The organism is Clostridium sp., from assembly GCF_051278035.1.
GTDB lineage: Bacteria > Bacillota > Clostridia > Clostridiales > Clostridiaceae > Clostridium_AD.
Window position 1 is genome coordinate 1 of record NZ_JBNMNU010000001.1, and the last position, 100,089, is coordinate 100,089.

General features: G+C 31.0%; 99 protein-coding genes and 8 tRNA genes. 51 read left to right on the top strand and 56 right to left on the bottom strand.

What is annotated here, in order from left to right:
• Positions 1-111 precede the first annotated feature (111 nt).
• The 16 genes from ACJAX4_RS00005 to ACJAX4_RS00080 all read left to right on the top strand — a co-directional run bounded on the left by ACJAX4_RS00005 (position 112) and on the right by ACJAX4_RS00080 (position 12,810).
• Entirely contained in the window at positions 112-810 is a 699-nt protein-coding gene (locus ACJAX4_RS00005) for an AAA family ATPase (RefSeq protein WP_435787396.1), read from the top strand.
• A 93-nt stretch (positions 811-903) separates the two neighbouring features.
• Positions 904-1,590 carry a hypothetical protein gene (locus ACJAX4_RS00010; protein ID WP_435787397.1) on the top strand — a complete coding sequence of 229 codons (687 nt, stop codon included), beginning with the start codon at positions 904-906 and terminating at the stop codon, positions 1,588-1,590.
• Positions 1,591-1,668: 78 nt separating this feature from the next.
• Positions 1,669-2,607: a hypothetical protein gene (locus tag ACJAX4_RS00015; RefSeq protein ID WP_435787398.1), complete on the top strand. Its 939-nt coding sequence runs from the start codon at positions 1,669-1,671 to the stop codon at positions 2,605-2,607.
• Positions 2,608-2,694: 87 nt separating this feature from the next.
• Positions 2,695-3,744, top strand: coding sequence for a hypothetical protein (locus tag ACJAX4_RS00020; protein ID WP_435787399.1), 1,050 nt, complete (start codon positions 2,695-2,697; stop codon positions 3,742-3,744).
• A 59-nt stretch (positions 3,745-3,803) separates the two neighbouring features.
• Positions 3,804-4,022: a hypothetical protein gene (locus ACJAX4_RS00025; protein WP_435787400.1), complete on the top strand. Its 219-nt coding sequence runs from the start codon at positions 3,804-3,806 to the stop codon at positions 4,020-4,022.
• 11 nt (positions 4,023-4,033) lie between these two features.
• Positions 4,034-5,068, top strand: a complete 1,035-nt coding sequence (locus ACJAX4_RS00030) for an AAA family ATPase (protein WP_435787401.1) — start codon at positions 4,034-4,036, stop codon at positions 5,066-5,068.
• Positions 5,068-6,561 (top strand): hypothetical protein, encoded by a 1,494-nt coding sequence (locus tag ACJAX4_RS00035; RefSeq protein ID WP_435787402.1) that lies wholly within the window; start codon positions 5,068-5,070, stop codon positions 6,559-6,561. Before ACJAX4_RS00030 ends, ACJAX4_RS00035 begins: the two co-directional genes overlap by 1 nt.
• Before the next feature lie 13 nt (positions 6,562-6,574).
• Complete coding sequence (locus ACJAX4_RS00040) at positions 6,575-7,090, top strand: hypothetical protein (protein ID WP_435787403.1); 516 nt, start codon at positions 6,575-6,577, stop codon at positions 7,088-7,090.
• 3 nt (positions 7,091-7,093) lie between these two features.
• Complete coding sequence (locus ACJAX4_RS00045; RefSeq protein WP_435787404.1) at positions 7,094-8,974, top strand: hypothetical protein; 1,881 nt, start codon at positions 7,094-7,096, stop codon at positions 8,972-8,974.
• Positions 8,975-9,106: 132 nt separating this feature from the next.
• A complete protein-coding gene (locus ACJAX4_RS00050) occupies positions 9,107-9,271 on the top strand; it encodes a hypothetical protein (protein ID WP_435787405.1) in 165 nt (54 codons plus the stop codon).
• On the top strand, positions 9,268-9,474 hold the full coding sequence (locus tag ACJAX4_RS00055; protein WP_435787406.1) for a hypothetical protein: 207 nt from the start codon (positions 9,268-9,270) through the stop codon (positions 9,472-9,474). The genes ACJAX4_RS00050 and ACJAX4_RS00055 overlap by 4 nt, the downstream gene beginning before the upstream one ends.
• Entirely contained in the window at positions 9,467-10,300 is an 834-nt protein-coding gene (locus tag ACJAX4_RS00060) for a spore photoproduct lyase family protein (RefSeq protein ID WP_435787407.1), read from the top strand. The genes ACJAX4_RS00055 and ACJAX4_RS00060 overlap by 8 nt, the downstream gene beginning before the upstream one ends.
• 21 nt (positions 10,301-10,321) lie before the next feature.
• Positions 10,322-11,410 (top strand): hypothetical protein, encoded by a 1,089-nt coding sequence (locus ACJAX4_RS00065; protein ID WP_435787408.1) that lies wholly within the window; start codon positions 10,322-10,324, stop codon positions 11,408-11,410.
• Positions 11,411-11,457: 47 nt separating this feature from the next.
• Entirely contained in the window at positions 11,458-11,913 is a 456-nt protein-coding gene (locus tag ACJAX4_RS00070; protein WP_435787409.1) for a hypothetical protein, read from the top strand.
• A 66-nt stretch (positions 11,914-11,979) separates the two neighbouring features.
• A complete protein-coding gene (locus tag ACJAX4_RS00075; protein WP_435787410.1) occupies positions 11,980-12,435 on the top strand; it encodes a hypothetical protein in 456 nt (151 codons plus the stop codon).
• A 69-nt stretch (positions 12,436-12,504) separates the two neighbouring features.
• Positions 12,505-12,810, top strand: a complete 306-nt coding sequence (locus ACJAX4_RS00080; protein ID WP_435787411.1) for a hypothetical protein — start codon at positions 12,505-12,507, stop codon at positions 12,808-12,810.
• Positions 12,811-12,940: 130 nt separating this feature from the next.
• Here the strand turns inward: ACJAX4_RS00080 and ACJAX4_RS00085 are convergent, their stop codons facing one another.
• The 56 genes from ACJAX4_RS00085 to ACJAX4_RS00360 all read right to left on the bottom strand — a co-directional run bounded on the left by ACJAX4_RS00085 (position 12,941) and on the right by ACJAX4_RS00360 (position 75,666).
• A complete protein-coding gene (locus ACJAX4_RS00085; RefSeq protein ID WP_435787412.1) occupies positions 12,941-16,963 on the bottom strand; it encodes a hypothetical protein in 4,023 nt (1,340 codons plus the stop codon).
• A gap of 14 nt (positions 16,964-16,977) precedes the next feature.
• Positions 16,978-23,835: a hypothetical protein gene (locus ACJAX4_RS00090; protein ID WP_435787413.1), complete on the bottom strand. Its 6,858-nt coding sequence runs from the start codon at positions 23,833-23,835 to the stop codon at positions 16,978-16,980.
• Positions 23,816-30,625: a hypothetical protein gene (locus ACJAX4_RS00095; protein ID WP_435787414.1), complete on the bottom strand. Its 6,810-nt coding sequence runs from the start codon at positions 30,623-30,625 to the stop codon at positions 23,816-23,818. The genes ACJAX4_RS00090 and ACJAX4_RS00095 overlap by 20 nt, the downstream gene beginning before the upstream one ends.
• 12 nt (positions 30,626-30,637) lie before the next feature.
• Positions 30,638-32,893, bottom strand: a complete 2,256-nt coding sequence (locus ACJAX4_RS00100) for a hypothetical protein (protein WP_435787415.1) — start codon at positions 32,891-32,893, stop codon at positions 30,638-30,640.
• 45 nt (positions 32,894-32,938) lie between these two features.
• Complete coding sequence (locus ACJAX4_RS00105) at positions 32,939-34,513, bottom strand: hypothetical protein (protein WP_435787416.1); 1,575 nt, start codon at positions 34,511-34,513, stop codon at positions 32,939-32,941.
• A 37-nt stretch (positions 34,514-34,550) separates the two neighbouring features.
• A complete protein-coding gene (locus ACJAX4_RS00110; RefSeq protein WP_435787417.1) occupies positions 34,551-36,056 on the bottom strand; it encodes a hypothetical protein in 1,506 nt (501 codons plus the stop codon).
• Between the two features lie 141 nt (positions 36,057-36,197).
• A complete protein-coding gene (locus ACJAX4_RS00115; protein WP_435787418.1) occupies positions 36,198-40,235 on the bottom strand; it encodes a hypothetical protein in 4,038 nt (1,345 codons plus the stop codon).
• Positions 40,235-40,945 (bottom strand): hypothetical protein, encoded by a 711-nt coding sequence (locus tag ACJAX4_RS00120; RefSeq protein ID WP_435787419.1) that lies wholly within the window; start codon positions 40,943-40,945, stop codon positions 40,235-40,237. Before ACJAX4_RS00120 ends, ACJAX4_RS00115 begins: the two co-directional genes overlap by 1 nt.
• Positions 40,946-40,947: 2 nt before the next feature.
• Positions 40,948-41,247, bottom strand: a complete 300-nt coding sequence (locus ACJAX4_RS00125; protein WP_435787420.1) for a hypothetical protein — start codon at positions 41,245-41,247, stop codon at positions 40,948-40,950.
• A gap of 86 nt (positions 41,248-41,333) precedes the next feature.
• Positions 41,334-41,840 (bottom strand): hypothetical protein, encoded by a 507-nt coding sequence (locus ACJAX4_RS00130; RefSeq protein ID WP_435787421.1) that lies wholly within the window; start codon positions 41,838-41,840, stop codon positions 41,334-41,336.
• A complete protein-coding gene (locus ACJAX4_RS00135) occupies positions 41,827-42,495 on the bottom strand; it encodes a hypothetical protein (RefSeq protein ID WP_435787422.1) in 669 nt (222 codons plus the stop codon). Before ACJAX4_RS00135 ends, ACJAX4_RS00130 begins: the two co-directional genes overlap by 14 nt.
• 2 nt (positions 42,496-42,497) lie before the next feature.
• The gene (locus ACJAX4_RS00140; protein ID WP_435787423.1) at positions 42,498-43,604 is read right to left on the bottom strand and encodes a hypothetical protein; all 1,107 of its coding nucleotides are present in this window, start codon (positions 43,602-43,604) and stop codon (positions 42,498-42,500) included.
• A gap of 90 nt (positions 43,605-43,694) precedes the next feature.
• Positions 43,695-44,072, bottom strand: a complete 378-nt coding sequence (locus tag ACJAX4_RS00145; protein WP_435787424.1) for a hypothetical protein — start codon at positions 44,070-44,072, stop codon at positions 43,695-43,697.
• A complete protein-coding gene (locus ACJAX4_RS00150) occupies positions 44,072-44,815 on the bottom strand; it encodes a hypothetical protein (protein ID WP_435787425.1) in 744 nt (247 codons plus the stop codon). Before ACJAX4_RS00150 ends, ACJAX4_RS00145 begins: the two co-directional genes overlap by 1 nt.
• Before the next feature lie 17 nt (positions 44,816-44,832).
• Positions 44,833-45,828: a hypothetical protein gene (locus ACJAX4_RS00155; RefSeq protein ID WP_435787426.1), complete on the bottom strand. Its 996-nt coding sequence runs from the start codon at positions 45,826-45,828 to the stop codon at positions 44,833-44,835.
• Positions 45,804-46,385, bottom strand: a complete 582-nt coding sequence (locus tag ACJAX4_RS00160; RefSeq protein ID WP_435787427.1) for a hypothetical protein — start codon at positions 46,383-46,385, stop codon at positions 45,804-45,806. Before ACJAX4_RS00160 ends, ACJAX4_RS00155 begins: the two co-directional genes overlap by 25 nt.
• Before the next feature lie 92 nt (positions 46,386-46,477).
• On the bottom strand, positions 46,478-47,449 hold the full coding sequence (locus tag ACJAX4_RS00165; protein WP_435787428.1) for a hypothetical protein: 972 nt from the start codon (positions 47,447-47,449) through the stop codon (positions 46,478-46,480).
• 87 nt (positions 47,450-47,536) lie between these two features.
• Positions 47,537-48,253: a hypothetical protein gene (locus ACJAX4_RS00170; RefSeq protein WP_435787429.1), complete on the bottom strand. Its 717-nt coding sequence runs from the start codon at positions 48,251-48,253 to the stop codon at positions 47,537-47,539.
• 1 nt (position 48,254) lies between these two features.
• A complete protein-coding gene (locus ACJAX4_RS00175) occupies positions 48,255-49,193 on the bottom strand; it encodes a hypothetical protein (protein WP_435787430.1) in 939 nt (312 codons plus the stop codon).
• Between the two features lie 143 nt (positions 49,194-49,336).
• Positions 49,337-50,836, bottom strand: a complete 1,500-nt coding sequence (locus ACJAX4_RS00180) for a hypothetical protein (protein ID WP_435787431.1) — start codon at positions 50,834-50,836, stop codon at positions 49,337-49,339.
• Between the two features lie 60 nt (positions 50,837-50,896).
• Positions 50,897-52,018: a hypothetical protein gene (locus tag ACJAX4_RS00185; RefSeq protein WP_435787432.1), complete on the bottom strand. Its 1,122-nt coding sequence runs from the start codon at positions 52,016-52,018 to the stop codon at positions 50,897-50,899.
• A 92-nt stretch (positions 52,019-52,110) separates the two neighbouring features.
• Entirely contained in the window at positions 52,111-52,578 is a 468-nt protein-coding gene (locus ACJAX4_RS00190) for a hypothetical protein (protein ID WP_435787433.1), read from the bottom strand.
• An 11-nt stretch (positions 52,579-52,589) separates the two neighbouring features.
• Positions 52,590-53,081: a phage holin family protein gene (locus ACJAX4_RS00195; RefSeq protein ID WP_435787434.1), complete on the bottom strand. Its 492-nt coding sequence runs from the start codon at positions 53,079-53,081 to the stop codon at positions 52,590-52,592.
• Positions 53,082-53,220: 139 nt separating this feature from the next.
• Positions 53,221-54,105, bottom strand: a complete 885-nt coding sequence (locus tag ACJAX4_RS00200; RefSeq protein ID WP_435787435.1) for a hypothetical protein — start codon at positions 54,103-54,105, stop codon at positions 53,221-53,223.
• A gap of 1 nt (position 54,106) precedes the next feature.
• Positions 54,107-59,875, bottom strand: a complete 5,769-nt coding sequence (locus ACJAX4_RS00205) for a tail fiber domain-containing protein (protein WP_435787436.1) — start codon at positions 59,873-59,875, stop codon at positions 54,107-54,109.
• Position 59,876: 1 nt separating this feature from the next.
• Positions 59,877-60,599: a hypothetical protein gene (locus ACJAX4_RS00210; protein ID WP_435787437.1), complete on the bottom strand. Its 723-nt coding sequence runs from the start codon at positions 60,597-60,599 to the stop codon at positions 59,877-59,879.
• Positions 60,599-61,336: a hypothetical protein gene (locus tag ACJAX4_RS00215; protein ID WP_435787438.1), complete on the bottom strand. Its 738-nt coding sequence runs from the start codon at positions 61,334-61,336 to the stop codon at positions 60,599-60,601. Before ACJAX4_RS00215 ends, ACJAX4_RS00210 begins: the two co-directional genes overlap by 1 nt.
• A gap of 111 nt (positions 61,337-61,447) precedes the next feature.
• Positions 61,448-61,927, bottom strand: a complete 480-nt coding sequence (locus ACJAX4_RS00220) for a hypothetical protein (RefSeq protein ID WP_435787439.1) — start codon at positions 61,925-61,927, stop codon at positions 61,448-61,450.
• A 7-nt stretch (positions 61,928-61,934) separates the two neighbouring features.
• Positions 61,935-64,325, bottom strand: coding sequence for a cell envelope integrity protein TolA (locus ACJAX4_RS00225; RefSeq protein WP_435787440.1), 2,391 nt, complete (start codon positions 64,323-64,325; stop codon positions 61,935-61,937).
• Between the two features lie 60 nt (positions 64,326-64,385).
• A complete protein-coding gene (locus tag ACJAX4_RS00230) occupies positions 64,386-66,737 on the bottom strand; it encodes a hypothetical protein (protein WP_435787441.1) in 2,352 nt (783 codons plus the stop codon).
• Positions 66,724-67,278, bottom strand: a complete 555-nt coding sequence (locus ACJAX4_RS00235) for a hypothetical protein (RefSeq protein WP_435787442.1) — start codon at positions 67,276-67,278, stop codon at positions 66,724-66,726. Before ACJAX4_RS00235 ends, ACJAX4_RS00230 begins: the two co-directional genes overlap by 14 nt.
• 20 nt (positions 67,279-67,298) lie before the next feature.
• Positions 67,299-67,370 (bottom strand) — tRNA-Phe (locus ACJAX4_RS00240).
• 6 nt (positions 67,371-67,376) lie between these two features.
• Positions 67,377-67,449 (bottom strand) — tRNA-Thr (locus tag ACJAX4_RS00245).
• 4 nt (positions 67,450-67,453) lie between these two features.
• A tRNA-Tyr gene (locus ACJAX4_RS00250) sits at positions 67,454-67,543 on the bottom strand.
• Positions 67,544-67,641: 98 nt separating this feature from the next.
• Positions 67,642-67,723 (bottom strand) — tRNA-Ser (locus ACJAX4_RS00255).
• Positions 67,724-67,735: 12 nt separating this feature from the next.
• Positions 67,736-67,809, bottom strand: a tRNA-Leu gene (locus tag ACJAX4_RS00260).
• A 103-nt stretch (positions 67,810-67,912) separates the two neighbouring features.
• Positions 67,913-67,979, bottom strand: a tRNA-Met gene (locus ACJAX4_RS00265).
• A 13-nt stretch (positions 67,980-67,992) separates the two neighbouring features.
• Positions 67,993-68,065, bottom strand: a tRNA-Gln gene (locus tag ACJAX4_RS00270).
• An 85-nt stretch (positions 68,066-68,150) separates the two neighbouring features.
• Positions 68,151-68,226, bottom strand: a tRNA-Pro gene (locus ACJAX4_RS00275).
• Positions 68,227-68,309: 83 nt separating this feature from the next.
• On the bottom strand, positions 68,310-68,900 hold the full coding sequence (locus ACJAX4_RS00280; protein WP_435787443.1) for a hypothetical protein: 591 nt from the start codon (positions 68,898-68,900) through the stop codon (positions 68,310-68,312).
• A gap of 10 nt (positions 68,901-68,910) precedes the next feature.
• Positions 68,911-69,162: a hypothetical protein gene (locus ACJAX4_RS00285; protein ID WP_435787444.1), complete on the bottom strand. Its 252-nt coding sequence runs from the start codon at positions 69,160-69,162 to the stop codon at positions 68,911-68,913.
• Positions 69,163-69,220: 58 nt separating this feature from the next.
• A complete protein-coding gene (locus ACJAX4_RS00290; RefSeq protein WP_435787445.1) occupies positions 69,221-69,484 on the bottom strand; it encodes a hypothetical protein in 264 nt (87 codons plus the stop codon).
• Positions 69,481-69,849, bottom strand: a complete 369-nt coding sequence (locus tag ACJAX4_RS00295; protein WP_435787446.1) for a hypothetical protein — start codon at positions 69,847-69,849, stop codon at positions 69,481-69,483. The genes ACJAX4_RS00290 and ACJAX4_RS00295 overlap by 4 nt, the downstream gene beginning before the upstream one ends.
• Positions 69,806-70,093 (bottom strand): hypothetical protein, encoded by a 288-nt coding sequence (locus tag ACJAX4_RS00300; RefSeq protein WP_435787447.1) that lies wholly within the window; start codon positions 70,091-70,093, stop codon positions 69,806-69,808. Before ACJAX4_RS00300 ends, ACJAX4_RS00295 begins: the two co-directional genes overlap by 44 nt.
• Positions 70,094-70,435 (bottom strand): hypothetical protein, encoded by a 342-nt coding sequence (locus ACJAX4_RS00305; protein ID WP_435787448.1) that lies wholly within the window; start codon positions 70,433-70,435, stop codon positions 70,094-70,096. It abuts the gene before it with no gap.
• Positions 70,436-70,440: 5 nt separating this feature from the next.
• Positions 70,441-72,024, bottom strand: coding sequence for an Hsp60 family chaperonin (locus ACJAX4_RS00310; protein WP_435787449.1), 1,584 nt, complete (start codon positions 72,022-72,024; stop codon positions 70,441-70,443).
• Between the two features lie 26 nt (positions 72,025-72,050).
• Complete coding sequence (locus tag ACJAX4_RS00315; RefSeq protein WP_435787450.1) at positions 72,051-72,308, bottom strand: hypothetical protein; 258 nt, start codon at positions 72,306-72,308, stop codon at positions 72,051-72,053.
• Complete coding sequence (locus ACJAX4_RS00320) at positions 72,308-72,703, bottom strand: hypothetical protein (protein ID WP_435787451.1); 396 nt, start codon at positions 72,701-72,703, stop codon at positions 72,308-72,310. The genes ACJAX4_RS00315 and ACJAX4_RS00320 overlap by 1 nt, the downstream gene beginning before the upstream one ends.
• A complete protein-coding gene (locus ACJAX4_RS00325) occupies positions 72,693-72,875 on the bottom strand; it encodes a hypothetical protein (RefSeq protein ID WP_435787452.1) in 183 nt (60 codons plus the stop codon). The genes ACJAX4_RS00320 and ACJAX4_RS00325 overlap by 11 nt, the downstream gene beginning before the upstream one ends.
• Positions 72,872-73,033, bottom strand: coding sequence for a hypothetical protein (locus ACJAX4_RS00330; RefSeq protein ID WP_435787453.1), 162 nt, complete (start codon positions 73,031-73,033; stop codon positions 72,872-72,874). The genes ACJAX4_RS00325 and ACJAX4_RS00330 overlap by 4 nt, the downstream gene beginning before the upstream one ends.
• A complete protein-coding gene (locus ACJAX4_RS00335) occupies positions 73,027-73,251 on the bottom strand; it encodes a hypothetical protein (RefSeq protein WP_435787454.1) in 225 nt (74 codons plus the stop codon). The genes ACJAX4_RS00330 and ACJAX4_RS00335 overlap by 7 nt, the downstream gene beginning before the upstream one ends.
• Positions 73,244-73,576, bottom strand: a complete 333-nt coding sequence (locus tag ACJAX4_RS00340; protein WP_435787455.1) for a hypothetical protein — start codon at positions 73,574-73,576, stop codon at positions 73,244-73,246. The genes ACJAX4_RS00335 and ACJAX4_RS00340 overlap by 8 nt, the downstream gene beginning before the upstream one ends.
• Positions 73,573-73,812, bottom strand: a complete 240-nt coding sequence (locus ACJAX4_RS00345; protein ID WP_435787456.1) for a hypothetical protein — start codon at positions 73,810-73,812, stop codon at positions 73,573-73,575. Before ACJAX4_RS00345 ends, ACJAX4_RS00340 begins: the two co-directional genes overlap by 4 nt.
• Entirely contained in the window at positions 73,793-74,113 is a 321-nt protein-coding gene (locus ACJAX4_RS00350) for a hypothetical protein (protein WP_435787457.1), read from the bottom strand. Before ACJAX4_RS00350 ends, ACJAX4_RS00345 begins: the two co-directional genes overlap by 20 nt.
• 469 nt (positions 74,114-74,582) lie before the next feature.
• On the bottom strand, positions 74,583-74,840 hold the full coding sequence (locus tag ACJAX4_RS00355; RefSeq protein WP_435787458.1) for a hypothetical protein: 258 nt from the start codon (positions 74,838-74,840) through the stop codon (positions 74,583-74,585).
• A gap of 1 nt (position 74,841) precedes the next feature.
• Positions 74,842-75,666: a hypothetical protein gene (locus ACJAX4_RS00360; RefSeq protein WP_435787459.1), complete on the bottom strand. Its 825-nt coding sequence runs from the start codon at positions 75,664-75,666 to the stop codon at positions 74,842-74,844.
• Between the two features lie 261 nt (positions 75,667-75,927).
• Between ACJAX4_RS00360 and ACJAX4_RS00365 the strand changes: the two genes are divergently transcribed.
• From ACJAX4_RS00365 to ACJAX4_RS00535, 35 genes are all read left to right on the top strand, one after another.
• Complete coding sequence (locus ACJAX4_RS00365) at positions 75,928-76,401, top strand: hypothetical protein (protein ID WP_435787460.1); 474 nt, start codon at positions 75,928-75,930, stop codon at positions 76,399-76,401.
• Positions 76,402-77,325: 924 nt separating this feature from the next.
• On the top strand, positions 77,326-77,493 hold the full coding sequence (locus tag ACJAX4_RS00370; protein ID WP_435787461.1) for a hypothetical protein: 168 nt from the start codon (positions 77,326-77,328) through the stop codon (positions 77,491-77,493).
• A gap of 417 nt (positions 77,494-77,910) precedes the next feature.
• Entirely contained in the window at positions 77,911-78,243 is a 333-nt protein-coding gene (locus tag ACJAX4_RS00375; RefSeq protein ID WP_435787462.1) for a hypothetical protein, read from the top strand.
• 145 nt (positions 78,244-78,388) lie between these two features.
• A complete protein-coding gene (locus tag ACJAX4_RS00380; RefSeq protein WP_435787463.1) occupies positions 78,389-78,580 on the top strand; it encodes a hypothetical protein in 192 nt (63 codons plus the stop codon).
• Positions 78,581-79,031: 451 nt separating this feature from the next.
• Complete coding sequence (locus ACJAX4_RS00385) at positions 79,032-79,538, top strand: hypothetical protein (protein WP_435787464.1); 507 nt, start codon at positions 79,032-79,034, stop codon at positions 79,536-79,538.
• Between the two features lie 56 nt (positions 79,539-79,594).
• The gene (locus ACJAX4_RS00390) at positions 79,595-79,786 is read left to right on the top strand and encodes a hypothetical protein (RefSeq protein ID WP_435787465.1); all 192 of its coding nucleotides are present in this window, start codon (positions 79,595-79,597) and stop codon (positions 79,784-79,786) included.
• 1,040 nt (positions 79,787-80,826) lie between these two features.
• Positions 80,827-81,294: a hypothetical protein gene (locus ACJAX4_RS00395; RefSeq protein WP_435787466.1), complete on the top strand. Its 468-nt coding sequence runs from the start codon at positions 80,827-80,829 to the stop codon at positions 81,292-81,294.
• An 854-nt stretch (positions 81,295-82,148) separates the two neighbouring features.
• On the top strand, positions 82,149-82,481 hold the full coding sequence (locus tag ACJAX4_RS00400) for a hypothetical protein (protein ID WP_435787467.1): 333 nt from the start codon (positions 82,149-82,151) through the stop codon (positions 82,479-82,481).
• Between the two features lie 80 nt (positions 82,482-82,561).
• The gene (locus ACJAX4_RS00405) at positions 82,562-83,239 is read left to right on the top strand and encodes a metallophosphoesterase family protein (RefSeq protein ID WP_435787468.1); all 678 of its coding nucleotides are present in this window, start codon (positions 82,562-82,564) and stop codon (positions 83,237-83,239) included.
• Between the two features lie 19 nt (positions 83,240-83,258).
• A complete protein-coding gene (locus tag ACJAX4_RS00410; protein ID WP_435787469.1) occupies positions 83,259-83,588 on the top strand; it encodes a hypothetical protein in 330 nt (109 codons plus the stop codon).
• On the top strand, positions 83,588-84,223 hold the full coding sequence (locus tag ACJAX4_RS00415; protein ID WP_435787470.1) for a hypothetical protein: 636 nt from the start codon (positions 83,588-83,590) through the stop codon (positions 84,221-84,223). The genes ACJAX4_RS00410 and ACJAX4_RS00415 overlap by 1 nt, the downstream gene beginning before the upstream one ends.
• Positions 84,220-84,657 carry a hypothetical protein gene (locus tag ACJAX4_RS00420; RefSeq protein ID WP_435787471.1) on the top strand — a complete coding sequence of 146 codons (438 nt, stop codon included), beginning with the start codon at positions 84,220-84,222 and terminating at the stop codon, positions 84,655-84,657. Before ACJAX4_RS00415 ends, ACJAX4_RS00420 begins: the two co-directional genes overlap by 4 nt.
• 649 nt (positions 84,658-85,306) lie before the next feature.
• A complete protein-coding gene (locus ACJAX4_RS00425) occupies positions 85,307-85,873 on the top strand; it encodes a hypothetical protein (protein ID WP_435787472.1) in 567 nt (188 codons plus the stop codon).
• Positions 85,870-86,142, top strand: a complete 273-nt coding sequence (locus ACJAX4_RS00430) for a hypothetical protein (RefSeq protein WP_435787473.1) — start codon at positions 85,870-85,872, stop codon at positions 86,140-86,142. Before ACJAX4_RS00425 ends, ACJAX4_RS00430 begins: the two co-directional genes overlap by 4 nt.
• 143 nt (positions 86,143-86,285) lie before the next feature.
• Positions 86,286-88,136: an AAA family ATPase gene (locus tag ACJAX4_RS00435; protein ID WP_435787474.1), complete on the top strand. Its 1,851-nt coding sequence runs from the start codon at positions 86,286-86,288 to the stop codon at positions 88,134-88,136.
• 2 nt (positions 88,137-88,138) lie between these two features.
• Positions 88,139-89,197: a hypothetical protein gene (locus ACJAX4_RS00440; protein ID WP_435787475.1), complete on the top strand. Its 1,059-nt coding sequence runs from the start codon at positions 88,139-88,141 to the stop codon at positions 89,195-89,197.
• Between the two features lie 65 nt (positions 89,198-89,262).
• Entirely contained in the window at positions 89,263-89,763 is a 501-nt protein-coding gene (locus tag ACJAX4_RS00445; RefSeq protein WP_435787476.1) for a hypothetical protein, read from the top strand.
• A 644-nt stretch (positions 89,764-90,407) separates the two neighbouring features.
• Positions 90,408-90,644, top strand: a complete 237-nt coding sequence (locus ACJAX4_RS00450; protein WP_435787477.1) for a hypothetical protein — start codon at positions 90,408-90,410, stop codon at positions 90,642-90,644.
• Between the two features lie 44 nt (positions 90,645-90,688).
• Positions 90,689-90,904 (top strand): hypothetical protein, encoded by a 216-nt coding sequence (locus ACJAX4_RS00455; RefSeq protein WP_435787478.1) that lies wholly within the window; start codon positions 90,689-90,691, stop codon positions 90,902-90,904.
• A 512-nt stretch (positions 90,905-91,416) separates the two neighbouring features.
• A complete protein-coding gene (locus ACJAX4_RS00460) occupies positions 91,417-91,788 on the top strand; it encodes a hypothetical protein (protein WP_435787479.1) in 372 nt (123 codons plus the stop codon).
• 2 nt (positions 91,789-91,790) lie between these two features.
• On the top strand, positions 91,791-92,090 hold the full coding sequence (locus ACJAX4_RS00465; RefSeq protein ID WP_435787480.1) for a hypothetical protein: 300 nt from the start codon (positions 91,791-91,793) through the stop codon (positions 92,088-92,090).
• 59 nt (positions 92,091-92,149) lie between these two features.
• Positions 92,150-92,527 carry a hypothetical protein gene (locus ACJAX4_RS00470; RefSeq protein WP_435787481.1) on the top strand — a complete coding sequence of 126 codons (378 nt, stop codon included), beginning with the start codon at positions 92,150-92,152 and terminating at the stop codon, positions 92,525-92,527.
• Positions 92,528-92,540: 13 nt separating this feature from the next.
• Positions 92,541-93,050: a hypothetical protein gene (locus ACJAX4_RS00475; protein ID WP_435787482.1), complete on the top strand. Its 510-nt coding sequence runs from the start codon at positions 92,541-92,543 to the stop codon at positions 93,048-93,050.
• The gene (locus ACJAX4_RS00480) at positions 93,022-94,266 is read left to right on the top strand and encodes a DEAD/DEAH box helicase (RefSeq protein WP_435787483.1); all 1,245 of its coding nucleotides are present in this window, start codon (positions 93,022-93,024) and stop codon (positions 94,264-94,266) included. Before ACJAX4_RS00475 ends, ACJAX4_RS00480 begins: the two co-directional genes overlap by 29 nt.
• Complete coding sequence (locus tag ACJAX4_RS00485; RefSeq protein WP_435787484.1) at positions 94,257-94,538, top strand: hypothetical protein; 282 nt, start codon at positions 94,257-94,259, stop codon at positions 94,536-94,538. Before ACJAX4_RS00480 ends, ACJAX4_RS00485 begins: the two co-directional genes overlap by 10 nt.
• Positions 94,531-95,082 (top strand): hypothetical protein, encoded by a 552-nt coding sequence (locus ACJAX4_RS00490; protein ID WP_435787485.1) that lies wholly within the window; start codon positions 94,531-94,533, stop codon positions 95,080-95,082. The genes ACJAX4_RS00485 and ACJAX4_RS00490 overlap by 8 nt, the downstream gene beginning before the upstream one ends.
• 11 nt (positions 95,083-95,093) lie before the next feature.
• Positions 95,094-95,540 carry a hypothetical protein gene (locus ACJAX4_RS00495; protein ID WP_435787486.1) on the top strand — a complete coding sequence of 149 codons (447 nt, stop codon included), beginning with the start codon at positions 95,094-95,096 and terminating at the stop codon, positions 95,538-95,540.
• Positions 95,540-95,767, top strand: coding sequence for a hypothetical protein (locus tag ACJAX4_RS00500; RefSeq protein WP_435787487.1), 228 nt, complete (start codon positions 95,540-95,542; stop codon positions 95,765-95,767). The genes ACJAX4_RS00495 and ACJAX4_RS00500 overlap by 1 nt, the downstream gene beginning before the upstream one ends.
• A gap of 20 nt (positions 95,768-95,787) precedes the next feature.
• Complete coding sequence (locus tag ACJAX4_RS00505) at positions 95,788-96,117, top strand: hypothetical protein (protein ID WP_435787488.1); 330 nt, start codon at positions 95,788-95,790, stop codon at positions 96,115-96,117.
• Positions 96,110-97,327: a DnaB-like helicase C-terminal domain-containing protein gene (locus ACJAX4_RS00510; protein WP_435787489.1), complete on the top strand. Its 1,218-nt coding sequence runs from the start codon at positions 96,110-96,112 to the stop codon at positions 97,325-97,327. Before ACJAX4_RS00505 ends, ACJAX4_RS00510 begins: the two co-directional genes overlap by 8 nt.
• A gap of 244 nt (positions 97,328-97,571) precedes the next feature.
• On the top strand, positions 97,572-98,624 hold the full coding sequence (locus ACJAX4_RS00515) for an ATP-dependent DNA ligase (protein WP_435787490.1): 1,053 nt from the start codon (positions 97,572-97,574) through the stop codon (positions 98,622-98,624).
• Position 98,625: 1 nt separating this feature from the next.
• Positions 98,626-98,973, top strand: a complete 348-nt coding sequence (locus ACJAX4_RS00520) for a hypothetical protein (protein WP_435787491.1) — start codon at positions 98,626-98,628, stop codon at positions 98,971-98,973.
• Complete coding sequence (locus ACJAX4_RS00525) at positions 98,973-99,296, top strand: dATP/dGTP diphosphohydrolase domain-containing protein (RefSeq protein WP_435787492.1); 324 nt, start codon at positions 98,973-98,975, stop codon at positions 99,294-99,296. The genes ACJAX4_RS00520 and ACJAX4_RS00525 overlap by 1 nt, the downstream gene beginning before the upstream one ends.
• Positions 99,289-99,534: a hypothetical protein gene (locus ACJAX4_RS00530; protein ID WP_435787493.1), complete on the top strand. Its 246-nt coding sequence runs from the start codon at positions 99,289-99,291 to the stop codon at positions 99,532-99,534. The genes ACJAX4_RS00525 and ACJAX4_RS00530 overlap by 8 nt, the downstream gene beginning before the upstream one ends.
• A complete protein-coding gene (locus ACJAX4_RS00535; RefSeq protein WP_435787494.1) occupies positions 99,527-99,919 on the top strand; it encodes a hypothetical protein in 393 nt (130 codons plus the stop codon). The genes ACJAX4_RS00530 and ACJAX4_RS00535 overlap by 8 nt, the downstream gene beginning before the upstream one ends.
• Positions 99,920-100,089: the final 170 nt, after the last annotated feature.

Below are 100,089 nucleotides of genomic sequence, written 5' to 3' on the forward strand. Positions count from 1 at the left end.
TAGGAATGATTTCACAATCTGTTGAAAAACATTTTTCAAAAAGAGAAATGTCTTTTCTAGTAAGTAATTTTGTATTAAGCGATATAAGTAAACAAATAAAAGAAGATAAAGATGGCAAATAAAATTTTAGTAACAGGAAATAGTGGTACAGGTAAAACATTTTCATTAATAAACCTACCACCTGACGAGACTTTCATTATATGTCCAGATGAAAAGTCTTTACCTTTTAGAGGTTGGAAAAAAAATTACATAGACAAGGATCCTGCAACAGGGAAATTTGACGCTAAGATTTGTAATTTTATTAAAACTACTAATTGGGAAAAGATTAAGTCTGCATTAAGTTATGTTAGTAAAAGTAGAAGAGAAATCAAAACTGTTGTTATTGATACTATTACTTACGCAATGATTGGTGAATTCATGGACAAAGCTAAGACTGTAGGTTACGCTAAGTTTACGGAGATGGGTGACAATGTTTACAAGACATTGAAATGTATTGATGGACTTAGAGATGATTTAACTGTTGTAGTAATGGCTCACACAGAAGTTAAAAGCTTTAATGGTGTTGACAAAACTGTATTTGCTGTTCCAGGAGGAAAGTTAGTACAAGATGTAGTTAAACCTGAAGGAATGTTTGTTACTATTTTAGAAACTGTTGTTGAAAAGAAAGGTAATGATGTTACTTACGGATTTATGACTCAAAACAACACTACTAACATGGCTAAAAGTCCTGCGGAAATGTTTGGAAAAACAATAATTCCTAATGACATGAAGTTAGTTCTTGAATCAATTAAGAAATACGAAGAAGGCTAGTAGTCTTTAGAATTATTACAAATTTAAAATATAAGCACAGAGAGGTGAAAGCCCTCTCTTTTTAGTAAAAATAATTAAATAAATAAGTAAATTATGAACATCATATTTGGAAAAAAAAGATTAGTAGAAGTAGCAGCAAGAAATTTATCTGTTGCAAAGTATCCTGAAACAGCAGTAATTACTATTGAAGGTCAGAAAGAGGCGGGAAAATCTCGTAGAATTTTAATTAATAATAAAGCTTGTGATTTTTTAAATCTTTTAGTTGGTGAAGTAGAAAACTTAGTGTTTGCTCCGGTTGAAGAAACTAGTCAAATATTAATAGCTAATGCAGCTACAATTGAAGGAGATGCAGGAGAGATGGTTACATACTCTACATCTAAGAATAACGTAACTTTTTCAAACAGTACTGAGAAAGGTAAAGGAGTTAGTTCTTCTCATATGTGTAAAGAATTTTTTAAGTTTTTAGATATGGACGATAGTTCTGATTTAGAGCTTGAATTAAATTCTTTTGAAGCAGACGGAATTATAGCTTTTTCTTTAGATTCAATTAAAGTTTTAAACAATGAAACTCCAGGTATTGACGAGTTAAGTGATTCAATTGAAAATAACAATGAAGTTTTAAATACAGAAGAAGTTGTTAAAGGAACTCAAGAAGAAGTTACTAGAGCTGAAGCGGATTCTCCAATTTTTAACACAGAAGTAGTTGAAGAAGAAGTTGTTGAGGCTAGAGAAGAGCATGTTTCTTTTTCAAGAAAAGAATCCAATTCGGATTTAATGTAAAAATTAATAAAATAGTTAAATTGTAAGGTTATAAAAGATTACCTTTGTTAAAATCTTTTAAAAAACAAATTATAAAATATGAGTGCATTCGGTAAAGAAGTAGAAATAACAGAAGGAGCAGAGATAAAATTATATACTGGAGTTGAAAACTTTAAAGTAGTTGCATTAAATCCATCTAAAGAAGAAATGGAAGAAATGTATGGACGTGAAATTAACTTTACACCAGATTATATTGGTGAAGTAGAAGTTGAAGACACTGATGGAAAAAGAAAAGTTAAACAAATTAGATTAGATTTTTTCTTAGCTAATGAAGATGAGTCTATAACGACTAAACTTCAGTTTTACGTTTCTGATACACACCACAGGTCTACTACTGGAAAATTTAAGTGTATTAATTCTTTTGGTGCTGACATTTGGTTAGAAAAAGATGCTGTTGATGAGCAAATTTTACCTGACAATCTTCAGTGGTATAATGCTGACGGAGTAAAGATAGCAAGAAGAGGAGAAGTTGAATTAATTTCTTTCTTGGTAAACTTTTTGAACTTACCTTACGATTTAAGTAAAGTTAGTGATGTAAGTGATGCTTATGCTAAAATTGACGATACAGAGTGGAAGAAAATGATTAACAACGGTAACGTTGACTTGTTGAGAAAAATAGTAGGAAGTACTAACAACAAGATTGGAGTTCTTTTAGGTGTTAAGACTAATACAGAAGGTAAATTACGTCAAACAACTTTAAATAGAACTACTTTTAGACAATTTGTTCTTTCTAGTAAGAAAGCTGCTAAATACAAATATGCTTTAAAAGATTTAGATTCTGCTAAGGCTAATGGAGCTTTAGGAAATGTAGATTTTGGAGGAGATTCTTTATTATTACAAGAACATACTCTAGAGAAGACAGTAATCTCTGACGAAAACACTAGTCAAACTGATATTTTTGCTACATCTGATGAACCAGAAGCAGAAGGTGACGGTGGAGCTTGGTTAGAAGGTGGTGAAGATGATCTTCAAGTATAATATTTAAGTAGTACTTAATAACACTATTAACAGAGGGCGTATTTAATACATACGTCCTCTTTTTATCTAATTTAATAAAATATACTTATGGCATTTGGAAAAGCAAGAAAAGTTAAAAAATTACCAAATTCTTCAGATATATTAAAGCATGTTTCAGATATAGATATATTCGAAATGTATTTAGGAATAATACCAAGAAAACCTATAAGTAGTCCTTTTAGAGAAGACGTTAATCCTTCTTTTAGTTTATTTATGAGTAAAGAATATGGTAAAGTATTTTTTAAGGATTTTGCTACAGGTGAGTCAGGTGATTGTTTTCTTTTTGTAATGAGACTATTTCAATTAAGTTCGAAGTTAGAAACATTCACAAAGATTGCTAATGACTTTAATTTAACAGACTACGAATTAAACCGTGGTTCTTTTTCTACTCCCCCAAAGAAGCGTGAGGTAGTAAAACAAGTAAAAAGTAAGAAGAATTTAATTAGAAAGAAATTTAGGATAAGTGTGACAGTACGACCTTGGAATATTAGAGATAAGAATTATTGGGAAAAGAAATATGGATTGAGCAAGGCTCAATTGGAATATTGTAAAATTTACCCAATATCTCATTTCTTTGTTAATGGGTTTTGTACTATTGCAAAATCATTAGCTTATGCTTTTGTAGAAGAGAAAGATCAAATTCAAACGTTTAAGATTTATCAACCAGAAGTTGAAGGAGTCGGAAAGTGGATTAATAATAATAATTATTCTACTTGGGAACTTTGGACTCAATTACCATTAAAAGGAAAAACATTGATTGTAACTAGCAGCCGAAAAGATGCAGCAGTTATAAAATCATTATTTCCTTCTAAAGTAATTACATCTTGTTCATTACAAAGTGAAGGTGTTAAGCCTAAGCAAAGCGTAGTTAGTGAATTAAAAAGTAGGTTTAAAAATATCTTTGTCATGTACGACAACGATTTTAATAGTAAAGAAAACAGAGGAAGAATTGCAGGAGAAAGAGTTGCATTATCTACAGGTTTTACTCAAATAGAGATACCTGACGGTTATCAATTAAAAGATCCATCGGATTTTATGGAATCAAAAGGAAAGCTCGTTACAAGAGCTTTAATTAATAACTTATTAAACTTAAAATAATGTTTAAAAGAAAAAAAGAAAGAGACAATTGTGATAAGTTTGGATTGCGTAAAGGAGATATGGTATTTTTTAACAATAATATATTTGCAAGATCAACAGAATTAGGATACATTATACAAAATAGTGTTTCTACAGGTAGTGTAAAAAAAGGTTTAGCTTATTCTTTATTAACTGAAGGAGGTGTTGCTCCAAGAAGAATTAATCAACAAACTAATACTACTGAATACTTTGACGTAAACTTATTAAACCTTAAAAAAACAAAAAAAAATAATAATTAAAAATTAAAATCATGATTAAAAGAACGATTACAACAAATTTAATGAAAAAAGAGGAGACATTTAGAGTAATGGCTCTAGGCGAAGCTTTAAATACGCCTATATTATTAATTGGCCCTCCAGGGGTAGCAAAGACTGCTGCAGTAATTGATTTTTCAAAAAGCGCAGTAGGTGGATTTAATAATACTGATTTATTTCTTTTAGAAACAGATGAGGGAACAAGAAGTAATTCAGTTAAAGGTAATGTAGATTTAGAAGCTTTAACTACCACAAATAAATACAAAATCGATTCACCAATAACATCAGCAAAAGTTGTAGTTATTAATGAGATTGACAAAGCTTCAGCATCATTAAGAAATAGTTTATTAGGTATAATGAATGAGAAAATCTTATTTAATGGTTCTAATCAAACTGATTGTGTTTGGACTAATTTTATTGCAACATGTAATGAAATTCCAGATGATGAGAAAGACTCTCCTTTTTGGGATAGATTTTTAGTTACACATGAGGTTGGTAGACTTAGTAGAAATGAAATGCTTAAATATTATGCAAAAGGTGGTAAAGAATTTTCACAAAATCATGAAATATCTTTACCTGAACCTGCTGATATTGACGCAATTAAATTAGACAAAGACAAGTTGCAAAAGATTTTAGATAAGACTCACGACAAGTTGTCTGATAGATCTTTATCTTTTTTACCAGTTTTTGTTAAAAACGTAATGTGTGTTTGGGGATTCAGTCAGAATAAAGCTTTAATAAAAGCTGCTGAATTATTAGTTGATAAAAAAACTGCAAAAGACTTAGCAGCCGTTTTAGTTGCTCCTGAAATTAGAGCTATTTATGATATTATTGACGCAATAGGTTCTTGTATGAGTAATTCAGAGTATAATGTTCAATATGATAGATTAGATGAAGCTTTTAAAGTTGCTGAAAATGCTAAACTAATTGAACCTGATGACGCTGAAGATATGAAAGCAAGAGTAACAGCTGAAGAAGCTACACTTCCTTTTTTAAAAAGTGATGATGAGGAAAAAATCTTAAATTCATAATGAGTCTTTTCTCTAGGAAAGACGGATCAAAAAGTGGGGGTTTAAAAGCCCCTTCTTATGATCCATACGGAAGATACAAAAATACAGGAGAAGGTACTTTTGGGTTTAGAAAAGACGAACACGTAATTATTCCAGGAGTTACAATGCATGAACAATTTAAACTTGAAAAAATTAAGAATCATGTACAAGAAAAAACAGGAAAACCCTGTACTCTATCACAAAGTTTAATAAATGACGTTTATAGCATGTATGTTAATAACGGAATTAAAAGAAGACCAAGTGAAGGAAGTAATGTAATTAGACACAAAATTTTAGACAAAGTGTATGACTCTTTAACTAAAATTGTTACTGTTGATTCTCCTCTTTATACTCAAATACTTACTAGAGAGCTTGCAGAAGCTTTACAGTATGTTGAAGACAAAGTTAAAGAAGAAGATGATAAAGAAAACAGTAAAGGAGACGGCGACGGTGACGGCGAAGGTGACAAGCCTTCAAAGGGTTTTGACCAACCTGGAGACACATCTGGAGACGATAAAGGTGATTCAAAGTCAGAAGGTGAATCAGATAAAGAAGGTGAATCTGATGGGGAAGGAAAAGGAAAGCCACAAAAGCAGGCGGGAAAAGGTTCAGGTAGTAGTAATCGTAAAAGCATAGAAGATATTGTTGATGAAGCTTTAGAAAGCGGAAAACAAAATATAGAAAATGCTAAAAAATATGCTGATGAAAAGATTAAAGATCTTGAAGATCAGTTAGGCAAAGAAGCGATGAAAGACTTAATGAATAGTGATCCTGAATTTCTTGAAAAAATAGAAGAGCTAAAAGAAAGGTTAAAAGCTGTATCTATTAGTAAAACAAGTATCAAGAAAGTTTTAGAGAAAATTCTTAACGAGTCTATGAATTACTTTTCTACTAAATTTAAAAGAGTGGAAGAGTCTTTATTTGATTGTGAAGAATGTGAAGATCTTTTTGGGCTAGAGTTTTTACATCCTATATTTAAAAACGCTGAATTAATGAGCGTAGGAAATGAAACTAGAATCTATAAAGGTAAAATAGACTTGTATCTTGATTGTTCAGGTTCTATGGATTCATCTAGACAATTTGAAGGTAAAAACATGAGAATGATTGATCTTGCAAAAGGTATAGCAATGACTTTACATAGAATGGGAATGATTGAGAATTTGTATTTCTTTGACACTGTTCTTTATGAGATAAAAAATGTTAATGAAGTTACAATACTTAGTTTTTCTAAGTCCGGAGGAACCGATTTTAACAGAGTTATAGAGAAAGTTAACAGTAACGGAAACAATTCTGTTATAATTACTGATGGATATGACAGATGCAATAAATATACTAAGCAAGCGTTTTGGATTGGTATAGGTGGAACTAAGTTTGATAGTAATGGAGATAATTCTTCATTTCCTACTTATAAAAACAACAGTCAGTGTGTTGCCTACAATAGTGGTACAAGTAAATTTGATTATTGTAAAAAGTAAATAAATAAATAATATGGAGTTAAAAAAAAGAAAAGAAGGTTTTCCTGTAATTCCTGCGGATATGATTTTTATCCCAGGAAACATTCCTTCATTAAAAAACTCTAAAGTTAAGACATCTAGGGGAATATTTCATTCCCCAACAGTGTCTAAATTCATTAGAAGTCTAGGTATTCAACATTTTAATTCTAGGAAAAAAGAAATTAAAGGATACAAAGATCCTTTAAGACCTAATCAATTTGAAGCTTTTAGAGAAAAGTTTAAAAGAATGAAAGAGGGAAAAGATGATCCAATATTAATTGGATATCATCAAGTAAGGAACAGTAAAAGGCTGTTCGATTTTAGTAATAGTGTAGAGTTAGTCCAAGACTTGTTGACAGCTCATGACTTTATTGAAGACGATAATGTTAAATTTGTTTTTCCTATTCCAATGACAATTGACGGCAAATTGCCAGTTGAGGGTAAAATTAGAAATAAACCGCTATACTCAGTAAATAAAAAAAATGCTGGAGTATGGATAAAACTATTTTAGTGAATGAATAAAGACAAAGAATTATTAAGTGACATTACCGTACACAATAAGTATGCTAAGTTCCTTAAGGAAGAAAATAGAAGAGAATCATGGACTGAAATTTTAGATAGAAACAAAGAAATGCATAAAAAGAAATATGTGCATGTAGCTGGACTGTCTAAAAAAATAGATGAAGTTTATAATGATTTTGTTCTTACTAAAAAAGTATTACCTTCAATGAGATCTCTTCAATTTGGTGGTAGAGCTATTGAAATGAATAATGCAAGAATGTATAATTGCGCATTTATGCCAGTAGATAATATACATTCTTTTAGTGAGGCAATGTTTTTATTATTAGGAGGAACAGGAGTAGGTTATAGTGTACAAAGTTTTAATATTGATAAAATTTCAGCAATATCTAAACCTAAATACAAAAGAACTAGTAAATATTTAGTTCAAGATTCAATTATAGGATGGGCAGATGCAATTAAGATTTTAATGAAATCTTATACTAATACATCGAAGACTCATATAAATTTTGATTTATCTGACATAAGAGAAAAAGGAGCTCTATTGGTAACAGCAGGAGGTAAAGCTCCAGGACCAGAACCTTTAAGAATATGTTTAGTTAAAATTGAAGCTATACTTCGTGAAAAGAATGATGGAGAAAAGCTGAATGACATTGAATGCCATAGAATAATGTGTTTTATTGCTGATGCAGTATTAGCAGGAGGAATAAGACGAGCAGCAATGATATCTTTATTTGATAAAGGTTCTGACGCAATGCTTAATTGTAAAAGTGGCTCATGGTGGGAAACAATGCCTGAATTAGGTAGAGCAAATAATTCTGCAGTATTAGAAAGACATACTATTACTGAAGAAGAATTTAACTCTATCTGGAAAAGAATAGAAGCTTCAGGCGCTGGAGAACCAGGTGTTTATTTTACTAATAACAAGACTTGGGGAACTAATCCATGTTGTGAAATAGGGTTAAAACCTAATCAGTTTTGTAATTTAACTGAAATAAACATGGCTACTGTTGTAGATCAAGAAGATTTTAATGAAAGATCTATTGCAGCTGCATTTATAGGAACTTTACAAGCAGGTTATACTGATTTTCACTATCTTAGAGAAATTTGGAAAGAAACCACAGAAGAAGATGCGTTATTAGGAGTTTCAATGACTGGTATAGCTTCTAAGACTGCTTTAGGTTTGTCTTTTGAAGTGGCTGCAGAATGCTCTAATGTTTCAAACAGATTTATATCAGATCTTATTGGAGTTAATAATGCTGCTAGAATTACAGCGGTTAAACCTGCAGGAACAACATCGTTAGTTGTAGGTTCTTCTTCAGGAATTCATGCTTGGCATGCTGATTATTACATTAGAAGAATGAGGTTAGGTAAGAATGAATCTTTATATAAGTATTTAGAGGCTGTTTTACCAGCTGATTTTATTGAAGATGAATTCTTTGACCCAAAAGGACAAGCAGTTCTATCAATGCCTCAAAAAGCACCAGAAGGAGCTACTACTAGACAGGAATCCGCTTTAGACTTACTTGAAAGAGTGAAGAAAATTACTAAAGAATGGGTAACTCCTGGACATTTTACTGGTGAAAACAGTCATAATGTTTCTTGTACAGTTAGTGTTAAACCTGATGAATGGGATGTAGTAGGAAAATGGATGTGGGACAATAGAGATTATTATAATGGTTTAGCAGTAATGCCTGAAGATGGAGGTACTTACAAGCAAACACCATTTGAAGATTGTTCTAAAGAAGTTTATGAAGATATGATGGATAAGTTATCTGTAATAGATATCGATTTAACCAAAGTATTGGAAAAATTTGACGAAACAACCTTTTCGGAGATTGTAGCATGTGCCGGTGGTGCTTGTGAAATCAAATAAATAACGATAAATAATAGGGTGTAAAAGCCCTATTATATTATCTAATTATTAATTTAAAATTATTTTAGTATGTTAATTAAAAAAAAAGGACAAAAAAGGTTCTTCTACCATTATTACAAACAAAAGAAAAAAATGAGTTTTCACTTTAGCAATGAAAGTTGTCAAGTTGTAAGCAATATTGTTTGTGATGTTCCTAGTGAAACAAAATGGAATAAAACGCAGCCTAACTTAATTATGAGAGGATGGGCAACCGGTTATTCTTTAGAAAATAACGTTATAACAATATTTAATAAATGAGAAAAACAGACAAAGTATTTGCAAGATTAGGTTTTGAGGATTTAGTAGTGCCTTTTGAAGACTCTGAAAAAATATTTAGCAGTACAGAAACATATTTAGTAGGGTATGAAGACAAAGACGGCGAAGAATGTGAAGAAGATGGCGTGTATCTAGATCAAAAAATTGACAAAGATCAAATTAAATTTGTATTTTTGAATGATTAAGTATCAGATAACTAAAAGTTTAGTAACTAAGCCTAACAATAATAGTGCTAATGCAATTGCCCCTAATTTAATCTACGGATGTTTTGGAGGATGCGTTGATACTTATTGTTATATGTCGAGATACAATGGTCATAGAGTATTTGTTAATTCAAATGTTCTTGAAATAGTTGCTTCTGTTTATGAATGGGCTAAGAATTATGTTAAAGTTTCGGACCAACAAGATCCAGTTTATAAAATGGTTGATATTGCTTGTAATACTGATTTAGTTCTTATGCAAAAACATTGCATAATACCTCTTATAGATTACCTTAAGATGTATGACGATCATTCAGAGATAAACAGTACAATGGCTACAAAGTATCCAGGCTTATTAAAGCTTGATGTAAATCATTTTAATAAAAAACCTAGAGTTAGAGTTAGTCTAATGCCTCAATCTTATTCAAATATTCTTGAACCAAAAATGCAAAGCATAGAGTCGAGAATAAATGATATAAATAGATTGAAAAAATTAGGTTGGGAAGTTCATATTAATTATTCTCCTGTTATTCTTTTTAAAGATTTTAAGAATAAATACAAAGAGCTGTTTAATATGGTTAATGATATTGCAGGTGAGAACAAATGTGAAGTAATATTTTTAACAAATCATCCTTTTCAAATGGATAAAGCTACTGGCGAAGCAAAAGAAATGATGAGTTATTCTAATGAAGTTAAAAATACTTCAGGAGTTATGAGGTACCCATTAAAATTGAAAAGAAAAGCGATAGGAATATTTAAAGAAGAATATTCTAGATTATTTAATCCAAAAACAATTAGATATATATTTTAAAATGAAAAAAATGAATTATTAGTGGCATTTCAAGACCACAACCTTAAGTTGACGGAACAACAGTACAGAGACTTAGATATACCTTCATATTCAATGCTAGCAAGTATTGATAAACAAGGAGTAGACGTAGTAGGAGGAGTAAAACAGAGTTTTAATTTAAAATTTGGAAGTTTAGTAGATATGATGTGTTTTGAACCGCATAAAGTTGACGATACATTTTATCCAGGAGACGCAATAAAGCCTCCAACAACAAATGTAAAAAAGATATGTGACATTATTTTAGGTAATTTAGAAGGATTAGTAGGAGCTGTTTCAGTATCTACTTCTGGATTAGGAAGAAGAAAAGAAAGAAAAATTAGTAAAAACCTTGGTAATTATCCAGATGAAATAAAAAAAGCAGCTACATATTTAGATATTTACAAAGCTTATAATGATGAGAAACTATTTAAAACAGTATGCTCAGCAGGTGATAAATATTTTGAAGACAAGATTTCTTCTAGAGGTAAAATTTTAATTAAACCTGAAATGTGGAAACACGCAGCTCATACTGCAGCTACTTTAATTAGCCATAAATACACTAAAAAGTATTTTGCAAAAAAAGTACCTGAAGTTGAAATTATTTATCAATATAAGTTTGACGTTGTTGTAAATGGATTCAGAGTAAAAGGAATGCTTGATTGTGTTGTAGTAAACCATAAGGCTAAATTAATTTTTCCTGTAGATTTAAAAACTGGTGAATCTCCATGTAAAGATTTTCCAATGCTTTTTACTTCACATAGATATTATATTCAAGGAGCACTATACAGAGAAGCTTTAAAAACAATTGTCTCTAATGATTTTGATCTTGATGGATACGATGTTAAACCTTTTGAATTTGTATACATATCTAAATTAAATCCTAATAGACCTTTAAAATTTATTGTGTCTGAAGACATGCATAAAGCATCTCTTAATGGTTTTACAGATAGATACGGATATAATTACAAAGGTGTTTATGACTTACTAAATGACTACTATTATAGTAAAAATAATACAAGTGATTACAGTATAGATGAAGTAAAAAACAAAGGAATAGTTGAAATGAATACTAAATCCATTTTAGGTATATGAAAGATGAATTCAAAATAGAAATTGTACCAAATAAAAGCATGACATACATGCTCCCTTTATTAACGGAACGATTTAATTTTGATTTAGAAAACGGATTAGCTAATAGCTATCTGTCATTTAATGATGATGATGATGAATTTTGTATATTATATAAATGGAGTAGTAATCCTAAATTCCTTAAATTTGAAGGTAAATTAATGGCTCACGGACTATTTGTTAAGCATGAAGACTATAATAATTACACTATTTATAGATTTAGGCTTACTGAAGAAATGTCTAAGGGTAAAAAAAAGTTTGTTAAAGGATTGTATAAAGAATTCTCAGACGAACACAAGAATGCTATAATTGAGAACTTAACTAAAAATAAAGCTAAAAACATATCAAGAATTAAAGAAATACTAGATCCTGACGGACACTTGTCTTCTACTTCTCCAGATATGATTAAAGAAACTTTTAGTAACAATATAAGAAAACTCAAAGTAGTAAGTGATGATTTTTCTTAAAATCATGTACAAAAACAAGAGGGTGTAACAGCCCTCTTTTTAATAATTAATAAAATATAATCACAAATGTTTAAAAGAAAACAAGCTAAGCCACCTGAAATAGGTTCTCTTTGCACAATTAAAAAAGAAATAATAAATAAACTTTGGAACTTAAAAAAGTACAAAAATAATTCAGCATCAATGAAAGCGCAAAATGCTGGAGGAGTGATATGTAATTATTTTTTTTCAAAACCTAAATTAATAGATGTTTTTTTTGCTGATTTTGATTTATTATACATTAAGCGTAAATCAATTTTTACTGGATTTGTAGAAGTTGAAGGACTTGTAGTTAATTCAGATCATTTAAATGGAATTGGTTTGTCACACTATCTTAGAAGTAAAAAAAAATACTTTACAGTAAGTTTAGAATCACTTAATATTGCAACTGATAGTCAAGCTGAAACTATTATGAAGAATACTTATAATGGAAGACAAGTTTCTAGAATTTTTAGTAGAATAAATAGCTTAAAGATAAGGTTTTAATAAATAATATTAAAAACATAAAAATGGTAAAACAAATGACACTTCAAGAAGTAATTAAAGAATGTGAAAATGAAGAAAAATCCAAAACAAATAAGAATAGAAGCAGTTCTACTAAAAAAAGACAATGTAAAGAGATTTTTAACAAAAAATACAAAAGCAATGAGCTTTTGTAACAAGCATGGATTAACTGTTTTTCCATCAGCTCAAGGGTATAATGCTCTTATTGTAATGCTGTTTGTTAAAAAAGGAAAATCATATAGAAAGTTAAATAATATAAAATATAACCAAAAAGAAGCACAAGATGTCATTGAGTACACAGCAGCTATTGACAGAGAGTACGAAAGACTTTATTTAAAAATGAAGGATAAAGTATAAAGAAATTAATTTTGTGATTTAGATTAATGGTTATTATTATGCAAGAACCCTGGAGATAACAAGTATTTCCAGGGCTTTTGTTTTTATTTGCAGTTGGCAATTTTTTTTTACCGTTGGCAATTTTTTTTTATTAATTTACACCTGCAGAGTTATTAAGAAAATCCATTGAACTTTTAGGATCACTAAGCATTCTAGCACTAATTGGAAGCGTTTTTAAAACAGCTACTTTTAGTTTTCCTCTTCCTTTGTGAGGTCCCTGCTTATAAGTTTCATAAGGATTAACAGATTGTGTTATAACTTTAAATAAACTCCTTAAAGTACCTACAGAAGCTGTAGGAGTTGAAACAACTTTCATTGCTTCAGGAGGCGCTATAAAAAATGATAATTCAGCTAATTGTCTTCTGAAAAAATACTTATACGCAATTTCATCTTCATCTTCATCTAAGGCTAAGTAAGCAAGAAGTGTTCCTGATATCATCATTAACTCCATCATTAACTTCTTAAGATTAGCTTTTTCATGTGGCATTAAATTACCATGGCCTTTACTTATTATAGAAATATTAAGTTGAGTAATTGCAGGAGCTAATACTTTTGTCAAGAATCTTGTTGCAGTTACGTAATATCCTTCTCTATATGTCTTAGCATCGTTAGAAAAGAATCTATCAGTATCAGTTAGTAGTTCTTGTTTTTTAAATATAGTTCCAGTACCTCTCCATCTTCTAAAGTATCCTTCTTCAACCCATTTACGTAAAAATAAAGCCATTTTACCCCAGAATTCTCTTTGATTTGCAGATTGTAAATCAGCATTGTAGTTACCGTGTAGTTCGTGAACTTTATCTGAAATTAGGTTTTTAGTCTCTAACAATATTTGACTTGCATCTCCTGTTCTAGTAAATGTTGTTGAATCAACTTTTTCACTTAACTTCATTATTACTCCTTTATTGACAGTTGGAACAAATTCTATCATACTGTCAAGAGAAGCGGCTTCTTTTTTGGTAGATACTTTGTTTCCGTCGATATCTATGTAATCACCTTTTTTATTCATTACTTTAATGTTATGCATTATTGCATACATTACTTGAGCTTGAACCATGTGTTCTCCAGCTTTTGCTATTGGACGAAGTGTACTTATCTTGGTCCAAGCTTTTAATCTTGTGTTTTCTTCAAACTTGTTTCCTAGATAATTTTTATCACCCATAACATTAAATACGTTCATAAACATATTTGTTCTAGACTTATCTACGTTTGAACCCCAATCATCTGCCATTCCTTTAATGTCTTTCCAATAAGTTCCTTCCGCTTTTGCCATGTCTTTAACAGTAAAATGTTCAGAACCAACAGCTTCTATTAAGTTGTTTACTTTACCCATACTTACATTTACCCAACTGTTTGTCCAGTTAAATACTAAAGCAGTAAACCCTGAATACTTTAACCAAGATTTAGCTAATTGATTTACACTTGCATCTTTGCCTAAAATTTTAACTGTGCCGGCGTCTTTATTTTTTATTTCATAATATCTATTTTCTAAAACACTACGAAATTGCTTTACGTCATTTATATCTTTTTTACTTTTAAATAAAGGAACTTCTTTGTCTTTATCTACTGCGTTGATTTTCTTCATAGCTTTTAATCCAACTGTATCAGGAACATTTCTATTGTTCATTACTTCTAACACAATTAAAGCAGTGGATTCTAGTTCTTTCTTCTTTTGATAATTTTTTGCAGACATTAAGTTCATCAAAGTAATTGTATGAAGGTCAAAACTTTGATCCGTTGCTTCTAATCTTTTTCTAAAAGCAATTGGTATTCTCATTTTCTCTTTGTTGGATATATCTGCAAAAACTCTTTTGAAAGACTCTTGAGTTGTGTTGTTATTTTCTTGAGTTTCAAAATCATCTTTTTGTACTTCTGTTAATTCAGAGAATTTATGTTTCAAAGAATCTGCGTAATTACCTTCATATATTCTCTGTAAGTCAGTCTTAAGTATTCCCGGAAGTCTCATCCATGTTTGACCATAACTTTTTGAGATAACAGAGTCTTTTCCTTTTGTAAAAGCATCTCCTTTTCTTACACTATCTGTTAAAAACTTTAAGTGTATTTTTTGCTTATCATTTAATTCTTTGTAATTTTCATTCTTCCATATATCTATAGGAATATTCTTTGACACTCCTTTAGAAATTCCTTTTTTTGTATTTTTCTCTATCCAATAATCATACTCACTTCTAGCTATAGCTACTGTGGTTGGAACGTCTATTCTTTCTCCCCCAATGTTATATGAAATAGTAATAGATTTTCCTTCTGAATTAGTTTCTACATTATATCTTTGTCCGCCTTGAATTTTTAAAAGCTTAGTAACTCCGTCTATAGTGTATTCTAGTTTTTTACCAGTAACATTTACTTCAGAGTATTTTTCATCAGCAATATCTCTATCTGCTGCAGCTTTAAAAAGTTCATTTTTTTCTTCAAGAAATTCAGGAAGATATGCAGTAGTGTAATAAGATTGACCTGACTTAGAAGTAGTATACATTTTTTCATACTTCTTAGCTTGATTAGCCTCATTACTTACTTCTGTTTTAAAGGTTTTGTTATCATTATCGAAACTAGTTGCTACGGAAAAATTATGGTCAGCAATGTTTTTTTCAATTTCATCAGTTACTGTAGAAAATATTTGAACTTCTTTGGATTTTGAATTCTTTTCAGACCACCACTTAGCAGAGATGCTATGAATATCAGTAGCTGACTCACGAGCCTCTGCGTATGCAATTTTATATGATTCATCCCATATTTTTTGACTATTTTCTTGTAGTTTTTCTTTTACGTAAGAGTCCTTGCTTTGACCTGAAGAAGATAAGCCTAAATCATCATAAGTCTTTTCATAGTCTCTTTCAAATTTAGCTCTAGTTCTGACATCATTATCAGCTATAAATTGAGCATACTCTTCACGAGAAGCTTCTAGTAATTTAGATTCAACTATACTTCTTTTCTCTTGTATTTTACTAAGTTTTCTTTCAAAATATTTTCTATCTTCTTGAGTTATTTCTCCATCTTTGCTTAATCCAATAACTAGTCCTTGAATATCTTCAATCATATCAAATCCTTGATTCCATTCAAAAGTAGATTGTATTTTATCCCTTGTGAAACCTCTCTCTGACTTCTCTCTTTTATCAATTGTTGAGTTTACCTTGTTTACTTCTTCACGAACCCATTGAATGTACTTTGCAATACCAAGTTTTCTATCAGCTTTATCGTGCTCAGTCATTGCGTCTCTAAGCTCTGAAATAGATTCAAACCTAGTTTTAGTTTCTTTTCTATTTTCCTGCTCTCTTTCTCTAGTTTGAGGAGTGTCTGGTTCGTACTCTGTGTAAATAACACGAACTCTAGATAATGTTTGTTCGTAAATAGAGTTTAATGTTTTTATAGTCTTTTTAAGATCATCTTTTTCTTCTACAGTTTCCTTTTCTTTTAGTAATTGATCACTACTTGATAGATTTTCAGTTAAATTAAACTTACTTATTTTGTCATCAAGTAATTCTTTAGATAAAGACTCTATTTCATCGCCTGTGTTGAATCCAAATGTTCTTTTAAGATAATTAATCATCCAGTCCTTTATAGAGCTCCATGCGCTTCTGCTGTCGGTGTTATCCCATATGTCAGAACCTTTTCTACCAATGGCAGTTACAATAAGTTCTTTTGCAAACATTTCATCGTTTAATTCAGGATACATTTCTTTAACTTCAGTTTCTAGAGCTGTACCTTGAAGCATTTTTAAAGCTCGTTGTAATCTAGGATTGTCAATACCTTTGGGGAAGGAGTCGATGAAAACATGACCAAATTCGTGTATTGCGGTAGTTTTAAAAACTTGCTTAGGATTAATTAGAATTACAGGCTTACCTGCTTCTATAGTTCTGGGATCATTTTTACCAAGAACTTTCGAGCTATCAGTATTGTCGTCCATTATAACTTTTACATCCATCTTTGCTTGAAAATGTCCAATCTTTCTTTTGAACATGCTTAAGTCTTCCTTAACGTAATCTTCATTATACCTTTCTTCTTGAGGCATGTATTCGCTTACAAAATCAGGATTCTTAAGTAATTCCTTCTTAAGTTCTAATTCAGTATATTCTTCTCCTTTATATGTGTAAGTACAACTCATTGTTATTGTTTTTTTTAGTCTTTACAACCATTTTTTGTTATTTCGTATTTTTTATAAACTTTATCGCTTAAAGATACAACATTAGCTTCTTCATCAACACTTTGTTCTTCTCCAGTATCGATACTTTTATTTTCTTGCTTAGTGTTCTCATCTAAATTTAAAGCTAATTGAGAAGATTCAACTTTAGTAGGATCTTCAGAACTATCATTTGAATTTTCACCCAATAGGTCTTCACCTAATGTTGCTGCATGTTTATTTATATTGTTAGAAAATGTTTTATTAAATTCATTTCTATTTTGAGAAACTACAGATTGTTTAACTTTTTTTTCGTAAGAATACTCAAAAACCTTATTTTTACCTGCAGTATATCCTAATTTATAGGTTCTTTTATACAAAGGTACTGTATATCCTTCGAACATTACCATTTTTTCTAACTTAAAAAGACCGTAAATACTTTTTCCTGATGAATCTAGTGCTACAGATGAAGATATAAAATCTGGGTAATTCGTGTAAGCTTTTCCTCCTCTGTATGACTGAAACTTTTCTTTAAAAGAAGGTTTGGCCACGAAAGCTAATTGATTATTGCTACCTTTAAACATGTCTCCAACACTTATTCTTTTTATAACATCAATATTTCCAGATTCATGTCTAGCAAATTGATCTAAAAATTCACCATCTTGATGTATTAAGTCTATTTTATCGTAAAATGAGTTCATTTCAAAATTAAGACCTTCATCATTTAATATTTCATGAGGAATATGTGTAAAAAACTGGTTTAAATTTGCATTAAAACCTGATTGAGAATAAGAGTATTTAACTAAATCCGTAGCAAGTTTTTTTGTTTCTTCATTTTCATAAAGATTCATCCAAGCTCTGTAAATATTGTTTTGATATAATTGAGGCTTATCATTTGAATTTATACCTATAAAATTATAACCACCTCTTAATTCAATTTGTAATTCTTTTAATAAAAAATTATCAGTAGTTTCTTGAAGCTCTATAATTTTATTAGGAAGCTCTTCAAATAAATACTTAAAATTATCTTTGTTATCTTTCATCATACTAGAGCTAGACATCATGTATGAATACATTCCTTTCTCTACTGCTTTACCTAGCTTTTCACTAACAATGTATGCTTCTTTACTTAAAGCTTGAGAAACTACAGTCATAGCACTTTTAGCTCCTGTTGTTCCTGACAATACAATTTTACTATTTTCCAATACTCTCTCTGGAAAATAAAGTGCTTGTTCTCTAAAAGTTCCTAAAGATGTTCCTGCAAATTTACTTTCATAGTTTTTAATAAACCCAACGTCTTTAACTTTTTGTATTTTATTTATAGCAACTTTCATTGCTACTGGAGATCCTCCTGCACCTTTTGCGTCAGTTTTAGCAGCTAATACTCCGTCAGTCCATTTTGTAGCTGCAGATTCATGAAATTCAAATGAATTTAACACAATTGAATCTAAAAGTAAATTTTCTTTTCCTTCTATTCTGTCTTCAAAATCTTTATTAGTTAAAGTGTCAAGCTTTAGTCTAGATTTTTCATTTTCTTTAATATTGTACTTCTCTCTTAAGAACTCATAAGGAGTAGCACTAGATTCAGATCCGTCTTTATTTGTAATTTTTAAACGATTTCCAGTAATACTTTTTTCTCTATTTTTAAGTTCAATAAGCTCAGCTAAAATTGGCTGACCAATGTATCTGTTTACAGTTTTCATTGGTACACCTGCTCTAATTAACATAAACGTAACGTTTGCTGTAAATCCATTATGATTACCTCTTGTTACATAAGCATCTTTAGCTATATCAACATATGCGTTTAAGTATTGTGACAAGACTTGAGTTATACTTTTACCCTCTACCTTTCTATCCATAAAAGTAACTGTTTTACCATCTTCTTTGAATCTATTACCTAGTCCTAAATCAGCTTTTATTGAAATATTAAGAGTTTGATTAGCTACGTTGTCAACTAATTGATTTGCCGTAAGACCTACACCTGTAGTTCCAGACATGTAGTTCATTTTAGTTTTTAATTGAGTTAATGGTGAAAATAATTCTAAATTTTCGTAAACAGCTTCCGGAAACAGACCCTTAATTCCTTTCTTTTTATTTCCAGCAATATCATCCTGAAGAGCACCGCCATCAATAGATGTCATCATGTTGTCATAAGTAAGAGGGCTTTGAAGTACATCTGTATAAAGACTAACTACTTTGTTTTGAGCAATTAATTTATTAACATTCTTTTTTCCTTTGTAGAACTTTTTGTTCTCATCATTTAGTATCTCGAATGTTCCTTCTTTTTTATTATACATAAGGTTTGGTCCCATTATGTACATTTTGTCAATATCAAAATCTGATCCCGTTTTAGATGGTATTCCATCGTAACCTATTATACTATCACCCATTGATGCAGGTAATATACCTACTATCTCAAGAGTGTCATTAGATGCCATACCTTGATTAGGTATTCTATATCCAACTAATTCTCTTACTTTAGGGTCCCTAAATAGTTTTAACCAATCATCAGAAGTCATGCTGTCTATATCTTTTCCAGACTCTCTAAGTATCTTTATTGCCAAAGTATGAGGAATCATAACTTGACCTGGAAGAGTTTGACCATTTTCACCTGCTCTTGGAGGAAGTAATCCTTTTCCGTTATATCTTTCAGATACAATTTTAATGCTAGATTTTTTTGATTCTTTAACTTTAACTTCACTTAAACTACCGTTTTCATTATTAAACCCAAAAGAATCCATTAAGATTTTACTTAAAAATTCATAAGTTTTAGGAGCTTTATTTTTAAGATCAGCTAATCCGGTTCCAAAGCCGTCTTCAGGAAATACTAATTCTTTATTGCTTGATATTAATTTTTTAATATCACTAGTAATAACTTTTTTATTTTCCTCTAAATTATCATCTGACATAAATGCATTTGCATTATTTGTAGGATGAACTTTAGTTGCTATTCCAAATGCATTTTCTAATGGTCTTATTTGTGCTTGACCTCCAGTCCCTTTTCTATCTGTATTGTCACCAAATACATATATTTTTTCAGGATTATTTATTAAATCTTTTGTTGAATATCTTTTAACTACTTCAACTATTGGTGCTTTGTATTTTTTTTCAATTGATTCAAATCCAAATGGAGAAACCTGTATAAAGCTACCTCCTTCAGTAGCAATCTTAGTTGTAGCTCTATTAAATACTGACATTAATATACTATCGATTCTTCCTCTAATTTGAGGAATAGAATCAAAAGGAGTTCTTTTCTCTAAAGCAGTTATAATATTTTCGTTACCACCTCTTTCTTGAAATTCAGCTATTATTACTCTATACAAAGAGTCTTTATCAGTAATTTGATCATTAGCATTTATTCCTAACTTTTCTTTTACCTCTGACGCCCCAATATTTACTAAGTCTGAAAGAGAGTCATGAATTTTTTGTAGTAATAATGCTCCTGTAATTTTATCTTCTTCCCCAAAAACTTGATATTCTGCAGTTTTATCAAAACCTTCAAGAATATTTTTTTGAATTTGAGTTCCTATATTTGTTTCGTGCATTGTTTTAACAGGAAGATCTTGTTGAAGTTTCCATCCTTTATTAGACATTTCGTTTGAATTCAATTCAAATTCATCTGCCAATTGAGTAGATTCTCCATCATTAATCTTCGTAGGTGCAATACCTCCTACCTTTATTCCATCAGATGTTACAACTTCGTGAACTTCATCTGCTTCTGAAACTTCATATTTAACTCTTCCTTTAGAGTCAATACTTGTTGGGCCTTGCATTTTATCTAACAGTCTTTTCATAGGAGTACTTTGAACCATTGATGGTATTAGTACTGCCTGTGAATACTTTAAATAAGTTGGAACACCTTTATTTATATCAAAATAAACTCCTTTAAGAGGCTGCGCTGCAAGTTTTAATTCGTCATTTTCTAGTTCTTGTCCAGTTTGCATCTTTTTAAAAGCACTATCATGTTTAATAGTCCATTGCCCAAGTCTTTTCTTAAGAAATCTCCATCTACGTGGAGTTATCCAGCCCTGAGCATCAGTAGTGTTTACTTCTTCATATGCTTCTGCAATTGATTTATCTTTTAATGATCTTTTTATTTCGTCTACATATTGAGATGCAACTTCAACATTTTGAACAACAGCTAAGTTAAATCTCATGTCGTCTCTGCTTTCTAATGCTAATTGTAGTCCATCACTGTAAGTTGCAGGAACTCTTTTCATAAAATCTGCATTATTTTTAAAGTAAGCAGGATCTCCTGTAAACATTTTAGTATATTCAATACTAGCAACCAAACCATTTACTAAGTAGTCTCCGGCCATTGCATAAGTTCCTCCTTGAGTAGAATATTTGTCAATTAGTTTTCTTTCAACTTTACTATTAGCTAGCATTTCATCTAACTTACTTTTTGTTTCTTGTAATCTATCTAAAAGTGATTGTCTAACGATTTCAGATATTCCATCTCTTTGAGTTTGAGATAATCCTTCAGTGTTTTTGTATAAAAGAGGTTTTCCTTTTTTGTCGTATAATAAATTACCTACAGTTGCTGAAACTGTACCTGGATTCAATCCTGGAAACAATTGAGATTTTAAGCCATTCTCTGCACCTAAGTGATAATGCTCTACTTTTTGATCATTAGGTAAATTATCCATATCTCTGGCAACCTGTATCATTCTATTGTATTCGTCTGAAAAATAGTCTATAAAAATATCAACTGTTCTTTGAGGTATAATAGCTTTTCCATCTTTACCTCTGTTGTTAATTCTACTGTCTACAAATTCAAAACCTGATAACTCTATTCTTCTTGCTTTGTCTGCGGCAATAATAGTAGGAAACATTGATTTTCCTCCTTTAAACTTACCTTTTAACATTTTTGATAAATTGTCATTTATCTGATCATTAAGAGTTATAGATTTATTATCTACACCGTCATTTTTTCCTTTGGAAGTAAAAGAATTTGCTAACCCATATTGTAATGCGTCAAGTCTTTTTGTTGACAAAGCTTCTTTTTCATCTTTGTTATCTGTTATTTCAGAAGCTGTCAAGTATTTAATCCATCTAGAGTTTGCATTTATTGGCAACAAAGCAAGCTCTTCTAATTTACTAGGATCCTCTTTCCATTCATTTATTTTATTTGATACGTAAGTAGGATTAGAGTAAGCGAAAAACATTTTACCATCACTTGTAAGTATATTTGATTCAGATATATCTAGCTCTCTTAAAGCTACTGCTTGAGCTAACTTTTTAATGCTCGGCTGATCTCTAAACGGATTTATTCCATTTAACCCGTCTCCATTGAAATTTTTTGGTTTTCCCTTTCCGTCAGAAGTTAAAATACTTCCATCTATCAAGTATTCTATTGATTCAAATAATTTTGTTACAGTACTTAATTGCTTATCGTTTCCACCATTTAGTAAAATTAATTTATTAATATCTGAAGTTTTTAAATCAAATATTCCTAATTTTCTAATAGACTTAAACAAACTTTTAGCAGCGTCATTGTAAGCGTCGTTAATTAACTTTTGATCCCCTCCTGCAAGCTGAAGTAAGTCTTTAAGTTCAATAAATGCTGCATCAGATTCTTCTTTTATTTTTGAAATCTCTCTAAATCCATCTTTGTTAATTCTAGCTTTTTTACCATCTTCTAGAAAAAGGTTTTGAAATCTAATTCCCCATCTATCTAATATTTGAGATTCTCTACTATTTGTTGAAGTAGCATTGTAAACAGTGTAAGATGAATTTTCTTTGTCAAATTCAGTTACATAGTAATTTAATTTAGTTTTGTTAAAAGCTTGTACAAATTCAGCTACATTTTCTATTCCACCATCTTCCTCGTTGTACATTGCATCAAGCTTGTTTAATAAATCTTGAGCCCAAGGTTGATCATCTACTAATGAGTTTACAACCGTTTTCATCTTTGAATAAGTAGAGGTAATTCCTTCATTCCTTTCTTCCGAAACTTTATCAGCTAATAATGGTTGTAGCACTTCCCATACTTCACTAAAATCTTCAAATACAATTGTTCCTAAAAATTTAGATCTTACAACTTCTTTTTTACCCGTATCTTCATTTAACTTTCTAGATAATAATTGAGATAAAAGTATTTTAGTATTAATAGTTGCAGTTGACTTAGCATTAACAGTCATAGATTCGGCTATATTTAATCCACCATCTTTATCTTCTTCTGCTACTTCCCCAACCACATTTCCTTCATCATCAACAATATTTTCTAAATACTTTCTTCCAAGAGCGTCTAGATTTACTATTAATTCATTTTTAAAGTCTTCTTTAAATAGTTCAACTTTATTTATTCTTCTAGTAAGACCTCTTCTTTCAAGACTTCCTTCAGGATATTTTTCTATTGTTTGATCTTTGTAGCTTTGTATAGATTTCTCTATAACTTTCATTAACTTAGATTCTCCTTTCTTAGTTTTAATTTTATTAAAAGAATCAATACCACCTTGTTCAACAAAGTCAAATAAAAAGTATTTTGATATTTCTTTAATTTCAATAGGAGAAAAAGAACCTCTAAGACCTTTTTTGTTTACTAAAAAACGAGTTTCATCTAGTAGTTCAAAATAATATTGAGTTGTACCAGGTATATTAAATAACTCAGGCTCACCATTATCTAGAGTTTTCCCAGTTTTAGGAACATCTTCTCCAGGCTCCGCATTGTACTTTTTCTCCCAGTCTCCAAATTTGTCTTTAAAATCAGAGCCTATTAATTTTGAATAATAAAGATCTGCTTCTTTTGTTGTCTTAAATATCTCTAATAGTTTTGCGTAAAGTTTAGCTGGCTTACCATTAGTTTTATTATGTATTGTACAATTTGTCATGTTATTATTTTTTTGAAGAAACACATTTAATTTCAGGTTCTCCCTCGTTTAATTTATCAACTTCTTTAGTAGCTTTAGCGCTTATATCAGAACCCATTTTTATTTCATTGTTAGACATTTTAGCATCTAAAAGTGCATCTTCTTCTTCTTCAGTTAGTTCTCTTTCTAGCTCTTTTTTAGGCTCAGTCTTTTCTTCTTTTTCTTCTGAAGATACTAAATGAGTTTCTCTAACAGATTGTCCTTTAGGCTGTGAATATACGTCATTATTTCCCGCTGAACTAATATCGGTATCACCAACTATTGTTTCTTCATCAAATTGAATGTTTTTTTCTGTTGATTTAGGTTCTAAAGCTTTTTGAGCTAAAACTAGTCCTTCTAAAAAAGCTTGATCAATTAACTGATTAGTATTGTGTGTAAAGTTTTTATACTCCATTAATTTTTTAGCAGCTTTAGATTCAGAGTTTTGCTTAAAGCTTGATACAACAAGTTTTTTCATTAATCCTAAACTATCAGCAGCCTTCATTTGAGCTACAGTTCCTTTTCCTCTTATTTTAGTTCCTGATCCACCTGCTTTGATATATTTGTCATAAGTTGTTTTATCAAAACTTCCTGATTTGTTAGACTGGTAAGCATGCTCAACACTTCCGTAACTTCTATTTTCCCATGTAAATTTTCTAGGAGCTAAGTTGGATAATATTTTTGTAGAACTTTTAGATTCAGCTTGACCCCAATACACATTTATAGTTTCTTTCTTAACAGTATTATCTTTTGTCTTATTTAAAGCAGCTAAATCTTCTCTTTTTAAAAAAGCATCAGTAAGTATATTCTTTAATTTTTGAGCATCTAATTTACTTAGTTTATTTATATCATTCTTTAACCAAGCTATAAACTTCTTAAACCATGTCCAAGCTTCACCTTTTTGTTCTAAAGATTGTTCACCAATGGCTTGCACTAAAGCCTCCTCAGAGCCCCATTTCTTAACAGCCTCCTTCACTAAAGGAGACTCTCTATTCCAAGCTACATAGTGGTGTGCGTACTCGTGATATACAGTATCATCTGACATTTTAGATTTATCAAACAAAACAGTCATAGCATCAATATTTGCTTGACCCTTTATGTTTCCTTTTTTATCTTTTTGAAGTAATACTTCTTGTTTTGCTTTTTCTTGAGATAAATCTATTTCATTCCAAGTGTTTCCATGTTCATCAGTTATTTCATTTACTTTATAATTCTTTTTAAGTATATTAGCTACTTTATTAGTGTAAAATCCTTCTATAGGTTTAAGTTTGTCTAAACCTTGAGTTTTAAAGTTGTTAATTTCTTTTTCATTAACATTAAGCTCCATAAATGAATACATCTCTTCACCTACATCTAAATTTTGTTTTTTTACATCTCTTATAGCTTCTTCTTTAGTTTTAAAAGAATTAATTATTCCTGAAATAGATTTATCTTTTTTAAGAGTTATGTGATATTTATCATCATTATTTAATCTTTCAATTTCATTAGCCATGCTCTCAAGCCCCTCTACTTTAGCAGCAGTTTCACCTGTAGGAAATAATACTTTTTCATATCCTTTTTTAACACTGTCTTGTACAATAGATTGCACAAAGAAATTAACCCAATTACCTTTTTTATTTAGTATTTGTAGGAAATTGTTTTCTTCTACTTTAGTTAAAATCTCTTTTGGAGGATTTTCTCCAAAATCTACATCAGCAACTTCCTGTAAAGCTAAAGATTTTTTATCTCTACCTTTTTGAAATAAATCAGATTGTACTTCTAGTATTCTACGGGTTTTTACAGATTTTTTATTAAAATTCTCACTAGCTTTTTTAGATGCGCTTATGAACTCTTCTTGAGTTATTTCGACCCCATTTTTTAAAAACTCTTTAAATGAGTACTCTTCATCAAATTCTTGAATAGTTTCATAAAAATCATTACCTAATTTAAATGAGTTACTGTCAGATTGACTTTCAACTTCATTTGTTAAACTTCCAGTAGAAGTTTTAGATGTTTGGTTCCCAAAAGACGCATCATCACTTCTAAACCATCCTATACCATTATCAGTGCTAAATTCACCATGACCTTTAATATTAGGTACAATTAACGGTGTGGAAAGCTCATTCTCTGTGTAATTAGTACCACCTGGAACTGTTAGGTTAGAGTAGTGTTGAGTATTTAAAAATTCTAAATTATCTACTTCTTTTAAAGCCTCACCTTCTGTAGAATGTTCTGAGATTAAATCACCTGCTATATTATAAATAACATACTTACTGTTTTCTTTTTTTACTTTTGTAAAAGGCTGTCTTTTACTTTCTTTAGCAGTATTAACCTCAACAGCAAAACTATTATCAGATAATAAAGCTGCAACTATCTCTTCTCTAATATTAATATCAGAGAGTTTTCCTTCTCTGCCATAATTCAATACAATATTATTTTTATCTAATATAATTTGCTTTTGTTCTTTAGGCACTTGAAGCTCTGTAAGAATCTTGTTTAAATCCCAACCGTTCTTTTTTCCTTTAGCAAAAACTTGCTTAGCTTTATCTGAAGACAGTATACTTACAGATTTTAATCTATAGTTTAATGAATTCATTTCTTCCTGGTTCATGATAACTTTATTATCACCAACTTCAAATGATTTACCGTCTTGAGTAAAACCTACTTTAATTTCAGGATACAACTCTTTCATTTTCTTAAGAGAATCTTCTTGAGCTTCACTAAGACTATCTTTAATAACAGGAGTTTCTACTTTAGGATCTTCTTTCTTAGATTTTTTATATGAACTAAGATCAAGAGTAGTAGTTACTACTCCTTCATCATCCACACTTAAATTCTTTGTTGTTTTTTTAGACTCAGCTGTTACAGGGTTCATGTATAATTGAACACTTCTTCCTACCATATCTCCTCTATCTGCTCTTCTTCTTGTGTTGGTGAATAAAGAACCATCAGTTGTAGCATCAGTACTTATAAGCTTGTTGTCTAATACATATTTCTTATAATCGTTATTTGTATTCCATCTGTCAAGATTAAATTGTCTTCTTTTGTTATTAAGTAAAAAATAAACTAATTTGTCGTAAGAAAAGTCTTCAGTTCTTTCTTTTTCCTCTTTAGTAGTGTTGTTAAATATTAAGTCACCTTGTGGAGTAAAAAATATTTCAGAAGTTTTATTCTCTGTTCTTGCGTCTACATATATGAATGAATCAATAAGATCACTTAATAATGGATCTTTATATCCTTTATCTAGCATCTCTATTTCTGGACCCATGTTTTCACGTACAGCATCTTGAAGTTCTTGATCTAATTCAGATAAAGGTATACCAGTAGTAGGTGTTAATCCTTTAAAATCTTCATCCGATTGGCCTTCTTCTAATTCTTTTCCAACTCTAGATTCTTTAGCTTTAGATTGAACTTCAAGTAAAAGTTTAGCTAAAATATCAGCTTGTGCTTCGGTGTTTCTTTTTAAATTAAGTCTTAATGCAAAAGGTTTTCCATTTGCTTTTTTAACTTTTAAAAACATACCACCTCTATAAGACATTTTATTTCCAGAACTACTTCCATCAAGAACTATAGCTCTGTTTCCTAATTCTTTATCTGGTTCTTTAAAAGTATCCATTAAGAAACCACCTCTATTAGTTGCTAATAATTTAATGTTAGATATTTTTCCACCTATTTGTCTTAAGTCTAGTAAAGAATTCTCAGGAGTAGTTCTTTCTTCAGTGTCTGAATCCATTTGTAATTCTCCACCACTATGAAGACCTACTGTTGCGGTAACATCTTCTCCTTCTAGTAATTTAGTTATAATTATTTCTCTTTGAGATCCATAACCTCTTTTATAATTGTTTATTTTCTCTAAAGAATCATTTGGATTAGGCTTAGTTGGTAGATAGCTAAATACTTTACTGTGCTCAGTATGAGTAGTTTTAATCGGCAAGTTGTCTATAATACTTTGAGGAATTTTATCTCCTTTTTTAAGCTTTTTAAAAGCACTTATAGCATCATTTTGTGCTTTACCAAGATTTTGATCAATCTCTATTGTTGTGTATCTAAATTCTTGACCAACTCTGCTTTCGGCACTTGATATATATTCATCATAAGCTGCTATAAGGTTTGTTTTTACTCCATTAACTGTTCTTGATATCTTGTCTAAAATAGACATATAGTCTCCTCTACCAATCTCTTTGTCGTCTAATTTTTCAGAAGCATCAATCTGTTGTTTAGTTATAATAGGATCTTCATTTGCATTTTCATCTTCGATGACATTATCTATTTCAGTACTAGTTTGATTACTAGCAACTGTTTCATCGTTATTTTCATCTAAAGCTTTTTTCTCTTTTTCAGCTCTAATTACTGCTTCTTTTTCTCTAGAAGCATCCTCACCTATTCGTGTCTTTAACTCTTTAATTTTAGCATCAACACTATCTTTCATTTCTTTCTTTTCAACATCAGAAAGGTATTCTATTTCTTTTTCAAGAGTTTTTTTAACCGACTCTAAAGAAATAACAGCTTTTTCTTTGTCAACTATTTCTTCATAATCTTTTATTTGACGTTTTAAAGTTTCTTGACTCTGCAGTCTAATACCTTCTTCAGACTTTTGAAAAGCCATGTCCTCAACATTAATAGCAATGCTTTCTTCAGCTACATGTTCTTGCTCAAGCGCAGCTAACAAATCGTTTTTATACAACTTGTTATAAGATTTTTCTAAAGCAATATCGTTTTCTTTTTTTAACTTTCTTTCTTCTTTTCCTTCTTCTTCTAAATTTGACTCTTTATTTTCTTTAGTTTGTTTTCTAGTTGCTAGCTCGTAAATTTTAAAAAGTCTTTCGTTTCTATCTATAGCTTCTTGTATAAATCCTTTTCTTTGCTTAGATCCGTTTTCTTTTTCTTCTCTTAATCTTTCTTTTAAGCCTTCTTTTCTTCTACGTAATACCTGGCCTTTCTCTCTTAATTCTAATTTCTTATATAAAGATTCAGATGCTTTTTCCTTGAAGTTAACTCTTGCATTATTTCTTATTTTTTGAACATCTGCTGAATTCTTATCACGCCTACTGTATAGTTCTTTGTTCTCCATTTCCAACCTAGATAATCTAGATGAAGTAGCTGGAGAATAATTATCTCTATTTTTTAAATAAATATCTCTTATTTCTATTGCTTTATTTTGTAATTCCGGAGCTGATTGAGCTGCTAATTCAGGGCTAAATTCATCGCCTGTTTGCTCTTCAAAGCTCTTAAGATCTTCTTCAGACATTTCAGAAACTAATCCTATAGTTTCATAGAATTGGTCAAACTTGTCATTCTCTAAAGCTTCAGTTGCAAGATTCATCATTGATTCGTTTATGATCTGATCTCGTAACACTTTAGAACCTTTTTCGTCAGAATTGTTAAGATGTTGAAACATTAAAGAAACTTGCTTAGACTTGTTTGTTAAGTGGTCAGCGTATGAATCACCCAAGTTCTTTTCATATTCTTTTCTATCTTTAGATTGTAAAGCATTGTTTAGCCCACCACCGACAGCTTGAAATAAATTACCACCAAGTCCTCCAAAAAAAGCAGAAGTAAGCATTTCCTCACTACCCATAGCTTCTGACATTTTTTTATCGTACTTTTCTTGAGTTATATATCCAACATCCAAGTCAGATTTAAGCTTAGCTTGTTCCGATATTAAATACTGATAAGACTCTTCTGCTCCTTCTCCAAAAAATGTTGATGCAATTGCCGCAGTTTTTCTTTGCCAAGGTTTCCATGCTGATTTCAAACCTTGTTTTGCAGCGTTTTCACTTACACTTACCATTTTCTTTGAAATAGGATTAAAAACTTTACCTATAGCTAAGTACTGAGGTATATCTTGAAGTAACATTGCCCATCCTTTTTTCCAGTTCATAGAAGCAGCATTACTAGCTATTCTTGTAGCTTCTTCTTCTGTGTATTTTTCTCCAGTCTTGTTATCTATTTCAGACAACTTTTTAGCTTTCATGCTTTTAAAAGTACCATGAGCTTCCATGGAGTTTTCAATATTTCTAGAAAGAACCGCTTGAGAAATACCATTAGTCATCCATTGACTTTTAGTACCCATTTGTTCAGCCATACCTTTAGCTTTTCTTAAAGTTCTAAGTCCTTTACTGGCTCCAATTCCTTTACCTATTAAAGATAGTGCTTTCATTGCACCCATTGTTGGCGCAAGCATAGATATTGTAGAAAATGCTGATACACCGTTACCAAACCACCAACCTGAGTCAGCCATTTTTCCAAATCCTTCAGCGCTAGGATCTTGATGTATTGCAAAGTTTTTTTGAGTTCCTTCACGAATTCCTTGTCCGAATTCAGTTATAAAGTTTCCCCATTCTTTTTCATCTCCTTTCATGATATCAATTACAGATCCTAAATCCATAACGTATCCTAATCCTTCAATACTTCCACCAAAAGCTTCGCCTACAACTCCTTGGGCTAAAAAATTACCAGCTTGTTCAAAAAATCCTTGTTTATCAGATCTTTGTTGATCAAGAACACCTCTATCAGATCCTTCAGGTATAAATATATCAGGACCTAATGTATCTCTATAATCTTCTAAATCAATATTTATAGCTTTGTCTTCTATTCTTCTACCTTTAGATTTATAAATATTAAGATTTCCTTCTTTTTGTTTTTTTATAACACTATCCCATTTAGATCCTTCTTTTTTCTCAGGAGTTACTGGATCTGTGTTATCTTCAGGAACTACAGCTGCTGATTCTTTATCTTCAACATCTAAGTCTATAGTTTTAGTTTCTTTTAAAGATTGATTCTTAACTATATTGTCGTATTTATTTGGAATATCCATGTATTTTTATTTTTATTTTTTTGAGTTTTCCAATGCTTCCATAAATTCTTCAACTTCTCTCTTCAAAGCTACTGCAAATTCTTGCTCACTTTTTAAATCTGAATTTCCGTCAAACTCCATTTGTTGACCAAAAAGAGTTCCGCTGTATGTTCCGTCTTCATTTTTAGAAAAAGTTACTTGATCTGTTTTTGTTCCGTCAGGAAGTTGAACTTCTAATTGTCCGCTACTACTAGACCTAAAGAAAGCTTGCTTAATAGCAGGCATATACATTAAATTAGCAAGACCTATTTCTCCCTTAAGTGATTGATCACCGTCTGAAGAAGAATATAAATCTTCATAAAGATCTTTCATTATTGTTTTGTCTCCACTTGCGTCAATCTGAACAGTAAAAGATTTTGACGGATCTGATTTCATTCTTATAACAAGTTGATTGTATAAAGCGCCTTCTTGAGTGTATCCATCATTTGTAAAAGATTTTAGTACTTCAAATCCTCCTTCTTCTCCCATTATATCTGTAAACTCTTTAGTTTCCATAACATCAGCTAATGTTTGATCTTTTCTACCAGCAATTGCAACATTACTAGGATTCATATTTTCAACATTCATATCAGAGTAAGTAGCGTATTTAGATCCAGAGTACTTACTTGAAGAAGGAGCTTGAATAACAGTGTATGGAGCCGCCTTGTTGTCAGCATCTAAATTATTTTGAATTGCTTCCTTCCTTGCTTCATCAGTTCTTTGCACTCCTATATCAAAATCATAAGTAGGATTATCCGCACCCCTAACTCCATGTCTAGAAGCAAGCATTCTTTTTGCTTCATTTTGAATAATTTTATTGTATCTTTCTACACCTTTTTTACTTGTGTCGTTTTTGTATTTTTCCCAACCAAAACCAAGCTCACCTTCTCCTGTTCCGCTTTTTACATTGTACTTTTCTTCAACAAGCTTAACTGCGTCTTCATTGTATTCTTGCAAAAGAAGATCAGCCTTAACTATTGCTTTATCATTTTTACTTAAATTTTTTAGTGCCTCTTCATTTAGCTGAGTTAAATATGAATTAGTATTATCGTAACCTACTTTTGAATTAGTATAATCATTTTTTAATTTTATATATCCTTTATCTGAATTTATTTCTTCTTGCGACATTCCTGCTTCAACTAACTCTGCTTTTTTTGCTTTTAAGTCAGACTCAAGTGTTTGAAGACCCATGCCGTAATCGTCGTTTAATTTTTGAATTTCATCTAAATTATTTGCTTTTATGTTTAAATATTCTCCTTTACGGAATGCATAAAGCTTAGCCATCTTTTTTTCATCATAACCGTTATTCCACATTTTTTTCTTAACGGCATCTTGTAAAAGCTTATCTGTTAATTTAGTAGTCTTTGTAGCTCCCATAAATCCAAATCCAGCCATTTTTTTAGCATATCTAGACTCTCCTGGAACATACTGATAAGATGAAGTTGGATTACCATTCCTGTCTTTTCCTTCAACATCCTTAAAACTACCAAAATCTAATGGATTACCTTCTTCTCCGTCAAAAAAAGACTGCTGTTTTAAGTGATTTATTAAATCAGGGTTTGTTTCTGAAGAGTTTTTAATAGAAGCCATTACAGTGTTATAGTCTTTACCTTTAATTTCTTTTGTTCTAACTGCTTCGTAAAAAGCAGGAAGTCCTCCAGTCTCAATTATACCTATAGCTCTCTTAGATACTTGTCCTGCAACCCTCTTGATAGCTTCGTCTATTAGCTTGTCTTCATCAAACTTATCAGATAGCTCTGCACCTGAAAAAGAATTAAATGAACCATCTTCATTTTGAGTTCCTTCAAAATTAGAAACTTGTGCTTGGGCCCATTTTTGAGCATCTGCCGATGAATAACCGCCTTGTCTTTCTTTTTTAGTTGCTAAAGCATTTACATATTGCCCTACTTTTTTCTTGTTGGCCATAGCATTTCCTACAAATCCATCAGAACCCATTTCCTGAGTAGTTTCGTTTCTTAATCCTCTTAGCTTATTAAACTGACTTCTATTAACGCCTCCTGATATTACTTCATCAGATAATGAAGAAGCTCTATCTTTAAAAGAATTTATAGTAGATGTTGCTCTTTCTGAGTCTTTATCTAATACGTCTGAACTTAATTGTCCAAATTTATCAGCTTGATTAAGAATGTCATCTTCCATTTTTTGTTTAGCCAAAGGAACTGCCATTATCTCATTGATATCTAAAGGTTTAAAAGATGAAGTGCTAATATTTGAGGTTCTTCCTGCCATAATATTGTAAATGTATTAAAAATATTTTAATTTTTTATTATTTTTTTAGCCTTTTTTAGACTTATTCTTTTTTTCTAAAAGTCTTGCAAGTTTTTTTCTTGCTTTTTCATCAGCTATTGATTGTAAGTGTTCTCCTCGTTCGTTGTAAGACATTCCCATCATTTCAGGATACTTCTTAAGCAACTCCTCTTTTCCTACTCCCCCAAGGTCATTACCTATTTGTGAAAGTAACTTACTTTTATTAGTTCTGTATGCTGCCTGCTGTTCTAAATTTAAACTAGTCTCTTGATTAGACTGACCCATGTTAGTTTTATCAATATTTGCATCAAATTGTTGACCTTTTCTATTGTCTTGTCTATTCTCTCCAGTAGCCTTTTGATAAGCATTCGATAAGTTTCTTGAAGCATTTCTCTCAGAACCTAATAAAGATGCTCTAGCAGAGCTCGCTGATCCTCCTGAAGAAGATAAGATAGCATCCTTGTTTATGTTAGCTGCATTTTGAGCTGCATTTTGCATGCCTCTTTCGTCAACTCTTTGAGGATTGTATTTATTTGTCAATCTATCTAATCCAACTTGTCCGGGTTTCTTTAATCCTGCAAGTTGTGCTGCATTCATAGCTGCTGGTGCATATCTAAGTAGCTCAGCATAATTCTTACCACTACCTATTTTTCCTTTAACATCAGGAGTATCTTGAGGTAATACAGCTTTTGATTTCATTTCTTTATTGTAAGATTTATTATCTGTACTCATTTTTGCTAAATCTGTAATAGGTTTTGCACTATCTAATCCAAATGAACTAGGATCCATAATTGTTTTTTGAGCCTCTCTATTAGCTAACGGTTGACCTCTTCTAGATTTATTCATGAATGAATCATTTTCATCCATAAAATTCATACCTGTTGGAGGAACCATTGGGTCTGCATGAATTTCTCCTCCATGAACGTATTTGTTCATCTTACCACCTTTCTTGTAGTTATTAGATGCTGCATTGTGATCTGCAAAAGAGTTGTTTACTCTAGCTGTTTGTGCATCTTTTTTATCATTACTACCACCCATAAAACTTGTTATTCCTCCAAAAGCACCTCCAACTATTGCTCCGGGAACTCCTGCAACCGAAGCGCCTTTAGCAGCTCCTGAAACAGCTCCCATTGCTGTAGTTCCAGCTACTGAAGGAACATCTGGTGCGGCACTTGCTCCACTAGTATCAATACCTGTATCTCCAAATGCAGTATTACCCATTTCAAGCAAAGAGCCTGCAGCTCCTAACATATCCATAGTTCCTCCACCTTTGTATTTATTGGCCAGTTGCTCAGCGCCTGACGGCACTGCACCTTCGGCGTTCTCCGAGGGAGAACTTTCAGCTGTCGCTCCTTCTTTTCCGTGAGAAGCTCCATCCATCATAGAACCGTCTGGCATTTTATGCTGTGGTTTAGATTTAGACTCTTGAGCAGCTTTAACATGTTCTTGAGCTTTTTGTAGTCTACCTTGTAATTCGTTTAAAGTAGCTACATCTTCAGGGCTATTTCTATCCTTAAATTTCTTAGCAATTATTGCACTAGCTTCAGAGAAAGACTTACCTTTAACGTATGTTGGTAAATTAAACTTAGACATTATGTTCATATTGTATTCTTTAGATTGTTGTGTTTATTTCTTTTAATTAGTCAATTGAAATTTCGTTAGAAAAGATGTAGTCGTTCCACTTAGTTTCTCCTTCTTCTACTAAATTAGGTTTTCCATTAGCTCCTGTTCCTTGAGGGATTCCTCCGTTAGGATTTTGAGCGTGAGTTCCACCTCCTTCAAATATTGTTACTAAATCTTTAGCACTTGTTCCTGTCCCTAGAGAACCACCTTGTTTTAATTTATTTTTATTTTTAATATTATCAAAATACTCTTTAAATACACTTCTATAGTTTTTAATAGTTTTTTTTATTTCTTCTTCAGTAATGTATCCCATTGCATAATCTCTTAATATAGGCTGCACGATTTCATGAGTATCAAATTCCATTTGGTCAGGATCATCATAGTTTTCCCTTTGTCCTTTTTTTGTAAAAAAGGGTTTTTTAACATAAGAGTCAATAAAATCTTTAATTACACTTTTACCTTCTGATTTTTGTTTATACCCATGAGCAAGTTCATCAATAATTTGCTCTTTTCTATTTATATTTATATTATTTGTAATTGGATTGTAGTAGGAATTTCCTTTATTATCTTTTATGTTTATCTTTGAGTTACCACTTAGTTCGCTTAATCTCAACATCCTTTTAAGTGAAACTTTATTTAAACTGTCAATTTGATTTTTTGTGTAAATTCCTTCTTTTTTTGAAGATTTATTACGCTTATGTTCACCTGTTAATGAACTGTTAGCAAAATCTCTAAGATGTGATATTGATTTTTCATCTAAACCACTTAAATCTTCATTACCATTAAGGTTGTCTATATAGTCTGTTACGCTTTTTACATTTTTATCAGATACTTTTCCTTTTTCTTTAGGTATATCACCAGGATCATTTAGGTTACCTCCTTTTTCAAAATCATTAGATTCTTCGTTGGTTCCGTTTAAATCAAGATCGTATATCATCTTGCTAGGATTTTCAGGCGTTTCTCTTATTTCATCTCCATCAGTTCTCATTGAAGGAGCTCTTCTTACTCTTGTATTGTCTATAGGTTGTTGAGAATATTCAGCTAAATCTTCTCTTGGGGAAGGATAAGAAGATTCTCTTTCCTGGTCGAAATCATTAATAGGATCCTCTTCGTTTTCTCTAGCAAAAGAATCAAAGTGTTCCTGAAAGTTTGATAAATATTCTTGTCCAGTTGCGTTTCCTTTACCTGGAACTTTAAATCCTTCTGGATCTTTTAAAAATCTCCTAGTATTTCCTGGTCCTAAAAAATGTACCAATGCTGATACTTGATTAGTATCGTAATCTGAACCGTATTCTTTTTTTAATTTATTTGCGTACTTTTCCCCGTAAGGATAGCCTTGAAGATTACCTTTTAAAGCTTTATCCATTATTTTCTCCTGAAGTTCAGGTCTATTTATGAACTCTCTCTTGCTAATACCACTCATTTCCGGATCATCCTTTATTAGGTTGAAAAGAAAATGATACTTACCTGCGGCGGAAGAATTAGTGTTGTTTAAAAACTTTCCACCACTAGATTCTATCATACCTATTGCATGCTTGAAAGCCTGAGCGTTAAACCCAGGCTTTTTTTTATTCTTTTTATTCTTTTTATCGTTGTCATTTTCAAACATAATACAAATATATGAAATAATGAATTAAATGTCAATATTCAGTGTCATACAGTGTTAATGCTGTGTGAAAAATATTGATATGTCATGTAAAATAAGCTTGTTACCTTCTGGGTTCTTAAATTCGAACTCAGCAAAGCCCCAGGCACTACGTACTCTATCTCTAGAGTTTTTGTCTCTAGGAAAATTAATCTTCCAATTTCTAAACTTTTTGAATACATTGCTTCTGTCAACAAGGTCAACTATCCCTGAATCCTGATAGTCATTATAAACTCTTACACCTGTAAGTCCTTTATTTAAAACTTCTAAACCGGTTAGATTGCTTGTTAACTCCATTTTGTAAGAAGCTGAATTTAAAATTATTTCATTTCCAGGAGGCGCAATATGCAGTGTCATTGAACTAGCATGATGAACTCCGTAAAAATGATTAGGTGATCCTTTAAAGTGCTCCCATAATTGAGAATTATCAGGAGATGTTGTTATCATTACCTTACCTTTGTTTATGTACCAGCTTGGAACATAATCGTAGTAACTAATAAATTCTCCAATCTTTTCATTAAAACCTAAAGTAAAACTATCGCCTGGCTGGTGAAATGAAAAATAAATATCTGAATTAACAGAGTTATAACCTACTGATACACCTGTTCCGTTTAAAGGATTGTCTTTTCTTAACTCAGAAGTGTTTATTCTATTTAATAAATCATAGTGAAACCCTTTTAAATCAGACAATCTGGTAACTCCTTTTGAACCAAGAGACATTATAGCGCTGTTATTAACATCTACATAATAGAATCCTTGTTCTGAAGCTATTACTCCCCATTTATTTAAACATCCTGAAGTTGTACTTTTGTAATTATAATCATGTAGCACTCCTCCAGTTCCTAATTCTAGTGATATTCCATCATTAGCCTGTACTTGTGCTCTAGGATTAATAGCTATGTGAGCTACTCCAGTATCTTGAAGACAGTATATTTCATCTTTTATATTTACAACCGCATTAATAGGTCCATACTTTCCGTCTAGATCCATTTTTTCATTTTCTAAAAAATCTGTCCAACTGTCAATAAATTCTCCAGGTATTTTTTCTTTTGAAGACATTAACCTTCCGTCAAATTCTTGAATCTTTTTAATTTTTGAACCTAAATCTATAGACTTTGATAAAGTAGGCTGTTGAGAATATACATTATTGTAAGATTGATACTCATCATACTTTGGTTGTTTTGTGTTATCCCATTCATTTAAAGACAAGTCGTCTCTATTTTTTAAATCAACAGTAGTTTCTACCTTTATACTAACAATCTCTGATATTAAATTGTATTGTGTAGATTTAATTTCAGTATTATCTTTAACTAGTTTTGTAAATGTAAACGTATTGATAAAAGTATCTCCTGGAGACTCTATTATAACGTTGTTTGTATTTATATCGTTATAACTTCCTACATCTATGTAGCTAGAGTTTCTTTTAGACTCATAACCCATTCCTCCATACATACTTCCTACGTATAGTTCGTTAGAGTTTTTTACAAATTCAGCCATAAGAACTCCGTTTCCTACTGTAATACCTGTGTTTGAATGAATATCTTCAATAGTTTCTCTGTTTTCTACAGGAAAACTAGAACTATCAGGTCCTTCAGCAAAAGTTATACATTTAGCTCCAATAGTGTTTACACCTTGTATATGAACTTCTGCATCATTATGAACATCGTCATCTTTTCTCCAGTCATCCATAAGCATTGTCTTAAGGTTGTTTGAATACCTTAGTTTACCATCATTATTGTATGAAGTAAAATCTGCACCAGTATTAGTTATTTCAGGTGTTCCGTAAATATCATATTCACGTAAATGTGAAGCTGTGCTATAAGTTCCAAGAAACTCTCTAAAAACTTGATGTGTTGCATGACTATTGTCTCCATTTGTAGGTCCAAAAAATCCTATATCAGATAAATAACCAGGATTATTTCCAGTTATTTTTTTAGCATTTACTCCTGGTGTTTTGTTTGTTATTCCATCAAGAAACTTCATTGCATAGTCATCTACTCCTGTTATAGGGTTTGTCTCTGTAGACCAATTTGCAGAATAACTTTGTTCAACCAGTCCTAATACTCTTAATTTAAAACTAGAATCTATTTGATTATCTCTAAACAATACATCAGGACTAAAAAACTGCATAAGTCTACTATGTTGGAAATTTTGAGCTCTCCAATCTTCAGGGGGTGCAGATTTAAAACCTTCTATTGAATTACCATATGAATCAGTTGAATCACTTTCACTCTTAGAAGCTAAATCATAATAGTCAATGCATTTAATAAAAGGAATGTTAGAGCTAAACATTCTAGTCATAGACGGTATAATATCTGAAGTTGTAGAATCTACAGCATCTTGTCTTTCTTGATATGTTGTCAATTTATTTGTTGAAACAAAATTAGCAACCATAGGATTAATAAATCCTTGAGCATATATAGTTTGATCTGTTAAAGTTCTGTCAGCTCGAATTACTTTGTATCCAACGGGAATGTCATCTTCAGTTTTAAAGTTATTTGAATCAGACAACCAAGTATAAAAATTAGGAGTTAAAGTCATACGAAGTTGATTGTAAGATCCGGTTAAATTACCTTCTGGAGCTTTTAAATCCATAACCCATTTAGGTTCAGAAGTTTGTCCTAATCTATTGTAAAACTTTACACCAACTCTGTATATTTCCCTATCTTTTAAAAACTTCTTATCTTCGTAATTTGAAACTGGTGACTGAATAAGTTCAATTTCTACAAATTTTCCTGAAGCTCCTTTTGTGCTTCCGTTTGATTTATATTTGTAAGTTTCGTAATCTGCATTAATTGCATCATTGTTTAAGGCTAGTGAAAATGTTGTTCCACTTACTATAGATTCAGATCCACTAATTTGACCATAAGAATTAACGTAAGCATTGTCAAGTACTTTACAAACCGATGAAGAGTTAAAAGAAAAAGCTCTACAGTCTAATTCTACATCAAAAGGTTGTTCTATAATATTTATTGGAAACAATCTATTGTCTTTAGTTGCAATGTGTCTAGGAACAATTGGGTTAGATCCTAAAAATATGTAAGACTCTATAGAAACAGAAGTACCTTTTAACCCGTCATCTGTAATTCTTAATGAGTTAAAGTTATCTATTTCTTTATCAGCAATAACTTTTATTTCAGGGTCCTGATTATAAGAAGTGTATTTTACTGAGTATATTTTTATGTGAGTAAACTTGTTATCAATAGTAGGAATATTTAATCTAACAGACCTTCCAAGAACTTCATTTACTTTTCCTCCTCCAAGCCCATCTCCTTTGTCTATGGAAATTAGTTCTGATAAAGGTGAAGGAGCTGTTTGAGAGCCGTTAAGTATGTAAAGTCCATAAGAATATTGAATCATACCAGAAGTGTGAGAACCTCCTCCAATAACGCCCTCAATTACAGGCTGAGATAAAGAGTAAGGACTTACAACATCGATAGCACTTGGATCTACATCAACCAGTTCGATAGAGTCACCGTTTGATTTTTTTTGTCTAATATTAAAATACCTGAGTTGATGTATACCATCGACGAAATATATTTTTTGTATAATTGAATTTTCATAGTTATAAAGTATTTGTACTAAGTTCTCTTTTGATAAAGACAAGTCAGCAATGTAAAGTAATTCTAAATCAAAATTACTGTCGTTTAAATTAGTAAGTTCCCAAAAACAATCAAAGCCATTACCGTCTGTTGATATAATTAAGGCTGAGTCCCTAAGATCTTTTGTTCCTATAATTTCTTGAGTACCTGATGTTTTTCCGTAATAAGATTTCTCTATAGGACATCTGGGAATTGTAGTTGAAGTAGTTTCGTACACAAGCGATTTAATAACACTTGAAACAGTATATTCTATACTTGTTGCTGATATGTTAATAGAAGGCGTAGGAATAGCAAAAACTAACTCATTTCCAACCTCATTAGTAACAGCGAATGTACTCTTTTGGTCGGTAGAAAGAATTCTTATGTTTTTTGCGTTAAAGTATTTTTTACCTTGCTTATCGCTAGACAAATCTTTTGACATTCCAGTCGGACTTGATACATGTTGTTTTATCATTAGTGTATTTTTAAGTGTTCCTGGTTACCTAAGAATTCAAATCTTTTTGAAAATTCAGTTGCACTTGGTATTAATTGAACAATTGTGTTTGTCAAAGTTTCCATTTCATCTAAACTAGGAAGCTTTATATTTGCATCTGCTTGAGCAACGTTAAAACAGTAATCTGTTTCAGCTTTATCTAATTTCCTGTCAGATACAAGCTCCATGTCGTTCAATATGTCAAACCACTTCCATTTTATATAGCTTTCGACACATCTAAGCAATGTTTCGTTGTCTAATATTAAAGGATAGCACTCCTCGTCTACTGCAATAGCTTTGTAGATTAATTCAATCGTACCTTTTTCAAAGTTTAAACTAACATACTTGCTATTTAAAGAATAAGTGTTATCACTTCTAGATGGAGCGCTTGATCCGGATCCAAAAAATTCTTGAGAAATATCTTCACTTGTCTGTAAAGGAACTGGCCCTCTACCTCCGTCGGTTCTAGCTATTCCTTCAACCTTTATAATATCTATTGGTTTTAACGCTCTGTAATTTGATACATTTAAAACTTCTCTACGATTTACATACAAAGACGGAGCGTCAAGTATTCTTAAAACTTGAATAGCATTGTCTACAATAAATTCGTAATTAAGATCCTTCATTAAAGGGTTTCTTAAAAGCCTGTCAGCTATCATTTTAATACTTACTAAATTTCCTGTGCTTGCCATAATTATATTTTTTGATAAGTTTCTTTAAATACTTCTGGTTTACAAGGGTAGCAGCTTCTTTCTTTATCAAATGGTTCTTTAATTATAAAGTCATTTACACTTACTTTCATTGTCCCTTCGCTTGTTATTATGTTAGGATATTTTAGTTTATTGTCAATATTTTTTTTACCAATAAATGCTTCACATTCTTTGTAATTATCTCCATCAAACTGTATAGCTTCTACTTCTATTGGTCTTTTTCTAAATCTTGCCATTTTGTTTTTATTTGTTTTTAAAATAGTCTTGTGGTTATGCTTCCACATGAATATACTTTTTTAAAGGGTTTCTCTTGTTACCAAGCTGCAGCATGCATATTTCCCTAAGCCGAAGCATTTTTTTTACTAGACTATTATTTTATAAATGCGTCTATACGTCCTGCAAAAATAGATTTAGAAAGATCCCTCTTAAGTGTTCTATTAAATTTCATTTTGTATATACTCTTGTTTTTAAAATTAGCTTTAGATGTTCTGTAAAATATTCTAAAAGTATGACCATCGGTGTGCTCGTTAGTATATCTTATTTTAGTTTTCTTTTCCTTTGCAAAATCACTTTCAGCCCAAAGCTCTCTTGTTGCTTTCCAGTTTACAGGCAGATTATTTATCACCTTTCCTTCCTCATCTAGTTTAACTTCAGTTTTAATTTTTCTTAATTCAATTTTACCAGTTCTTAAAGGCATAAAGTATTCAGCTCCTTTTGTAGATATTCTTTCTCTTACATGGTTGTTAAATTCTCTTAATACAACTCCGTATTTAGCTCTAGAAATATGAGTGCAATCAGTTTCTTTTATAAAATGTTTATAATAGTCTGAGTTACCAAAGTCTGCTTTTATTCTATGTATTCTTTTATCTTCTGTCATCTGTTGAATCGTTTTTATCGTCTACAGGAATATTTAAAGTTCTGGTTAGCTCTCTAACAATTAGATCTACAATAGTATCTGTCATTGCTGATTCACAAGGATATTCAACATCCCACTCATCAATTGAGCTATCATATCCACATTTATATGGTAATGCTTTTCCTGGATTTTCAAATACATCTACTATTCTAATTTTTTTTAAGAACTTATGCTCATCGTTGTTAGAAATTATAATTAATTTTCCTTCAGAATCTACTGCGCAATAAGTTATGTTTTTTAAATATTTATTTTCAAATAAGTAAGGAATTCTTTCAATTGCAACTACACTTAAAGATATTGCACTTCCATCTTCTTTTCTAACAAGTAAAGGTCCTTCTTTTCCTTTAACTTTAATTGATGATGGAATTGAAACTGTTGAAAGAATTTTTCCAGCACAAGAATAACCACTCACTTTGTCAACTAAAGAGAGTGTTAGACATAATTCTTGTTTACTGCTTGCTGGTATTTTCCAAGCACTTTTAGAGTACTGTTGCTTAAACAGCATACTTCTTTTTGTATCTATAAAAGAACTAAGTAATTCTTCGTTAATTCGTGAATCATCACTTTGTATGTTTAGCTTCTCTAAAGCTTGATATATAATTTCTCTTTTAGTCATGATTAATATTTTTTACCTCCAAAAAAGAAGTGTCCATCAGGAGTTACGCTTATTTGAGTTATGTTTGACCTACCTAATTCGTCGATCATGTTTATTGCAAAACCATTAGCCCATTGTTGTTTCATTGGTCTAGAAGCATAGTTAAATGCTTTAGTAGTAAAATCAGCACATGCACCAATGTTAAACGCTGCCATCTCTCCTTCTCTGTAGTTCTGTATTCTATGTGTATGAACATATGCACAGCTTCTTCTTAATTTATCTAAGTGAGCTTTTGCGTTATGAATACTAAAGTAAACACCGTGAAAAATATCAAAGTCATTACCAAGTGTGATAAAATCTCTGTTCCAATTAGTCTTTACATTGTATCCTCTTTGCCATAGTTTTAATCCGTCTTCCGGAGATACTAGAGGTGTTTTTGCGTTATCCATTACTGACATCCACCTGTTATGTCTGTCTTCATGGTTTCCGTACAGATATGTTTTCCAAACATCTGCAGGTAATGCTTTATCAAACTCAAGAAGTAATTTATTTCCAATCCGGTACTCATCATTTAGTGTTAACCCTGGAATTGCAGTAAATCTACCCTTGTCGTGGCTTGATAATGGGTTTAAATCTATAAAATCACCCATAAGGTGAAATCCTTTAATCTTTTTATTGTGATCTTTAATAAGGTTTAAGATACCCTTATGTAGTTGCTTGTTGTGAAAAGGAACATGGTTGCATCCTAATAATAGATGCATTCCAGCTTGATCCTTTATTGATGGAGTTTTAAATGTTTTTAAAGCTTCCTTTCTTTTTAGAGTAGGCTCAGAAGATTTTTTAATTTCTTTGATCGCCTTTATTGGCTGTACTCCTAGTTGTTCTGCAAGTTTATTAAATTTTTCTATAAACTCTGGAGACACTTTCATGTCTTTTTTTATTTCTACCTCTCCTTGTATTGATGTTGATAATTCTTCTCTTAATTGTTTTCTCGCCTCTGTAATTATTTTAAAACTAATTTGACGCCCGTTGTGTTTTCTTGATAAAAACATTTGAATTTTTGGGTTACCTTCATTCAAATAACTTTTTTTATTTCTAAGAAAATCTTTTACTAATTCTAAATCTCTCATGTAAAACTGTTTAATTAATATAGACTCGTTGGCAAATATATAAAATAAATAACGATAAGTCAAATTTTAGCATCATATACTATTGAAACATTAACAATAATTGCTTGAGCATCTCCTGTTAAAAGACTTACTATGTATTAAATTACCAAAATTATCATGAATAAAGAAAGTTACAGTACGGTCATTATTGTTTTGATAATCGTTATAAGATCTGTACCCGTCTATACTTAAGTTATATTCAGTTAATTCATCTATTGTTTCTCCATTACTTACGCTATCTCCACCTGATCCTTCAACAACAAATAAAGCTAATTCACCAAACCAAGTAACAACAACAGACGAAGTAGTCTTTACTCCAACCGTAAATGTACTTTGGCAATTTGTATTAGTAAGCCTCATTCCTCCAATTTTTCCTGTTACAGTAGGTTGAGATAATTCTTCTTCGACGTGTATTGACATTGTTCCCATTATTGTACGAATATTCCTGACCCAGCATCAGCTATAGAAAAATCAAAGCTAAGTGACTGGATAGTTGTTATTGTTGAATCTGGAACATAAGAAAAATAACCTGCATCTATTTCATCAAAAGATATAATTTGATTTGTAACTACGTTAGAGCCGTTAAATATTAATGTTCCTTCTGCTGGTAGTGTTAATATCTTTAATTTATCTGCGGCATCTCCTTCTGGGTCCGCATATTGAGGGCTTGTTCCTGTTGTAAAATCAACACTAAGAAAAGTTCTTGTTGTTGCATACTCAGTTAATACGGCTCCATCACCAACTTGAGAAGGAGCTTCATTAGCTTTCTCTAAAACACTTAATCTCATTTGACCTGTATTTAATCCACTTAATGAATTTGAACCTGTATCAGCAACGTCAAAAGAAAAAACATCTACATAAGAGGTTTCTACAATGCTTTCAGATAAATAAATTAAATTACCTGAAGAAATCTCTCCTGAGAAAATTATTTGACCAAGAGTTACTTCTGTGTTATTTAGTTTTAAAGTTCCATTTCCCACTAAAATAGATGTTGCTTTTATGTATTTTAAAGGATCATCTTCAGGGTCCGAATAAGCAGGACTAGTTCCAGTAGTAAAATCAGCTAAAGTAAATACATGATTACCAGAATAAGCTATGTTACTTATTTCATTTGAACCTGTAGAGGTAGGCCTTCCGTTAGGAAGACCCTTGTTTGTTATAGTTATAAACATTTTTTTTTATTTTTAAATTATTCTACCCATTCCATTGATCCTGTATCTCTAACAGCTACAGATATTGTGTCTGTAGTTATTGCGTTAGAATCTGCTGACTCGTGATAAAAAGCACCTGAATCTAATTCAGATTTAGTGATAACTTGACCAATAATTGCTATAGCTCCAAAATAATAGTAAGTTCCATTATTGATAGAAGATATATCAAGAATTTTAATAGCATCTAAAGCATCTCCTTCTGGATCAGAGTATGGTGCAATAGCTTTTGTTGTAAAATCTGCTGAGCTAAATACAGTCGTAACTCTATTGTTTCCATAAAGCTTAGTATCTCCAACAGTTGCTGGTTCGTTTTCTACAGCTATTTGAACTACTTCAACACTTATTGTAGCAATATTAGATTCCAGTGGAACTTGTAAATCGTTGTCGTATGCACTTATTGTAAAAGAAGTGCTATACCCGACAGTACCTTCTCTAGTATAAACTAAAAGTTCAGGATTTAATAGCAAAGAGTTTAGCTGAACTTCAGAGCCGTTGTAAAACAGCGTTCCTGTAGAAGGTAGTGATTTTACAACAAAACTACTTTGATTAGTTCCTTCGGGATCGCTATAACTAGATAGTGATGTTAAATTGCTAAAGTTATAGTTATTAGCAGCATCGCCTAAAGATATAGAAAAAGAAGAAATAGTTGGAGCAACGTTTGGCAAAACAACACCAGAAGTTTTAATCTCAACAATTCCTATAGGTTCAAAATCACTTATAAATGATGGTAGAGCTTGTTTTTCAATACATATAAAAGGATCTGTAAGCTGTAAAGTTGTAACCATAGAGTTTAACCTCTGCAATGTAGAGTAAGTTGTTGAGTAACAAGAGTACTTATATATCAACCTTAACAAGGATAATCCTTCTAAGTTTGCTTTTCCATAGTACTCCAAATGCTTAGAAGCTTTTCCTACAGATGTTATGAATATTCTTCCGTCTTTTTCAGTCATTATGTTGTAGTAGTTAGTAAGCAATCTATTACACCTATCGAAACAATATTTCCTGCAGTAGATACTACGGCTTCAATATCGTTACAATCGTCACAAGTAGATGTATCTATTGTTATGATTAATTTTTTTAAGTTATCAATAGCATCTTGAAATCTTCCAAGAACTAAAGACTGTTTTGTAGCTTCCAAATACATGTCAAACAACAATGAGTTTTGAAAATTACTATTACAATTAAGACACGATAAATCAATATTTGCAATTAACTTAGCTTGTACTATATAATATTGAGTTAAGTTAAGTGTAGCTACTATAATAGCTTCAGGCTCGCTTGTGGTTATTTGTAATAAGTATATTCCTTTAAAATTAGCTACTTTTGCATTTGCAGCAGTTATATCGAATACTTCTGAGTTTGTCGATCCAGATAAAAGAGAAGACAAGTCTACAGATTTAGATGGGTCTTTATAAGAGTCTTGATCCCACAACAAGATTTGAGTTATAGTTTGTCCGGAAGTTACATCTACATCTAATGAAATAGTAGAAAGATCGTTAGACACCATGAATTTATTTACTGTAATTGACATAGTTTTGTTTTATTGTTATTAAATAAAAAAAGGGACTGGGAAAATTAAATTCCAGTCCCTTTTAGATTTTTTAAGATAATTATCGTTTTATATTACGATGCCTTAATAGTATCTACACTACCAGCTCCTAAAATAGTATTTAAGTCTGCTACAACTGAATTCACATCTGCGTTTGGCGCAGCTGCTGTTGGCATTGCAACTGTTACAGTTTTCTTAGACTTTTTAGCTTCATCTCTACCTTCGTCATAATAAGATATTTCTACAATATCATAAGTACCACTAGCGACAGAAACTAAATCTGGACCCACAATGTTATGAGGGTAAGCATTAAGTCTATGAGTATCTCCTCTTTCACCAAGTAAGAAATATTCCATTTCAACAACTTGATATCCAGTACCAACTCCTTTACTAGCTTTGTCAGTAATAGTTACCGTAGGGTAAGTAGTACAAGAAACGTCAATAGCAAAATCATCATAAACTTTAATATTCTTGTCTCCGTCAAAGCCTGAGCCTTGAGTTTTTCCAGTTACAACTAAAGCTGCACCTGATCCACTTCCTGTTTTAGCAAAAGTAAACGCTGGGTTTGAAGTAGCATTAGCTCCTTGTTCACGGGAAAAGTTTCTATTTAAAGAAGCAATAAGTCCGTCTACAACAGCTTCTGCATCATTACCTGTTACGGCTTTGTAATACCCCTGCTTTAAGTAAGTATCTTCTTGAGATAAAGAACCAAATTGGCTAATTTCAATATTTACAGTATAAAGAGAGTTAACGTCTACAGTTAATGCAGAGATTGTTACTTTCTTGTTTACAGCTGCTGTGTAAGCAACCGATCTTACGTCTGTTACATTATCTGGTTTGATGGTATCACTAGAGATAACGTTTCCTAGTGCATCCTTTTGAAATAATTTGAAGGCTTTTCCCGCTGCAACAGCAGTACCGTCTTTACTTAAGATGATTAAATCATTAGTAGCACCAGACTCTAAAGAGCTCATTGATGTTACACTTGAAGCGTCAGCTTGACCTACATACATGTGTCTAACTTGGTTTTGACCAGCTAATCCCATAATAATAATTTGTTTTTAATTAATAAAAGTTTTTGATACTATTACAAATGTAAAGGATTTGTATCATTAATCCTAACATATTTTTATTTATACTCTTGAATCCATTTCAACTCTTGCTTTCAAAGAGCTTTCTCTGTAATCTAACACTGCATTTTCTACCGCAATGTTTACAATGTCTGTGTGAGCTAATTCACTTAATACTGAAGTAGCTACAGCAGTTTGTCCGTTAATAGTTAAACCCATTCCCAAAACATCCGGAGATGTCAATAAACTTCCAATAATTATTGGAGAAGGAAAGGTAAGATATCTCACGTTGTATCTAGTAATATTTACTGACGAAATTAATTCTACAGTTGTTTTAGAGTTTTCTTTTGAAACATCCATTCTCCAAACTTTTTTACCATTAGGCTTTCTAAATGGATTCGGATAGTCTAAAATAAACTCGTCATGCGTAACCGGAATTACCTTCACTACTTTCCCATTGATAGTTGCCGTTTCCAAGACAATATACATTGGGCTTTCGCTCAACTCGTAAAATTTAGATTCGTCTACCAAGCCTCTTGTTGAGGCCACTGGTAGAGTTATCTTTTCATCTTTAACTAATTCATTTAATATTCTTCTAGATTTCTCTTTTAGTTCAAATGAAGAAGTTGGATCTTTGTCTGCATCATAGCTTGTTTTAACTAATTGCTCTTGGCCGATAGTCAAATAAGAACTTATCTCATAAGTATCCAATCCAGGAGCACCCTCAAGTGCATTGTTGTATCTTAAATTGAATCCTTCTTTAAATTCTGATGCAGTCATATTATTCTTCTAAGTGTTTTAATTTTGCTTCTAAAGCTAACCTCATTTCTTGACCTAAATTGCTAGATAAATATCTACTAGCTACATCTAAATAAGGTGCGTCCCCATCCGATACTGGTTCATTATCTAAAGTATAAAACTTCTTGTCTTTTTTAACTATTGCTCCGTATTCGTAGCAAGACTCTAATAAGACTTTAGATTTTAAGTACTCGTCTCCCATTATAGATACAAGTAAACTTGGATTTTTTTCAAGCTCTTTGTGTAATTCAGATTGTAGAAAATCTAACTTATGACTTCTATTAGTTGTTCTACCAAGATTTCTTAAAGTATATCTTAAGATTTGCTTGCTTTCTTCATACTTAACATATAATTTATATGCTTGAACTTTATTACCTACTTTATCTATTTCTTTAGCCATTTGCTCTGAAGCAGATGTAAGTACAAATCTATTTGTAGCCCTGTGATTAATCTCATCTAAACTGTTTGCTACAATTGGACAAGCTTGTAATAATTTAAGTTTAATAAAGTCGTATGGATCTGATATATCTAATCTTAGTTCATCTTTACCTAAAAATATTGGTAAAATTCCCATTTCGTATGCTACACCTCTTTTTCCGTCTTTATCTCTTTCTTTCCAAAAGCTACCATATATCGATAAATTAACTCCATCTAGTAAGCTTTCTAATCCATTTTTTTCTCTATCAGTAAGAAGATTCTTCATTTTTCCATTGTCCATTGTTGGCGCAGGAATTGCAATCTCAGCTCCATTTAATAAGCCTCCGTGAGCAACATGCTTAGGATCCTTAATACCGTTTCCTTCTTTAAGAATATACTTTACTGATACAATCTTATTTTCTAGAAAGTCTGTACGAACTTCTTTTTCTCTTACTACTGTTGCTACTAACTCTTCTTTTTCTACTTTTTTCTTAGCTGTCGCCATATTGTTATCTTATTTAAAATTCTTCCTTCTCTATGTGTGATAGTTTGTAAAGATCTACCAACTTGTTTAAAGCAAATATATAAATATATATGTATTGCTTTTAAAAATTACCCTCGTCGAACAAACGAGGGTAATAGTTACTCTTATGCTAATACATAAGGAATAATACTTGCTGTTCTAGAAGCATCATAACAAACAACGCCTAACTGACACCATTTAGTTATTGTTCCGGAATCTTCAAGAGTTCCCATATTACCATTGTTTACTGCTCCTGTGAAAGGATTTCTGAATCCCCATTGGTAACCTCTAATTTCCTCAGCACCTTTTACAGTTACTTTTTGGATATTTGGATTTTCTGTAGTACCCATGTAAAATATATCAAATCTGTAAGATTCAGCAACTCCACTAGATCCAGGGATCTTAATTGTGTTACGTATCTTATCGTCATAGAAATCATCTACTTCTAATTTCACTGTTACACCATTTGGAGCCATATACTCTACAAATTGGAAACCTGCACTCATTGCGTTAGCATGCAATGGAGAAGTTGTTGTTTTAACAGTTGATGGATTAGTTCCTGGAGTTCCTACGTTGTTTGACCATCCTGAAGTTGTAGCTAATACAGCCTTGTGGAATGCAGCAGCTCCTCTTTCTCCTGTACGAAGAATAAAGGTACGTTGGTCAAATCCTAACTTTCCTTCTGATAATCCAAAAAGGATTTCTTCTAACAATTCAATTGAGAATTCGTTATAGAAGTAAGTATTAGACTGTTCCATTTGCTCTCGAATACCAGATCCAATTTTGATGCTACGTCCTGAAACATCTTTGTTATGGTACTGTCCATCAGAAGTTCTGTTTGTTTTACCATACATTAAGAATTTATTCTTGTATAAAGAAAATTCTTGCTCTACTAACCAGTCTTCGTATAATGCTAATGCACCAAACACTTTCTTGTTACCAGACTTGTCAATAACAGGAATACCCATTACAACTTTCTTGTTTGTAGCGTCTCCTGGAAGTTTATGGTCGATACGAATAGTAGTCAACTCACCTCTCATAGAAACTGGAGTTACTCTACGAATACCACCAACTTCTCTAGAAAGACCTTTACCTACTGGAGCAAACTCCTCAGTAAATCTTTTTCCAGCGATTAACTCTGAACCAGGAATACCTGTTCTGTCTGATCCTGCAATCTCTGCAGTGTGTACCCATTGCGATCCTGATGGATATCCATCGTCTAGTAATCTAATTGGATATACTTCATTTTTTTCACCTACGATTAACTCACCTTTGAAGAACCACTGCTCATCAAATGTTAATTCGAATTCTTGACCACCTGATCCAACGCCAGTGTCTGAATCTGTTACAGTAGCACCTTTAAAAGAAGCTTCCACTAAAGGAATGTTTCTACGTGAACTACCGATAAGCTCCCAATAGAACTCATTATCGTTTTCAACCTGCTTTGTTTCAAACTTAGCTAGCATGTTCTCTAGAGATTTACCTCTATTGATTGCTAACAACTTGATCATAGCTTCGTTAATTTTTGTTGGAGATGTTTTCCATATAGCACCTAAAGTGTTCTCAGGATTAATCGTTCCAGCAAAAGCTTTTGCGTCAGTTACCTGAAACTTGCCTAATTGCATAATTTAATTGTTTTACGTACACGCTATTTTTTTGGTGCACCTCTGTTAAAAAGTTGTTTATTACTCTATTTCAAAATCCTTAAGATCTGATAATTTAAAGTTAGATTGACTGTCTTCGGTATTTGTCTCAACAGAACCTTCACTTGTAAATTTAGCACCTCTTATTAAATTTTCTAAATCAGTACTAATCTTACTCTCTTGCTTGTTTCCAAACACGTTAAAATCAGTAAGACCCTTCGTTAGATAAAATAAAGCTTCTAGTTTGATACGTGATCCAACTGGGTCAGCTTTTTGAGCCTGCATAAATGCATTTTCTTTATTACCTAAGTCTGAAGTAATCTGGCTATATAACTCATCTTTTTGAGAATCAGTTAAAGTAACACCAGGTACTACTTCTGGAGTGGTCGCTATGTAAGACTTAATGTCTGATAAGCTTTTATCCTCCTTTCCTTTTGCATCAGTCATAAGACCTTGCAAAGAAGTTTCTTCTGCTTCAATTAAAGCTTTTAACGCAAATTGAGCATCTTCGATGTCTGTTCCGTTATCTACACTTCTTTGAGCCATTTCTCTAGCTCTTTCTTCAGTGTATCCTTTTTGCATAAAATCTTGCGTAATGGCTGTACTTCTAAAGTCTCCATTTGTTTCGTCTTGAATATACTCAGGAGAAACCTCTTTAAGTTTCTCAATAGTATTCATCTTTTCAGATACATCTGTTACGGATGCTCCGCTTTTTTGTGCTTCTTCAAGATATTTTTGTCTATCTGTTAATCCAGATTCAACTTGTTTTTTAATTGCCTCCTCAATATCTTCTAAGGATTTAATTTTTGTAATATCAAGCTCAGGTAAAACACCCTTGGCTTTGAACTCGGCAGCTAAGTTAGAATAAAGCTGTTCAGTCTCATTCAGTTTTGGAGAGGAAGAATCACTGCCGTCGCCATCTTTAGAGGTTTCACCCGCCTGAACTTGATTTTTATCTTTATCCTGATCAGCTACGCTCTCTTGATCTTCTTTTGAAGTATCATCACCGTCAGTATTTTTTTTATCGTCATTATTTGTATCCGTAGATCCTGGTTTGACTTCCCCTTCTTTTTCTTTATTTCCTTGAACTCCTGTTTCTTCATCAAATAATTGAAGTGAGCTTTCGTTGAAATCTTCTAAATCTCCTAAATTTAATTCTCCCATGTTAAATGTTTTTAATTCTCCTCTAACAAAAGTAAGAAAATTAGCCTCTTAATGCCAATAGGTATTATAGCTAAACACTTAATAAATACTACTTATAAACCAATATTATTTTCTTCAACACACATTGATCTTAACCATTCACCTACATTGAAACTAGGGCAATCTTTTTCAGACACTTCGTTGTGTCCTATTACTTTGATGTGAGGATGTCTTAGAATCATAAACTTTACGTAAGTTTCTAAACCTTTGTGTTGACCATAAGTTCTAGTATCTTTAGATTTTGTAAGGTCATCTTTTTCAGTTCCTCCCACGTATACTACGTGAGCTGATTGGCCATTAAAACCTCTTGCCCCATTTGAAATCTCCCAGTTATCTATTTGATCGTCTTGGTTGTAATCGATTAAATTCTCTAAAGAACCATCTATGTGTAAAAGATCTCTGTAACCTACTTTAGACCAACCACGTTCAACTAAATGCCACTGCTCGATATCTTGTTTTGTAACTTCTCTCCCTTCTGGAGTTGCTGTGCAATGGATTATTAAGTATTTTAATTTTGACATTTTTTAATGTTTTATTTACTTTTAAATATATCTTTAATTTTTGTTGGAAGTAAATTTAAAACCCTCTTAAATAGATTGTTTCCGCTAACCGCCTCCATGTTTTCGTATATACTGTACACTTCAACAACACAAGCTACTACAACGGCTAATTCAGCTAAAGAGTAATCAATTCCAAAAGCTTCTACTGATAGTCCTTTAAAAACTAACATCTGTAGAACTATAAAAACAATTATACCAATAAAGTATTCTGTTGTTTTTTTCCAACTCTTTCTTAGTTCACTTGATTTTATAACTTTCCAAAACTCTTTTTTCCAAGGTTTAAATTTAATTTTCGATAAGTAGTGTGATTTCCTAATTCCAGTTAACAAATCTATAAAAATTATTATTATTAAAGCAAATAAAAGAGGCTTCATGCTTAATATGATTACAAGTAAAGGACTTATAAGCAGTAATAAATACTTGCCTAGTGTCATTGATTTAAAAAATAACGTAATTGAATTCATTTCTTTTTTTCTTAATACAAATATACAGTAAATAGTATATTTTTAATTATACTTATTATAGCTATATGTAATGTTATTTAATTAATACTTTATAAAAATTTAATTAATTAAATCAATATAAAATTTAACTTGTTTAAGTTTAACAAGAACTAGTACCCACTACTAGACCACTTGAACCTATTTCGTAGGTTGTAGGTCCAGAAAATTTATAGTAACCCAATCCTAATGGAGCACTTGCTCCTGCATTAGTATATACGTAATCGCCAGTACCAGGTATTGAACTTGATCCATCATGGTAATAGGTTTCGTTAGTATTTGATGAATTACACGCATCATTTTTTGAACTTAAAAATCCAAGACTAGAAGAAAATGCAGTTAATGATCCTACTCCTATTTCTGTACCACAAGTAGTAAAGTTAAATGTAAATTCAAAATTACCACCACTATTTCCAGTAAATGTAAAATCAGTGTATTCTCTAGGAGTTTCTAAAGAGTTTCCATTAATTAAATAATTTCTAACTCCTATTGATCCATAATTACTATTGTTATTGTTTTGAGTATTATCCATTGATATAACATTAGACGAAGATAAAATAACAGGGTCAAAATAATATACTACCATTCCTGACATCGGACATCCAAAATCAGCTTCCGCATCTGATAGCGTTAATGATGTATTAGTAGAACCTATAAAAACAGAACCTACTTGGCTGTTAGAACTTAGATCTGTTTCTCCAACTTTTACATTATTTAATAATATATCAAAATTATCATCCATAGCAGAGTTTTCATTACATATTTGAAAAACTATAACTCTACCAGTACAAGTAGGAGGAGGTGAAGCTCCATAATTTCTAAAGTTTAATAAATTGTTTTTATTACCTGATGAATTAACTTCATAGTTAGAATCAAAATCTCCTAATACTGCATCTGAAAAACATTGACTCAATCCTTCATCTGAAGCTAGTCCTAATTCATAAATTACATTTTGTAAAGTAAAATCATTTCTATTTGGAATTGCCATATTATATTCCTGCTTTTTCTAATCTTGCTTCTAATAAGTCAATCTTAGTTGTTAATAATTTTATAAGAACGGAAGAATCTTTTTCTCCTTTTACAATTCTTGTTTCTAGTTCTGCAATTTTAGCAATTAATAAGTCTATGTAAGCTACCGATTTAAAACCTTTACTATCTGTTCTTACAAACTCTGGATTTGTTTTTTCTAATTCTTGTGCTATAACTCCATATCTTTTTTGATCCTTTTCAGACTTTATTTCAAAAGTTTTCCAATTAGCTTTAATATGCTTATTGTCTACTTTTTTAATTTTAGTTTTTAATCTTTCGTCTGAACTTAGAATAAAGTTTGTTGCTGTTACAGTAGAATTAAACGTGGCTGATTGGTCGGAGTTTAATGTTAAGACTGTTGTGTTATTTGTTTTAAATAACATTGAAGCCGAGTCATTAGCTTTTATTTCAAAATTACCTGTGCCTCTATGTATTATTTCAGATTCTGCGTTTGAACCTGCATTATTTCTTATAATTCTTAAACCATAATCAGTATAAGTTGCATCGCTAATTAAATCAATAAAAGAAGTTCCATTACCAGTTCTTCCTTTTCCAATCTCTAAAAATCTTGTTTCAGTTGAAGAGTTTGAACCTACAATTACACTAGATGCGAATTCAGCTAATAAATTTGATTTTAAACGTAATGCTTCTGTTATAGTACCATTTGAACTATTTTGAAATATTAAATCAGCATCATTTCCGTAATTTGATTGCGCTTCAACTAATAATCTATAACCATCATCACCTCCATTTCCTAAACCAAAATTTAACAATGCGGAATGATTACTTGCGTTTGCATTAAATCTATTAAAAATATTTAATGTTCCACCAATTCCACCACTAACATCTTTACGTATAGTTCCTTCTGTTGCACTTACACTAGATGTGAAGGTAGCTGCTCCTGCTACATCTATCGTTAATCTTGCAGAACCATTTGTATGTAGTTCTAAATTAGTACTATTACCAACTGCTGCAAACCTAGCTGCTCCACTTACCGCTTGTGCTTGTAAAGTATTAACCCCATTCAGATATGCTCTAAATCGAGAATCACTAGAAGTATCTACTATTACACCACCACTAAACAATCCATCCGTTGCACTTACACTACCGTTTACTTGTACTTTATCAGTACCGTTATCTGTTGTAGTTCCAAAAAGCGTATTTCCACCGTTTAAATAAGAAGCACCATTTGAATTAATTCTAGTACTAACTGCATCTGCACTATTTGTTAAGTCTAATCTTCCATTAAAAGCATCAATGTATAATTGAGCTCTAATTCTATTAGAAGCCCCATCATCATTATAAGATACATTTAAACCATCAACTTCTCCATTTTGTGCAATTGGTGCGATATTTATTTTTCTTGCTAGTACACTAGAAGTAAATATAGCTGATAAATTTTCTTTAATCCTTAAACCCTCTACGTAATTAGGTGCAACAATAAAGTCATTTCCTATTGCTCCAAAAATTACACCATTAACGCCTGAAGCATTGTCTTTTATATTAATAAAAGCATTTGAATCCCCACTTTCAAAAGTTGCTATTACGTTTCCTGTAGCACTATAAGTGTGTAATGGCGTATCTGGATTAGCTACTCCGATACCTAATTCCCCACTAAACAACCCATCAGTAGCACTTATGCTACCGTTTACTTGTAGTTTATCAGTACCGTTGTCTGTTTCTGTATTTATTAAGAGATTACCATCTGGCGATATTCTCATAGCTTCTGAAATATTTTGTCCGTTGGGCTTTTTTGAAAATGAGGTAAATGCGCCTGTATCAGAATTAGCATTATTTTTACTAAATAGAATACTATTCATTTTAGTAGTATTTCCGCTTGAATTATATTTAAAGTTTGAATAAATTTCACGAGAAGGTATTGAACTATAAACATCGTTTGATTTCAAAAGTAAATCCCCATTAAACAATCCATCCGTTGCACTTACAGTAGAATTAAAAATAGCGGCTCCTGCTGTGTTAATATCAAAATTACTTGCTGAAATTTGAATAGGACTGTTACCGCCAAAAGTTTCTAAAGATAAATACCTAGCACCAGCCGAAGCATTATTATTCCAAACTAAAAAACCAGAATTTTGACTACTAAGTTCTTTACCTACTGCAATTGATATATTTTCTGAATTACCTAAACTTGAATTTAAGGCTTTAATTGTTGCACCTGTTCCACTTGCACTTACAGTAGAAGCAAAGGTGGCTGATTGGTTTACTCCATTTAAAGTTAAAGCTTGTGTACTTGCTCCAGTGCTAAATATTAAATTATTTGAAGAACTTGATTTCATAGAAGCACGTAACCCTCCGCCTGCATTTTCTAAGAAAGTATAACCGCCAGCCGTTCTTGCTATTTTTGCATCTGAACCAATCTCTACACTACCACTAATAGTTACATCAGTTCCATCCGTAGAAATAGGGCTGTCTAACAACGCCCCTGCACTCTTGTATGGTATAGTTCCTGTGGTTAGTGCGGTTGGTGTTAATGTTGTAGAGCCTAAGTCTCCTGTTACTGTTGCACCTGTTGCTGTAGTTGTTAATTTAGAAACATTGTTGTGATATAAATTAACTCCTCCTCCTGCGATTGCAGAAACACCAGCATCAGAAGTATTTACAAAAATAACAGCATTGTTTGATGATGCTAAATGAATGTCGTTAGAAGTATTTTTAATAGTTAAAATTCCTGTGTTATTCTCAATAGAAGAATTACCTGCACTATGAAATATACTTAAATCATTTCCTGTTCCAAATTTTGCTTTTTTATTATCTAATAAAGATACATCTCCACTAAATACTCCATCAATTGCCGATATACCTTCTTTACTTATTATAAAAGGAGTTACCGTTGTTTCACCATCGTTTCCTCCAAGTTTAAATTGATAGCTTCCAAAATTTCCACTACCTTCACTTGAAGTATCTTCAATGTAATTAAATACAACTGATGTGTCATCTAATCCAATTTTTACTACTTGGTCGGAATTACTACCAATTCTAGATATATTTAAGGTATCTGTATTTGTGCTTGTGTTAATATTTATAACTCCCGTTATAGTTCCTCCAGCTAAAGGTAAGTAAGGATGCGTGTGCGATAAAGGTGTTCTTGCATCACTTAATCTTGAATCGTCAGTTTTTATATATCCAAATGCTAAAATATCTGAATCATTTAATTGTGTGTTATTATCAGGAACCGTAACAGATCCACCATTTGTTAATGATATTGTGTGCCCTGAAATATTTAAAGATTGATTAACAGATGCTCCGTCCTCAACATTTAATAATGTTCTTGCTGCTGATGCTGAATAAGAACGAGCAAAAGTATCTCCTCCATTTGTACCTGTAAAAATACTCATTCCTGAGTTTTGTCCAGATGTGCTAAATGAACCCGTTGAATTTAAGTAATTAGCATAAATATGACCACTAGAAGTTCTAACAACTGTTGTTGAATTTGAATTACCAATATTATTACTGTATTGTAGATATAGATTTCCTACTCCTGTTATTGTTCCTCCAAATATACCACCTGAAGTTGTTATCTGTGTAACACCTGTATCAAGAGTATCTACATAATTTTTATTAACTGCATCAGTAGCATCTGTAATTGTATCAATTCCTTGTATCCTTCCTGTTCCTTCAAGAACTATATTGCCGTTGGTAAACGTTCCTTGTGTTGCTGATATGCTTCCTAAAGACTCTAGGTTTCCGCTTGTAGCTTTTATCTTAAAAACTGGTGATTCTAAATGGTTTAAAATATATAAAGCACTTTCGTCAAAATTATCATCACCTGTTTTAATTGCTAATCCTCCTGTATCTGAATTTCCAGAACTATCAATCATTGCCACAACCTTGCTTGATGCGTCAGTACTTAATGCTAAAAAGGTGCTGTTAGTTGTTACTCTAAACGGGTTAAGCACAGTAGTTGCACCTATAAAAGTTACATCGTTTCCACTTACAGTTATTGGCGCTTCTTCTAAAGTATTTGAATCTCCAGATCCAGACCATAAAGCAAGTTTTTGACCTACTCCTTGTCCGTCTAAAACAGAAGAGTTATCTACTTTTTGCCAGCCATCACTTCCGTTACCGTCTTCAACATATATTGCCCAGTCTCCAACTTTCCAGTCTGTTTCTCCACTTAAATCTGTATTACCATTTGTAGAGACAATCCAAAACTGTCCATTACCAGGTGTCAATGAAGATAAATCAGGGTTATCAGAATTTGCATTCCAAGTTCCTTCAAAACTTAATCCTGCTGGTAGTTCTCCTATTAAGTTTTTAACATAAGCTGTTGTTGCTACACTTGTATTGTTGACTGCATTTGCTTGAGTTATAGCGAGAACTTCATCTGTAAATGTTTTAACACCTGTTCCTAAAGATTGGTCTCCTGTTAATTTAACATTTTCATTATCTAAAAGAATTACCGCATTGTTACTTGGGTATTTTAAACTTGAAGCAGTTACTGTTTGACTTTTGTTGTCTTCATCTTCTGGAGTATATCCTAAAGGAGGCAAAGTTGTTGAACCGTTTGTTGTTGTTCCTTGTGATGGTACAAAAACCGCCTGCAAAATATTGTCTAAATCGGTTGTTCCGTAAATCATTGCAATTGAGCCTAAATAAAGTCCATTTGCTGCAATGTTTTCCTCCGTATTAAATGATGCTGAATTAATACCAAGTACTGCTTCAGTTAAGTTGTTGTAGTATTTTTGACCAGGCTGTATTCTTATATTATTTTCTTGAAATACATAAATCTGTTGAACACTTGCTAGCGTTGCTGTTGCTGGTATTGCAGTTAGTGATCCATTAAGATCGTATTTTGTTGGATCTATATCTGTAACATCTAGTCCTTCATCTCCATTTTGTAATCTATATCTAAAAGTAGCTGGATTTTGTAAAGTTAAATTAAAAAAATGTGGCTGTGAATTTAAAGTATCAAAATTAGCTCCAGGTTTAAAAACTGTTCCATTTTCTTTTTTTAATTTCATTCCAGTCGATGTAGCGGGTAGAATTCTATTTCCACTTATCGATCTAAAACCTAAAACATCTAATATGTCTTGAACTTGACCTCCCATTTCAATGTGAACTGTTGGCTGATTATTAGTTATAAATATAGTTGTTTTGTTTGGGTGTACTATTAATCCAAGCCTAATGTTGTTTCTTCTTTGTGTTGAAGTAAGAGGTGAAGAGGTTTGTAAAATACCACCACTAGAATTAATTGAAACGTAACTTGCATTATGCGTTGCTAAGAACTGTGGACTTATTCCAGTTATTGCGTTCCATGAAATTGGAACAGAAGTAGGGCTATCTATGTCTGTACGTCCATCAACTTTTGTTCCAAACCCTGCTGCAATATCAAACTTTGCAGTATCTGAATTTATAGTCAACTCACCTCCTTGTGAAAGTCCAGTCATTGTTGAATTCAAAATTGCATCTAAGTCTTGATCTCCTGTATTTGTTCCACTTAAATTTAAAAAGGATACGGTATCAGTAGTATTTAAGTCTTGATTAAAAATATTAGGAACATCAAAAGATCCTCCGCTTTGGTCTAGAGATATTGTTTTTCCTGTAAGATTTATAGATTGCGGCTCAGCATTTATATCTGATCTAATTTCAGCATAAGTTCTTTTGTTTGCTTTTCCAGATCCGTTAATTGTAATTATTTCGCCAACAGAATTAGATAATGATAAAGTTAAGTCACCTAGTATGCTTACGTTTTTATTAAATATTTCCATTTTAGTTTAAGTAAACTGTTCCTGCAGCAGCAGTAACAAATGTTATTATTAAGTTGTTTAAATCAGTATAATTAACTTCACCATGCATTCTGTTTCCGCTATTATCTATAATTATTACTGAGGGTTTTTTTCCTAAATTATGAGCATTATAAAACCATGTAGAACTTGATGTAAATGTTTTTGAAGCGCTTAAGAAAGGACCTAATGTTTCTGGACCTACGTACTCTAACTTACTTTCATCTTCTCTTACTCTAACAATTTTAAGTGAACTTCCAACTTTTTCATCAGGAGTGTCATCTAAGGCGTCAAAATTAGTATAATTCCCTGATGGGTTATCACATGCTAATGAGTCATTTTCCCTAATTACAGCATCTACAAAAGAATTATTAGTAGTTGTGTTATTTATTATTATTTTACATTCATTAAATCTTCCTGGATCTCCTGAATTGTCTATTACAAAACTTATGTACAGGTCATTAGAAAAAGAAACAGTCATCGTGTTTGTTTCAGTCCAATTAAGACCCTCTACTCCGTCAACAGTGTAAGACTGTCTAGTCCACATTATTGGGTAAGATGTTGAGCCTTCTAATGAAAATTCAATAGAATCTGACTCTGATGCTGTTACTTTGTATACAAATTGAGTAGCACAATCTGTTGATATTTTTGAATACTGTTCTACTTTAAATGTATTTGCGTCTTCTACGTTAAAATTATAATTTGCCATTATCCTATATATTTTTGTGACCCTGTATCTGAAATCATAAATTGAAAACCTTCTAATTCATTATCAGGTAACTCTTCGCTTAAGTACTTAAGATTTCCTGAAGTAATTTCGTTCCATACAATTTCTTGATCAGAAACAACGTTTACATCATTTAATTGAAGTTTACCAAATTTTGGTAAAGACAATATTAATAATTTGTAAGGAGGATTTCCTTCGGGATCTGAATAAGGAGGGTTTAAGCTAGAAGTTAAAGAAGCTGCTGTAAATACAAAAGTATTTCCAAGAACAACGTTACTTTCTCCATCTCCAACAGAAGATGGGGCTCTATTTATATTACTTCCTACTTTAAACACAACACTGCTAGGGTTAGATGTATGAGTTAATGAACCAACATCTGATACTGTAAATTTAAAATAACCATCACCATATCCGTCTTGATTAGTAGAGTCTGAAACATATTGAAAATTGCCAGACTCTAATTGTAGCTTGGTTATTTCGTCATTTAAAGAAACTGCAACATTATTTAATTGTAGCTCTCCTGATTTAGGTAAAGAGGTTATTTTAATGTTATTTAAAACGTCTCCTTCTGGATCTACATAAAATGGATTTGTTTCTGTTGTAAAGTTCTCTAAAGTAAATACATGCGTTTGATTATATGATAAACTTAGAGATATCCACCCAGTAGAACTTGGTGGTTGGTTTCCTCTAGCCGATACGTTTAGTGTTATTGTTCCCATGATTTATTTAATAATTACTAGCAAAAATAGGTGTTTTACTAAAAAAAACTACATTTATATTATAGCTAAAAAAGCACCTTAATTAAAAGATGCTTTGTTATTTATTCTTTATTATTTCTTTTTTGAAAATAAATTTTTAACATTCATTTTACCAGGATATTTATCCATAAGCTTTCTTGCAAAACTTCTAAATCCTAACACATCTATTAAAACAAAACCTAATCCCCAAAAATACCATTCAGGAAGATTCGACAAAGATTGATAAGATTCACTAAATAATATATTTAACTTTTCCCATTCTCCTGTTTTATATGCTACAATAAAAGGAACTACTGTTACTACAAATAAAGGAGCTAAAAATAAATAAACAACAGCTTCGTCTTTTTTTGTATTTTTTTTATCTCTATTTGTTATCAAATCAATTGCTAAATCACCTTCTGTTTCAGAGTTGATTCTTCTTACTTGAGCATTTGTAGTTGCTTCTTCTATTTTAAATTTATTTTCAATTTTTAATGATTTTAGTTTAGCCCTATTGTTTAAAGCTGATTTTCCAATTCCCAGTAAATCAGTTATTACTCCAAGTATATTCATTTTTTAATTATTTTGTTGTTGTTTTATTTGCTTGAGTTTTTTTAATTGCTATTTCTTTATCTTTTCTAGCCATAACGTCTGCATGCTTTTTCATATCATTAGACTGAGCTTCTTTTTTTACACCAAGCTCTGATTCAAACTTAGCAAAATCATCGTCGCTTTCAATACCTTCATCTCCTTGCTCTTTTTGCATTCTTTGAGTTTCAGCATTAAGTTCTGCAATATATCTTTTAGTCTCATCTTCTCTATTAAATTTTTCAAGATCTAACTTATCTGCTCTTTCCTTTTCTTTAGCAGTCTGCTCCATTGCTTGCTGAGCTTGTTTATTTTGGTCTTCAGCTTGTTTAGATTGATTCTCTTTCATTTTCTGCTCATCTTTTTCGATCATTCTTTGAATTTCTCTAATAGATGGTGAATTATATATTTTAATTGCTGTTGAGAAAGAAAGCATTTGGTTTTGTAATCCCATTTGCACCATGCCATCAAGCTTTTGTTCCATTCGATTTATCTCGTCATCATTTGAGACCATTAATCCATATTCTTCTTCAGCAAACTGATCTCCTTCGATTTCAGCTAACTGTCTAGTCATGTCGTCAGCTATATAAGAAAATTTTATTGCCTGCCCTTTAAGTGCAATTTTTGCAGTTTCAATAAGTATTTCAAAACATCTTTTCTTGCAATAATCATGCATAGTAAAAAGCTCTTCAGTAATGTGGTTAGATTGAGATACTGCTCTTTCTATCCCTCCAACTGTTTCTCTATTTTCAACTTGTCCAAGTCTTTGTCTAGATACTCCTGTTATTTCATCCATTTGAGCTTTAGCAAACTCCATCATGTCAATGTGCGTCTGAATAAAGTCTCCTACTTTTTGTTCTAATACTTTACCGGTAGTATTTCCTACTGCACCGGCAAGCTTACCTTTAGCCATTCCTTTTTGACCTTCTTTAAAACTATCTACTACAGATATTCCAGATTTACGTGCAAAGTATAACCATTTAGTAACTGACCATCCTGTTGGAACTTTTGCCAAATCCAATTCAACTATTGATCCTAAATACTTACTTAAAGCTTCATTTACTCTGTACCAAGAAATGTCATAAAGATATTGAAAAGGTTTAGCTCTGTCAACCATTGTAACTGCTTCTTCGTCTCCTGAGTTATAAACTTGACCTACAATTCCACATGAATTAAAGCTAGGTTCGTTAAGTTTATTGTATTGTATTTCTTTTGGCTTGATTTGCAAGTAAGTGTCTTCACCTATTTTAACACCTTTCCACCATTGCGGTATCCATAGAGCTACAGATGTTTCACCCATTGCTTTATCAATAATATAATCTTCTGATCTAAATTTAGTCTGTTTTTTGCCAAGCTGGTCGAAGAAAGTTACTTTTATAACTTTTTTCATACTTTTCCAAAACATTCTTAATACTCTAACGTTTCCGGCTCCATCAGTGTAAGAACCTCTTGGCTCAGAACCTTTAGCTCCGTAAACTCCGGTAGATTCTATGTAAGAATCCATTCCTTCTCTTTCTAGCATTTTTAATCCAGCAACATCATCTACCGCTTCAGTAACTCCGTCAAGATTTGTTACACCACTTGCGTAAGCTCCTTCATCTAGTTTTGTTACTTCTTTTTCGTTAAGATCATTATAATAAGTATCTTGTATTTTACCAGGGGCCCAAAAGTCATCTAAAATAATAACATCTGAGTTTTCTATCTTATTAGAAAATCCACCTCGTAATGTGTGTACTTTTAAAGGATTTAATTTTTCAAAAGAAACACTTCCATTAACAATGTCAAACATGTAGATTTCCTCACCCATAATAAGTGCGTCTTTAAATCCCTGTTGGAATGCAATCTTCATATCTAGTTTACCTATGTAATATCTCAACAATAGGTTAGCTCTTTTTTCTCTAATGTCTTGGTAATCAAAATTAATGTAATCACCGTATTTCATTAGCTCTTTTTCCAGTTCTTCGTCTGAAACCTGAGATTCAAGCATCTCCATTAACTTGGCATCAACTAATTTCTTCTTATCTTCTTTTATCTTAGATAAAGTATCAGGATTTACTATCTGAACTGTCCAGTCAAACTTTCTTCTTTTCTCCTCCCCCACAAGAACATTTACTCTCGGAGTTATGATAGGGTAATGCTGAATAGCGTCAGGAACGAAAAACTTTTCCATACCACCAGGGTTTAGAATTAGTTTCATATCGCTAACGTCAACTTTTCCGTTATAAAGATTTAAGTTAATTTTTTTATTTTTAAGCTTTCTTCTAACATGACTGTTACTTAAGAAGCTATTTTTATCTGCCCAATCAAGGTGGTTTTTCCTCCACACCTTACCCTTACTTGAGTAAGATAGTTTTTGTTTTGGAAAATTTTTAGTTTCTGACATAGTTTTAAATATCTTGTAAATTTAGTCGATTATTCTTATTTTTTTTATTTGTTATTATAGCTAAAAATCAAAGTTAGGATCTCCTTCTCCTGTTAGTTTTGAAGCCATTGCATTTCCCCAGTTCTCATCTAAAAAAGGATCATCATGAAAGTAAGTATCGGAATTCTCTGTTCTTGATTCCTCAAACTTATTAGTCATCTTTGATCTATCTTCCCTTAGTATCATCACCATGTCCATAGCAGAAACTCTATCCGTATTTATATCTGGATTCCATGCAATACACTCCTTTATGTATCCGATGCTCCTAATCCTTCTTAAATTAGGTATTGTAACACTTAGTGTTTCTCCAGTCTCTGAATCGTATGTTTCTTGCTCAAATGGAGTTAACATCCATTGTCTTTGCAATGACTTACCTAATCCTATAACTTCTTTTGTTGTTCTTGTACCTTTTGATCTGTTTCCAAATAGATTAGCCTTAACTATCTCCATATCCCTAAGAATCTCTGGACTATCTGCTAACAAATGAAGTGAATTATGGTTGGAGAAGTAAGAAAAGAGTCCCTTCAGGTTATTCTCGTAATTTGCACTGGCGTTGTAAAATGTAGTAAGCCTTAAGCATTTCTCATAAAACTCTTCCGCCAGTTGCGGCCTCCCTGTATATTCCGCAACAATTTTATCAGTCCATAAATCAAAAACAATAATGGAAGCGAGAGAGCCACCAAGAGTATAATCGTTGTCAACAGGATCAATCCCGCAAATATATCTATTTTCAAATACTTTACCATCTCTATCTTTATTAGGCATTTCGAAGATTTCTATGGCTCCGTCAGAATTAAGTCCTCCTTTTACTTTAAAAGGGAAATCTCTTATAGGGTATAAATTTGCATCGTTATTCCACTTCATTAATCCGTCATCTCCGTAAACTAAATCACCTATATAGTGAGAATCCGTGAACTCATTTATTTCCGGTGCAATATCTTCTAAGTAATCTCTTAAATCTGCCACAGGAAACGCTGTCCCTTCCGTACGCATAATAGCTTCTTGAGGTGTAATTGGTTCCTCAGCCTTTTTTTGTACTATAGTATTTATGTCAGATGCTCCGTATTTAACAATGCTTCTTTCCTTATTTATTTGAATAAGAGCTCCAATAACATCACTGTTACCGTCTTTATCCATTTTACCTCTATAATTTAAGTATGTTCCAAAGAAGAATGCGCATTGACCCTTTCCATTTGTATTCTTATCAAAAACATTAGGCATAGAGTATATGTTATAACCTGCAGAGTTGTAGAATATTTCCTCTAACCCTTCGAAGGCTCCACCTTGAACTCCACCGGTACCACCTGCCATCATAAATCCAAATGCAAATCCAGATTCTTCTACTGAGGGCCTAGCAATCTGCCAGGCTTTAAGAAAGTCGTTAAACTTACCTGCTTCCTCCCATAATACTAATGCTCCCCTTTTCCCCCTTGCCTTTTGTGGATCATTCTTAAGAGTAACTCCCATTACTTCGTTAAGTATGCCTTTATCTATACCACGCTGATGGTCCTTTCGTCCCATTATCCAGTGCATATCATTTAAGGAATCTTTAAGGGATCTTACTCTTGGCCAAGGAGTATGTACTGCACACCAGTTAATAGCTGATACGTATTTATTTAAAATACCATCTTTTATTAAATATTCTTTTTCATTTGCAATAGCAAAAGATTTTACATTCTTTTTAGCTTTAACTGTATCTCCTAATACAAAATTTTTGGCAAGCATAGTTGAGGCTTTAACTGAATACCCGCAACCTCTTCTTTTTAGGTTAGCTCCGTGCATACCAACAGCTCTAGCTTGTTCGCAGTAGTGAAAGAACCAATAATCTGCATCATAAACGTATGCAAATGCTGATACTCTCTCAGCTTGTTTGGTTCCAGCTATAATTTCAGCTCTAAGTAGTGGAGCGTAGTTTAATTGAAAATAATAGTTTCCTGGAATCCATTCACCATCATAATCTCTTGTGTATCCTTCTCTACATCTTCTAGCTTCCTCTTTCCAAAACTTGTAGTATTGTGAGTTAGAATTTTTGTTAGGAAAAAGTTTTGTGTAACAATTATTTTTTTCGTAAAATATTGCTGCAGGTCTAAAATAATCCATGTCAACTAATATGTGAGGATCAGTTAAGTCTACTGCGATTCTTCCATTTGAATCTTGTTTTCTAACTAATTGATCAGGATCTATCGATGATGTCGGTAAAAGGGGGTTATCCCATCGCACCAAGTCTGACACCTCATTCCTAGTTGGAGAAGAAAGATTTTGAATAAATTTTATAGAATCTATAGAATCTAACAAGTCTTGTTTTTCTTCACGAGGCATTTTATCTAAAAGATCCTCTGTAAGTTCTGTTTGTATTTTATTAAATGTCCTCATCCTCAAACATTGATTCAGTTCTTGTTCCTGATTGAGCTTTTATAGCCTTTTCTTTAATTACTTGCTTCTCAATTTCATTAATAGCTTTAATTAGTCTAGGTATTTTTTCAACTGAAGAAGTTATTTTTCCTATATCATGTATAGGTTTTTTAGTTCTCTCATCTCTTTCATCTAAGTTTACATCATCAAGAAATTTAGATATTTTTTGTAAAACCAATCTAGTACTTTGAAGTAAATTTGTACTTGTTGTCTCTGACATTTTTTCATAATAATGCACAGCTCTTATAATTTCTTTAGTCTTGCCTGTAAAATTCTTAGGCATATCTATAAAAAGCTTTATCTCTGCAATCCTTTCGTCAGTATCAAGTATGTGTATAAAATCACTTCTTTCGTCAGACATGTAATATATAAATCCAAGCTTAAGTGTAGCTTCATGCTTATCTTTAGTCTTATCTTTATCCCATATTTCTTTAAAAGGAGCTATTAACAAAGCTTGTGGACTGAACGTCACAACATTGTTTTCTAGTTCAAATAAATTCATAATTCTTCTCTATTTTTAAGTGGTTTGAGTAGGATTTGAACCTACGGCACCTGCGGCTTCAACACAGTGCTCTACCCCTGAGCTACCAAACCTAATTGAGCTTTAAGTAAGACTCGAACTTACAACCTGCTGCTTACAACACAGCTACTCTACCAATTGAGTTATTAAAGCATTGTGGGAATGGAAGGGTTCGAACCTTCAACGGGGTTTTTCAACACCTACAGAGTTACAGTCTGCTCGCTTCAGCCAATTTGCATACACGCCCATAATATTTGCAGAAAGCAGAGGCCCTGATCCCCAACGTTTTATCGTCCAATCCCTTAGCAGGGGATGCTCACCCAAGTGAGTTTACTTTCTATTTTGCGGAGGAGATAGGATTCGAACCTACAAAGCTTTTACACCCGACAGTTTTCAAGACTGCTTGACGACCACTGTCCACTCTTCCATTTATAATTTGTACTCAAAGCAGGACTCGAACCTGCAGATTTCTGGTTCTAAACCAGTTGCCTATACCAATTCGGCTATTTGAGCATTTTGGACAACCGTACGGGAATCGAACCCGTGAAATCAGGATCACAACCTGACTGCCTTTCCAATTTGGCACAACGGAGGAATCTTCATGCTTTCGCATTAGTGGCGAGGGCGGGATTCGAACCCGCAACACCGAGGTTATGAGCCTCGTAAGCAACCTCTGCTTTGCCTCACTATTTTTTGTTGAAGTACCAGGACTCGAACCTAGGCTACCTGGCTCAAAACCAGGCGTGCTACACATCTACACCATACTTCACTTTGTCTTGAGCTATAAGATTTTACCTTATAGCTCATGTCCTTTCGTACGGTAGCGAAACCCTTTTTACACGGCGGAACAATAGTCTAGATGGTAAGATTCGAACTTACGATGCTCCTGTTTCCAAAACAGGCGAGTTCAGCCACTGCTCTTGCATCTAGATATTTTAAGCAATATACAAAAAAATAGTCCTACTGTCAAGTAGAACTATCCTTCGATGTGTGTGATAGTTTACTAAAACTTATTAGTTTCTTTTAATTCCGTTTGTATTTGAAATGTATTTTACATCTCTTTCTCCTACGTACAAATACTCTACTCCTTCAATAACTTCTATTGGTAGTATGTATTCAAATTCTTTACCTATTTTATCGGCTAATGTTTTTTCAAGTTTTTTCTTAAAATTATTCATATTAAGAACAACTTCCATTCCAGGAGCCAATTGTTGAGCATGCCCACCACAAGATAAAACTACTTGTTTCTCAGAGAAGTCTTGATTCATGTCTGTTTCAGATCCTCTTCCGAAAGATGCTGTTGGAACAAACATTCCATTCTCTTTTGTTTTATTTCTTCTTGCAGTAAGAAAAACACCTGAAAACATTGGAACAATATGATCTGGCAACTTGTTAGTTTCCAGTGATTTATTATATAAATCTTCCTTAATCTTTCCTTCGTCTTCAAGTAATCTAGAAGAATCCTCCACTAATCCTGCAGTTTTTCTTCTAGATTTATCTCTATTCGTAAAGAAATCTTGTACACCGAGTTCACTAGCCTCTCCAGCTTTTATCCTTTTGATATCATTGGTTACCTTACTTTCTTTTAGAACTCCTTTTTTCATCTGTGTGTTTTTACTCTTGATTTACTGTTACGGCTCTAGATTCTCTAATACCTTTAACCAATCCTTCTACTTCAGACATTTTTTTCTCACGTAAATACCCTACTATTTGTTCAGCTAATTCTAAAGAAATAAGTAACGCATTTGGTTCTTGCTTTTCTTGTTTTTGCTCTTGTTCAGGTGCTGTAGGCGCTGTTGGCATTTTTTTTACTGGTTTTTTAGCTGCTGACTTTGCTGCAGGCTTTTTATTTGTTTTTTCACTCATGTTATCAATATTTAATTGTTAATTATTCGGCTAATATAAGAATATATATGCAAATAGCCTATTTTTTATTGTTTTTTTTCTTTTGAATTTGATTATACATAAAATAAGACGCATTTAACTTTCCTAAGCAAGGTATGTTGAAGTTCTTGCTCATATATTCAAACTCTTCTTTTGTCATGTTTTCATCAAACTCAATTTCTTTAGACTTAGCTCTTATAAAGCTATAAGGAGACGTTGTTATTTGTTCAACTTCTTTTATAGTTAATCCATGTTTTTCCGAGAGTTCTTTTATTTTGATTGCGTCTGCTCTGTGTAGTTTCATTTTTTTACTTCAAAATTAAAAACTAATTTAAAGCCATCTTCAGTCATGCTTGGAATTAGTACTGGATTTATTTTATTTTTCTTTGTTAGTACTTTTTTCTTACGTAATGAAGTTAAAAGGTTGTTAAACACTTTTTGACCCATTCCTTTTAAGTCTTTTCTTATTTTTGCTCTAGTTTCAGTTGAAAACAGTATCATATCTACAAGTTCTTCGTCAGCAATGTCTCTAGATAATTCATATCTATAATAAAGCATTAAACTCAGCGCTTCTATTTCTTTTGTTCTCAATTTGTGATAAGGCTTAAGGAATTCAAGCCAATATCTAAATATTGATCTTTTGTCTGTGTGAATTCTTTTTATGTTCATTTTTCTTTTTTTCTTTGAAAAACTTTATTTTAACCTTAAGTTTATAATCGTTTTTCTTTTTGTTTACGGATATTACGGTGTGTATAGTGTATTTACCCTCTATAATGGCGTCATTAATGTCTTCTACCTCATTATGTAGTGCTTCAGCTTTTGCTTCTACCCATTTATTAGATGTTGAGTAGAAATTTACTAAAATTAGATTACCGTCTTTTGCTTTTTCACTTAAACTTAGTATATTAGTCATTTATTTTTTACTTTTAGTTAAAAATCTTTCACCGTATTTTTCTTCATACAGATCTTCCCATTGATCTACCGGTAATTCTCCTAAATCTGTATTTCCACACGGAACACAGTAATGAACATCTCTTTCTTCTCCTTCTTCGCTTTTTTGAAACTCTACTGTCTTTATATACAAAGACAAGCATGTTTTGCAGTAGGTTATTGGTTCGTTGTTTTTTATTTTTTGTGTCATCATGTTTAACTTTTTTAAATCTTCTATAACTTCAGTATCATATACCGGAAAGGGAGCAAACTTATTTTGATACTCCCTTCTCTCTATCTCTCCTATTAACTGATCATGTCTCATTTTTCTTATTGTTCTATTAGCGCACATCGGGTTGTTAATAATGTTCCTGCTACACTCGCTGCACTTTCCAAGGCTATTCTTGTTACTTTTTTCGGATCAACTATTCCTTCTTTAAACATGTCAACAAATTCGTCTGTTTTAGCATTATACCCTATCTCCGGTTTTCCAAACATAACTTTAGATAGTTTTACATCAGGACTAACTCCTGCATTTTCACATATAATTCTAAAAGGTGCTTCAATCGATTTTAAAAGTATTTCTACTCCTTTTTGAAAATCTTCACCTCTAGTTGGCCATGGTTTTGTTAAAGATTGTGATCTTGCATCTATTAATGCAGATCCGCCGCCCATAACTATTCCTTCTTCAATAGCAGATATTACCGCTTCTTTAGCATCTTCTATTCTAGCTTTTATTTCAGTCATTTCAAGTTCAGACTTTGCCCCAACTTCTATGATTGCCACTCCACCGGATAGTTTTGCTTTTCTTTCTTTTAATTTATCTATTTCAAATGTAGTCATTCCTTTTTTAAGAATAGCACTTTCTATTGACTTTATTCTAGCCTCAACCACTCCTTCTCTTCTTTTTCCGCCCATAATAACGGTATTCATTGCCTCTGCTTTAATACTAGATGCTGTTCCAAACAATTGCTCAACATGTTCGTCTTTAATGTCTACAACCATGTCTTCAGGTACCACCTCAGCTCCTACTGTTGCCGCAATGTCTTTTGTTAGGTCTTTCCGGAAGTCTCCGAATCCTGGTGTCTTTACAGCTGCTATTTGGTGGCCTCCTTTCATTTTATTAAGCACTAAAGTAGATAATGCATCTCCAATTATGTCATCTGCCAACACAAGTAATGGTCTTCCCATTGTAATTATTGGCTGTAGTAAAGCCATTATCTGTTCTTTTGTTTTTAGTTTACCATCAACTACCAAAATTAAGGGGTCCCTCATAGTTACCTCAGTGTTTTCTGGGGAAGTAGAGAAATAAGTAGAGAGCAGGCCACGGTCAAATTGTAGTCCATCTACTCTGTGTATCTTAGTTTCAAACCCAGAACCCTCTTCTACACTTACGGCTCCGTCTTCGCCAACCATCTTAAATGCGTCAGCAATAATTTTTCCAATATCCTCATCATTATTTGCACTGATAGTTGCAATATGCTTTATCATTTTAGACTTATAGTCTACTGTAACAGCGCTTTTATTTAATTCATCTACTATTTTACTAGCAGCGTAGTTAATTCCTTTTTGCATTTGAACAGGATCGTAATCTGCGGACACAAATCTCATTCCTTCTTTAAGAATTGCCTGAGCAAGTACTGTTGCGGTTGTTGTTCCGTCTCCAGCCTTGTCATTTGACTTTTCAGCTACTCTTCTTACAGATATGGCGCCCATATTCTGAAGTTTGTCACTTAACTCTATTTCTTTAGCTACAGTAACTCCGTCTTTAGTAATCAAAGGATCTTGTCCTTCTTTATGCATTATAACATTCCTTCCTTTAGGTCCTAATGTTACTTTTACTGCATTTGCAAGACAATCAACTCCTTCCATTATTGAATCTCTTACTTCTTTATCGTACTTAATATATACCATTACTTAATTTGTTTTTTATTTTTGTTTTACAGTTTTAAATTATCTGCAGTTGGAGCTATTTTATTATTTTCCGGTTTATAGCTATCGGGGTATGGATTAGGTTCGTTTAATCTTTTTAAATCCATTCCTAACCACATTATACATTCCTGTAATTTAGTTATACTTAAATTACGTTCTCTACTTTTTGGTAGCTCTTTTAATATTTGAAGTTGCTTATCTAAATTAACTCTTAATTTTTTGTTGTTTACAACGTCAATTTCTAATTCTTTTTCTTTATTTACCATTACTTTATATTTAATTGTTTTAATATTACTTTAAACTCTGATTTATTTTTAATATTTATATCCATAAAGTATTTACAATCATTAGATAATAATATTCTACCTCTATCTGGTATTAATAATTTTAATTGCCAGTTTCTTCTATATTTATCTTTAAATTTAAAAATATTATTCTTTTCTTCTTTAAACCCTACGCTTTCTACATCTTCTTTATCAAGGTATTTAACTCTAGTATTCTTATCTATATCTCCATATTTTACAATATCAATATGACTATTATTTAAGTAAAATATTTTTTTGCTCCACTCTTTAGGAGCAACCATTTTCATACTAGCTTGTTCGTATTCAAATCCAACATAAAACTCTTCTATACTTGGTGTGTAATATTTATCTTTCATACATTTCTAATTCGTTATTATAAAATGAAACTACATACATTCCTTTTACATCTGTCTGAGTGTAAAGTGTGTTGTTTACTACGTAAGACTTTACTTGTTCTTCTTGTGTTGCACATCCAGAATCTTCGAGGAATTTTACAACTTGATCGTGTAGCTCTACTGTTAGCATCATTCTTCTTTAATTGTTTTAATTACTGCATCATCTCCATAAGGCCAAGGGCCATCAAAGTTTTCAAACCATTCAACTGTCATGGTTCTGCCGTTTTTATACAAATGTCTTACGTATTTTTCATTTACAACTTTTTCTTTTTTTCTTTTTAAACCTACCATAGTTCGTCCGGGTGAGGACACTTGCTTTCTAGTGATCTTGTTTTTGCTGCCAATGGACATCCACATAATCCACATCTATCTAGTGCAGTTTTTTCATCACAACTGTTGCAGATCTCTCTTCTTGCTTTAAATATTTTTTCATCCTTTTCACTGGATAAACCTAGCTTAGATTTAACTAGGTTTTTATATCCGTTTGCTATCTCTTTTACTTTACTCATCTTTTTTGTTATTTATATAACCCCATTCCTTCATCCATGTTTTAAACCCCTGTATAACTTCCGGGTCATTTACTTCAATTTTTTCTCCGTACAGGAATAGCTGGTCTTTGGTAAACTTGAATATTTCTGCTCCTCCTGAATTTGTACTCATTATAATTTTAGGTTCTGACATATTTGATGAAAATTCACTATTGTTTAATGAGTTTGTTTTTTTATTTTTTTTTTTTTCATTTTTTCTTTTTTTTGGATTAACGTAAGTGTTTTTTGGTCTTTCAATTTTCCATCCGGTGCAACCAAATATTCTACTGTATTCAAATTTTATCATATGTAAAAGTCTATAGGTTTTATCTCTATTCTCATTTCTTTTATAACAAAGTAAGTGTTTCCAGCAACTTTTAGCTTTCCTACCTTTTTGTGGTTCATCATAAAGTTAAACACATTTATATGCCATTTTCTATCTGTCATAATGATTATGGCTGATTCGTTTTTAATTTCAGCTGTATCAAGTATGCTTTTAAGCTTGCTAGCAAAGTTTTTACTACTACTTATCGATACTGTCATCTAATTGTTCTTTAAGTTTGGTTTCCACGTAATCTCTTAAACTATTAACTTCTTTTTCAATGTCTTCTACTGTTATAAGTTCTTTTGACAACTTATAAGAAACTCTTTCCTTTACCATATCTCTTTTTTTAGAAGATAATGATGATGCTTTGTATATAATAAGAGCGTAATTTTTAAGTAGAAGATCTGTTGGTAGAGCTATGATCTGTCTTTGAGCAGGGCTAAGCTTAGTTTGCTTCATTATTTCTCTTGCTCTTTCAATGTCTTCGTATGTAGGTTGATCTTTACTTTTTTCTTGCATGTGTTAGTATTTTCAGCTAAGATACAAAAAAATATAAGCAAACCTAACTTTATTCCAAAAAAAAATACTCCCAGGAAAAATCCTAAGAGTATCACCTCGTAATAGTACAACTTTTATTCTAGAGTAATGTTTTAATTATAAAGTACACAAAGTCCTTAGCAATCTACTAATGTAGTGCTCAGGAACAGTTTTCTTTATATTTTCCTCAAGAGAGTGTATTTCTAGCAAGGGCCGGTAACATCTGTTGATTCAGAAGGAATTACTTTTTCCGTAATCCGGTCCACTCTTGAGCGTATATATAAAAGGTTTCCTTTTGCTCATTATTACTTTTAACCTCGCTGAGTGTCTACGCCTTATTAATATGTGCTGATCAATTGGCTACAGACTTAAACAGTTATAACACCGTAATAACTATGTTTCACAAAGATAGACGATTAAGTTATTCAAACCTAATTTACATGTCATTAATTTATGATACTCCTAATGTTCTTTTTTTAAACTTTTTACCTGGTTTGTCTTTGGTGAAGAATGTAGCAGTAATGAATTCATTTATTACCATCCCATATTCTTTTTCAAATCTAGCTAACGCCATATTACTGTAGCTTATCTTGTATACAGCTTTTTCTTTTTGGCATTCTTTTATAAATGAAGGAAAATTAAACATTAAATCTTCTTTTATATTTCTAGCATTCTCTGATGTTATGTAGTATACTTTTATATTGCTCATATTATCCTAATTTTCTTCTTTTATGTTTTTCTATTTCAGCATTATCGTCAGACTCAAGTATCGACAGAGCGTTGTTTAATGTTTTTATTGATTCTTTCATGTTTTTTATAACTGCCTTAGTTTCTTTGATTTCTTCTTTGTTGTCGATGAATATGTCTCCATCTAAATTTTTATGATTTTTTGGTAGAACTTCTCCTGAAAGATTTATAACTCCGTATCTATCTACACTTATTATTAGACTTTTTATTTTTTGCTGAGTACCAGTTGTTGATGATCCAAAATAATTTGATCCGTTAGAACTACTAGAACCACCAAGAAGACTCAATGACTGATTCAATGACTGATTAGTTAAAGGAGCAAAGTGATTAATGTTTAAATTATTTATTTGCTCCATTAACCCTTTCCTTACTGGCACCCCTCCTAGATGTAAAGGAGAGTTATTTCCTTCACCATTTTGTTCAGTTGTAACTACACTATCTCCAAAAGTGTAAGGATTACTCTCTAATAAGTTGTGTTTTAATTTTTGAAGATCTGAAGGTAGTGTTTCAATTCCAAGTTCTTCTCTAGGTCTTATATTTGGAGTATTCTTTGCTACAACATAACTAGCAGCGTTTCTTTCAAATTCTTTCATTAAATCAGCTTGAACTTTATCAGATTCAAACATTTCTTTGTTAGGTGAATTATCTTTCATATTTTTACTAAAAAACATTAACTCTCTATTTAGATGATCCTCAGCCTCTTGCTCTATCCTTAATTCTTCTTTATTATCTACAGGTTCTTTTCTAGTAAACTTACTCTTCTTCTTTTTATTATTCCAAATGGCCATAGTGTTTTTATTTATAATTTAATGGTAAATATAGGGAAAATATATGTAATGCGCAATTTTTTTAAAATTTTAAAATTTTTTAAGAGGGAGTCGTGCGGTAGACAAATAGCAGTTCAACCCCCACTAGTTTTAAATATTGGAGGATAGGGTACCCAAATTACGGGTAATCATGTTTCTCTATTGAGACCTACAATATTCTCAATATTTTCTAATCACTCGAACGTTAATTAACTAATTCGAAAATCTAAATCTAACACTATTATGAAAAAATTACAAGCTATTGTGAAAAACAACAAAGACGGCGATGTGGTAACAATGCGTAACATTACAGACCCTAACACGGGTGAGACTCGTGAAATCGGAAACGTTATGGTACAATCTGTATCTTATACAGGATTTAGCAAGGTTGCCCGCCTTTCTAAACGAACAGCCTTTATCGCTCTTGAGGCTGACTTACTCGCTATCCTTATTGAAGACATCAATGACGGACAAGCCTTTCCTATTGACGGTAAAATCGTCATAAACGAGACTGTAACGCCTTACATTAAGAAAAACGGCGATACTCAAGACCCCAAAACTCGTGGTGCTGGCGGTGCGGTTATGACCTTCAACGGACAGCCTATTTACCGTAACTCATTCTTCTCTGAAAATCTAGACGAGAAAGACTTGCTACTTAAGGCTGACCCTGAAGCTCAGGACGACATGGAGGAATCTGACTTTGACAGTCCAGAGTAATCCTCACACTAATTAAATGTTCTCATTCTTGCTAGATTTATCTAGTAAGTTTGAGGCATTAATTTTAGTTCAACTCACGTGGAATACACATTTCTTCTTAACAAATCAAGAATTAATCATAGTCAAATCACGTGGAATACATATTTAATAACTTTAAATAATTAATAATCATGAATAATACAAATAAAACATTAGTTATCTTTACTTGGTTACTTAAAGCATTTGCTATTACTTGCTTCATTGGACTAATTATAGGATTAATTGGTGAGTAAGAGGTGTTTCATAGGTGTGTGGATAACCCCATAACCCCTCTCTCGACCACTAAAATTGTTATCACAACAATTATGACATTATTATGAATGGCTATTTCGTCACTTATAATCATCAACTCTCGTTGAATAATCAAATAATAAACTTTAAATAAAGAGTTCTAATCAAATAACTCTCAATTATAAAGATATATTACTACAATCTCAATTTACTATATATACATAGCTAAAAAGATTAAAAAACATTATAACAATAACAATATTAAATCACAATATTATGAAAGAATTATATATGACATCAACAGGTAGTTTAGTTTCAATTGAAGACTTAAATGGTTACGACAGAGATTAAAAAAGAATTATAACAACACACTGAACCCAAATCAAAGACAAATCAAATCCATGTTAGTACATGATGTGATAAAGCAGTAGAAACCTGCTGGTAGGTGTGTTGTATTATTATTAAACAAGTTTAAACAGTATTGGCGAATAGTTCATTGTCTAGGCCAATGACATTTCTAGGATGTCTAAATGATAATGCGGTGGGCACACAAATAAGTCCTCAAAACCACTACCTGACCCTAAAGGTGGTTTTATCATACAACTGAAGAGTTGAATAATACTAATTAATAACTAACCTTAAAGTATTCAAAAAATGCATTTAAAACTATTACCAAGTAGAACTCTTGTAACTCCTACTGAGTTATATGAGTTATCAAGTAAACCTAATTTTGTAGGACAATCTGGTGCCGATGATCATGGAGAGTACTCTATGATTTGGGATATAGATGGCAAAGAATACCAAACAAATAATGTGTTATGATTAAATATCTAAATTATGTAAGCAAAGTAGACATACATTGGGCGGCTACAACAACCGCCCACTTAGGTATAACATTTATCAAAACATACAAGTGAAGTCTTGAACAATACTAAGAAACGTGTTTATGTAATTATAAACTAGTGTTTCACACATGATGAGAAACAAGTTAATTACTTGTAGTGAATAATGAACTGATGAGTATGTCAGTAGGAGTTGAGCTCTCCTGATAATTAATTGTTTTATTCCTAACTTTAATAAGTCGAAAGCATATCGTAAATTTATCTAGTGCAGATAATTGATAAATATTATTAAAGGACAATCAAGACAGTTGTAATTGGATAAAAATAGACTGTCAAACATACAAGAGAAGTCTTGAACAATACTAAATAAATAATCTTAAAACATTCTAAATATCTTATGAAAGCAATATATCAAATATTAGCACTAACATTAAAACATAACCACGCTACAACTTCTTACGTGCCTTATGAAGACGCTCAATATAATGTATTCACTACGTATGAAGAAGCAGAAAGTTGGTTAAACAATCATCTTACTACAAATAACTATACAGGAGAGTGTGGATTCATGATACCAGCTTTTTGCCATACTTCATACGAGTACACAGAGGAAATGGTGTACCAAGAGTTTTCAAAAGAAGAAAGATTTTCTATAGTTAAATTAAAACTAATAGGAGATGTTAAAAAACTAGTATCTTATGAAGATGCTGAAACAGATTTACCATTTTAAATAATGATTAAAAATCTTTTTGCAGTCGGAGGGTTAAACTGCATACTTTTTTTGTAGATCATATTCTCTGCTTGTTAATTCAGGCAGAGATATATTTAAACAAAATAAAACAAAATTAATATAAACAATATAAAATCAATATAATATGGGCATTAAAAAAGTTAATAAGGCGTTTAAATTATTTTACAATACATTAACAGGAGAACATTTCATTGAAGCAAGTATACTAGAAAGAGGAGTAAGATTTGCTAAAAATGTATTACCTGCAGCTGAAGTATTTTCACAAACATATTGTGATGAGTATCTAAAAGATAATTTACCAGTTCAATTTCAATAAAAATTAAAAGAAAGGTCGTGATATTCGACGTATTCATAAGCAAGAAGACAAAAGGCTTATATAATTGGTAATTAAAACTCTCATCTAATAGCAGGATTAAATTAACCTCAACACTTGACCTATTTAGCATAGGATAGTTTATAGAGCAATCAAGGTGCAACCTTGTGAGAGTTTTATATCATTAACAAAAAATTAAATAATCTAATAAAATTGTAATTATATTATCAACGATGCCTTATAAGCATTAGGAAACGCCATGACCGTTAGAGTATTGTCTTCCTAGGAATAAGAAAAATACACTCGGAGAAAATTTATAAGTTATATGCTTTAAAAGAGTAATAATGAACATAAAAGTACAGAACTTTGATATTAATCATTGATAAGTAATTGGGATAATAGATTACAATTTTATAATAGTTTTACAATATCAACAATATAAAACAAAATAAACATGAAAAATACAATATTTAGTAAATTAAAAAGTGTTTCCGAAATTGTGGAAACAATGATCAGAGGACTTGAAACACAATGGATGCCTGTAGACATGTATGATTTTTCAGTAATTAAAGAAAAAACATATTTTAAAATATTTAAGAAAAAAGTATGTTATGGGTGTGCTGCTACAAATGCACTTTGCGAGTTAAATCAAAAACCTTTTAATTACAAAACAACAATAGATGAAGGTACTCGTGCAATTGCAAGTGATCTTGATGATGATGTTATTTTTGCATTTGAAATGGCAATAGAAAACCTAAGACTTGGAGAATTAGATTTATTTATATATCATTTAAAAAAGATAGATTATGTTTTTAATTTTGAGATAAAAAAATGTAGTTCTTATTCTTTAAACAAAGATGGAAATGCTGTTTATCTTCCACAATTAGGAACAGAAGATTATAAAAAAAAATTACCTGATTATAAGATATATGCAAAGAATCTTAAAGAAATAGGCTTGTAATTATTAACATTTTAAATCAAAAGTTCATGGATCAAATAAATCAATTAGGTATATTAATGACAGCATTAATAGCACCAATAATAGTATTGTTATTTTTTTACCCTAAAAGAAGAACAGCTTTAAACATATCTTTATTAGGAGCAGTATCATTTGCTTTAACAGGAGTAATGTTTGGATCAATATTCTTTGTACCAATGATATTATTTTTTATAATGTCAGTAGTATGTAAAGAATCAAAAAGAAATTAACAACAAAAAGTCATCAGCCCTATGATAATACTAGTGAAATAGTATTTGGTTCTACGTTAAATGATGTCTACACTAAATGGTAGTTAATAGTGTATTTTTAAAAATTAAACTCTTTGAATTAAAGATAAACAATAGTAACTAGCATTGGTGAGTTAGATTCTGCCACCTATAAAGGAGTGTGTACACTAGAGCTATTAAACTGTATCAGCAGTTGTGTTTATTGTAGATGTATGAACCTGTGAATATAAAAATAATGGAATTCACGTAGTTTGGCTATCCATATATCCCATAACTGAAATTTGGGTCAAAGAGTTTTTATTAATAACTAAAAAATTATAAATTAATGTTGTTGAACTAAAAATAGTTTACACTGTCTGTATAAATTAACATAATAGGTATTGAAGGGAAAAGACAAACTTAACTTCTATTAATGTAAGGATACTGATACAACCTATGGTGCAGTAATATTTATACCAACAACCTTATTAAATTAATGTAAATAAACCAAAAAAGCCTTACTTAGTATACTAGAAAATTGTGAACAATAGTAGCAAATTTTCATATATTGTATTTTATAAGAGATAACGACTGAAGCGACACAGAAGTTTATTTACATTTTAAATCCTGAAAAATGGTGGGGAAAGCTGAACTCCCTTAAATAAATAGAAAGCTAGATCTACATAAAAGTACAGAGAAAATAGTACGCATTATCCTTAGGAGGTGTTCTGATGTAGAAGGATTAACAAACAGTATGTAACCGCAGTAAGGTGTTAAACGGTTCACTCGCCGTAAGACTTACAATAACAAAAAAGAGTGTGCAGATATTTGTACAACAGCATTTAGAGATGGTAATATCACCTGCTCTATTTTTAATTAGATATAATACAAAGTAATCTACGAGTAAACTAAAATTATTCGTGAAAATGATTATATATCTAATCATTATTTTCTATCAGTAGTGTATAAGACAGATGCTTTAAATAAAACTATTCTAAAAGCTAATAGAAAATAATATTAACATTAATTTATAAATTTAAACAATGAAAAATAAAATTACTGAAGAAATTCAACAAAGTATTGAAAAGAATTTACCTCAACAAGTAGGTGTAATATTACAAAAAAGACTGAAAAAAGCTGATGAAACAGAAGAAGCTTACAATTTATTACAAACAAAGTATTCTCAAAAGTGTACAGAATTTTCTACATCTCAAATAAAAGTAGGAGAGCTTCAAAGCCAATTACGTACCCATAAAAGTATAACTTTAAGAGAAAATGAAGTTAGAGAAAAAGAAATAGTTATGGAAGTTAATATTCTTAAATATAAATTAGAAGCTGAAACTGATAAAACTAAACATTCTAGAGAATTAGTAATGGGATTAGTTAGAAATACAACTTACAAAAAAGATGTATTTGCAAACCAAAATACTATGGGACAGTCAACTCCCGATGGTTATGTAGATCCTATTTCATCAACTTCTTCTAACAATGAAATTATTACAGAAGAATAAATTAAACCTTTAAAATATAAACAATAATGAGAAAGCAAAGAGTATTATCGGCACCTGCAAAAGTATTGGTAGGAAGTTACAAAACTAAGTCAGGTCAAACAAAAAACAGATACAAAGCTAATCCTGTTAAAGTAAAACAATTACAAGAAATAAGACATATTAAGTAATTTGAATAATTCAAAAATTAGAACAAGTTGGAAACCTTGACCGCAGAGGGGTGATAGTCCCGTATAAGTAAATTGAAATTATTCTAATAATATATTAAAAAGCGTGATAAGCTGCGAAAAGCTACGGGGTAGTGGCACATACGTATTGATCCGTAGATTCTATTTTAATATATTAATAAACAGGTTAAACATTGAAACCTTTGTGAATCGCTAGGAGTTGTGTGTTCAAATCCACTTTATGGTATCTTGGAAAGACTCTTAGTAAGGTAATATAGGATACTCAAAACTACATAATTCACATAAAGATACTAATCCTGAATTGACAGGGTAACCAGCTCCTTCTTGCTAAGGAGGATCAAAGAAGAACTAATGCGAGTTCACTGGCTAAGTTGGAGTAATCCTAGATGTGTTGTTCCCCTGAGAGCGGAATCTTGAAATCAATTAATCTTATGAATTTGTGTATTTAAGACACAAACAGTTAAGACAACACAAATGAGTTCTCAGCAAGTAGTTAATTTTAAGTAAAGTATTGGTCAAATGGATATAATTCCGCAAGAAATACTAGTTAACTACGTGACCCTACTCTTATTAGTGAGCATAATTTTATCCGTATGCTTAATGACTCGACACAGCTACAGCTAATAAGAAAGAGGGTTATAATTATTAATAATACTTAAAACATTCAAATTGAAAATAAACAACAAACAAGTAGCACCTAGTTTAATAAATGAAAAGTTCTTAAGTGATATAGTAAATATACCAGAAAATGATGTTCGTAAAATTCACTCATACATTAGAAAACAAATATCACAAAGAGCAAGAGCATTAGAAAAAACTGGAGACAAAGATTCTTTAAATAGTGCAAGAAGAGAAGCCAAAGCAAGATTTGGTGATGGTTGGAGAGATAGTTTAACTCTTAAAACTATTTATACATCTAGAGGTAATACTAAAAGTAAAGGTCAAGATTGGTGTCCTGAAGAAGGAAGAGATTTTGGGTATTCAAATAAGTATTGGAATTAAAATATAAACAAAAATTACATACACGTCGAGAATATTGTGTGTAATTACTAAAGAATATTAACAGTATAAAAACATAAAAAATGAAAATATGGCATATTGGAGACACTCATGGTTATCATGAACTATTAAAAGTCCCTGAAAATATAGATACAGTAATACATTCAGGTGATTTTACTAATCATAAAGATGTATATAAAAATGAACCTGAAGCTATTGATTTTTTAAACTGGTACGCTTCTTTACCTATAAAGAATAAAGTACTTATTGCAGGTAATCACGATGCGTTAGCATTTTATAGAAGAAAAGAATTTAAAGATCTTTGTAAAGAATATTCAATAGATTATTTAGAGAATGAATCTGTTGTTATAGATGGTATTAAAATATGGGGTTCTCCTTATACTCCACAATTCGGTAATTGGCATTTTATGAAGGATAGAGGTAAATTAGATAAAGTTTGGCAAAGTATACCAGAAGATGCTAGAATAATAGTTGTTCATGGACCACCTAAAGGTGTAATGGATTTATCTTATGATAGATTTAATAACGCAGAAATGTGTGGATGTAGTGCTCTTAAGAAAAAAATATTACAAATTCAACCTGATTTATTTTTATCAGGTCATATACATAACAATAAAGATATTATAAATGCTGGTGTATTAAAATTAACTGGTTATAAAACTATTTTTAGTAATGGAAGTGTAGTTACAGATGGTAAATTTGGTGAATTAAGCAGTAATGGAAGTATATTAGAAATTTAACTTATAAAAAACATAAAAAATGAAAACATTAAAATTTAACCCTAAAAAATGGGATTGGTATAAATATTTAGATTCAAGTGAAGCTATTAAACAAAAATATTTTACAGATGCTTTATCAAAATCCTGTGATTGGGTAACATGTGCTTGTGGTCAATTATGTAATTTACTACCTAAAGATGATTGCAAAGTTCCTAAAGATCATGAATTAGCTAATTTAGGTGTTGATTTTTGTGATTTAATAGAGCTTTGTGAATGGGAAGAAGCTATAAAAACTTTAGATCAAATAGAAATAAGAACTAAATTTTTACTAGAACAAACTGATTTTAAAGATCCTGAAATAATAAAATAATGAAAAAACCAGTAAAAATAATAAAACTTTTTAAAGAACTAGAAAATGGTAAAGAATCTCATTTATACGCAACTGTATCAAAAGATGTAGAACCTATTAAAAAAGGTGATTGGGTTATAAATACAGTAAGTAATACTCTTGGTAAAATTTACAGTAAGAAACCAATATCTAAATTCAATAGAGATACTCATAGAAAAATCATAGCAACTACTGACCGTAAGCTTACACATCCATCTACAGTGCAATATGGTAATATGACTATGATAGACCATAATGAGGATGGTTCTTATTATCATGCTGTAGATGTAGAGGTGGAATTTTCTTTAAGTAGAAAAGAACTTATACAAAGAGGTGTGATTATACCACAAATACAACAATTATTCTTAAAAGAATTTGTTGCTAATCCAGAAGGTAAATATGAGGTTGAATATGAATTAATACATAATGGTTCAGATGAAAGTATAATAGGAGCTGTTTGGGAAGAAAATTATAAACTCAAACTAAACAAAGATAATACAGTTAATATTATCGCAGTAGAATCATGTGAGCATCCTTATAAAAAATTACATTGGGTAGATGAGGTTGTTTATTGTAATAAATGTAATACAACATTGGAAAAAAAATATAAATCATGAGATTAGTATCAGAAATAAAACTAGTATTAGATCATTTATATGGTTTTAATATAATGTCAAAAAGTAAAAAAAGAAAATACTCATATGCTAGAAAAACATTTGCGGTATTAGCTAGTAATTACGGACACACTAATGGTATAATAGCGGAAAGTTATAGTCAACTTACGCATGATATAGTTATATATGGTCATAAGACTTTTAACAACATAAAAAAAATAGATTTAGAAAATTACAATAAATGTATTGATAGATTAAGTCTTGATGTTAAAAAAATTGATAATTTAAAATCATTAAGTGATAATGAAGAAGCAGATGAAATGCATAAGGTATTAAAAGGATTAGGTAGAAGAGATTTAATGTATTTTAAATCAAAAGTATTTAAACCATTCATTAAAAAACTTGAATTAGAGGCTTCAATTCAGGAAATGAAATAAAAAATCCTTTTCAACGGCATCATTATGAATCTTAACAAATAAATTAACAAATAATACAGAGTGCCTGATACGTCATTTTCAGCTGAATGAAAAAACAAGAATTTTTAGACGTTGTTATTGTACTACTTGCGAGTAGTATGAGTGAAAGCAGGTAATGGTCAGTGCTAATACAATTCAGCTCTGTATTTATTAAAAAATAGAATCAATGAATAAGATTAAAAAACAAATGCTTAATAATTTTATTTTAGTATTACTATGCATTGTGTTTATATTCATATGTAATTTAATGAAAATAAATTTAAGCAGTATTATTAAAAACATACTTTGGGGATAAATAAATTATTAATCAAAAGCAAAAGGAACAGGTGAACCCTGACCAAGAATAAGTAGCATAACTAGCAAATTTTAGTGGTTAAAGAATGAGTTCTGCAATAAACCCCTGCGAAATCCATGTTTTATTAGTTATTCTACATGTCAGGTTATCACAAAATAAAATTTGTGCTACTTATTTTAAAGATTTAGAAGAAAAGAGTGGTTCGATTCCATGAATATTATTGTAGGGAGGTGTCGATTACTCCGTCAGGCGAAACAGGTAGTGTAGTTCCCGAATTTGGTGGGCTGCAATAATATTAATTTTAAATTAAATCAAATGAAATCAAAATACATTGAAGGAACTAATAAACAATACTCTATTAGAGAAGATGGAAAAATAATTAGAAATTATAAATGGTTAGGAAGAAAAGAATATGGACATCAAGAATTTAAAAATGTAATAATTCCTTATAAAAAAGCTCCAAAAAGAAAAAACTCTAAATGTGTTATTGTCCGTTCAAACGGAAAAACATTTAACTTTTATTCTAATTCATTATTATCAAAATACTTTGGATTCATTATATGTCCAAGTTGTAAAAATAAAATAGATACTGACACACATTTAAGAAAATGTAAAGTATGTATTGAAAATAATGAGTATAAATCTAGAATAAATTGGAGAAGTAAAAATAAATATATAATTTTAAAAAGTCAAAGAAAACATTATTTAAGCAATATAGATTACTATCGTAATAAAGGAAACAAAAGAACAGAAAAATTACACGATAACTATATAGCAAGTAAATTAAAAATTAAAAGTAAATACTTAGAAAAAGATTTAAAAGAATTAAAAAAAAATCAATTATTACTACATAGAGAACTTAAAAAACAAGAAAAATTATGATACCAATTAACAAACAGATGAAAATCATGAATACTCTTTCATCAGGCTTAACTCAAGATGTACTTGATTTAAGATCAGGTAAATTAAATGAAAAGAAAGCTAATGAGATATCAAAACTAGCTGGAAAAGCTATAAAATCTATTGCTGAAGGAGTGATGTTAGCAAATCATCAAGAAATACAAAGAGATAAAATTAAAGCAAGAAATTTAAGAACAGGTGCTATTAATAAAAACACTAATTTTAAACTTAAAAAGTTAAATAAAATATAACACATAAAAATTATGTTATGTATAACAATTTATGAAATAGTATTGTAACACTTATAAGTGTGCAAAAGTAATTAAATAATGTATTTTTAAACATACATTTTTAAATCACAAATAATAATAATAACCAATTATAAATCAATAAAATGAAAAAAACAACAAAATTTAAAACAGGTGATTTAGTTAAGATAAAAAAAGACACAACATCTTATCAAAGTCAACGTTTTTGCAGAAAAGTAACTTCATACAAAGAAGAAAAAGATTTAAAAACAAAATCCAAAATAATAGAAAGAGTTTTTCAAATAGTAAGAGCTTCAGATGGAATTTATTCTGCTAGGTCAATTTTTGACAATTACAATAATAGTTACAATGATGAAGATATTGTTGCTGTAGATTTTTTAAGTAAAGTTGAAAAAAAACATTATAATAACTATTGTAATTCTAATGTAGGTGATATAGTTAGTCTTCACATTAATAGTGATTTATACAGAAATTTAGATTCAGTTACTTTGACTTCTAATAGATTTAAAATATTAGAAAAAATAACTTTTTCTTATGGTGTAAATAAATATGTTTTAGGTGTTTATGAAAAAACAGCAATAAAAGAAGACAAAGCAGCAAAGACAATTACATATGTAAATGAAGCTGATTTTAATAATGAAATAAAACTTGATAGGCCTGAAAAATTTAAGTATTATAAAGGAGTTTGTTTTGATTCTAAAAATATATCTTATTCTTTTATAGAAAATCTTATTGATGAGGAAATGAAAGCTAGGGAAACTATTTATCCTTTAACACATACAGAATCTAAATCTAAAGATAAAAAACCTGATGTTGATACTTCTGTAACAGTTGATGAATCAACATCAACTTCTAAAGATTATAGTGATAGTAAAAGCGTTACTAAATCAAGTTTTAAAAAAGGAGATTTAGTTACTATATTACATGATAGTGAACATTATAAAAATCAATCTCATTATAATGATGGTAAAAAAAAATTCTTAAGAATTCTTAAGGTTACATCTATAGATGAATCAGCGCTTTCTAGAGGTTCAGAAGGTTATGCTTTTCATTGTAAAAGTACTTTAGATTCTGATGGTTTTGCTAATAGTTACCGTACTAAAGATTTAATTCTTCACACATTGAGCAGTGAAGAAAGTGAAATTGAAGGTAAAGTTGTAGAAAGTGATATAATTACTGAATTTACCATGGCACACATAGAGCCTGTACTTGAAAAAGTTTATGAAGATTTAGATTTAAGAAATAATGTAGTTCCTTTATTTATTGGTAATCCAGGAATGGGTAAAACAAAAATTATAGAAAAGTTTGCAAAAGAAAAAGGAGCAAAACTTGTTGAACTTATTACTTCTCAAATGAGTCCTTTTGAGATATCAGGTATAGCTATGCCGGACAAAGACACTAAGAAAATGACTTATTATAATTTTGATAAGTTAGAAACATTGAAAGATGGAGACATATTGTTTTTTGACGAATTACTTAATGGTAATCCAATAGTATTAAATGCTTGTTTAACCATCTTAGAGCAACGAACTTTAATATCGGGTAAAAAGCTACCAAATATTATGATTATTGCTGCAGCAAACCATCAAGGCATGGTTCCGCTTACTCCACAGATAAAAGAAAGGTTTTTGTGGTATGATGTGAAGTTTTGTCCAAAAATGTTTAAAAATTATATGACTAAAAAGTATCTAATGCCGAGTTCAGTTTCTGATCCATTAGCGAAACTTGTTAAGAAAGAAGAGTTTCTTAACAATAACTTCTACACACCTAGAAGTATAGAGAAAGCAATTAAAATGATTGCTGTAGGGTGTCCTACTCCTTATTCATCTGTAATAGAACCAATGTTGGATAAGTTAGTTCATAACACCTATGTAAAAAAGAAAATTTGTATTAACCCAGAAGCTAAAGAACCAGTTTACCTGTTGCCAGGAGAATCTAGTTTGTTTTCAGCTTTATTAAAAAAAACTAAACAGTAATTATGAAATTATTTAGATCAGAAAAAGGGATACCAATCCCTAAGTTATTTTTTATCACGGATAAAAGTGATATATTAAAACTTCCATTAGGAACTCCATTTATTTTTGGAGCTCCTGATGAGGAGGAATATTTATTAAGAATACTTGAATATGAAGTGCTTTATCAATCAGCTGTAGCTACAGGATATCCTTTTAGATTTCAAAAAATACTAAAAGAAAATGGGTTTTCAGATTTAGAAAGCCTTAGTTCAAGTTTAGGTTGTAATACTGAGTTTAATATTTCAAGTTCTAACGGAGGAAAAGAAAATAGTGGAAAGTCGTTAGGAGGAAGTATAGGTGAAGTTAAAGGTAAAAATCTTATAAAGAAATTTATAAAAGATAGTTCAGCTTATGTTGATGTATCTGTTTTAAAATCTTTAAATATTTTTCCAGTATGGATGAAAGACGCAGAAGAGGCTGTTACAACAAACATTCACAACTCTGTTACTTTTGACAGTAATATGTATAACAAAAAATTAGAAGGAATGTATGGTGGTGCCCATTTAAGAGCTCCAACAAAAAATCTAATTATTATAGATATATCTGGATCAATACCTAGAGCTGTTTCAAGTACTTGTTTGAGTTTAGCTAAAAATTTAAGTGAAAACTTTTATGCTGACTTATTAATAACAGGTTCAAAATCAACTTTATATAATTATGAAGAAATTCATAAGCTTGATTTAAAGAAGATTTACTCTGAAAACGGAATGGACAATGATCAGACTTATTTTAAAGCTATTCTTCAAAAAGATTGCCGTGAATACAATACTGCAATAGTATTTGGAGACGGTCATAGTCCATGTCAAGCTTGGGATAATTCATTTAATTTAGATTCAAGGCAAATGACTAAGAAAGAAGGTAGAGATTTGTGTAAATGGAAAGTTGAAAAAATAGTTTCTTTTCATACACGTTCTAGTTCTTATACTGGTTTTACGCCAAAACTTGTAGGTTATGCTGAATGGTTTTCAACTGAAAATATAACACACATGCCTGAATGGGTTAAAGATTTAGAGACAGTTTAAGGATAAAAGTAATTAGTAAAAAGAGTAAAAATAATAGTAATTTAACATTTAAAAACAAAAACAAAATGAGTACATTTAAAAAAGTAAGTGAGTTAGAATTAATTAATGGTGGATACTTAGCAGCAGTAAGTAATGGTAAGTATTTTAAAAACAATAATTTTGTAGATTCACAAAAAAAAGCTGAATTTTTAGTAAAAGTAGCTTTAAAAATGAAAGGTAAAACTTTCACTACAGAATCTCCTTCTTCAATTTCATCTATAATGAATGAAGTTTCAGATGAATTAAGTAAAGAAACTTTTGTTGAATTTGTAGCTAAACCAACTACATCTAAAGGAGTTATTACCGGTAAACTAGCAAAAGAAGCTTTAGACTTTATGCAAGCTCAAGAAGATTCCGAGTTTATCGATGTAGTTAACAGCCGTATGCAAGAATTTAAAGTAATACAGGAATTTGAGAATAATGGTTTATTCTTTAAAGAAGGTATTACAAATCTTTCTAGAATATATACTATTGCTGAAATAACTGCAGCAGTAACAGTTATTGCAAAAGTAGAAGCTTTAGTATAGTATTAATTACCAGTCAACAAAACCCTTGAAGAAATTCATTGACTTAAAACAGAATCCTACCAGTAATGGTAAAGAATTGTAATTAGCGAAAAACGCTTCAAATATAGAGAGATTTCCTTTAATGGAACTACACTATATCCTATGCGTTGGGAGAACTAAGTAATTACAATTGGGAATAGATGCAACTGTATGAGATATGTTGCTTAGTGAATTACGCATAATTAATAGTCCTCGGAAAACTGTTTTGGTAATGTTATTCACACTATTGGGAGTTCTCAGCAAGTAGTTAAACTCCAAGGTCATTAGGTGTGAAGCACCGAAGATACAGAATAATTAACTACGTGACCCTATTATATTATTAGTGTTGCACCCTATTAGAGGGATGTAAATTAAATGTGAGATAACTCGCAGCTAATAATTAAAGGGTGCTAATAACAATTAAAAACCATAAAAATGGAAGAAAATAAATTAAAAAAACAAGTACTAAAAGCTATACCATATATAGGAACATTTTTTTGTTTAGTATTATTAATCTCTGTATTGTTTGCTATATGGGGAAGTAATTTTATTATTTATATGCAAATAGCATCAACATCAATAATTATAATATTTGTTCTTCATATTATTGAAAAAACACTAGAATAATGAGTGAAACTAAAAGAAAAACGCAAGTATCAGTGATTACTTGCGTAAGTGGCTATATTCTTTTTGCTACACTTAAAGATAGTAAAGTTATTAATTGGGAAGAAAAAAAATTACATTATAAACCTAAAGGTTTTATTTGTGAAGATATTAGTATAGATGATTATATATCTCCAAGTACAGTTACTGAATGCAGTTGTAATCAATGTAAAAAAACAGATCATTATTATTATAAATAATTTTATTAAAATATTTTAATATAAACAATTAAAAATAAAACAAAATGATTAAAGTATTAAGTAATGAACATATTGAAATAAACTCAGGAGAAATGGTTCAAGAGCTAATTTTAAGTGAAAGAAAGTTTTTTATGGAATTTATAACAACTTACAGATATGTTCACGGAACTATATTTGTTTACAAGAACAAAAGATATAAATGTGTATCTCTTTCTGTTAAAAATAAAATATCAAGTTTTTTTAAATTAAATCCTGAATAATGGGTAAAACAAATAGAAAAGAATATACAGGTTCAAAGAAATTTGACAAAACTTGCAGATGTCACGGAAGCTGTCCTAATTGCAAAAGTAATAGGATATACAAAAACAAAAAGAAATTAACTTTAAATCAATCTTTAGAAGAAATGGATGATTGATTATTAATAAAATCCTAGTAATAGGTGTAAAAAATGAAATTACCTACAGATTACACAAAATTAGATTGAAAACTAAAGATTGAAATTATGAAACGATTTATCAAGAGAATACGAAGGTCATTTGCTATACACAATGTTATGCTTCGTTTTCATAGGTGTAATTACGATATAAAACTATATGACATTGAGATGGAAAATAACACTAATTGGTTAGTTAAGCAATGTGCTTGTGGTAAAACTAACATCAATAGGGTTCATAGGGAAAGTGTTACGTATATGGAGTGGAATAAATGAAGCCTAACTTTAGGGTGTATGATTAGTTTTGAATAGATTATTAATAAAGTAAATAAATAAAAGATGGATATTAAACAAATTTATAGAGAAGAAAAGAATTTAGAACCTTACACTGAGTCTCCAAATTATGAAGACCATTTTAGCAATAATTATGTAGAATGGCTAGAAGCAAAAATTAATTATACACATTGTTGTACGGAGTTAAAGGATAAAAAAATAACAGACCTTTTAAATTGGGTAAAAAGTGATTTAGCACAAGAAACAAATGTAAAACTTGGTAAAACATCAACACCTTACAGAAGTGAAAAAATAAGATTCTTAAATAAACTTTTAGAAATTGATAATATTTGTGATAAATGTAATGATTTAGGTTCTTTTGAACTTGGAACTACTTGTCCCAAATGTAATAAATCTTTTAGAAGTGTAAAACAATAAGCATGTTAAAATCAATAATTAAAGTATCAGACAAAGTTAGGTATTTGCTTACTAATTATCCTGTATTTAGGGATGATGATAACAAACTGATTGCTAAAATTTGGTATTCAGAGACAAGATCTAAAGATTTGCGTGATTTTCTTATAGAATTTGGTGATAAAAATATATCTTCACCAGAAGCAATAAGAAGAGCTAGACAAAAAATACAAGAACATGATCCTAGTTTACGTGGAAAACTCTATAACAAGAGGCATAAGAATGGATTAACAGTAAAAACTCATATTAAATTTTTAAATTCTTAGAATTATATGGGTTTTTAATTAAAAATAGTTTATATTAATTATCAATAATACAAATAAAAATGGAAAAACAAAAAAAAGTAAAAGACGAAGTAGCTTTTAAAAACTTTAGAGGATCAGTTACAAAAAATGAATTTGAATTAGTTTTAAAGAGAGCTGAAGATGATTATTTAAAATTAAAGCGTCTTTCGGATAAGTCAGTTGAATTTAAAAATAAATCAGAAGCTAGTTTAGCTGAAGTTGTAGGTGGTGAAGATTCTGCAAGTGCTAGAGGTACCGCAAGAGTTGTTAAAGGACTTATTAGACAAGCCAATAAAGAAGTAATTAAATTGTTTGGAGATGAAATAGATACAAACGTAACATTAACAGATTTTATTAATAAATTTAAAGTTCCTGGAGAAGAACTTCCTTATTTAGATTTCACTTTTTTAAATCAATAAAAACAAAACACACATGGGTAAGAAAGAAAATAAGTTAGTCGTAAAATTTAAGAAATTCATAAGAAAAACTATCAGTAAATTAGAGAAAATAGTTGAACAAGGAAATGACAATTCAGTTGTTTTATTAGTGAGAAGAAAAGATGACGGAGTTTCTTATGTAAAAGGAGATCCGTTGCAAATACATATTTTACTAGAAGAGACAGCAAATAGAGATGATATGTTTGCTCAAGTTTTACAGCAAGTTGCAGGAAGAATTGAAAAAAAAGGTAAAGGTGATTATATAAAGCCAATTTTTAAAGGAGATATTAAAGATAAGACTGTTCGTAATTTTCCAGGAATAAAATCAACTGATGGTGATGGTGTAATTAAATCATTATCTATTGATCCTGAGAAACTTGATAATATGAGCGACAAAGAAATAGATGCTTATCTTGACGAGTACACAAAAAATGCTAGAGATGATTATAGAAAAGGAAAAAATTTACCTTTAGATTTTGACGGAGACGATAGCCCAGAAGAATAAAATACAGGCTAATGGTGTAAAGCTGTCAAAAAAACACAGATTCCTTTGCCTTCAGTGGGCAACAGGATGTGGAAAAACTTTGGGTGCTTTAAAAATTGCAGACAATATATTAAAAAATAATCCTGAAGCAGTAGGATATTTAATTTGCAAAGAAAGTACTCATAAGAAAAATTGGTTAGATGATATAAAGAAGCATAATATGGTTAAAATTGGTAAAACAATGAAGACTGTATTATACGCTTCTTTAAAAAATCAAAAGAAAAAAGCTGATTTTGTAATATTAGACGAATGCCATGCTTTAACTGAAAAAAGAGTTTTAGGACTGAGGAATATACTTCAGCGTGGCACTAGAATAATATTTCTTTCCGCTACTATCCCAGACGAGAAGAAGTATTTAATGAATAATCTTTGTAAGACAGTTTATTATGATACAATTACTTTAAATCAAGCTTTTAAACTTAACCTGTTGCCTGAACCATCATTGATGATTCATGAAGTTAGTTTAAGTGACAAAGTTGTTGATGGAAAGTTATGGGATTTTGTAGCAAGGAAAGCTAAAGGTAAAAAGAAGATAACAAAGTTTTGTAAGCACAACAAAATGTACTACATGATGAAGACTTATCCAAAAGAAGTGGGTATAATTTGTCAGGGAACAGAGACAGAGCATTACAAAGCTATGAGTGATCAAATGTCTTATTATTACAATTTATCACAAGACAGAACAATAGCTTACCCTATAAGAACGGGTTGTAGAAATAAATATCTAAACACAGCTTCAACTAGAAAGAGATTTATAGCTGAGGTTAAAACAAGGTATGTTAAAAGTTTAGTAAAAGATTTTAGATCAACTAGATCTAGATTTATCTGTTTTACAGGTTCTATAAAACAAGTTAAAGAAATAGGTAATGGAAGTGCAGTTCATTCAGACAATGAAGAAGGCGTTAACCAAGGCCTAATAGATTGTTTTAATAGACTTGAATGTGATGAACTATTTGCAGTTAAAATGCTTAGAGAAGGCGTTAATTTAACTAAAATAGAGAAAGGTGTAATAACCCAATTAGATAGTGGAATAGGATCCTTCTTCCAAATGCTAGGTAGATGTCTCAGACATGAGTTTCCTGAATTACATTTATTTGTAATAAAAGATACTCAGGATGAGGTTTACTTTAAAAAATCAATGAAGGGATTTAATCAAAAATACGTAAAATGGGTTTAAATAAAAGAAGAAAAGAAAAAAGTTATAGTCTTGATGAAATGTTTGCTGTAATTAATGATAATTTTATTAGTTCTAGTGAATCTAAAAATACGCCTCATTACGTAGTCAGTCCAACTTGTTTTAAAGATATAGAAAAAAATTTTTTAGTTTGTGATTCAAGAGAAACTGGAAATAATGTTGAAGACTACGAAGGAAAGTTGGAATTTTATTACGGCAAAACAATAATTGAAGCTGTCACTAAATGCTTTGTAGACTTTAGAAAAAATGGATAATATAGTTCTACCAATTGATGATATTGTTAAGAATAAATTATCAATAAATGAATACTTGATACTTTTTAATATAGCTAACAACAACCAACTGTCAGGAATAATTGATAGTAATGTTGAAGCTTTAGTGAGTTTAGAAAAGAAAGGATTTATTAAGATATCTAATAGTAGTTTATTTCTTAGAGAAAAAGCATCTGTATTTTTTGCAGAAGCAAATGATTTGTTTATCAAATGGTTAGAAATATACCCAATAATGGTTAAGAGGAGACACGGCGGAAAAAGAGCTTTGTCTCCTGCTGGAGCCGATACTATTCTTGGTAAAATACTTTCTAAGAAATGGAAAGCTGTATTTAAAAAAGATGTTGATGCTCAGAAAAAAGCAATTAAAGTTCTTGAATTAGATATAGCTCAAAGAACAAAGTCAGGTGATTTAGAATACATGGTTGAAGCTAGAAGATGGCTCAACGAAGGATATCATGAGAAGCAATCATACCTTCTTGATGATGACACTATTGAAAATGAGTATAAAAACGAAGATTACATGTAAAAACTAAAAATATGGAAGATAAATTAATAGAATTTGAAACTGCTAAGTTAGCAAAAGAGAAAGGATTTAATCTTTTAACACCCAAGTATTACACTACAGAAAATCCACATAGTTATCATAAAGATTTAGATGGAGTATGCATTTTAGGATTAATGCATTCTAATACTTTATACAATCCTCAAGATGAGTTAGATGAAGAAACAGGAATAAGTTTCTACAAATTAAATCCTGGAATTATATATGCACCAACACAATCTTTGTTACAAAAGTGGTTGAGGGAAGTTCACGATTTAGATGTCTATGTAATACCAAATGGGAGTAGGGACAAATCTATAAACAAAAGATTATACCATCCTCAAATTTGGGTAAGAGATAAATACCAAACAGAGTTACACAGTAAGCACACTTACGAACAAGCCTTAGAAAAAGGATTAATAGAATCATTAAAACTAATATAATGAATAATGAACTTAAAAAAAGAAAAGAACCATTAGTTGAGAAAGTTGAAAAACCTACTGAATTTGAACTTTTATATGGATTAAAGCTCCATGAAAGATATTGGTCTAGTTTTTCAAGCAAAGATATATTAAGAGTTCCTGGAGGTTGGCTATATTCAGATTGGGATCAAATAAGTGACGAACCTTTAAATTCAGTTTTTGTTTCTTTTGATAATAGCATTATTTAACTTTAAAAACTAAAATAATTATGTTAAAAGCATTTAGATGTAAAATATGTGGTACTGGATTCAGTACTACTGAAGGAAAAGCCCCACCAAGCCCTAGCTGGGAAGATGGTCATGTATGTGAAATGACAGAAGTTGAGTCTAAACTTAAAACTGGTTCACTTATAATAAGCAAAGAATCAAAAGAGAGGGCTCTTGGATATATGAAATTGAGAAAAAAATCTCAATGTCAAGGACATGCTGAGTTTTCAGATGAACAAGAAGAAGCTGTAAAAGAAAGAATGAAAATTATAGCTCAAAATGGTCCAAGTGGGCTTCATTACAAAAGAGAGGAGGACGATTTTCATGGATAAATCTAAAACAATTATTGGTAAAGCAAAAAGAAGACTTAATGAGCTTAAAGAAATTAAAGTTCAAAAAGATTTAGGTAAAATTTTTTGTATACCTTTTGAAAGTTATCCAAAACTAGCGGAATCAGTTCCAGGAATAGTTCCGGGAATGATAACAATGATTACTGCAGGTTCTGGAGTTGGTAAAACTCAAGTAGCAAAGGCATTGGCTGTTAGACAACCTTTAGAATATGCTTTAAAGAATAATATTAAGTTAAAGATATTCTATTTTGCTTTAGAGGAATCAGAGCAAGAGTTTATAGATACTATGATATGTAATTTTATATCATCAAAATGTAATATTAGAATGGATTTATTAACTCTTCAAGGTTATAAGGACAAATCTTTAGATCAGTCTTTAATGACTGTAATAAGTGATAATATTGATTCTGTTGAAAGACTTTTAGATAATGTAGAAATTATAGACTCTGTTTATCATCCTACCGGTATTTACAAGTATTGTCGAGACTACGCTGATAAAAATGGAACTCATCACTATGAAGATAGACAGTTCATTAAAAAGAAGGTTCGTGAAGATGGTACTGAATACACAAAGAAAGAAGTTACTAAAGTTTATAGTCATTATGAACCTGACGATTCTAATGCAATTGTAATAGTTGTTGTGGATCACATAGGCTTACTTGCTCGTGAAAAAGATAAAGACACAGGCAAAATGAAAAGTCTTCATGAAACTATTGCGCAATGGAGTACAACTTATTCTTTAAAACAAATAACTAAACACTGGAAATGGGCTGTTGTAAATATTATACAGCAAGAACAATCTGGCGAGAAAGAGCAATTTACTAATAAGGGAGAGAGTATTCAGAAGAAAACTGAACCCTCCTTAGCGGGATTTGCTAATAACAAAGAAATTCAAAGAGATGCTAAAGTAATAATTGGAGTTTATTCTCCAGACAGGTATGGATTTGAAGAATATCATGGTTATGATGTTAGAAGATTTAGAGACACTATTAGAGCTTTTAAAATACTCAAGAATAGATTTGGCGCTCCTAATAAATATTTTCACTATTTATTTGACGGAGCTACAAATAGATTTAAAGAGTTGCCTAAATCTAGTGAAAAAAGAGAGTTATTAAATTATGAACAATCAGCAGACAAACTGCTAGGAAGAGTAGGTACGCCAAGAACTACAAAAAATTTTGGCCAAAGTTAAATTAATATAAAATGTTTTTTAAAAAAAACTCAGTAAGTAAGCACCAACAGGATAGCGACAATGCTTTCTCGTTATTTAGTAACGTAGTAAAAACACTTGAAAACTCTAATTTAGAGATTCAAAAAGACATTGATGAAGCTCAAGTTCGAATTGATGAAGCAACAAAAAAAAGAATTTCTTTGAAATCAATTAGTAAACGTAATTCTAAACTTAGCAATAAGATTAGTGAATTCTTTAAAGAGTAATGTATCAGTTATTTAAAAAAGACAGTAAAGGTAAAATTAGATTTCTTGATATTGATACAGATGGCGCTACTATAGTGCAAGTATCTGGTATTATTGGCGGAAAACATGTAACTAATGTTAGCATGTGTAAAGCTAAGAATATTGGGAAATCTAATGAAACCTCTGCTGAAGATCAAGCAGAATTAGAAGCTAATGCTAAATTTGTAAAGAAACTTAAAGAAGGATACTTTAAAACCGAACAAGATGCTATGGACAATGTAGTAATCTTACCAATGCTTGCAAAAGTTTTTGGAAAAGAAGAAAAGAAAATTGTTTACCCTTGCTATGCTCAACCAAAGTTAGATGGAATGCGTGGATTAGGTGATTGTAATTATGCTACTTTGACTTCTAGATCTGGAAATGTAATTGAAACTTTGGATCATATTACAACTAAATTCCCTGCAATAGATGTAATACTTGACGGAGAGCTTTATGCTCATGGTAAATCTTTTCAAGAAAACATGAGAATGATAAAAAAATACAGACCAGGTACAACTGAAGCTGTAAATTATCATGTTTATGATCTTGTTTCAGATAAACCATTTGTGGAAAGATACAGGATGTTAAAAGAAATATGTTTATTTAATCCTAAATTAATATTAGTTCCTACAATTGTTATTAATGATAAAGAAGATTTAATGAAATTTCATTCTTTTAATATATCTGAAGGATATGAAGGTACTATTGTAAGATGGGGAGATGAAGGATACAAACTTAATGGAAGAAGCTCTAATTTATTGAAATTAAAAGATTTTAGTGATATAGCTTTGCCATTAATGGATGTAATACCTTCAGACGCAAGACCTGATCATGGTAAGCCTCTATTTTATTGGAAAGGTGCAAAGAATGACACTTTAGGTGCCGGAATTGCTTTGACTCATGAAGAGGCTAAGGATTTATTAGATAACAAAGACTTACATATTGGTAAAACTTGTGAATTAAGGTTTTTTGAGAAATCAGATACTGGAGTTCCAAGACATCCAACTATGTATGGATTTAGATTAGATAAATAATATGGATCCTTTTCAAAGACAATTAAGTTTATTTATAGAACTTTGTATTATTGTTGAAAGAAAATGTTCTCAGTTTAAGAATAATTTTGAAAATGGTTCTCACAATAAATTACTTGATCATTCTTCAGGTAAATGTTTTGGTTCTATTTATTATAATGATAATTATAAAACTTGGACAATTTCAGTTGATAGAATTGAATACAAAAACTATAAACAATCTATAGAATTAAATTTATCAAAAATGAATTCATTTAATGTTTCAGAAGCTGTTGAAATTCTTAGAAATTACTATGATAATTTTGATGATAATTTTAAAGGAAAAAAAAGAACATTAAAAACTAAATTATAATGGCAGGAGATAGATTTAATACAGGTAAGTTGAAATGGAGTTTAGTGTCTTGGAAGGCACTAGCTCCAATGGTTAGAGTTCTAATGTTTGGAGCTGAAAAATATGATGACCATAATTGGAAGAAAGGACTCAAATACACAGAAGTATGTGAGAGCCTTCAAAGACACATCAATGCATTTATTGAAGGTGAAGAGAATGATCCTGAGAGCAAATTATCTCATGTTGGACATATATTGTGTAATGCAATGTTTTTGTCTTATATGAGTATGTTTAAAAAGGATATGGATGATAGATATATAGATAAAAATTTAAAAGATGAATAATTTAGAAAAATTAGAAATTTGGGAAAAAGTAAATAAAAGTGAAAATCTTAAAGATTTGGCTAATATAATTTTATTATCAGCAGATGAATCAGGATTAATACAAGGTAGAACAAGAAAATTTGTTGCACAAGATATGGCAAATATGTGTGTATATTTTAAAAATCTTAGCCCAACAGTATTAACAAGAGAGTTTGGAATAAGACAACAAGCTCTTTATATTTTAAAAACTTATGAGTAGTCAAATATTAGAATATAATCATAGTGATTTTAAAGCTATTTTATCGATAGATTTTGATCTTACTATATGTATGAGTGAATATCCTGAGTTAGGGGTTCAACGTAAGGATTCAGTGTACTATATTAAACAATTAGCTGCAGAAGGATACGGTATTGTTATTAATACATGTAGAAGCGGATTAGCTTTAGCTGATGCAATTAATTGGTTACACGAAAAAAAAGTACCTTATCATTATGTAAATTGCAATTTTCCTCATTTAATAAGTATGTTTAAAGCAGATTGTAGAAAAGTTTCAGCAGATGTACATATTGATGATAAGAATTTAGGAGGTCTGCCAGAATGGTGTGAGATCTATAGTATTATTAAAAGAAAATACGGTGTATAGTTGTGTTTTACAATTATTTAGCGTAAATTTGAACTTTAAAAACAAATAAATATATGAGTGATTTTTTTAAAAGAAAAGAAGCATTAGATGGAAAAGAAAAAAAAGTTGATATAAGCCCTCATGGTGATTATGATTTATCTCAAGAAGATAATCTAGAGTCGTGTGGACTA

Coding starts and splice junctions, on each gene's coding strand:
- ACJAX4_RS00005 (WP_435787396.1), top strand. CDS start 112: ATGGCAAATAAAATTTTAGTAACAGGAAATAGTGGTACAGGTAAAACA.
- ACJAX4_RS00010 (WP_435787397.1), top strand. CDS start 904: ATGAACATCATATTTGGAAAAAAAAGATTAGTAGAAGTAGCAGCAAGA.
- ACJAX4_RS00015 (WP_435787398.1), top strand. CDS start 1,669: ATGAGTGCATTCGGTAAAGAAGTAGAAATAACAGAAGGAGCAGAGATA.
- ACJAX4_RS00020 (WP_435787399.1), top strand. CDS start 2,695: ATGGCATTTGGAAAAGCAAGAAAAGTTAAAAAATTACCAAATTCTTCA.
- ACJAX4_RS00025 (WP_435787400.1), top strand. CDS start 3,804: ATGGTATTTTTTAACAATAATATATTTGCAAGATCAACAGAATTAGGA.
- ACJAX4_RS00030 (WP_435787401.1), top strand. CDS start 4,034: ATGATTAAAAGAACGATTACAACAAATTTAATGAAAAAAGAGGAGACA.
- ACJAX4_RS00035 (WP_435787402.1), top strand. CDS start 5,068: ATGAGTCTTTTCTCTAGGAAAGACGGATCAAAAAGTGGGGGTTTAAAA.
- ACJAX4_RS00040 (WP_435787403.1), top strand. CDS start 6,575: ATGGAGTTAAAAAAAAGAAAAGAAGGTTTTCCTGTAATTCCTGCGGAT.
- ACJAX4_RS00045 (WP_435787404.1), top strand. CDS start 7,094: ATGAATAAAGACAAAGAATTATTAAGTGACATTACCGTACACAATAAG.
- ACJAX4_RS00050 (WP_435787405.1), top strand. CDS start 9,107: ATGAGTTTTCACTTTAGCAATGAAAGTTGTCAAGTTGTAAGCAATATT.
- ACJAX4_RS00055 (WP_435787406.1), top strand. CDS start 9,268: ATGAGAAAAACAGACAAAGTATTTGCAAGATTAGGTTTTGAGGATTTA.
- ACJAX4_RS00060 (WP_435787407.1), top strand. CDS start 9,467: ATGATTAAGTATCAGATAACTAAAAGTTTAGTAACTAAGCCTAACAAT.
- ACJAX4_RS00070 (WP_435787409.1), top strand. CDS start 11,458: ATGCTCCCTTTATTAACGGAACGATTTAATTTTGATTTAGAAAACGGA.
- ACJAX4_RS00075 (WP_435787410.1), top strand. CDS start 11,980: ATGTTTAAAAGAAAACAAGCTAAGCCACCTGAAATAGGTTCTCTTTGC.
- ACJAX4_RS00080 (WP_435787411.1), top strand. CDS start 12,505: ATGAAGAAAAATCCAAAACAAATAAGAATAGAAGCAGTTCTACTAAAA.
- ACJAX4_RS00085 (WP_435787412.1), bottom strand. CDS start 16,963: ATGAGTTGTACTTACACATATAAAGGAGAAGAATATACTGAATTAGAA.
- ACJAX4_RS00095 (WP_435787414.1), bottom strand. CDS start 30,625: ATGGATATTCCAAATAAATACGACAATATAGTTAAGAATCAATCTTTA.
- ACJAX4_RS00100 (WP_435787415.1), bottom strand. CDS start 32,893: ATGGCAGGAAGAACCTCAAATATTAGCACTTCATCTTTTAAACCTTTA.
- ACJAX4_RS00105 (WP_435787416.1), bottom strand. CDS start 34,513: ATGAACATAATGTCTAAGTTTAATTTACCAACATACGTTAAAGGTAAG.
- ACJAX4_RS00110 (WP_435787417.1), bottom strand. CDS start 36,056: ATGATAGAATCTAGTGGTGGAAAGTTTTTAAACAACACTAATTCTTCC.
- ACJAX4_RS00115 (WP_435787418.1), bottom strand. CDS start 40,235: ATGATAAAACAACATGTATCAAGTCCGACTGGAATGTCAAAAGATTTG.
- ACJAX4_RS00120 (WP_435787419.1), bottom strand. CDS start 40,945: ATGGCAAGCACAGGAAATTTAGTAAGTATTAAAATGATAGCTGACAGG.
- ACJAX4_RS00125 (WP_435787420.1), bottom strand. CDS start 41,247: ATGTGGAAGCATAACCACAAGACTATTTTAAAAACAAATAAAAACAAA.
- ACJAX4_RS00130 (WP_435787421.1), bottom strand. CDS start 41,840: ATGACAGAAGATAAAAGAATACATAGAATAAAAGCAGACTTTGGTAAC.
- ACJAX4_RS00135 (WP_435787422.1), bottom strand. CDS start 42,495: ATGACTAAAAGAGAAATTATATATCAAGCTTTAGAGAAGCTAAACATA.
- ACJAX4_RS00140 (WP_435787423.1), bottom strand. CDS start 43,604: ATGAGAGATTTAGAATTAGTAAAAGATTTTCTTAGAAATAAAAAAAGT.
- ACJAX4_RS00145 (WP_435787424.1), bottom strand. CDS start 44,072: ATGGGAACAATGTCAATACACGTCGAAGAAGAATTATCTCAACCTACT.
- ACJAX4_RS00150 (WP_435787425.1), bottom strand. CDS start 44,815: ATGTTTATAACTATAACAAACAAGGGTCTTCCTAACGGAAGGCCTACC.
- ACJAX4_RS00160 (WP_435787427.1), bottom strand. CDS start 46,385: ATGTCAATTACAGTAAATAAATTCATGGTGTCTAACGATCTTTCTACT.
- ACJAX4_RS00165 (WP_435787428.1), bottom strand. CDS start 47,449: ATGGGATTAGCTGGTCAAAACCAAGTTAGACACATGTATGTAGGTCAA.
- ACJAX4_RS00170 (WP_435787429.1), bottom strand. CDS start 48,253: ATGACTGCATCAGAATTTAAAGAAGGATTCAATTTAAGATACAACAAT.
- ACJAX4_RS00175 (WP_435787430.1), bottom strand. CDS start 49,193: ATGGCGACAGCTAAGAAAAAAGTAGAAAAAGAAGAGTTAGTAGCAACA.
- ACJAX4_RS00180 (WP_435787431.1), bottom strand. CDS start 50,836: ATGCAATTAGGCAAGTTTCAGGTAACTGACGCAAAAGCTTTTGCTGGA.
- ACJAX4_RS00185 (WP_435787432.1), bottom strand. CDS start 52,018: ATGGGAGAATTAAATTTAGGAGATTTAGAAGATTTCAACGAAAGCTCA.
- ACJAX4_RS00190 (WP_435787433.1), bottom strand. CDS start 52,578: ATGTCAAAATTAAAATACTTAATAATCCATTGCACAGCAACTCCAGAA.
- ACJAX4_RS00195 (WP_435787434.1), bottom strand. CDS start 53,081: ATGAATTCAATTACGTTATTTTTTAAATCAATGACACTAGGCAAGTAT.
- ACJAX4_RS00200 (WP_435787435.1), bottom strand. CDS start 54,105: ATGGCAATTCCAAATAGAAATGATTTTACTTTACAAAATGTAATTTAT.
- ACJAX4_RS00205 (WP_435787436.1), bottom strand. CDS start 59,875: ATGGAAATATTTAATAAAAACGTAAGCATACTAGGTGACTTAACTTTA.
- ACJAX4_RS00210 (WP_435787437.1), bottom strand. CDS start 60,599: ATGGCAAATTATAATTTTAACGTAGAAGACGCAAATACATTTAAAGTA.
- ACJAX4_RS00215 (WP_435787438.1), bottom strand. CDS start 61,336: ATGGGAACAATAACACTAAACGTATCGGCTAGAGGAAACCAACCACCA.
- ACJAX4_RS00220 (WP_435787439.1), bottom strand. CDS start 61,927: ATGAATATACTTGGAGTAATAACTGATTTACTGGGAATTGGAAAATCA.
- ACJAX4_RS00225 (WP_435787440.1), bottom strand. CDS start 64,325: ATGTCAGAAACTAAAAATTTTCCAAAACAAAAACTATCTTACTCAAGT.
- ACJAX4_RS00230 (WP_435787441.1), bottom strand. CDS start 66,737: ATGAGGACATTTAATAAAATACAAACAGAACTTACAGAGGATCTTTTA.
- ACJAX4_RS00235 (WP_435787442.1), bottom strand. CDS start 67,278: ATGAATTTATTTGAACTAGAAAACAATGTTGTGACGTTCAGTCCACAA.
- ACJAX4_RS00280 (WP_435787443.1), bottom strand. CDS start 68,900: ATGAAAAAAGGAGTTCTAAAAGAAAGTAAGGTAACCAATGATATCAAA.
- ACJAX4_RS00285 (WP_435787444.1), bottom strand. CDS start 69,162: ATGAGTGAAAAAACAAATAAAAAGCCTGCAGCAAAGTCAGCAGCTAAA.
- ACJAX4_RS00290 (WP_435787445.1), bottom strand. CDS start 69,484: ATGAAACTACACAGAGCAGACGCAATCAAAATAAAAGAACTCTCGGAA.
- ACJAX4_RS00295 (WP_435787446.1), bottom strand. CDS start 69,849: ATGAACATAAAAAGAATTCACACAGACAAAAGATCAATATTTAGATAT.
- ACJAX4_RS00300 (WP_435787447.1), bottom strand. CDS start 70,093: ATGACTAATATACTAAGTTTAAGTGAAAAAGCAAAAGACGGTAATCTA.
- ACJAX4_RS00305 (WP_435787448.1), bottom strand. CDS start 70,435: ATGAGACATGATCAGTTAATAGGAGAGATAGAGAGAAGGGAGTATCAA.
- ACJAX4_RS00310 (WP_435787449.1), bottom strand. CDS start 72,024: ATGGTATATATTAAGTACGATAAAGAAGTAAGAGATTCAATAATGGAA.
- ACJAX4_RS00315 (WP_435787450.1), bottom strand. CDS start 72,308: ATGGTAAATAAAGAAAAAGAATTAGAAATTGACGTTGTAAACAACAAA.
- ACJAX4_RS00320 (WP_435787451.1), bottom strand. CDS start 72,703: ATGAAAGATAAATATTACACACCAAGTATAGAAGAGTTTTATGTTGGA.
- ACJAX4_RS00325 (WP_435787452.1), bottom strand. CDS start 72,875: ATGATGCTAACAGTAGAGCTACACGATCAAGTTGTAAAATTCCTCGAA.
- ACJAX4_RS00330 (WP_435787453.1), bottom strand. CDS start 73,033: ATGGTAGGTTTAAAAAGAAAAAAAGAAAAAGTTGTAAATGAAAAATAC.
- ACJAX4_RS00335 (WP_435787454.1), bottom strand. CDS start 73,251: ATGAGTAAAGTAAAAGAGATAGCAAACGGATATAAAAACCTAGTTAAA.
- ACJAX4_RS00340 (WP_435787455.1), bottom strand. CDS start 73,576: ATGATAAAATTTGAATACAGTAGAATATTTGGTTGCACCGGATGGAAA.
- ACJAX4_RS00345 (WP_435787456.1), bottom strand. CDS start 73,812: ATGACAGTATCGATAAGTAGTAGTAAAAACTTTGCTAGCAAGCTTAAA.
- ACJAX4_RS00350 (WP_435787457.1), bottom strand. CDS start 74,113: ATGCAAGAAAAAAGTAAAGATCAACCTACATACGAAGACATTGAAAGA.
- ACJAX4_RS00355 (WP_435787458.1), bottom strand. CDS start 74,840: ATGAGCAATATAAAAGTATACTACATAACATCAGAGAATGCTAGAAAT.
- ACJAX4_RS00360 (WP_435787459.1), bottom strand. CDS start 75,666: ATGGCCATTTGGAATAATAAAAAGAAGAAGAGTAAGTTTACTAGAAAA.
- ACJAX4_RS00365 (WP_435787460.1), top strand. CDS start 75,928: ATGAAAAAATTACAAGCTATTGTGAAAAACAACAAAGACGGCGATGTG.
- ACJAX4_RS00370 (WP_435787461.1), top strand. CDS start 77,326: ATGCATTTAAAACTATTACCAAGTAGAACTCTTGTAACTCCTACTGAG.
- ACJAX4_RS00375 (WP_435787462.1), top strand. CDS start 77,911: ATGAAAGCAATATATCAAATATTAGCACTAACATTAAAACATAACCAC.
- ACJAX4_RS00380 (WP_435787463.1), top strand. CDS start 78,389: ATGGGCATTAAAAAAGTTAATAAGGCGTTTAAATTATTTTACAATACA.
- ACJAX4_RS00385 (WP_435787464.1), top strand. CDS start 79,032: ATGAAAAATACAATATTTAGTAAATTAAAAAGTGTTTCCGAAATTGTG.
- ACJAX4_RS00390 (WP_435787465.1), top strand. CDS start 79,595: ATGACAGCATTAATAGCACCAATAATAGTATTGTTATTTTTTTACCCT.
- ACJAX4_RS00395 (WP_435787466.1), top strand. CDS start 80,827: ATGAAAAATAAAATTACTGAAGAAATTCAACAAAGTATTGAAAAGAAT.
- ACJAX4_RS00405 (WP_435787468.1), top strand. CDS start 82,562: ATGAAAATATGGCATATTGGAGACACTCATGGTTATCATGAACTATTA.
- ACJAX4_RS00410 (WP_435787469.1), top strand. CDS start 83,259: ATGAAAACATTAAAATTTAACCCTAAAAAATGGGATTGGTATAAATAT.
- ACJAX4_RS00415 (WP_435787470.1), top strand. CDS start 83,588: ATGAAAAAACCAGTAAAAATAATAAAACTTTTTAAAGAACTAGAAAAT.
- ACJAX4_RS00420 (WP_435787471.1), top strand. CDS start 84,220: ATGAGATTAGTATCAGAAATAAAACTAGTATTAGATCATTTATATGGT.
- ACJAX4_RS00425 (WP_435787472.1), top strand. CDS start 85,307: ATGAAATCAAAATACATTGAAGGAACTAATAAACAATACTCTATTAGA.
- ACJAX4_RS00430 (WP_435787473.1), top strand. CDS start 85,870: ATGATACCAATTAACAAACAGATGAAAATCATGAATACTCTTTCATCA.
- ACJAX4_RS00435 (WP_435787474.1), top strand. CDS start 86,286: ATGAAAAAAACAACAAAATTTAAAACAGGTGATTTAGTTAAGATAAAA.
- ACJAX4_RS00440 (WP_435787475.1), top strand. CDS start 88,139: ATGAAATTATTTAGATCAGAAAAAGGGATACCAATCCCTAAGTTATTT.
- ACJAX4_RS00445 (WP_435787476.1), top strand. CDS start 89,263: ATGAGTACATTTAAAAAAGTAAGTGAGTTAGAATTAATTAATGGTGGA.
- ACJAX4_RS00450 (WP_435787477.1), top strand. CDS start 90,408: ATGAGTGAAACTAAAAGAAAAACGCAAGTATCAGTGATTACTTGCGTA.
- ACJAX4_RS00455 (WP_435787478.1), top strand. CDS start 90,689: ATGATTAAAGTATTAAGTAATGAACATATTGAAATAAACTCAGGAGAA.
- ACJAX4_RS00460 (WP_435787479.1), top strand. CDS start 91,417: ATGGATATTAAACAAATTTATAGAGAAGAAAAGAATTTAGAACCTTAC.
- ACJAX4_RS00465 (WP_435787480.1), top strand. CDS start 91,791: ATGTTAAAATCAATAATTAAAGTATCAGACAAAGTTAGGTATTTGCTT.
- ACJAX4_RS00470 (WP_435787481.1), top strand. CDS start 92,150: ATGGAAAAACAAAAAAAAGTAAAAGACGAAGTAGCTTTTAAAAACTTT.
- ACJAX4_RS00475 (WP_435787482.1), top strand. CDS start 92,541: ATGGGTAAGAAAGAAAATAAGTTAGTCGTAAAATTTAAGAAATTCATA.
- ACJAX4_RS00485 (WP_435787484.1), top strand. CDS start 94,257: ATGGGTTTAAATAAAAGAAGAAAAGAAAAAAGTTATAGTCTTGATGAA.
- ACJAX4_RS00490 (WP_435787485.1), top strand. CDS start 94,531: ATGGATAATATAGTTCTACCAATTGATGATATTGTTAAGAATAAATTA.
- ACJAX4_RS00495 (WP_435787486.1), top strand. CDS start 95,094: ATGGAAGATAAATTAATAGAATTTGAAACTGCTAAGTTAGCAAAAGAG.
- ACJAX4_RS00500 (WP_435787487.1), top strand. CDS start 95,540: ATGAATAATGAACTTAAAAAAAGAAAAGAACCATTAGTTGAGAAAGTT.
- ACJAX4_RS00505 (WP_435787488.1), top strand. CDS start 95,788: ATGTTAAAAGCATTTAGATGTAAAATATGTGGTACTGGATTCAGTACT.
- ACJAX4_RS00510 (WP_435787489.1), top strand. CDS start 96,110: ATGGATAAATCTAAAACAATTATTGGTAAAGCAAAAAGAAGACTTAAT.
- ACJAX4_RS00515 (WP_435787490.1), top strand. CDS start 97,572: ATGTATCAGTTATTTAAAAAAGACAGTAAAGGTAAAATTAGATTTCTT.
- ACJAX4_RS00520 (WP_435787491.1), top strand. CDS start 98,626: ATGGATCCTTTTCAAAGACAATTAAGTTTATTTATAGAACTTTGTATT.
- ACJAX4_RS00525 (WP_435787492.1), top strand. CDS start 98,973: ATGGCAGGAGATAGATTTAATACAGGTAAGTTGAAATGGAGTTTAGTG.
- ACJAX4_RS00530 (WP_435787493.1), top strand. CDS start 99,289: ATGAATAATTTAGAAAAATTAGAAATTTGGGAAAAAGTAAATAAAAGT.
- ACJAX4_RS00535 (WP_435787494.1), top strand. CDS start 99,527: ATGAGTAGTCAAATATTAGAATATAATCATAGTGATTTTAAAGCTATT.